At 71.8% G+C, this 109817-nt stretch carries 112 protein-coding genes and 1 tRNA gene (1 of these 113 running past the window's edge); 55 read left to right on the forward strand and 58 right to left on the reverse strand.

The genetic code is table 11. The features are described from left to right. Positions 1-2201: DNA topoisomerase IV subunit A (parC, locus tag V7Z97_RS02500; RefSeq protein WP_334161202.1), on the reverse strand; the 2201-nt coding region annotated here is incomplete at its 3' end. Positions 2202-2294: 93 nt separating this feature from the next. After that, positions 2295-2708 (reverse strand): hypothetical protein, encoded by a 414-nt coding sequence (locus V7Z97_RS02505; RefSeq protein WP_334161203.1) that lies wholly within the window; start codon positions 2706-2708, stop codon positions 2295-2297. 83 nt (positions 2709-2791) lie between these two features. Here V7Z97_RS02505 and V7Z97_RS02510 point away from each other — a divergent pair, with 83 nt between their 5' ends. Then, positions 2792-3154 (forward strand): BlaI/MecI/CopY family transcriptional regulator, encoded by a 363-nt coding sequence (locus V7Z97_RS02510; protein ID WP_334161204.1) that lies wholly within the window; start codon positions 2792-2794, stop codon positions 3152-3154. Continuing rightward, complete coding sequence (locus tag V7Z97_RS02515) at positions 3151-4347, forward strand: TonB family protein (RefSeq protein ID WP_334161205.1); 1197 nt, start codon at positions 3151-3153, stop codon at positions 4345-4347. Before V7Z97_RS02510 ends, V7Z97_RS02515 begins: the two co-directional genes overlap by 4 nt. 7 nt (positions 4348-4354) lie before the next feature. On the opposite strand, the gene recO is transcribed toward V7Z97_RS02515, so the two are convergent. From recO to lepB (V7Z97_RS02540), 5 genes are all read right to left on the reverse strand, one after another. Continuing rightward, positions 4355-5086: a DNA repair protein RecO gene (recO, locus tag V7Z97_RS02520; protein ID WP_334161207.1), complete on the reverse strand. Its 732-nt coding sequence runs from the start codon at positions 5084-5086 to the stop codon at positions 4355-4357. A gap of 61 nt (positions 5087-5147) precedes the next feature. Further along, complete coding sequence (era, locus tag V7Z97_RS02525) at positions 5148-6080, reverse strand: GTPase Era (protein WP_334161209.1); 933 nt, start codon at positions 6078-6080, stop codon at positions 5148-5150. After that, positions 6077-6793 carry a ribonuclease III gene (gene rnc / locus V7Z97_RS02530; protein WP_334161211.1) on the reverse strand — a complete coding sequence of 239 codons (717 nt, stop codon included), beginning with the start codon at positions 6791-6793 and terminating at the stop codon, positions 6077-6079. Before rnc ends, era begins: the two co-directional genes overlap by 4 nt. Positions 6794-6797: 4 nt before the next feature. Next, a complete protein-coding gene (gene lepB, locus V7Z97_RS02535) occupies positions 6798-7580 on the reverse strand; it encodes a signal peptidase I (RefSeq protein ID WP_334161212.1) in 783 nt (260 codons plus the stop codon). A gap of 301 nt (positions 7581-7881) precedes the next feature. Further along, positions 7882-8634 carry a signal peptidase I gene (lepB, locus tag V7Z97_RS02540; RefSeq protein ID WP_334161213.1) on the reverse strand — a complete coding sequence of 251 codons (753 nt, stop codon included), beginning with the start codon at positions 8632-8634 and terminating at the stop codon, positions 7882-7884. A gap of 157 nt (positions 8635-8791) precedes the next feature. On the opposite strand from lepB (V7Z97_RS02540), the gene V7Z97_RS02545 reads away from it, so the two are divergent. Next, positions 8792-9697 carry an EamA family transporter gene (locus V7Z97_RS02545; protein ID WP_334161215.1) on the forward strand — a complete coding sequence of 302 codons (906 nt, stop codon included), beginning with the start codon at positions 8792-8794 and terminating at the stop codon, positions 9695-9697. 67 nt (positions 9698-9764) lie between these two features. Beyond that, positions 9765-9956, forward strand: a complete 192-nt coding sequence (locus tag V7Z97_RS02550; RefSeq protein WP_334161216.1) for a hypothetical protein — start codon at positions 9765-9767, stop codon at positions 9954-9956. On the opposite strand, the gene V7Z97_RS02555 is transcribed toward V7Z97_RS02550, so the two are convergent. The 3 genes from V7Z97_RS02555 to V7Z97_RS02565 form a co-directional block, all read right to left on the reverse strand. Next, the gene (locus V7Z97_RS02555; protein WP_334161219.1) at positions 9900-10268 is read right to left on the reverse strand and encodes a response regulator; all 369 of its coding nucleotides are present in this window, start codon (positions 10266-10268) and stop codon (positions 9900-9902) included. The genes V7Z97_RS02550 and V7Z97_RS02555 overlap by 57 nt on opposite strands. Next, complete coding sequence (locus V7Z97_RS02560; protein WP_334161221.1) at positions 10265-10525, reverse strand: DUF6894 family protein; 261 nt, start codon at positions 10523-10525, stop codon at positions 10265-10267. Before V7Z97_RS02560 ends, V7Z97_RS02555 begins: the two co-directional genes overlap by 4 nt. A gap of 131 nt (positions 10526-10656) precedes the next feature. Then, positions 10657-11379 carry a Crp/Fnr family transcriptional regulator gene (locus V7Z97_RS02565; protein ID WP_334161222.1) on the reverse strand — a complete coding sequence of 241 codons (723 nt, stop codon included), beginning with the start codon at positions 11377-11379 and terminating at the stop codon, positions 10657-10659. Between the two features lie 129 nt (positions 11380-11508). Here V7Z97_RS02565 and V7Z97_RS02570 point away from each other — a divergent pair, with 129 nt between their 5' ends. The 3 genes from V7Z97_RS02570 to V7Z97_RS02580 all read left to right on the forward strand — a co-directional run bounded on the left by V7Z97_RS02570 (position 11509) and on the right by V7Z97_RS02580 (position 13300). After that, positions 11509-12255, forward strand: coding sequence for a Crp/Fnr family transcriptional regulator (locus tag V7Z97_RS02570; protein WP_334161224.1), 747 nt, complete (start codon positions 11509-11511; stop codon positions 12253-12255). Beyond that, positions 12252-12512: a hypothetical protein gene (locus tag V7Z97_RS02575; protein WP_334161225.1), complete on the forward strand. Its 261-nt coding sequence runs from the start codon at positions 12252-12254 to the stop codon at positions 12510-12512. Before V7Z97_RS02570 ends, V7Z97_RS02575 begins: the two co-directional genes overlap by 4 nt. Before the next feature lie 104 nt (positions 12513-12616). Continuing rightward, the gene (locus tag V7Z97_RS02580) at positions 12617-13300 is read left to right on the forward strand and encodes a Crp/Fnr family transcriptional regulator (protein ID WP_334161226.1); all 684 of its coding nucleotides are present in this window, start codon (positions 12617-12619) and stop codon (positions 13298-13300) included. A 4-nt stretch (positions 13301-13304) separates the two neighbouring features. Here the strand turns inward: V7Z97_RS02580 and V7Z97_RS02585 are convergent, their stop codons facing one another. The 6 genes from V7Z97_RS02585 to rpoZ form a co-directional block, all read right to left on the reverse strand. After that, entirely contained in the window at positions 13305-13499 is a 195-nt protein-coding gene (locus V7Z97_RS02585; protein WP_334161228.1) for a hypothetical protein, read from the reverse strand. Positions 13500-13601: 102 nt separating this feature from the next. Next, complete coding sequence (gene acpS / locus V7Z97_RS02590; RefSeq protein WP_334161229.1) at positions 13602-14003, reverse strand: holo-ACP synthase; 402 nt, start codon at positions 14001-14003, stop codon at positions 13602-13604. Next, on the reverse strand, positions 14000-14755 hold the full coding sequence (locus V7Z97_RS02595) for a pyridoxine 5'-phosphate synthase (protein WP_334161231.1): 756 nt from the start codon (positions 14753-14755) through the stop codon (positions 14000-14002). Before V7Z97_RS02595 ends, acpS begins: the two co-directional genes overlap by 4 nt. Beyond that, the gene (gene pyrE / locus V7Z97_RS02600; RefSeq protein ID WP_334161232.1) at positions 14752-15336 is read right to left on the reverse strand and encodes an orotate phosphoribosyltransferase; all 585 of its coding nucleotides are present in this window, start codon (positions 15334-15336) and stop codon (positions 14752-14754) included. The genes V7Z97_RS02595 and pyrE overlap by 4 nt, the downstream gene beginning before the upstream one ends. A gap of 136 nt (positions 15337-15472) precedes the next feature. Continuing rightward, positions 15473-17623, reverse strand: a complete 2151-nt coding sequence (locus V7Z97_RS02605) for a RelA/SpoT family protein (protein WP_334161424.1) — start codon at positions 17621-17623, stop codon at positions 15473-15475. Between the two features lie 140 nt (positions 17624-17763). Next, complete coding sequence (gene rpoZ / locus V7Z97_RS02610) at positions 17764-18123, reverse strand: DNA-directed RNA polymerase subunit omega (RefSeq protein ID WP_334161234.1); 360 nt, start codon at positions 18121-18123, stop codon at positions 17764-17766. Positions 18124-18315: 192 nt separating this feature from the next. Between rpoZ and V7Z97_RS02615 the strand changes: the two genes are divergently transcribed. Then, positions 18316-19608, forward strand: a complete 1293-nt coding sequence (locus V7Z97_RS02615; protein ID WP_334161235.1) for a hemolysin family protein — start codon at positions 18316-18318, stop codon at positions 19606-19608. Between the two features lie 63 nt (positions 19609-19671). Here V7Z97_RS02615 and katG read toward each other — a convergent pair whose 3' ends face one another. Beyond that, on the reverse strand, positions 19672-21909 hold the full coding sequence (gene katG, locus V7Z97_RS02620; RefSeq protein ID WP_334161236.1) for a catalase/peroxidase HPI: 2238 nt from the start codon (positions 21907-21909) through the stop codon (positions 19672-19674). Positions 21910-22103: 194 nt separating this feature from the next. Between katG and V7Z97_RS02625 the strand changes: the two genes are divergently transcribed. Together V7Z97_RS02625 and V7Z97_RS02630 are read left to right on the forward strand one after the other, a co-directional pair. Next, positions 22104-22325: a hypothetical protein gene (locus V7Z97_RS02625; protein ID WP_334161238.1), complete on the forward strand. Its 222-nt coding sequence runs from the start codon at positions 22104-22106 to the stop codon at positions 22323-22325. Between the two features lie 172 nt (positions 22326-22497). Beyond that, positions 22498-22920: a VOC family protein gene (locus V7Z97_RS02630; RefSeq protein ID WP_334161241.1), complete on the forward strand. Its 423-nt coding sequence runs from the start codon at positions 22498-22500 to the stop codon at positions 22918-22920. 27 nt (positions 22921-22947) lie between these two features. Here V7Z97_RS02630 and V7Z97_RS02635 read toward each other — a convergent pair whose 3' ends face one another. The 4 genes from V7Z97_RS02635 to folK form a co-directional block, all read right to left on the reverse strand. After that, entirely contained in the window at positions 22948-23532 is a 585-nt protein-coding gene (locus tag V7Z97_RS02635) for a DUF305 domain-containing protein (RefSeq protein WP_334161242.1), read from the reverse strand. A gap of 46 nt (positions 23533-23578) precedes the next feature. Then, on the reverse strand, positions 23579-23926 hold the full coding sequence (locus tag V7Z97_RS02640; RefSeq protein ID WP_334161244.1) for a hypothetical protein: 348 nt from the start codon (positions 23924-23926) through the stop codon (positions 23579-23581). Beyond that, positions 23923-24357 (reverse strand): YciI family protein, encoded by a 435-nt coding sequence (locus V7Z97_RS02645; protein WP_334161246.1) that lies wholly within the window; start codon positions 24355-24357, stop codon positions 23923-23925. Before V7Z97_RS02645 ends, V7Z97_RS02640 begins: the two co-directional genes overlap by 4 nt. 81 nt (positions 24358-24438) lie before the next feature. After that, positions 24439-24939, reverse strand: a complete 501-nt coding sequence (gene folK / locus V7Z97_RS02650; protein WP_334161248.1) for a 2-amino-4-hydroxy-6-hydroxymethyldihydropteridine diphosphokinase — start codon at positions 24937-24939, stop codon at positions 24439-24441. A gap of 19 nt (positions 24940-24958) precedes the next feature. Here folK and V7Z97_RS02655 point away from each other — a divergent pair, with 19 nt between their 5' ends. The 4 genes from V7Z97_RS02655 (at position 24959) to V7Z97_RS02670 (ending at position 28688) form a co-directional block, all read left to right on the forward strand. Continuing rightward, positions 24959-25567 (forward strand): LabA-like NYN domain-containing protein, encoded by a 609-nt coding sequence (locus V7Z97_RS02655; protein WP_325458407.1) that lies wholly within the window; start codon positions 24959-24961, stop codon positions 25565-25567. Then, entirely contained in the window at positions 25554-26216 is a 663-nt protein-coding gene (locus tag V7Z97_RS02660) for a uracil-DNA glycosylase (RefSeq protein ID WP_334161251.1), read from the forward strand. Before V7Z97_RS02655 ends, V7Z97_RS02660 begins: the two co-directional genes overlap by 14 nt. A gap of 340 nt (positions 26217-26556) precedes the next feature. Beyond that, positions 26557-27939, forward strand: a complete 1383-nt coding sequence (locus tag V7Z97_RS02665) for a M20/M25/M40 family metallo-hydrolase (RefSeq protein WP_334161425.1) — start codon at positions 26557-26559, stop codon at positions 27937-27939. A 65-nt stretch (positions 27940-28004) separates the two neighbouring features. Beyond that, positions 28005-28688, forward strand: a complete 684-nt coding sequence (locus V7Z97_RS02670) for a GNAT family N-acetyltransferase (RefSeq protein WP_334161252.1) — start codon at positions 28005-28007, stop codon at positions 28686-28688. Here the strand turns inward: V7Z97_RS02670 and V7Z97_RS02675 are convergent. The 3 genes from V7Z97_RS02675 to dapA form a co-directional block, all read right to left on the reverse strand. Further along, complete coding sequence (locus tag V7Z97_RS02675) at positions 28685-29416, reverse strand: GNAT family N-acetyltransferase (RefSeq protein ID WP_334161254.1); 732 nt, start codon at positions 29414-29416, stop codon at positions 28685-28687. The two genes, V7Z97_RS02670 and V7Z97_RS02675, sit on opposite strands and share 4 nt — an antisense overlap. A 2-nt stretch (positions 29417-29418) precedes the next feature. Next, complete coding sequence (smpB, locus tag V7Z97_RS02680; RefSeq protein WP_334161255.1) at positions 29419-29877, reverse strand: SsrA-binding protein SmpB; 459 nt, start codon at positions 29875-29877, stop codon at positions 29419-29421. A gap of 121 nt (positions 29878-29998) precedes the next feature. Continuing rightward, entirely contained in the window at positions 29999-30883 is an 885-nt protein-coding gene (gene dapA, locus V7Z97_RS02685) for a 4-hydroxy-tetrahydrodipicolinate synthase (RefSeq protein WP_334161256.1), read from the reverse strand. A gap of 172 nt (positions 30884-31055) precedes the next feature. Between dapA and V7Z97_RS02690 the strand changes: the two genes are divergently transcribed. After that, positions 31056-33116 (forward strand): lytic transglycosylase domain-containing protein, encoded by a 2061-nt coding sequence (locus V7Z97_RS02690; protein WP_334161258.1) that lies wholly within the window; start codon positions 31056-31058, stop codon positions 33114-33116. Between the two features lie 12 nt (positions 33117-33128). Here the strand turns inward: V7Z97_RS02690 and V7Z97_RS02695 are convergent, their stop codons facing one another. Genes V7Z97_RS02695 through V7Z97_RS02715 form a run of 5 tightly spaced genes read right to left on the reverse strand, consistent with a single transcriptional unit; the run spans position 33129 to position 36658 of the window. Continuing rightward, entirely contained in the window at positions 33129-33497 is a 369-nt protein-coding gene (locus V7Z97_RS02695) for a hypothetical protein (RefSeq protein ID WP_334161259.1), read from the reverse strand. After that, positions 33494-34252, reverse strand: a complete 759-nt coding sequence (locus V7Z97_RS02700; RefSeq protein ID WP_334161261.1) for an ABC transporter ATP-binding protein — start codon at positions 34250-34252, stop codon at positions 33494-33496. Before V7Z97_RS02700 ends, V7Z97_RS02695 begins: the two co-directional genes overlap by 4 nt. Next, positions 34249-35235 carry a FecCD family ABC transporter permease gene (locus V7Z97_RS02705; RefSeq protein ID WP_334161263.1) on the reverse strand — a complete coding sequence of 329 codons (987 nt, stop codon included), beginning with the start codon at positions 35233-35235 and terminating at the stop codon, positions 34249-34251. Before V7Z97_RS02705 ends, V7Z97_RS02700 begins: the two co-directional genes overlap by 4 nt. Beyond that, on the reverse strand, positions 35232-36089 hold the full coding sequence (locus tag V7Z97_RS02710) for an ABC transporter substrate-binding protein (protein ID WP_334161265.1): 858 nt from the start codon (positions 36087-36089) through the stop codon (positions 35232-35234). Before V7Z97_RS02710 ends, V7Z97_RS02705 begins: the two co-directional genes overlap by 4 nt. Further along, the gene (locus V7Z97_RS02715) at positions 36023-36658 is read right to left on the reverse strand and encodes a TetR/AcrR family transcriptional regulator (protein WP_334161266.1); all 636 of its coding nucleotides are present in this window, start codon (positions 36656-36658) and stop codon (positions 36023-36025) included. Before V7Z97_RS02715 ends, V7Z97_RS02710 begins: the two co-directional genes overlap by 67 nt. Positions 36659-36799: 141 nt before the next feature. Between V7Z97_RS02715 and V7Z97_RS02720 the strand changes: the two genes are divergently transcribed. From V7Z97_RS02720 to V7Z97_RS02730, 3 genes are all read left to right on the forward strand, one after another. Then, positions 36800-37705, forward strand: a complete 906-nt coding sequence (locus V7Z97_RS02720; protein ID WP_334161268.1) for a class I SAM-dependent methyltransferase — start codon at positions 36800-36802, stop codon at positions 37703-37705. Beyond that, a complete protein-coding gene (locus V7Z97_RS02725) occupies positions 37693-38493 on the forward strand; it encodes a TrmH family RNA methyltransferase (protein ID WP_442958003.1) in 801 nt (266 codons plus the stop codon). Before V7Z97_RS02720 ends, V7Z97_RS02725 begins: the two co-directional genes overlap by 13 nt. A 94-nt stretch (positions 38494-38587) precedes the next feature. Further along, the gene (locus tag V7Z97_RS02730; protein ID WP_334161269.1) at positions 38588-39709 is read left to right on the forward strand and encodes an NAD-dependent epimerase/dehydratase family protein; all 1122 of its coding nucleotides are present in this window, start codon (positions 38588-38590) and stop codon (positions 39707-39709) included. Here V7Z97_RS02730 and V7Z97_RS02735 read toward each other — a convergent pair. Next, positions 39706-40269 (reverse strand): class I SAM-dependent methyltransferase, encoded by a 564-nt coding sequence (locus V7Z97_RS02735; RefSeq protein WP_334161270.1) that lies wholly within the window; start codon positions 40267-40269, stop codon positions 39706-39708. The two genes, V7Z97_RS02730 and V7Z97_RS02735, sit on opposite strands and share 4 nt — an antisense overlap. Before the next feature lie 23 nt (positions 40270-40292). Next, on the reverse strand, positions 40293-42728 hold the full coding sequence (gene hrpB, locus V7Z97_RS02740) for an ATP-dependent helicase HrpB (RefSeq protein WP_334161271.1): 2436 nt from the start codon (positions 42726-42728) through the stop codon (positions 40293-40295). Between the two features lie 138 nt (positions 42729-42866). Here hrpB and V7Z97_RS02745 point away from each other — a divergent pair, with 138 nt between their 5' ends. The 8 genes from V7Z97_RS02745 to V7Z97_RS02780 all read left to right on the forward strand — a co-directional run bounded on the left by V7Z97_RS02745 (position 42867) and on the right by V7Z97_RS02780 (position 51434). Beyond that, positions 42867-44447, forward strand: coding sequence for an amino acid permease (locus V7Z97_RS02745; RefSeq protein ID WP_334161272.1), 1581 nt, complete (start codon positions 42867-42869; stop codon positions 44445-44447). Positions 44448-44557: 110 nt separating this feature from the next. Next, positions 44558-45238, forward strand: a complete 681-nt coding sequence (locus V7Z97_RS02750) for an MBL fold metallo-hydrolase (protein ID WP_334161273.1) — start codon at positions 44558-44560, stop codon at positions 45236-45238. A gap of 40 nt (positions 45239-45278) precedes the next feature. Further along, positions 45279-46022: a response regulator gene (locus V7Z97_RS02755; RefSeq protein WP_334161274.1), complete on the forward strand. Its 744-nt coding sequence runs from the start codon at positions 45279-45281 to the stop codon at positions 46020-46022. Continuing rightward, positions 46019-47368 (forward strand): ATP-binding protein, encoded by a 1350-nt coding sequence (locus V7Z97_RS02760; RefSeq protein WP_334161276.1) that lies wholly within the window; start codon positions 46019-46021, stop codon positions 47366-47368. Before V7Z97_RS02755 ends, V7Z97_RS02760 begins: the two co-directional genes overlap by 4 nt. Positions 47369-47502: 134 nt before the next feature. Continuing rightward, entirely contained in the window at positions 47503-49068 is a 1566-nt protein-coding gene (locus tag V7Z97_RS02765; protein ID WP_334161277.1) for an efflux RND transporter periplasmic adaptor subunit, read from the forward strand. 7 nt (positions 49069-49075) lie between these two features. Continuing rightward, entirely contained in the window at positions 49076-49762 is a 687-nt protein-coding gene (locus tag V7Z97_RS02770) for an ABC transporter ATP-binding protein (protein ID WP_334161279.1), read from the forward strand. After that, positions 49759-50985, forward strand: a complete 1227-nt coding sequence (locus V7Z97_RS02775; protein WP_334161281.1) for an ABC transporter permease — start codon at positions 49759-49761, stop codon at positions 50983-50985. Before V7Z97_RS02770 ends, V7Z97_RS02775 begins: the two co-directional genes overlap by 4 nt. 236 nt (positions 50986-51221) lie before the next feature. Further along, entirely contained in the window at positions 51222-51434 is a 213-nt protein-coding gene (locus V7Z97_RS02780) for a general stress protein (RefSeq protein ID WP_325458383.1), read from the forward strand. Here the strand turns inward: V7Z97_RS02780 and egtB are convergent. Beyond that, positions 51431-53644, reverse strand: coding sequence for an ergothioneine biosynthesis protein EgtB (egtB, locus tag V7Z97_RS02785; protein ID WP_334161283.1), 2214 nt, complete (start codon positions 53642-53644; stop codon positions 51431-51433). The genes V7Z97_RS02780 and egtB overlap by 4 nt on opposite strands. Positions 53645-53874: 230 nt before the next feature. On the opposite strand from egtB, the gene V7Z97_RS02790 reads away from it, so the two are divergent. Further along, positions 53875-54411 carry a sigma-70 family RNA polymerase sigma factor gene (locus V7Z97_RS02790; protein ID WP_334161284.1) on the forward strand — a complete coding sequence of 179 codons (537 nt, stop codon included), beginning with the start codon at positions 53875-53877 and terminating at the stop codon, positions 54409-54411. Here V7Z97_RS02790 and V7Z97_RS02795 read toward each other — a convergent pair. Then, positions 54408-54569, reverse strand: coding sequence for a hypothetical protein (locus V7Z97_RS02795; RefSeq protein WP_334161286.1), 162 nt, complete (start codon positions 54567-54569; stop codon positions 54408-54410). The genes V7Z97_RS02790 and V7Z97_RS02795 overlap by 4 nt on opposite strands. A gap of 151 nt (positions 54570-54720) precedes the next feature. Between V7Z97_RS02795 and V7Z97_RS02800 the strand changes: the two genes are divergently transcribed. Next, entirely contained in the window at positions 54721-55740 is a 1020-nt protein-coding gene (locus tag V7Z97_RS02800) for a hypothetical protein (protein WP_334161287.1), read from the forward strand. Positions 55741-55800: 60 nt separating this feature from the next. On the opposite strand, the gene V7Z97_RS02805 is transcribed toward V7Z97_RS02800, so the two are convergent. Continuing rightward, a complete protein-coding gene (locus V7Z97_RS02805; RefSeq protein ID WP_334161289.1) occupies positions 55801-57522 on the reverse strand; it encodes a CocE/NonD family hydrolase in 1722 nt (573 codons plus the stop codon). Positions 57523-57653: 131 nt separating this feature from the next. On the opposite strand from V7Z97_RS02805, the gene kynU reads away from it, so the two are divergent. Beyond that, positions 57654-58880: a kynureninase gene (gene kynU / locus V7Z97_RS02810; protein WP_334161290.1), complete on the forward strand. Its 1227-nt coding sequence runs from the start codon at positions 57654-57656 to the stop codon at positions 58878-58880. A 15-nt stretch (positions 58881-58895) separates the two neighbouring features. On the opposite strand, the gene V7Z97_RS02815 is transcribed toward kynU, so the two are convergent. Together V7Z97_RS02815 and V7Z97_RS02820 are read right to left on the reverse strand one after the other, a co-directional pair. Continuing rightward, positions 58896-58985: transfer RNA gene (locus V7Z97_RS02815), tRNA-Ser, on the reverse strand. A 306-nt stretch (positions 58986-59291) separates the two neighbouring features. Beyond that, the gene (locus V7Z97_RS02820) at positions 59292-59564 is read right to left on the reverse strand and encodes a sel1 repeat family protein (protein WP_334161292.1); all 273 of its coding nucleotides are present in this window, start codon (positions 59562-59564) and stop codon (positions 59292-59294) included. A gap of 394 nt (positions 59565-59958) precedes the next feature. Here V7Z97_RS02820 and V7Z97_RS02825 point away from each other — a divergent pair, with 394 nt between their 5' ends. Further along, positions 59959-60444 carry an RcnB family protein gene (locus V7Z97_RS02825; RefSeq protein ID WP_334161294.1) on the forward strand — a complete coding sequence of 162 codons (486 nt, stop codon included), beginning with the start codon at positions 59959-59961 and terminating at the stop codon, positions 60442-60444. Between the two features lie 4 nt (positions 60445-60448). On the opposite strand, the gene gatB is transcribed toward V7Z97_RS02825, so the two are convergent. Beyond that, positions 60449-61942: an Asp-tRNA(Asn)/Glu-tRNA(Gln) amidotransferase subunit GatB gene (gatB, locus tag V7Z97_RS02830; RefSeq protein ID WP_334161296.1), complete on the reverse strand. Its 1494-nt coding sequence runs from the start codon at positions 61940-61942 to the stop codon at positions 60449-60451. 126 nt (positions 61943-62068) lie between these two features. Between gatB and V7Z97_RS02835 the strand changes: the two genes are divergently transcribed. The 3 genes from V7Z97_RS02835 to V7Z97_RS02845 all read left to right on the forward strand — a co-directional run bounded on the left by V7Z97_RS02835 (position 62069) and on the right by V7Z97_RS02845 (position 63145). Beyond that, positions 62069-62410: a hypothetical protein gene (locus V7Z97_RS02835; RefSeq protein WP_334161297.1), complete on the forward strand. Its 342-nt coding sequence runs from the start codon at positions 62069-62071 to the stop codon at positions 62408-62410. Positions 62411-62427: 17 nt separating this feature from the next. Then, positions 62428-62754: a hypothetical protein gene (locus V7Z97_RS02840; RefSeq protein WP_334161298.1), complete on the forward strand. Its 327-nt coding sequence runs from the start codon at positions 62428-62430 to the stop codon at positions 62752-62754. Between the two features lie 61 nt (positions 62755-62815). Further along, positions 62816-63145: a RebB family R body protein gene (locus tag V7Z97_RS02845; protein WP_334161299.1), complete on the forward strand. Its 330-nt coding sequence runs from the start codon at positions 62816-62818 to the stop codon at positions 63143-63145. A gap of 4 nt (positions 63146-63149) precedes the next feature. Here V7Z97_RS02845 and gatA read toward each other — a convergent pair whose 3' ends face one another. Continuing rightward, the gene (gene gatA, locus V7Z97_RS02850) at positions 63150-64622 is read right to left on the reverse strand and encodes an Asp-tRNA(Asn)/Glu-tRNA(Gln) amidotransferase subunit GatA (RefSeq protein ID WP_334161300.1); all 1473 of its coding nucleotides are present in this window, start codon (positions 64620-64622) and stop codon (positions 63150-63152) included. A gap of 2 nt (positions 64623-64624) precedes the next feature. After that, entirely contained in the window at positions 64625-64912 is a 288-nt protein-coding gene (gene gatC / locus V7Z97_RS02855) for an Asp-tRNA(Asn)/Glu-tRNA(Gln) amidotransferase subunit GatC (protein ID WP_334161301.1), read from the reverse strand. A gap of 81 nt (positions 64913-64993) precedes the next feature. Between gatC and ruvX the strand changes: the two genes are divergently transcribed. Beyond that, positions 64994-65461, forward strand: coding sequence for a Holliday junction resolvase RuvX (ruvX, locus tag V7Z97_RS02860; RefSeq protein WP_334161302.1), 468 nt, complete (start codon positions 64994-64996; stop codon positions 65459-65461). A gap of 52 nt (positions 65462-65513) precedes the next feature. Here the strand turns inward: ruvX and V7Z97_RS02865 are convergent, their stop codons facing one another. Further along, positions 65514-66020 (reverse strand): DUF1993 domain-containing protein, encoded by a 507-nt coding sequence (locus V7Z97_RS02865; RefSeq protein WP_334161304.1) that lies wholly within the window; start codon positions 66018-66020, stop codon positions 65514-65516. 102 nt (positions 66021-66122) lie between these two features. Between V7Z97_RS02865 and V7Z97_RS02870 the strand changes: the two genes are divergently transcribed. The 6 genes from V7Z97_RS02870 (at position 66123) to V7Z97_RS02895 (ending at position 73929) form a co-directional block, all read left to right on the forward strand. Beyond that, positions 66123-67100 carry an aspartate carbamoyltransferase catalytic subunit gene (locus V7Z97_RS02870; RefSeq protein ID WP_334161305.1) on the forward strand — a complete coding sequence of 326 codons (978 nt, stop codon included), beginning with the start codon at positions 66123-66125 and terminating at the stop codon, positions 67098-67100. Then, on the forward strand, positions 67097-68392 hold the full coding sequence (gene pyrC, locus V7Z97_RS02875; RefSeq protein ID WP_334161307.1) for a dihydroorotase: 1296 nt from the start codon (positions 67097-67099) through the stop codon (positions 68390-68392). The genes V7Z97_RS02870 and pyrC overlap by 4 nt, the downstream gene beginning before the upstream one ends. Positions 68393-68511: 119 nt before the next feature. After that, a complete protein-coding gene (plsY, locus tag V7Z97_RS02880; RefSeq protein WP_334161308.1) occupies positions 68512-69162 on the forward strand; it encodes a glycerol-3-phosphate 1-O-acyltransferase PlsY in 651 nt (216 codons plus the stop codon). Then, positions 69159-70250 carry a DNA-processing protein DprA gene (gene dprA / locus V7Z97_RS02885; protein ID WP_334161310.1) on the forward strand — a complete coding sequence of 364 codons (1092 nt, stop codon included), beginning with the start codon at positions 69159-69161 and terminating at the stop codon, positions 70248-70250. The genes plsY and dprA overlap by 4 nt, the downstream gene beginning before the upstream one ends. Before the next feature lie 125 nt (positions 70251-70375). Beyond that, the gene (gene topA, locus V7Z97_RS02890) at positions 70376-72991 is read left to right on the forward strand and encodes a type I DNA topoisomerase (RefSeq protein WP_334161311.1); all 2616 of its coding nucleotides are present in this window, start codon (positions 70376-70378) and stop codon (positions 72989-72991) included. 137 nt (positions 72992-73128) lie between these two features. Then, positions 73129-73929: an alpha/beta fold hydrolase gene (locus V7Z97_RS02895; protein ID WP_334161312.1), complete on the forward strand. Its 801-nt coding sequence runs from the start codon at positions 73129-73131 to the stop codon at positions 73927-73929. Positions 73930-73935: 6 nt separating this feature from the next. On the opposite strand, the gene V7Z97_RS02900 is transcribed toward V7Z97_RS02895, so the two are convergent. Beyond that, positions 73936-74334, reverse strand: a complete 399-nt coding sequence (locus V7Z97_RS02900) for an MAPEG family protein (protein WP_334161313.1) — start codon at positions 74332-74334, stop codon at positions 73936-73938. A 101-nt stretch (positions 74335-74435) separates the two neighbouring features. On the opposite strand from V7Z97_RS02900, the gene rnr reads away from it, so the two are divergent. From rnr to rpmG, 3 genes are all read left to right on the forward strand, one after another. After that, positions 74436-76751 carry a ribonuclease R gene (gene rnr, locus V7Z97_RS02905; RefSeq protein WP_334161315.1) on the forward strand — a complete coding sequence of 772 codons (2316 nt, stop codon included), beginning with the start codon at positions 74436-74438 and terminating at the stop codon, positions 76749-76751. Between the two features lie 65 nt (positions 76752-76816). Next, entirely contained in the window at positions 76817-77533 is a 717-nt protein-coding gene (locus V7Z97_RS02910) for an NUDIX hydrolase (protein WP_334161316.1), read from the forward strand. Positions 77534-77631: 98 nt separating this feature from the next. Continuing rightward, positions 77632-77799, forward strand: a complete 168-nt coding sequence (gene rpmG / locus V7Z97_RS02915) for a 50S ribosomal protein L33 (RefSeq protein ID WP_012521869.1) — start codon at positions 77632-77634, stop codon at positions 77797-77799. 79 nt (positions 77800-77878) lie between these two features. On the opposite strand, the gene V7Z97_RS02920 is transcribed toward rpmG, so the two are convergent. Further along, a complete protein-coding gene (locus V7Z97_RS02920) occupies positions 77879-79243 on the reverse strand; it encodes a PleD family two-component system response regulator (RefSeq protein WP_334161318.1) in 1365 nt (454 codons plus the stop codon). A 3-nt stretch (positions 79244-79246) separates the two neighbouring features. Further along, positions 79247-79612, reverse strand: a complete 366-nt coding sequence (locus V7Z97_RS02925; RefSeq protein WP_325458356.1) for a response regulator — start codon at positions 79610-79612, stop codon at positions 79247-79249. A gap of 108 nt (positions 79613-79720) precedes the next feature. Here V7Z97_RS02925 and V7Z97_RS02930 point away from each other — a divergent pair, with 108 nt between their 5' ends. Beyond that, positions 79721-80392, forward strand: a complete 672-nt coding sequence (locus V7Z97_RS02930) for a hypothetical protein (protein WP_334161320.1) — start codon at positions 79721-79723, stop codon at positions 80390-80392. A gap of 4 nt (positions 80393-80396) precedes the next feature. Here V7Z97_RS02930 and V7Z97_RS02935 read toward each other — a convergent pair whose 3' ends face one another. Beyond that, a complete protein-coding gene (locus V7Z97_RS02935) occupies positions 80397-81065 on the reverse strand; it encodes a hypothetical protein (protein WP_334161322.1) in 669 nt (222 codons plus the stop codon). A gap of 105 nt (positions 81066-81170) precedes the next feature. On the opposite strand from V7Z97_RS02935, the gene V7Z97_RS02940 reads away from it, so the two are divergent. The 4 genes from V7Z97_RS02940 (at position 81171) to clpA (ending at position 86111) form a co-directional block, all read left to right on the forward strand. After that, positions 81171-82034, forward strand: coding sequence for an ROK family protein (locus V7Z97_RS02940; RefSeq protein WP_334161323.1), 864 nt, complete (start codon positions 81171-81173; stop codon positions 82032-82034). Beyond that, complete coding sequence (locus V7Z97_RS02945; RefSeq protein ID WP_334161324.1) at positions 82031-83305, forward strand: DNA polymerase IV; 1275 nt, start codon at positions 82031-82033, stop codon at positions 83303-83305. Before V7Z97_RS02940 ends, V7Z97_RS02945 begins: the two co-directional genes overlap by 4 nt. Before the next feature lie 148 nt (positions 83306-83453). Continuing rightward, complete coding sequence (gene clpS, locus V7Z97_RS02950; RefSeq protein WP_325458351.1) at positions 83454-83783, forward strand: ATP-dependent Clp protease adapter ClpS; 330 nt, start codon at positions 83454-83456, stop codon at positions 83781-83783. A gap of 6 nt (positions 83784-83789) precedes the next feature. Continuing rightward, positions 83790-86111, forward strand: a complete 2322-nt coding sequence (clpA, locus tag V7Z97_RS02955; RefSeq protein ID WP_334161325.1) for an ATP-dependent Clp protease ATP-binding subunit ClpA — start codon at positions 83790-83792, stop codon at positions 86109-86111. Between the two features lie 64 nt (positions 86112-86175). Here clpA and V7Z97_RS02960 read toward each other — a convergent pair whose 3' ends face one another. Together V7Z97_RS02960 and V7Z97_RS02965 are read right to left on the reverse strand one after the other, a co-directional pair. Then, positions 86176-87087 carry a phytanoyl-CoA dioxygenase family protein gene (locus V7Z97_RS02960; protein WP_334161327.1) on the reverse strand — a complete coding sequence of 304 codons (912 nt, stop codon included), beginning with the start codon at positions 87085-87087 and terminating at the stop codon, positions 86176-86178. After that, the gene (locus tag V7Z97_RS02965; protein ID WP_334161328.1) at positions 87084-87521 is read right to left on the reverse strand and encodes an HIT family protein; all 438 of its coding nucleotides are present in this window, start codon (positions 87519-87521) and stop codon (positions 87084-87086) included. Before V7Z97_RS02965 ends, V7Z97_RS02960 begins: the two co-directional genes overlap by 4 nt. Positions 87522-87577: 56 nt before the next feature. Here V7Z97_RS02965 and V7Z97_RS02970 point away from each other — a divergent pair, with 56 nt between their 5' ends. Next, positions 87578-88156 carry a DUF4287 domain-containing protein gene (locus V7Z97_RS02970; protein WP_334161330.1) on the forward strand — a complete coding sequence of 193 codons (579 nt, stop codon included), beginning with the start codon at positions 87578-87580 and terminating at the stop codon, positions 88154-88156. Here the strand turns inward: V7Z97_RS02970 and V7Z97_RS02975 are convergent. From V7Z97_RS02975 to V7Z97_RS02990, 4 genes are all read right to left on the reverse strand, one after another. Next, the gene (locus tag V7Z97_RS02975; protein ID WP_334161331.1) at positions 88153-89316 is read right to left on the reverse strand and encodes a GNAT family N-acetyltransferase; all 1164 of its coding nucleotides are present in this window, start codon (positions 89314-89316) and stop codon (positions 88153-88155) included. The two genes, V7Z97_RS02970 and V7Z97_RS02975, sit on opposite strands and share 4 nt — an antisense overlap. Continuing rightward, on the reverse strand, positions 89313-90059 hold the full coding sequence (locus V7Z97_RS02980) for a glycerophosphodiester phosphodiesterase (protein ID WP_334161332.1): 747 nt from the start codon (positions 90057-90059) through the stop codon (positions 89313-89315). Before V7Z97_RS02980 ends, V7Z97_RS02975 begins: the two co-directional genes overlap by 4 nt. Next, on the reverse strand, positions 90056-90517 hold the full coding sequence (locus tag V7Z97_RS02985) for a RidA family protein (protein WP_334161333.1): 462 nt from the start codon (positions 90515-90517) through the stop codon (positions 90056-90058). Before V7Z97_RS02985 ends, V7Z97_RS02980 begins: the two co-directional genes overlap by 4 nt. A 106-nt stretch (positions 90518-90623) precedes the next feature. Further along, positions 90624-91058 carry a phasin family protein gene (locus V7Z97_RS02990; protein ID WP_334161334.1) on the reverse strand — a complete coding sequence of 145 codons (435 nt, stop codon included), beginning with the start codon at positions 91056-91058 and terminating at the stop codon, positions 90624-90626. Between the two features lie 297 nt (positions 91059-91355). On the opposite strand from V7Z97_RS02990, the gene V7Z97_RS02995 reads away from it, so the two are divergent. Then, a complete protein-coding gene (locus tag V7Z97_RS02995; protein ID WP_334161335.1) occupies positions 91356-92633 on the forward strand; it encodes a D-alanyl-D-alanine carboxypeptidase in 1278 nt (425 codons plus the stop codon). Between the two features lie 70 nt (positions 92634-92703). Here V7Z97_RS02995 and V7Z97_RS03000 read toward each other — a convergent pair whose 3' ends face one another. Next, positions 92704-93126, reverse strand: coding sequence for a J domain-containing protein (locus V7Z97_RS03000; protein ID WP_334161337.1), 423 nt, complete (start codon positions 93124-93126; stop codon positions 92704-92706). A 4-nt stretch (positions 93127-93130) separates the two neighbouring features. Further along, a complete protein-coding gene (locus V7Z97_RS03005) occupies positions 93131-93961 on the reverse strand; it encodes a division plane positioning ATPase MipZ (protein ID WP_334161338.1) in 831 nt (276 codons plus the stop codon). A 135-nt stretch (positions 93962-94096) separates the two neighbouring features. On the opposite strand from V7Z97_RS03005, the gene panC reads away from it, so the two are divergent. The 3 genes from panC (at position 94097) to V7Z97_RS03020 (ending at position 100512) form a co-directional block, all read left to right on the forward strand. After that, positions 94097-94954 carry a pantoate--beta-alanine ligase gene (gene panC / locus V7Z97_RS03010; RefSeq protein WP_334161339.1) on the forward strand — a complete coding sequence of 286 codons (858 nt, stop codon included), beginning with the start codon at positions 94097-94099 and terminating at the stop codon, positions 94952-94954. A gap of 214 nt (positions 94955-95168) precedes the next feature. Then, the gene (locus tag V7Z97_RS03015) at positions 95169-97274 is read left to right on the forward strand and encodes a family 16 glycosylhydrolase (RefSeq protein WP_334161340.1); all 2106 of its coding nucleotides are present in this window, start codon (positions 95169-95171) and stop codon (positions 97272-97274) included. 436 nt (positions 97275-97710) lie between these two features. Then, complete coding sequence (locus tag V7Z97_RS03020; RefSeq protein ID WP_334161341.1) at positions 97711-100512, forward strand: family 16 glycosylhydrolase; 2802 nt, start codon at positions 97711-97713, stop codon at positions 100510-100512. Between the two features lie 117 nt (positions 100513-100629). Here V7Z97_RS03020 and V7Z97_RS03025 read toward each other — a convergent pair whose 3' ends face one another. After that, positions 100630-101040, reverse strand: coding sequence for a DUF1489 family protein (locus tag V7Z97_RS03025; protein WP_334161342.1), 411 nt, complete (start codon positions 101038-101040; stop codon positions 100630-100632). A 51-nt stretch (positions 101041-101091) separates the two neighbouring features. Further along, positions 101092-101943, reverse strand: coding sequence for an enoyl-CoA hydratase-related protein (locus tag V7Z97_RS03030; protein WP_334161343.1), 852 nt, complete (start codon positions 101941-101943; stop codon positions 101092-101094). Between the two features lie 110 nt (positions 101944-102053). Here V7Z97_RS03030 and V7Z97_RS03035 point away from each other — a divergent pair, with 110 nt between their 5' ends. Then, the gene (locus V7Z97_RS03035) at positions 102054-103844 is read left to right on the forward strand and encodes a patatin-like phospholipase family protein (RefSeq protein ID WP_334161344.1); all 1791 of its coding nucleotides are present in this window, start codon (positions 102054-102056) and stop codon (positions 103842-103844) included. 247 nt (positions 103845-104091) lie between these two features. Here the strand turns inward: V7Z97_RS03035 and V7Z97_RS03040 are convergent, their stop codons facing one another. The 4 genes from V7Z97_RS03040 to V7Z97_RS03055 all read right to left on the reverse strand — a co-directional run bounded on the left by V7Z97_RS03040 (position 104092) and on the right by V7Z97_RS03055 (position 108244). Next, positions 104092-105735, reverse strand: a complete 1644-nt coding sequence (locus V7Z97_RS03040) for a glycoside hydrolase family 43 protein (RefSeq protein WP_334161346.1) — start codon at positions 105733-105735, stop codon at positions 104092-104094. Between the two features lie 2 nt (positions 105736-105737). Continuing rightward, positions 105738-107015: an MFS transporter gene (locus tag V7Z97_RS03045; RefSeq protein WP_334161348.1), complete on the reverse strand. Its 1278-nt coding sequence runs from the start codon at positions 107013-107015 to the stop codon at positions 105738-105740. Between the two features lie 66 nt (positions 107016-107081). Continuing rightward, positions 107082-107753, reverse strand: coding sequence for an anti-sigma factor family protein (locus V7Z97_RS03050; RefSeq protein WP_334161349.1), 672 nt, complete (start codon positions 107751-107753; stop codon positions 107082-107084). Beyond that, positions 107750-108244, reverse strand: coding sequence for an RNA polymerase sigma factor (locus V7Z97_RS03055; protein ID WP_334161350.1), 495 nt, complete (start codon positions 108242-108244; stop codon positions 107750-107752). Before V7Z97_RS03055 ends, V7Z97_RS03050 begins: the two co-directional genes overlap by 4 nt. Before the next feature lie 1182 nt (positions 108245-109426). Here V7Z97_RS03055 and V7Z97_RS03060 point away from each other — a divergent pair. Then, positions 109427-109817, forward strand: the 5' portion of a protein-coding gene (locus V7Z97_RS03060) for a S8 family serine peptidase (RefSeq protein WP_334161351.1). It continues 827 nt past the right edge of the window; the window shows 391 of its 1218 coding nt (coding positions 1-391); the start codon lies at positions 109427-109429; the stop codon falls past the right edge of the window.

The raw sequence follows: 109817 nt of genomic DNA on the forward strand, positions 1-109817 counted from the left end.
CGGCCGACCCACTCGCGCCATTCGGGCCACTGGCGGGTGCGGCCGTCGGCCGTGGTCCAGGCGGCGCCCTCGTCGGCGTTGAACACCAGGGCGTCCTTCAGGCCGCCCTCGCGGTAGGCCTGCAGCTTGACGCCCTTGCCGCGGGGCATCTCGGGGAGCTCGGCGGCGGGGAAGATCAGGATCTTGCCGTTGTCGCCGACCACGGCCAGGTGGTCGCCTGTGAGCGGGAGCGAGACCTGGGCGACGTTCCTGCCGTTGGCGGAGGCGACGTTGAGCACCTGCTTGCCGGCGCGGCGGAAGGCGATGGCCTCCTCCTCCGGCATGATGAAGCCGTAGCCCTCCTTCGAGGCCAGGACCCGCTTGGCGCCCGGGCGGTGCACGAAGACGTCCACGAGGCCGACCTTGTCGTCGAGGTCGATCATCAGGCGGAGCGGCTCGCCGTGGCCGCGGGCGCCGGGGAGCTTGTCGCAGCCCAGGGTGAAGAAGCGGCCGTCGGAGGCGAAGATCAGCAGCTTGTCGGTGGTCTCGGCCGGGACCAGGAACTGGAGCCTGTCGCCCTCCTTGAACTTCAGCTCGGAGGGGTCGTCCACGCGGCCCTTGGCGGCGCGGATCCAGCCGCGCTCGGAGAGGATGACGGTGATCGGCTCGCGCACGATCATCGCCTCAAGGGCGGCCTCGGTGTCGATCTCGGGGGCGTCGGCGAAGATCGAGCGGCGGCGGTTGAGGTCGCCGAGCTGGGCCTTGACGGCCTTGAGGCCGGCGGCGACCAGCTTCCACTGCTTCGCGTCGCTGGCCAGCATGGCCTGGATGCCGTCGCGCTCCTCGGAGAGCTCGGCGTGCTCGCGACGGAGCTCCATCTCCTCCAGCCTGGCGAGCTGGCGCAGGCGGGTGTTGAGGATCGCCTCGGCCTGCAGCTCGGTAAGCTCGAAGGTCTCGATCAGCTTCGCCTTCGGCTCGTCCTCGTAGCGGACGATGCGGATCACCTCGTCGAGGTTGAGGTAGGCGATGACCAGGCCGTCGAGGATGTGCAGCCGGGCCTCGATCTTGGCCAGGCGGTTGCGGGCCCGGCGGACCAGCACCTCGCGGCGGTGGTCGAGGAAGGCGCGCAGGGCCTGGCGCAGGTTCATCACGCCGGGCGTGCCGCGGGCGTCGAGGACGTTGAGGTTGACGCTGAAGCGGGTCTCCAGGTCGGAGAGCCGGAACAGGCTCTCCATGAGGACCTCGGGCTCGACGTTGCGGCTCTTGGGCTCCAGCACCAGGCGGACGTCCTCGGCGGACTCGTCGCGCACGTCGCCCAGCAGCGGGGCCTTCTTGGTCTCGATCAGGCCGGCGAGCTGCTCGACCAGGTCGGCCTTCTTCACCTGGTAGGGCACTTCCGTGACGACGATCTGGTAGGCGCCCTTGCCGAGGTCTTCGCGCGCCCACCTCGCCCGCACGCGGACCCCGCCGCGGCCGGTGTCGTAGGTCTCCAGCAGCGACTGGCGGGGTTCCACGATGACCCCGCCGGTCGGGAAGTCCGGGCCCTGGACGTGGGCCATCAGGGCCTCGGTGGAGGCGTCGGGCTGGTCGAGCAGCAGGAGGCAGGCGTCGATCAGCTCGCCGGCGTTGTGCGGCGGGATCGAGGTGGCCATGCCCACCGCGATGCCGGTGGCGCCGTTGGCCAGGAGGTTCGGGAAGCCGGTGGGCAGGACGACCGGCTCGGTGTCGGCGCCGTCGTAGGTCGGCTTGAAGTCGACCGCGTCCTCGTCGATGCCGTCCAGCAGCAGCATGGCCGCCGTGGTCAGCTTGGCCTCGGTGTAGCGCATGGCGGCGGGGTTATCGCCGTCGATGTTGCCGAAGTTGCCCTGGCCGTCGACCAGCGGATAGCGCTGGGCGAAGGACTGGGCCATGCGGACCAGGGTGTCGTAGATCGACTGGTCGCCGTGCGGGTGGTAGCCGCCCATCACCTCGCCGACCACCTTGGCGCACTTGCGCGCGGCGGCCTCGGGGTTCAGCCGCATCTCGCGCATGGCGTAGAGCACGCGCCGCTGCACGGGCTTCAGCCCGTCGCGCACGTCCGGCAGCGCGCGGTCGGTGATGACGCTGAGCGCATAGGCCAGGTAGCGGCGGGACAGCGCCTCGGACAGCGGCTCGTGGATGATCCGCGGATCGTCGGGCGTGGCCGGGGTGTCGTCTTCGGGCGGCGGGACGTCGAGGGGCATGGACTTCTGTCGCAGAGAATCACGGGACGGATAGACGCTCAGTCATAGCGGCCCCCCGCGCGCGCGTCCCTGCGGCGCGGCGGACCTTCCACATCATTTGAACGGCAGCGGCGCGAGGTCGGGCTCCACCCAGGCGCGGCGGGCCGCGACGCTGAACAGGCGGGGCTTCGTCCAGTGGGCCAGCAGCCAGCCGGAACGGCCGCAGGGGCCGGCGAGGAGCCCGGCCAGGGCCTCGCTGCGGGTGCGGCCCTGCAGCGCGGCCGCGGCGGCGCGGAGCGAGGCCTGGGTGATGGTCTCGTGGTAGCCCTCGGTGTCTGTGTTGGCGACGCCGGTGGCGGCGTTGTAGGCGCGGATCAGGCCCGGCATCTCGGCGGGCGCGTCGCGGCCCGGCTCGGCCAGCAGCCAGACGGCGGCGGCGAAGTGGGCGGCGTGGGTCCATTCCGCCTTGGGCAGGGTGCGGTCGGCCATGGCCCGGCCGATGCGGTCGATCTCGTCCTCGGTGAACATGGGCGACGCCTAGCAGAACATCGGTCGCTTGACAGCGACGATTACGGGCGTAAACGTTGCGGACGATTACGGATGTAAACGTCATGAAGATCAGCGGCGCGGAAAGCATGGTGATGGAGGCGCTGTGGCGGCGGGCGCCGCGCAGCGCCGAGGACGTGGCCGCCGAGGTGGCCGCCCCGCAGGGCTGGACCGAGGCCACGGTGAAGACCCTGATCAACCGGCTCCTGAAGAAGAAGGCGGTGGAGGCGGAGCGCGACGGCCGCCGCTACCTCTACCGGCCGAGGCTGGCCCGGGAGGCCTGGCTGGCGGCCGAGAGCGAGACGGTGGTCGACCGCCTGTTCGGCGGGCGCGTGGCCCCGCTGGTCAGCCACTTCTCGAAGAGCGGCAAGCTGACGCCCGAGGACGTGGCCGAGCTGAAGCGGCTGATCGCGGAGATCGAGGAATGACCAGCGAGATCCTGGGCGGCCTCCTGCGGGCCAATGTGCTGGCGGCGATCGCCGTGGTCCTGGTGGCCCTCCTGCGGCGGCCGGTTCGGCGGGCGTTCGGGGCGCGGGTGGCCTACGGGCTCTGGGTCCTGCCGCTGCTGGCGAGCGCCGCCGCCCTGATCCCGCAGCCGGCGGCGGAGGCCCTGCCCTTCGTCGGCGAGGCGGCGGGCGCGGCGGGCCGGGCCATGGCCGCGGCGGCGGCGACGGACCGCGGCGACGGGGTCGTGCTGTCGCTGTGGCTGGCCGGCGTGGCGGCGAGCGCGGCCTGGACCTGGCGGCTGCAGCGCCGGTTCGTCGACTCGCTGGGCCGGCTGGAGCCGGTCGCCGGGACGCCGCGTGTCTGGCGCGCGGCCAGCGCCGGGGCAGGCCCCGCGGTGGTCGGCGCGATCCGGCCGCGGATCGTCACCCCGTCCGACTTCGAGACCCGCTTCGACGCCGCCGAGCGCGAGGTGATCCTGGCGCACGAGGCCGCGCACCTGCGGACCGGCGACGCCTGGGTGAACGCCCTCCTGGCGACGCTGACCTGCCTCTGCTGGTTCAACCCGCTGGTCCACTGGGGCGCGCGGGCGCTGCGGGTCGACCAGGAACTGGCCTGCGACGCCGCGGTGGTCGCGCGCTTCCCGCAGGCCCGGAGGCTCTACGGCGCGCTGCTCTTGAAGACGCAGCTCGGAACCCAGCCCCTGCCGGTCGGCTGCCACTGGCTCGGCGCGCAACATCCCCTGAAGGAGCGGATCGTCATGCTGAAATCCCCCCTGCCCGCCCGGAGCCGCAAGCGCCTGGGCCTCGCCGTCGTCGCCACCCTCGCCGCGCTCTGCGCCGGCGCGGCGTGGGCCACGGGGGCGACGCGCACGCAGATCGGCGATCCCGACTGGGTCCAGCGGCCGACGCCGGAGGACGTGAAGGCCTTCTATCCGGCCAGGGCCGTGGCCGAGAAGGTCGAGGGCCGCGTGGTGCTCGACTGCCGGGTGACCGGCGCCGGGCGGCTCGAGGGCTGTGCCGTGGCCATGGAGGACCCTGCCGCCTACGGCTTCGGCGAGGCGGCGCTGGAGATGGCCGAGCGGTTCCAGATGACCACCCGGAGCCGCAGCGGCGCGCCGACCGCCGGCGCGGACGTGCGCATCCCGATCCTGTTCCGGCTGCCCCAGGCCGGCTGAGACGCCGCTAGAGCCGCCCCGCCTCCTCCAGCCGGTCGACCAGCCACAGGCGGGCCGGCGGCAGGGGGCGGTTGAGCGGGCTGAAGATGAAGGCCTCGAGGAAATGGGCGGTGAGGTCGAGGCCGGCCTTCACGTCCCCGGCCTCGAGCCTCGCCTGGGCGCTCAGCAGGAAGGGCGGCAGGGTCAGCAGGCGGTCGCGGTAGGGCTCGCCGGCGGCGCGGCTGACCGCCCGGCCGGTGCGCGGGCTGACCCAGACGAGGTCGTCCGTGGCGCCAGTGGCGGCGCACTTGGAGAAGTCCAGGCCGAAGCCCAGCTCCTCCAGCAGGCCCGCCTCGAAGCGCACGAAGACGGCCGGCCAGATCTCCGGATGGACGAGCGCGCGGGAGAGCGCCTCGAAGGCCAGGTAGGCGCCCGGGTGCGGCTCGCGCTCCGGCAGGGCGCCGGCGGCCACGGCGGCGGCGGCCGAGAGGCCGGCGAGGGCCAGCTTGTCGTCGAACAGCGCCGCGGGTCCCTCCCCGGCCGGCTCCAGGCTCGCCGAGCCGAGCTGGTCGGCGACCCGGGCGCGGTAGCGGGCGGTGACCGGCGCCCCGGCCTGCAGGAAGGGCTTCATCTTCCGCGACCCGCCGCCGGCCACGTGGGCGGCGTACTTGCCGTGCCGCTCGGTGAGCAACTCGACGATCGCCCCGGACTCCCCGTGGGCCCGGGCGGTCAGCACGAAGGCGGCGTCCTCGAATTCCATCAGGCCAGACTTACCACCCGCTCATCCCCGCGAAAGCGGGGATGAGCGGTTGAGAGATGCCTCAGACGTCGAAGTCGAGGCCCACGTCGCCGTAGAATTCGCGCTTGTCGGCCCAGCGTTCGTCGACCTGGACGTGCAGGAAGAGGTGGACCGGGCGGTCGAGGATGGCGGTGAGCTCCTCGCGGGCCTTCTGGCCGATCCACTTCAGGGTCTGGCCGTTCTTGCCGAGGATGATCGGCCTCTGGCTCTCGCGCTCGACGTAGATGGTCTGCTCGATGCGGAGCGAACCGTCCTTGCGGTCCTCGAACTTGGTGGTCTCCACGGCGGCCGAATAGGGCAGCTCCTCGTGGACGCGGAGGTAGAGCTTCTCGCGGGTGATCTCGGCGGCCAGCAGGCGGGCCGGCAGGTCGGCGGTCTGGTCCTCCGGGTAGAACCAGGGGTTCTCCGGCATGAGGGCGGCCAGCCGGTCGCGGAGGTCCTCGACGCCGGAGCCGGAGGTCGCCGAGATCATGAAGACCTCGTCGTAGACCCCGGTCTCGAACAGCTTCTGGGACAGCGCCAAGAGGTTCTCGCGCTTGACCTGGTCGATCTTGTTGAGCGCCAGGATCGCCTTGCGGCCGGACTTCTTCAGCCCCTCGACGATGGACTCCACGTCCTGGGCGGCCTTGCGGTCGGCGCCCTTGGCGCCCGGCTCGCCGGCGGCGATCTCGGCGGCGGCGTCCACCAGGTGGACGATGACGTCGGCGTCCTCGGCCCCGCCCCAGGCGGCGCGGACCATGGCCCGGTCGAGCCGGCGCCTGGGCTGGAAGATGCCGGGGGTGTCGACGAGCACGATCTGGGCGTCGCCGGCCATGGCCACGCCGCGGACCGGGAAGCGGGTGGTCTGCACCTTCTGGGTGACGATGGAGACCTTGGCGCCCACCAGGCGGTTGGTGAGGGTGGACTTGCCCGCATTGGGCGCGCCGATGATGGCGCAGAAGCCGGCGCGGCTCATTCGTCGTCTACCTGTGGCTCGGGGCCTTCCCGACGCAGCAACATCTGCTGGGCGGCGGCCTTCTCGGCGTCCTGGCGGGAGCGGCCCTGCGCCTGTTCGGGCGGATAGCCTTCCACCTCTACCGAAACGGTGAAGGAGGGCGCGTGATCCGGGCCCTCGCGGGAAATGATCTCATAGGCGGGCAGCGGCAGGCCCTGGCCCTGCGCCCATTCCTGGAGCTGGGTCTTGGGATCCTTGGAGCGCGGCTCGTCCAGGCGGGCGAACTCCTCCTGCCAGAACTTCAGGAAGAAGGCCCGGGCGCACTCCAGCCCGCCGTCGACGTAGAGGGCGGCGATCAGGGCCTCGCAGGCGTCGCCGAGCACGGCGTCGGACTTGCGGGCGCCGACCTTGGTGGCCGAGGCGCTCATGCGCAGGGCCTCGGGCAGGCCCGCCCGCTTCGCCGCCCGGGCGCAGGCGTGGTAGTTCACGAGGGAGGCCAGGAGCCGGCTCATCTCGCCCTCGCGGGCGTCGGGATCGAGCGCCATCAGCCGCTCGGCGGCGCAGAGGTTCAGCACCCGGTCGCCCAGGAACTCCAGCCGCTCGTTGTGACGGACGGTCCTGGCCCCGTCGCCGACGCTGGCGTGGGTCAGCGCCCGCTCCAGGAGGTCGCGGTCGTGGAAGACATAGCCGATGCGCCGTTCGAGTTCGGCGACGGCGGCCTCTCGCGAATTCATGCGCCTACTTCAGGGAGTGGAAGAAGCGGCTGGGCCGGGCGTCCATCACCCAGGTCCAGGGCTTGAAGATCGAGGCGCCCGCCCGCCACGACAGCAGGACGATCTGCGCCTTGCCGACCAGGTTCTCGGCCGGGACGAAGCCCACGCCGCCGACCGCGGCCGACACCCGACTGTCCATCGAGTTGTCGCGGTTGTCGCCCATCATGAAGTAGTGGCCCTCGGGCACGACATAGACCTCGGTGTCGTCGAGGTCGTGCTCGGGCCCGAAGTCCTCGGTGAGGAAGGCGCGGCCGCCCGGCAGGACCTCGCGGTAACGCGTCACGTCGCGCTCGCCGCCGTACTCGGAGACCTGGCGGGTCGTGCCGAGGTTCTCGCGCCGCACCTGCTCGCCGTTGAGGTAGAGCAGGCCGTCGCGCATCTGGACGCGGTCGCCCGGCAGGCCGACCAGGCGCTTGACGTAGTCGGTGTGGCCGTCGCGCGGCAGCTTGAACACGACCACGTCGCCGCGCTGCGGGGCGCTCGCCATGATCCGGCCCTCGAACACCGGGGGGCTGAACGGGATCGAGTGGCGGGAATAGCCGTACGAATACTTGGAGACGATGATGTAGTCGCCCTCGTAGAGGTTGGGCTGCATCGAGGCCGACGGGATGGTGAAGGGCTGGAAGAACAGCACCCGCAGGAAGAGGGCGATGGCGAGCGCGTAGACCACCGTCTTGACGATCTCGACGATCTCGTTGACGGCGCCGGACTTCTCAGGGCTGTGCGCGGCCTGCACGTTCTCGCTCATGGTGGTCCTTGGCATAGGGCCCGGCGAAACGGGCGTGGGCGTGCAGTTACGCGCTGGGCGCCCTCGGGGCAAGGTCGGGAGACGCGGCGGGAGGGGTCCACGAACCACACGAACGCGCGCTCAATCATGAAACCACGGATGGCACGGATTCCACGGATGGCGTCGGCGCGGACTGGGCGAGGCCCGCGAGGTGGTGAAGGGATTCGCGCGCCTCCGGCGCGCAAGGACATCCGGGCTCCGCGCCTCCCATCCGTGTGATGCGTGAAATCCGTGGTTCTTCCTCGTTCGCGGCTGGTCCGGATCAGCCGAGCGGCTTGGCGATGCGGTCGAGGTTGAGGTTGAGCCAGGTCCAGGGCTTGAGGATCGAGGCGCCGGGCTTCCAGGAGACCAGGACGATGCGGGCGCGGCCGACGAGGTTCTCGGACGGCAGATACCCTACCCCGCCGGCCGCCACCGGGACCCGGCTGTCCATGGAGTTGTCGCGGTTGTCGCCCATCATGAAGTAGTGGCCCTCGGGCACCACGTAGAGGTCGGTGTCGTCGAGGCCGCCGTCGGGGCCGTAGTCCTGGGTCAGGTAGCTGCGGCCGCCCGGCAGGGTCTCGCGGAAGATCTCGCCCATGGCGCGGGGGTCGGTGGCGGCGCCCGGCGCGGGCGTGCGCGGCACGCGCTCGCCGTTCAGCCACAGCTCGCTGTTCCGCACCTGGATGCGGTCGCCCGGCAGCCCGATCAGGCGCTTGACCAGGTCGGTGCGGTTGTCGAGCGGGGTCTTGAAGACGATGACGTCGCCGCGCTCGGGCGCGCGGGCCAGCAGCCGGCCCTCGAACAGCGGCGGGCTGAACGGGGCGGAATGGCGGGAGTAGCCGTAGCTCCACTTGGTGACCACGATGTAGTCGCCCTCGTAGAGGTTGGGCTCCATCGAGGCCGAGGGGATGGTGTAGGGCTGGACCAGGAAGATCCTGAGCACCAGCGCGATCAGCAGCGCCCAGAACAGGGTCTTGATGATCTCCCAGACCTCGTTCGCGCCCTCGCCCGCCTTCGTCCTGCCTCGAGCCAAACCACCGATCCTCTTTACGGGCGGCGCAGCGGCCGCGATGCAGAATCTGCTCTACGACAGACTAGGGGCCGGCGCCCATGAACTCTCGCTCATTTGGCGACGCGCCGCCCGCGTCCGCACAATCGACAAAGCCCGCGAGCGTGGCCATATCGCGGCGATGAGCCGCCCTGCCCTGCCGCCGCTGCACGCCCTCCTCGCGCTCGCGGTGGTGGCGGTGTGGGGCACCAACTTCGTGGTCATCCGCTGGGGCCTGGACGACCTGCCGCCGCTGACCTTCGCGGCGCTCAGGTTCACCTTCGCCGTCCTGCCGGCGGTGTTCTTCCTGAAGCGCCCGGCCGTGCCCTGGTGGAACCTGGCGGCCTACGGCCTGCTGATCGGGGCCGGCCAGTTCGGCGTGCTCTACATCGCCATGACGCAGTGGATCTCGCCGGGGCTGGCCTCGCTGGTGGTGCAGACCCAGGCCTTCTTCACCATCGGCTTCGCCATGCTGCTGGCGGGGGAGCGGGTGAAGACGTTCCAGCTCGTGGCGCTGGGGCTGGCGGCGGCGGGGCTGGCCTGGCTGATGATCCACACCGACGCCGACGCCCGGCCGCTGGGCATCGCCATGGTGCTGTTCGCGGCGCTGTCCTGGGCGGCGGGCAACACGGTGGCGCGGACGGCCGGGCCGGTGAACATGCTGGCCTATGTGGTCTGGTCGAGCGTCTTCGCCGCCCCGCCGCTGATCGTGCTGGCGGTGACGGTGGAGGGCTGGCCGGCGGTGAGCGGGGCGATCGCGAAGGCCGACGCCGGCGCCTGGGCCGCGGTGCTCTGGCAGTCGGTGGGCAACACCATCTTCGGCTACAGCGCCTGGTCCTGGCTGCTGGCGCGCCACCCGACGGCCACGGTGGCCCCGCTGTCGCTGCTGGTGCCGGTGTTCGGCATGGGCGCCTCGGCGGTGCTGCTGGCCGAGCCCCTGACCGCGACCAAGCTGACGGCGGCGGGCCTGGTGCTGGGGGGCCTGGCGCTCAACACCCTGTGGCCGGCGTGGACCCGCCGGGCGGCGGCGGCGCAGGAGCCGGCCTGACGCGCCGGTGGAACCCACGTCGCGGATGTGAATGCCGGCGGCCGCCGCACGCGGTAAGCCGCCGCCCATGCTGTCTCCCGAGTTCTGCATGGCCAAGGCCGAGGAGTGCGAGCTGAACGCCGCCGAGGCCGACGGGCCGGTGATGGCGCGTGAGTGGCTGTGGATGGCCAGCGAGTGGCGGCTGAGCGCCGAGCTCGACCCGTCAGGCCCCGGCGCCGGCGAGGACGCCCCGGACGTGGCGCACCAGCTCAAGGGGTAGGAAGGGCTTGGGCAGAACGGTGGAGCCCGGCACGCCCCGCCGCGGCACGTCGGCGGCGGCGTCGCCGGTGACATAGACCACGGCCAGGTCGGGCCAGACGGCCCGGGCGCGGTGGGCGAAGTCGAAGCCCCACCCCCGGACGCCCACGTTCACGTCGCTGACCAGGAGCCGGTAGCCGTCCGCGTCGGCCAGGGCCGCATTCCCCTCCTCGGGCGACATGCAGTCGGTGACGACGAAGCCCGCGTCCAGCAGGGCCTCGGCGAGCAGGATGCAGATCGCCGCCTCATCCTCCACGAGCAGGATCCGGGTCATCCGCCGGCCGGGACGGCGGCGGACGGGGCCGCGCCGTCGCGGGCGCGGAAATCCAGGATGAACAGGGTCCGGTCCGCGTCGTCGGTGACGACGACGCTCCACGCGCCGGTGGACCAGAAGTGCGCCGGGTCGTCCTCCATGAGCCGGCCGGCCATCCGCACCGCCTCGCGGCGCGCGGACTCCAGGCCGGGCAGCTCCGTACCCTCGGGGTCCGGGATGGACCGGCCGTCCTCGACGTTGAAATGGTAGCGGGGCACACGGAACTCCGGAGGCAGGACCAGGGGGAGCACACGCGGTCTCTCGGTCCCAGGCACCCAGAAGGTCGCCGCCCGGAATATTGATCCATGTAAACCTTCGGATCCTGCCGGCCAAGCGGAGCCGGGGGCTTTTACGCGGCCTCGGCGCGGCGCAGGTGCAGGTAGTTGGCGTCGAAGTCCGCGAACGCCATGAGGCCCGGCTCGTCGAGCACCGAGACGACGCCGCCCCGCCACTCCAGGTAACCCGCCGCGCGGAGTTGCTGGACGACGCGGTTCACGTGCACGGGGGTCAGGCCGACGGAGTCGGCGAGCTCCGCCTGGGTCAGCGGCATATCAAAGCGGCTGCCCGGCGCCAAGTCCACGGCGCGCAGGCGCAGGAGCAGCTCGCAGAACAGGTGGGCGACCTGCTGGTCGGCCGAGCGGCGGCCCATGCCCACCAGCCATTCGCGCAGCACCGCCTCGTCCACCAGGGTGGCCCACCACAGCGCCCGCGAGAGGGTTGGGCTGGCGCTGGAGAGCCGCTCCACCGCCTCGGGCGGAATGGCGCAGATGGTGGAGCCGGTGACGGCGCAGATGCCGTGGTCCATCTCGCCCAGGATGGTCACGTGCAGGTCGCAGAAGTCGCCCGGCACGAGCCAGGCCAGGATCTGGCGGCCGCCGTCGGGCAGCATCTTGTAGCGGCAGGCGAAGCCGTCCAGCACCGCATGGACATGGCGGGGGCGCTCGCCCTCGGCGATCACGTCCTCGCGCGCGGCGTAGTCGCGGATCTGGACGCAGGCGTTGGCGAGCGCCTGTTCGTCGCTGCACGACAGCGGCGCGCCGTGCCGCAACTTGCGGACCAGGGGCGTGATCATGGGCCTCACTTATCCCGCGAAACTTAATCTATGTAAGTCGCGGTCGGGGGCGACAACGGGTAACAGTGTCGGGAGGTCCACAAACCAGCTCCCTCCCGGCGTTAGGACGTCCGGCCTCGCGGAGCTCCCGTGACTTCCCCCGACACCCTCTCGGAACTCCGGTTCCTGATCGCCAAGCTTCGCACCATCGCGGAGCTTCCCTCCTCCGCCGAACAGGCCCTGCTGGCGCTCCCCTTCCGGGTGCGCACCTTCGCGGAGAACACCGACATCGTGCGGCAGGGGGACCGGCCGATGGAGTGCGCCCTGCTGCTCGACGGCTTCACCTGCCGCTACAAGCTGCTGGGCGAGGGCCAGCGGCAGATCATGTCGTTCCACATCCCCGGGGACATCCCCGACCTGCAGAGCCTGCACCTGCCGGTGATCGACCACAGCCTGCTGGCCCTGACGCCCACCAAGCTGGCCTTCATCCCGCACCTGGCGCTGAACGACCTGACGCGGACCTATCCGGAGATCACCGTCGCCTTCTGGCGCGACACCCTGATCGACGCGGCGGTGTTCCGCGAATGGCTGGCCGGCGTCGGCCGCCGCACCGCCCACCAGCGGATCGCCCACGTCATCTGCGAGGTCTACACCCGGATGCGGGCCATCGGCCTGACCGACGAGGGCCGCTTCCCCCTTCCGGTGACCCAGGCGGAACTCGGCGACTCCGTGGGGCTTTCCACAGTTCACGTGAACCGGGTCCTGCAGGACCTGCGGCGCGACGGCCTCATTTCGTCCAAGGGACGCTTCGTGGTGATCGAGGACTGGGAACAGCTGAAGGCCGCGGGCGACTTCGACGCCGGCTACCTGCACCTCAAGGACGCCCGCGTCACGTGAGGCTCAGGCTCGAACCCGCCCTGGTCGCAAGCGGCGAGGACGGCGACGGCCGCCTCGTCTACCGCGGGGACTACCTCGTGGCGGTGCTGGTGCGCCTGTCCGACGTCCAGGGCGGGCTCGCCGGCCGGTGGTTCCTGGAGAAGGGGTTCGGGCCCCTGGAGACCCCCGCCCCGCCGGTGTTCGCCGACCTGGGCGAGGCCGAGGCCTGGATGAACGCCCGTCTGGCGGACAGGCACCTGGGACGCTACTGGCCCTGAGCGCTCCGCAAGCGGAACATTAACCCAGTTAATTCGGGATCGGCGCGGCCCGTGGTCTCCCAAGGGGGATGGCCGGGCGATTCCTCGCAAACCTCGAAAACCATGTGGCTTTGACGGATGCGGACCGGGCGGCGGTGGCCGCCGTGCTGGGCCCGCCGCGCGCGTTCAAGGCCGGCGCCGACCTGGTGGAGGACGGCGACGACGGACCGGACGTGGTGCTGGTGCTGCTGTCCGGCCAGGCGTTCCGCCACCAGACCCTGCCCGACGGGCGGCGGCAGATCCTGTCCTTCCACGCGCCGGGCGACGTGCTCGACCTGCCGCGGCTGTTCATGGGCGTGGACTACAGCGTCGGCGCGCTGAGCGCCGGCGAGGCGGCGCCCGCCCCGCGGGCCGCCCTGCTGCAGGTGATGGCCGACCACCCGCGGGTGGCGCAGGCGCTGTGGAAGCTCAGCCTGGTGGAGGCGGCGGTCTACCGCGCCTGGCTGGTGGGGGTCGGCCGGCGCACGGCCTATGCGCGGATCGCCCACCTGCTGTGCGAGGTGTTCACCCGGCTGGAGGCGGCCGGCGAGGCGGACGGCTGGCGCTGCCCCTTCCCCGCCACCCAGACCCACCTCAGCGACTCGCTGGGCCTGTCGGTGGTCCACACCAACCGCGTGCTGCGGACGCTGGAGCGGGAGGGGCTGGTCAGCGTGCGGCGGCGCGAGATCCGGGTGCGCAACTGGCCGGGCCTGATGGCCGCGGGGGAGTTCGACCCGTCCTACCTGCAGCTCCCGCCGCGGGCGGCCTGACCGCTCAGGTCCCGGTGCGCGGCAGGGCCGGGACCGGGCGGCGGGCGATCAGCCGCGTTCCGCGCCGCAGCTCCGCGCGCCCCGCGGGGAGGGGCAGCTCCTCGAACCGGCGCAGGGCGCTCTCGGTGTCCTGGCAGCGCAGGGTGGCGCCGCACACGAAGGCCCCGTCGGGGCCGGTGACCGTGACCTGGTAGCGCAAGGATGTCCTCCCGCTGCGCCTCCGCCAGGGAGGCTGGACCATCCCCAATCTGCCGCCGGCCGCGGCGGCGGGAAATCAACCAGGTTAACCTGGCCCGGGGGATCAGCCGGCCGGCAGGGCCTCGATGATCACGAAGGCCTGGGCGTAGGGGTGGTCGTCGGTGAGGGAGAGGTGGATGTGCGCGGTCATGCCCGCAGGCGTGATCTCCTCCAGCCGCTTCAGGGCGCCGCCGGTGAGCGCCATGGTCGGCTGGCCCGAGCGCAGGTTGACCACGCCCATGTCGCGCCAGAAGACCCCGCGCCGCATGCCGGTGCCGAGCGCCTTGGCGCAGGCCTCCTTGGCGGCGAAGCGCTTGGCGTAGCTGGAGGCGGCGTCGGCCTTGCGGTCGGAGCGGGTGCGCTCCAGCTCGGTGAACACCCGGTGGCGGAAGCGGTCGCCGAAGCGGTCGAGGCTCGCCTGGATGCGGCGGATGTCGGAGAGGTCCGAGCCGATGCCGACGATCACGCGGCGCGCACCGATCTGGCTTCGTCCATCAGGGCCCGCATCCGCTGGATGGCGGGGCCCAGGCCGATGAAGATCGCCTCGCCGATCAGGAAGTGGCCGATGTTGAGCTCGGCGACCTCGGGGATCGCGGCGACGGGCTTCACCGTCTCGTAGTCGATGCCGTGGCCGGCGTGGACCTCCAGGCCCAGCCCGGCGGCCTGGCGGGCGGCGGCCTTCAGCGCCTCCAGCAGCTCGCCGGCGCGGGGGTCGCGGTGGCGCACGGCCTCGCAGTAGGCGCCGGTGTGCAGCTCGACGACCTGGGCGCCGGCCGACCTGGCGGCCTCCACCTGGGCGGGATCGGCGTCGATGAAGCAGGAGACGCGGATTCCCGCTTCCGAGAGCCTCTGCACGACGGGGGCGATGGCGTTGTGGCCCTTCACCACGTCGAGGCCGCCCTCGGTGGTGACCTCCTCGCGGCGCTCGGGGACCAGGCAGGCGGCGTGCGGCAGGTGGGCGAGCGCGATGGCCTCCATCTCCGGCGTCACGGCGCATTCGAAGTTCAGCGGGCGGCCGCGGCGGCGGCAGATGACGGCGAGTTGGTCGATGTCGGCGTCGGAGATGTGCCGGCGGTCCTCGCGCAGGTGGGCGGTGATCCCGTCGGCGCCGGCGGCCAGCGCCATCTCGGCGGCGCGCACCGGGTCCGGATAGCTCTCCCCGCGGGCGTTCCGCACGGTGGCCACGTGGTCGATGTTGACCCCGAGCCTGAGGCTCATGACTTCAGCCTCTTCGACCCCGGCTCCTCGGCCGGGATGGCGGCGAGCTCGGGCGGGATCTCGTCCGGGGCGTAGGAGGGCACGTCGACGGTGGCGAGCGCCACCAGCGGGAAGCCCACGTCCGCCCGGCCGCCCGAGCGGTCGACGATGCAGGCGCAGCACAGCACCGTCCCGCCGGCCGCCTCGATCGGCTCGACGGCCTCGCGGAATGAGCCGCCGGTGGTGATCACGTCCTCGACGACGACGACCTTGGCGCCCGGCGGGATCCGGAAGGCGCGGCGGAGCCTGAACCTGCCGTCCTCCCGCTCGACGAACATCGAGGGCACGCCGAGCGCGCGGCCGACCTCGTAGCCCGGGATGATCGCGCCCACCGCCGGGGAGACCACCAGGTCGGGCTTGCCGAACTGGGCGACGATCTTGTCGGCGAGCGCCCGGCAGAGCCGCTCGGTGCGGTCGGCGTATTGGAAGACCAGGTTCTTCTGCAGGAACATCGGGCTGTGGCGGCCGGACGCCAGGATGAAGTGGCCTTCGCGCAGGGCGCCGGCGCCGCGGAACTCGTCGAGGACGTCTTCGGTGTTCATGGAACCGGAGATAATCCCGTTCGGGCACGAGCGGAAGACGAGGCCGTGGCGGGCCGCCGAACCGCCCAGCGATCACCACCATCCCTACCCTTCCTCCATCGAGGAAGAAGGGGCGCCTGGGGCCACGCCCGGAGCGTCAGCCCTTCACCCGGTCCACCGTCTCGACGGACGGGTTGGCGCGCAGGGCGGCGGCGATGTGGGTGAGGTGGCGGGCGTCGTTGACGTCGACGTCGAAATCCACGTCGAAGAAGTCCGACTGGCGGTGGTGCATGCGCAGGCCGACGATGTTGCCGCCGGCCTCGCCGATGATGGTGCAGGCCTGGCCGAGAACGCCGGGCGCGTTGCGGATGGTGGCGGTGAGCCGGGCGCGGGCGATGGAGTTGCGCTCCGCCTCCGGCGTCCACTGCAGGTCGCGCCAGAGTTCCTCGCGGTCCTCGAAGGCCTCCAGCCGCTCGCAGTCGATGGTGTGGACGGTGAGGCCGCGGCCGTCGCTCTCCAGGATGCCGACGATGCGGTCGCCCGGGACCGGCGAGCAGCACTCGCCGAAGTGCAGGGTGACGCCCGGGGTCAGGCCGCCGCCGCGGACGTAGAGCTTGGCGGCGCGGCCGTCCTCGATGCGGCGGCGGGCGGACGCCGCCTCGCGCTCGGTGGGCTTGAGGCCGGGGAAGACGGTCTCCAGCACCTGGGGCGGCGAGACCCGGCCGCGGCCGACGGCCTCGAACAGCTCGTCCTCGGTGGCCACGGCGAAGCGGTCCAGGGCCGGCCGGAGCGAGACCTCCTTGCGGGCCTTGCCGGCGGACTCGAAGGTCTGGTCGACGGTGGCGCGGCCGAGGCGGAGGAACTCCTCCTTCTCGGTCTGCCGGATGTGGCGGCGGATGGCCGAGCGCGCGCGGCCCGTCACCGTCAGGCTTCGCCAGTCGGGCGGCACCACGGGCTTGCCGCCGCGGATCACCTCCACCACGTCGCCGTTGGAGAGCACGGTACGCAGCGGCTTCAGCTCGCCGTTGATCTTAACGCCGATGGTGGTGTCGCCGATGTCGGTGTGGACGGCGTAGGCGAAGTCCAGCGGCATGGCCCCGCGCGGCAGGCTGACGAGCTGGCCCTTGGGCGTGAAGACGAACACCTGGTCGAGGAACATCTCGAGCTTGGCGTGCTCCACGAGCTCCTCGGCGTCGCCGCCATGCTCCAGCACCTGGACGAGGTGGCGCAGGTTGACCAGCGGGTCGCGGCCGCCGGCCTCCTTCTGGGCCTCGACGTCGAAGCCGTAGGACTGGTCCTTGTAGCGCCAGTGGGCGGCGACGCCCTCCTCCGCCACCCGGTCCATGGCCTCGGTGCGGATCTGCATCTCGATGCGCATGCCCTTGGGGCCCACCACCGTGGTGTGCAGCGATCGGTAGTTGTTGCGCTTGGGCGTGGAGATGAAGTCCTTGAACCGCTCGGGCACGGACGGCCAGGCGCGGTGGATGACGCCCAGCGCCCGGTAGCAGTCCTCCTCGGTGTCGACGATCACCCTAAAGGCGTAGATGTCGGAGAGCTGGGAGAAGCCGATCGACTTCCTCTGGAGCTTCCGCCAGATCGAATAGGGGTGCTTCTCGCGGCCGAAGACGCGGGCCGGGATGCCGCCCTGCTCCAGCTTCGCGGCCACCTCCTGGCTGACCAGGGCGACCGCCCCGCCCTGCTCGTGGCGCAGCACGTCGAGGCGGCGGTAGATGGCGTCGCGGGCCACCGGGTTGAGGTGCTCGAAGGCGAGCTCCTCCAGCTCCGTGCAGATCCGGTGGACGCCGATGGAGCGGGCCAGCGGGGCGTAGATGTCCAGGGTCTCGCGCGCGATCCGCTCCCGCTTGGCGGGGCTCTTGATGAAGTGGAGCGTGCGCATGTTGTGCAGCCGGTCGGCCAGCTTCACCAGCAGGACGCGGACGTCCCGGGAAATGGCCAGGATGAACTTGCGCAGGTTCTCCGCCTGGCGGAGGTGCTCGGAGGAAAGCTCCAGCTTGGAGAGCTTGGTGACGCCCTCGACCAGCTCGGCGATCTCCGAGCCGAACAGCTCCTCGATCTCGTGGCGGGTGGCCGGGGTGTCCTCGATCACGTCGTGCAGCAGGGCCGTGACGATGGTCTCGGTGTCGAGGCGGTAGTCGGTGAGGATGCCCGCCACCTCGATGGGGTGGGCGAAGTAGGGGTCGCCGGACGCCCGCTTCTGCGCGCCGTGCATGCGCATGGCGTAGACGTAGGCGCGGTTCAGCAGCGCCTCGTCGGCGGTGGGGTCGTAGGAGCGGACCTTCTCGATCAGCTCGAACTGGCGGAGGAACTTGGGACGCTTCGCGGCGACCTGGGCCGCCGCCTGGACTGCAGGCGGCGGGGGGACGACCTTGGGCGTTGCGGCGGCGTCGGCCGCCGCCGGGATAGTGAGCGGGTCTGCGCCTTCGGGGCTCAGTACCGCTCCTCCTGACCGCCGTCGCGGTCGCTCTGCAGGGCGCGGACCAGTTCCAGCTCGCTCATCTGCATGTGGGTGGGGTCAGCCAGCAGGGCCAGGGTCTCGGCCTCTTCCTCGGCTTCCGAACGCTCGTCGACGCGCTGCAGGGAGGCGATCACGCTCTCGCGCAGCTCCTCGCCGTCCACCACGTCGTCGGCGATCTCGCGCAGGGCCACGACCGGGTTCTTGTCGTTGTCGCGGTCGACCAGCAGCTGCGCGCCGGCCGAGATGGCGCGGGCGCGGTGCGCGGACAGCAGCACGAGCGAGAAACGGTTCGGGACCTTTTCGATGCAGTCTTCGACGGTGACGCGGGCCATGGAGTCTCTCTAAGCGGATAGAACCGGCGAAAATAGAGGTTCGGGGCCCATTGTGCAACGCCGCATGACGCGCAGCGCCCGGGCCAGCCTGCGCCGCCCGCCCGGCGGGGCAGGTTCGGGGTCGCGGCCCCTCCCCTCAGCCCCTATCCTTCCCACTGGCGCCGCCAGGGCGCCTCACCGATTGCGGCCCCAATGATCCTCATCGCCTCGACCATCGTCCTGCTGCTCGTGCTGCTGAACGGCGTCTTCGCCATGTCCGAACTGGCCGTGGTCTCTTCCCGCCGGGCGAAACTCCAGAGCCGCGCGGATCGCGGCGACCGGGGCGCTCGCGTCGCGCTGCGGCTGGCGGCCGAGCCCACACGCTTCCTCTCGTCGGTGCAGGTGGGCATCACCCTGATCGGCATCCTTGCCGGCGCCTACGGCCAGGCGACGATCGCGGGCGAACTCGACGGCATCCTCGAGCGCAACGTCACCCTGCTCGCCCCCTATTCGGAGCAGATTTCCACCGCGGTCGTGGTCGTGGTGCTGACCTATCTGTCGCTGATCCTCGGGGAACTGGTCCCCAAGCGCCTGGCCCTGATCCATCCGGAGGCCATCGCGGCGCTGGTGGCGCCGCCGCTCGCGCTGATGGCGAAGGCGATGGGCCCGTTCGTCACCCTGCTCACCTTCTCCACCGCCACGGTCCTGCGGCTGCTCCGGGTCCGGGACAGCGACGGTTCGACCGTCACCCAGGAGGAGGTGGAGACCGTCCTCGCCGAGGGCACCGGGGCCGGCGTGATCGAGCCGCAGGAGGAGGCGATGATCCATGAGGTCATGCGCTTCGGCGACCGCCCCGTGCGGGTGGCCATGACGCCCCGGACCGAGGTCTACTGGGTCTCCCTGGACGACCCGGAGGACGTGGTCCGGCAGGACGTGCTCGGCTGCCCCTACTCCCGTTTCGTCGTCGCCAAGGGGCAGGACTTCGACGGGCCAGTGGGCGTGGTCCACAAGCGCGACGTGGCCGATGTCCTGCTGTCGGGCGCGCCGCTCGACCTGGCGGCCCTGGTCAAGGAGCCGCTCTACATCCCGGAGACCACGTCGCTGCTGGGCGCGCTGGAGCAGTTCAAGTCGTCGCAGCTCCACATGGCCTTCGTGGTCAACGAGTTCGGCGGCCTGGAGGGCGTGATCACGCCCACCGACCTCCTGGAGATGATCGCCGGCGACATGCCGGAAGCCCACGACGCCCCAGGCGCCGCCATCGTCCGCCGCGAGGACGGGTCGCTGCTGGTCGACGGGCGGCTCGACCTGCTCGAACTGGGCGAGGCGCTCGGCCAGACCTTCAAGGAGGAAGGCTTCCACACCGCCGCCGGGCTGATCCTCGACCGGCTGGGACGCCTGCCCGCCGAGGGGGAGACCCTCCCGCTCGGCCGGTTCGAGGTGGAGGTCGTCCGCATGGACGGCCGCCGCATCGACAAGCTGCTGTTCCGCCCGAAGCGGCCCGGCTGACCGCGGGGGGCGACGCCGGCCGTCGCCTGCCGGGACGCCGAGGCGCCCCGGCAGGGGTCCGGGTCAGGCGACGCGGACGAGCCGCTGGTCGCGCGGCAGGTCGAAGCGGTCGGCGTTCATCACCTTGGTCCAGGCCCGGACGAAGTCCCGCACGAAGGTCTCGCCCGCGTCGTCGGAGGCGTAGACCTCGGACAGCGCGCGAAGCTGCGAGTTGGAGCCGAACACCAGGTCGGTGCGGGTCGCCGTCCACTTCTCCTGGTGCGTCCGGCGGCATGTGCCGACGAACAGGTCGTCGGCCTTGTCGTCCACCTGCCGCCACGCCGTGCCCATGTCGAGCAGGTTGACGAAGAAGTCGTTGGTGAGCTGGCCCGGCCGGTCGGTGAAGACCCCGTCCTTCGAGCCGCCGTGGTTGACGCCGAGCACGCGCAGCCCCCCCACCAGCACCGTCATCTCCGGCGCCGACAGGCCAAGCAGCTGGCTGCGGTCGATCAGCAGCTCCTCCGTCGGCACGCTGAAGCGCACCTGCAGGTAGTTGCGGAAGCCGTCGGCCTTGGGTTCCAGCACCTTGAACCCCTCGGGGTCGGTCTGGTCGACGCCGGCGTCCGTCCGTCCGGGGGTGAACGGGACCTCGATCGTCCGGCCGGCGTCCTTCGCCGCCTTCTCGATCCCCGCCGAGCCGCCCAGCACGATCAGGTCGGCCAGGGAGATCTTCTTGCCGCCGGAGGCCTGGGCGTCGAAGTCGGCCTTCACCTTCTCCAGGACGCCCAGCACCCGGGCGAGCTTCTCGGGCTCGTTGACCTCCCAGCTCCGCTGCGGCTCCAGCCGGATGCGCGCGCCGTTGGCGCCGCCCCGGTGGTCGGAGCCGCGGTAGGTGGCCGCGGAGGCCCAGGCGGTGCGCACCAGGTCGGCGACCGACAGGCCGCAGTCCAGCAGCCTGGCCTTCAGCGCGGCGATGTCGGCGGCGTCGACCAGCGGGTGGTCCACCGGCGGGATCGGGTCCTGCCAGATCAGGTCCTCGGCCGGGACCTCGGGGCCGAGGTAGCGGCTCTTCGGGCCCATGTCGCGGTGGCACAGCTTGAACCAGGCGCGGGCGAAGGCGTCGGCGAACTGGTCCGGGTTGTCCCGGAACCGCTCGGCGATCTTGCGGTATTCCGGGTCGGTGGCGAAGGCCAGGTCCGCCGTGGTCATCATGGTGGGGACCCGCCGGTCCGGACTGTGGGCGCCGGGCGCCATGTCCTCGGGCTTCTGGTCCACCGGCTGCCACTGCTTCGCGCCGGCCGGGCTCCTGACCAGCTCGTACTTGTAGTCGAGCAGCATGTGGAAGTAGCTCATGTCCCACTTGATGGGCGTGGGCGTCCAGGGCCCCTCGAGCCCGGACGTGATCGTATGGTCGCCCATGCCGCTCTCGTGGCTGCTGGTCCAGCCCAGGCCCTGCTGGGCGATGTCCGCGCCCTCGGGCTCCGCGCCGATCTTCGAGGCGTCGCCGGCCCCGTGGCACTTCCCGAAGGTGTGGCCGCCGGCCGTGAGGGCGAGCGTCTCCTCGTCGTTCATCCCCATCCGCGCGAAGGTCATGCGGATGTCCCGGGCCGAGGCCCACGGATCGGGGCTGCCGTCCGGCCCCTCGGGATTGACGTAGATGAGGCCCATCTGCACCGCCGCCAGCGGATCCTCGAAGGCCTTGCCCTCGACGATGCGGGTCTTGGCGCCCTTGCCGACCCACTGCTCCTCGGTGCCCCAGTAGACGTCCTTCAGGGGCTCGAAGACGTCGGCCCGGCCGCCGCCGAAGCCGAACACCGGGGCCCCCATGCTCTCGAACGCCACGTTGCCGGCCATGATCATCAGGTCGGCCCAGGAGAGCTTGGCGCCGTACTTCTGCTTGATCGGCCAGAGCAGGCGGCGCGCCTTGTCGAGGTTGGCGTTGTCGGGCCAGCTGTTCAGCGGGGCGAAGCGCTGGCTGCCCGAGGAGGCGCCGCCGCGGCCGTCGCCGGTGCGGTAGGTGCCGGCGCTGTGCCAGGCCATGCGGATGAAGAACGGGCCGTAGTGGCCGTAGTCCGCCGGCCACCAGGGCTGGCTGTCGGTCATCAGCGCGGTCAGGTCGCGCTTCACCGCGTGGTAGTCGAGGGTTTTGAACGCCTCGGCGTAGTCGAAGTCGTCGCCCAGCGGGTTCCCGTAGCGACCATGCTGCGGAAGGATGTCCAGCGACAGCTGGTTGGGCCACCAGTCGCGGTTGGTGCGGCCCAGCAGAGACCGGAGCGCGGCGGGTTCTTTCCTGGGATCGGACAGGGGGCTGGCGTCATCCATCTCGGTTTCTCCCTTTATGGCCCGCATTAGGCGACCCCTCCGCCCGAAGAGGCAAAGCGATAATTCCGATGCTCCGGATCGGAGAATTCAATGAGCTGAGCCGTTGGCGCGGGGCGTTTTCGTCCCTATCGTCAAAAGCCTGTGAGATCGGGCGCGCCGGTCCCGGCCGGCCGCCTCCACGGGAGGACGATGCCGTGAGACCGGTCCAGATCGCCGAAGCCCTGATCGCCTCGGAGGGCGCCGCCGCCCTCACCGACCTGTGCGGCTCGGGCCGCAAGGGCGACGCCGCCCCGCTGCGCGTGGTCATGATGCGGATGTTCCCGGAGGCCGCCTATGACGAGCTGGAGGCGGGGCTGCAGCTCGCGCTGACCATCGCCCAGCTCGACCGGGCCGAACGGGACGCGATGCGCCACTGACAGCTTCTCCGGCGCACGCGGGAGCGCTAATATCCGCCCGTCGGAAAAGGCAGGCTGGTGTGGTTAGCCCAGCCCCCGCGGCTTCGCGGGTCTGTCCGGCCGCCACCCGGCGACCGAGTCCCACGGCCTTCAGCGGCGGCGCATGGTGCGCCGGCGCAAGCGAGGACGTGACATGCAGCAACAGATCTCCGTCATCACCCTTGGAATCCGCGATCTCGCGGCGTCGAAGCGCTTCTACGCCGGCGGCTTCGGCTGGCGGCCGGTGTTCGAGAACGAGGAGATCGTCTTCTACCAGATGAACGGGCTGATGCTCGGGACCTGGCTGAAGCCGCAGCTCGAGGCCGACATGCAGCGGACCAGTCCAGACGGCTCCGGCGCCGTGGCCCTGGCGCACAATGTGGGCGGCGCCGAGGAGGTGGCGGCGGTCATGGAGGCGCTGGTCGCGGCCGGCGGGCGGCTGCTGCGCGCCGCCGACGCCCCGCCGCACGGCGGCTTCCGCGGCTATGTGGCCGACCCGGACGGCCACGCCTGGGAGATCGCCTGGAACCCCGCCTGGAAGATCGACGCCCAGGGCCACGTGGCCTTCGCGGTCTGAGCGGGCCGCCGCCCGGCCCCCCGGGGGTCAGAGCGGCTCGTCAGTCAGTAGCTTGCCGCTCAGCAGGTCCCGGGCCTCCAGGGCGGCCTCAGGCGTGAGGGAGGCCGGCCCGGCGGGACGCGGAACGTCGGCCCGCCGGCCGCTTTGCTCGATGTCCTGGATCAGCATCTTCATCTCCGCGATCTCCTTGACCTGGTCGCGCGTGATGCGGTCGGCAAGGTAGCGGACGCGCGGGTCGCGGATATCCGCCTTGCGGGCGTTGTTGATGGCGATGGAGTGGTGCGGGATCATCGCCTTCATGAAGGCGACGTCGCCGATGAGCGCCTGGCTCCGGTTCACGGAGAGCAACACGATCCCGCCGACCACGGCCACGGCAAGGACGGCAATCTTCGCCGCGTTGGGCTGATACATCTTCCACATGAAGGCGAGCATCACGGCGGTCATCACGCACGCCATCACGAGCGCCGAGACAAGTCGGGTAAGACTGAACAGGGCGTGATCGGCGCTGTAGACCAGCTGATACATGAGGAAGAACATGATCGCCGTGGAGACGGCGATCATCGCGGCGAAGCGCCCCCACCCCATGCTCATCGCGTGTTTCTGGTGTTCCACGGAATCCGTCCTCCTCCAGAGGACAACACCTGGGAAGGGACCGGGTTCAGGCCGGCGGCGTCCCCTCCCCGCGTGGCCGGCGGCGGGTGAAGGCCCAGCGGACCACCGCCCCGGCGGCGGCGGCGGCCAGCAGCAGCGGCCAGGCGATGGCGGCGAGGCGGAGGGTTCCGGAAACGGCGCCCTGCAGGACGCCCGAAGGCGCGGCCGCCCCGCCGCCCTCCAGCCGGCCGACCAGGTAGGACGCCCCGAGCGCCAGCAGGACCCAGGAGGCCGCGGCGGCGACGATCCCGACGCCGAAGCCCGCGCGGCCGAACCGCCCCGTCAGCCAGGCCAGCGCCAGCGCCTCGGCGACGAACACGAGCTGGATCCAGAGCGGGGCGGTGAGCAGGGTCATGCGGTCCCGTTCGCCTTTCCGCCCAGGCCGATGCGGTCGTGCTGGGCCTTCAGCTCGTCGTCGAAGACGTCGCCGAAGTCCTCGACCTCATAGAATTCGCGGACCTCCAGCTCCACCTCGCCGCCGGCGTCGAGCGGCGGCCAGCCCCGGAGCCAGTCGAGGACGTGGCGCAGCGACGGCGCCTCGACCAGGGTGTAGCCGGCGACCAGTTCCTTGGTCTCGGTGAAGGGCCCGTCGATGATCATGGGCTTGCCGCCCCGGAACCTCACCTTGGCGCCGCGGGCGGTGGGCTTCAGGCCGGCGCCGTCGAGGATCTTCACGTGCGGGCCGGTGTCCTCGTGAAAGGCCATCATGGCGGCGGCGAGCTCGCGGGTGGGCGGGGTCCCCGCCTCGGTCTCGGCGTCGCCCTTGCGGATGATCATGAAGCGCATGGCGTCATCTCCTGTGGTCGCCCCCCGGGATGGCGGGCCCGCGCGGAGGACGCGGGCGCCGCGGCGGAGCCGACATTCCGGTCAGACCGGCCGCGCATCGAGCCCCACCGTGGCCTCGGCCGCAAGGTCGCGGGCGGTGCGGTCCAGCACCGGATGGCGCCAGTCCGGCAGGACCTCGGCCAGCGGTCCCATGACGAACAGCCGCTCGTGGGCGCGCGGATGCGGCAGGGTCAGGCCCGGGCTCTGGATCACCCGCCGGCCGTAGGCGATGAGGTCGAGGTCCAGGGTGCGGGGGGCGTTTCTTGCGCCGCGCTCGCGACCGAGCTCGGCTTCGATGCGCAAAAGGGCGTCCAGCACGGCCTGCGGACCCGCGTGCGCCTCGACAATCGCGATTCCGTTGCGATACTCAGGCGCAGAGGGGTCGGGCCAGGCGGCGGAGCGCCACCAGGACGATCTCGCGACGACAGGCAATTCCGCCTGGGGGAACCGCGCCAGAGCCGCTTCGAGCAGCGCCTCGCAGGAGGCGTAGTCGCCCGCCAGGTTGCCGCCGAGCGCCACGACCACGGCCTCGTCCGGCCGCACTTTCAGGATATCCGCTTCTATGACCTTCTACCCCACGGACCGGCTGGCGCTCTTCATAGACGGGGCCAATCTCTACTCGGCCGCCAAGGGCCTGGGCTTCGACATCGACTACCGCAAGCTGCTCGAGGAGTTCCGCAAGCGCGGCGTCCTCGTGCGCGCCTACTACTACACCGCCCTCGTCGAGGATCAGGAGTATTCGCCGATCCGGCCGCTGGTCGACTGGCTGGACTACAACGGCTACCGCCTGGTGACCAAGGCGGCGCGGGAATACACCGACGCCCAGGGCCGCAAGCGCTGGCGCGGCGACATGGATGTCGAGATCGCCGTGGACATGATGGAGATGGCGGGCGCGGCCGACCACCTGGTGCTGTTCTCGGGCGACGGGGACTTCCGCTGCCTGGTGGAGGCCGTGCAGCGCAAGGGCGCGCGGGTGACGGTGGTCTCGACCGTGAAGTCGCAGCCGCCGATGGCCTCCGACGACCTGCGGCGGCAGGCGGACACCTTCGTGGACCTGGCCGACCTGGCGGACATCATCGGCCGGCCCTCGCGCCTGCCGAGGTTCATCCAGGAGACGCGGGAGCGCGAGCGGCTGCACGCGGACGAACCGGACATCGATGCCGAGGCTTGAGGCGGACGCGGTCCTGGTCGGACCCGAGGCGCCGCGCGACTGCCCGATCTGCCCCAGGCTGGTGGCCTACCGGGCGGCCAATGCGGCCGGCAATCCGGACTGGTTCAACGGCGCGGTGCCCTCGTTCGGCGACGAGAGCGCGCGGCTGCTGGTGGCCGGGCTCGCGCCCGGCCGCACGGGGGCCAACCGCACCGGGCGGCCGTTCACCGGCGACCATGCCGGCTACCTGCTCTACGCGACCCTGAAGAAGACCGGCTTCGCCGTGGGCGAGTTCGACAAGGACGGCCGCGACGACCTGCGGCTGGTGGACTGCATGATCACCAACGCCGTGCGCTGCGCCCCGCCCGGCAACAAGCCGGAGACGATCGAGGAGGCGAGCTGCCGGCCGTTCCTGCAGGCCAGGCTCGCGGCCCTGCCGCGGCTGAAGGTGATCGTCACGCTGGGCGACGTCTCGCGCCGCAACGTGCTGCGGGCGCTGGGGCTGAAGGCCTCGGCGGGCATCGCCGGCCACGGGACCGAGTTCCCGGCCGGGCCCTACACGGTGCTGAACAGCTACCACTGCTCCCGGCTGAACACGAACACCGGCCGGCTGACGCCCGAGATGTTCGAGGCGGTGTTCGCGCGGGCGAGAGAGCTGATCGGGAAATAGAACCACGGAATACACGGATCACACGGACGGGGCCGCGCCATCCCGACGTGAACCACCAAGGACACCAAGGACACCAAGGACACCAAGAGGTCGCCGCCGGCCTCATCTCTCCTGCAAGGACGGCGCATTGAATCGCGCGCCGACGGCGCGCCTGGAGTCCTGACCCCGAAGCCGCGGCGTCCCAGGCTCGCTTGGCGATCTTGGCGTCCTTGGTGGTTCAAAACGAGGCTGCATGGGGTGAAGCAGATTCCCGGTACCTACGGGGGCTAGCGTCGCCGTGGGTTGGCGGCGTAGCGTCCCCGGCGCGTCTCAAGTCGGGGGAGTTCAAGCGTTGCGTCTCATGAAGTCGGCCGCCGTGGCGGTCCTGATCGCCGGGCTCGCGGGGCCGGCGCTCGCCAAGCCGGATGCGGCGGCCCACGCCGAGGCGCTGGAGATCCTCACCAAGGGCATCGCGTTCCGGACCGTGATGGGCCACCAGGACCAGACGGTGGCCTATGCGGAGTACCTGAAGGGGGTGCTGGTCAAGGCGGGCATCGACGCCGCCGACATCAGGATCACGCCGTCGGACGGCACGGCCTACATGACCGCCCGCTACCGCGGCCGCGACGCGAGGAAGAAGCCGATCGTCGTCCTGGGCCACATGGACGTGGTGGAGGCCCGGCGCGAGGACTGGACGCGCGACCCGTTCACCCCGGTGGTGGAGAACGGCTACGTCTTCGGCCGCGGCGCGGTGGACAACAAGTTCGACGTCTCCATGGCGGTGGCGACGCTGGCCCGCCTGAAGCGCGAGGGCTGGACGCCCGGCCGCGACGTGATCCTGGCGCTGTCCGGCGACGAGGAGACGGCCATGGCCACGACCCAGAAGCTCGCCGCCGAGCTGAAGGGGGCGGAGATGGCGCTGAATTCCGACGGCGGCGGCGGCCTGCTGGACGAGGCGGGCCAGGCGGTGGTCTACGGCCTGCAGGCCGGCGAGAAGACCTACGCCGACTTCACGCTCACCGTCACCGACCCCGGCGGCCACTCCAGCCGACCCGGAAAGACCAATGCGATCGACACGGTGGCGCAGGCCCTTGTGAAGGTCGGCGCCTACCAGTTTCCGGTCATGCGCTCGGAGCTGACCGACGCCTACTTCCGCGCCAGCGCGCCGAAGACCGGCGGGGCCACCGGCGAGGCGATGAAGCGCTATGTGGCCAACCCCGACGACAAGGACGCGGTCGCCGTCCTGGCGGCCGACCCGGAGTACGTGGGCCAGCTCAGGACCACCTGCGTCTCGACCCTGGTCTCGGGCGGGCATGCGGTGAACGCCCTGCCCCAGCGCGCCACGGCCAACATCAACTGCCGCATCTTCCCCGGCACGCCGTCGGAGAGCGTGCGCCAGGAGCTGGTGCGGGTGATCGGCGACCCCTCGATCACGGTGGAGCGGGTGGTGGGCGACGGGGCCATCGACAGCCCCGCCTCGCCGCTCCGGCCCGACGTGATGGCGGCGGTGAAGAAGGCGGTGAACGCCCGCTATCCCGGCCTGACCATCGTGCCGTCCATGTCGGCGGGGGCGACGGATTCCATGCACTTCCGCGCCGCCGGCGTGCCGAGCTATGGCGTCGCGGGCCTGTTCATGAAGTCGTCCGACGATTTCTCCCACGGGCTGAACGAACGGGCGCCGGTGGCGGCCATCGACGGCTCGCTGGCGCACTGGGAGAGCCTGCTGAAGGACCTGGCGAAGTAGCGGGGAGCGGACGCGGCGTCCCGCCGGAGCTGGACCGTGGCGCGGGCCGCGCTATCTGAGAGCCGATGACCGACGCCCATCCGCTCGACCGGCCGATCTGGGCCGCCCTCTCCGGCCGCCAGGCGAACTTCGCGCTGGGCGACGGCCCCGCGCGCCGCATCGCCACCGACGTGGGCGTGTTCGTGGCGGCCCGGGACGACAGCCCCGAGAGCCTGGAGGCGCTCGCCGGACTGGTGCGGGCCCACGGCGAGTCCTGGCGCATGGAGGTGGGCGCCGCGCCCGTGCCGGGGACCGAGACGCTGAGCGAGGCGGTCGGCGTTCAGATGGTGGCCGAGGCGCTGACGGACGCGCCGGCCCCGGCCTTCGCCTTCGAGCCGCTCACGGACGCGGACGCCCCGGCCATGCTGGCGCTGGCGACCCTGACGAAGCCGGGCCCGTTCGCGGCGCGCACCCACCAGCTCGGCGACTTCGTGGGCGTGAAGCTGGACGGCGAGCTGGTCGCCATGGCCGGTGAGCGGCTGAGGCCCGAGGGGTTCACCGAGGTGAGCGGGGTCTGCACCCACCCCGACCACCGCGGAAAGGGCTACGCGGCGGGGCTGATGCGCCACGTGGCGGGAAGGATCCTGGCGCGGGGCGAGACGCCGTTCCTGCACGCCTACGCCAGCAACACCGGGGCCATCGGCCTCTACGAGACCCTGGGCTTCCGTATCCGGACGCAGGTGATCGTCAGCGCGCTCCGCGCCGCCTAGGCCTGGCGCCAGTAGCTGTAGCGCCAGGCGGTGCGGAAGCCGGCCTTGCGGTAGAGGCTGCGCGCGGGGTTCCCCTCCTCCACCTGCAGGAAGACCCGGCCGAGGCCGCGGGCCTGCATCTCGCGGCCCAGGGCGGTGAGCACCCGGCCGGCATGGCCCTGGCCGCGCCGGCGAAGGGCGGTCCGCATGCCGTGGATCCCGGCCCAGCCATGACCGAAGGAGGCGACGCCCACCGCCACGGTCTCCCCGTCCACGCGGGAGGCGCCGAAGGCCGCACCGGGCGAACGGGACAGGACGCGGACCCGATGGGCGCCGTCGGCGGGGTCGAAGCCCTCGCCGAGGAAGACCGCCGCCCAGGCCTCGTCGGGCGCGCCCAGCACCTCGGCGGGCGGATCCGCGAAGGCCGCGAGCCGGGCGACGTCGCCGGTCTTCACCAGGGTGGGCTGCTTCGGCGCATAGCCGCGGCGGGCCAGTTCGGCGCGGACCGCTTCCAGTCCGGGGGCATCGGCGATGCGGAACGCCGGCGCCAGACCCCGGGCGTGGTAGGCGGCTTCGATCGCGTCGAGGGCCGCAGGGCCGAGGTCATGCCGCAGGGGCGCGGCGCTCCTCGCCCGGCCGATGGTCCCGTTGTCGAAGGGGACGAGCCAGCCGTCGATCTCGGCGACCTCAGGCGGGGCGACGGCGGCGACCGTGGCGCGCTCCAGGGCCTCGACCTCGGCGGCGTCCACCGTCAGCCCTTCTCCCGCATCAGCCGGGCCTTGTCGCGCTGCCAGTCGCGGGCGGCGGCGGTCTCGCGCTTGTCGTGTTCCTTCTTGCCCTTGGCGAGGGCGACCTCGAGCTTCGCGAGGCCCTTGTCGTTCCAGTAGAGCTTCGTCGGGATGATCGTGCGGCCCTCGCGCTGCACGGCGCCGATGAGCTTGTCGATCTGCTTGCGCTTGAGGAGCAGTTTCCGGTGACGCCGGGGCTCGTGGTTGAAGTGCGGGCCGGCCTGGGCGTAGGGCGGGATGTCGGCGTTCACCAGCATGATCTGGTCGCCCTCCACCGCGGCGTAGCTCTCGGCGATGTTGGCCTTGCCGTTGCGCAGGGACTTCACCTCGGACCCGGTGAGCGCGATGCCGGCCTCGAAGGTCTCTTCGAGGAAATAGTCGAACCGCGCGCGGCGGTTCTCGGCGATGAGCTTTCCGGCCATCGCTAGACCCGCTCATTCCCGCGGAGGCGGGAACCCAGGTGCTTTTGCCGCGAGCCCGGGCCGAACAGGAAAAGGCCTGGGCCCCCGCTTTCGCGGGGGTGAGCGGGGATGGGACGGCGCATCAGAGGACACCCGCTTCCCGCATGGCTTCCAGCACCTCGCGGCGGGAGGCTTCCGAGGCGGGGACGATGGGCAGCCGCACGTCCTCGGCGCAGAGGCCGAGGTGGGCGAGCGCGTACTTGGTGGGCGCGGGTGAGGCGTCGGAGAACAGGGCCTTGTGCAGGCGCACGAGGCGATCCTGACCCTGCAGGGCGCCGGCCCAGTCGCCGGCCAGGGCCGCGTCGTAGAAGGCGGCGCACTGCTCGGGGGCGACGTTGGCGGTCACCGAGATGCAGCCGTGGCCGCCGTGGGCCATGTAGCCGAGCGCCGTCGGATCGTCGCCGGAGAGCATCACCCAGTCCTCGCCGCAGGCCAGCCGCTGGAGGCTGGCGCGGGCCAGGTCGCCGGTGGCGTCCTTGATCCCCACGATGTTCGGCAGCTTCGCCAGGCGGGCGAGGACGTCGTTGGAGATGTCGACGCTGGTGCGGCCGGGCACGTTGTAGACCAGCACCGGCAGCTGCACGGCCTCGTTGATCGCCGCATAGTGGGCGTAGAGGCCCTCCTGGCTCGGCCGGTTGTAGTAGGGCGTGACCACCAGGGCCGCGTCGGCGCCCACGGTCTTGGCGTGGCGGACCAGCTCGATCGCCTCGGCGGTGGAGTTGGAGCCCGCACCGGCCACCACGGGCACGCGGCCCCGGGCGGTCTGCACGCAGAGCTCCACCACGCGGCGGTGCTCCTCGTGGCTGAGGGTCGCGGTCTCGCCCGTGGTGCCGACGGGCACGAGGCCGTGGACGCCGCCGGCGATCTGACGCTCGACGAGCGCCACGAAGGCGTCCTCGTCCACCGCTCCGTCGCGGAAGGGCGTCACAAGCGCCGGGAGGACGCCCCGGAACAGAGGGTCGGTCATGGTCTGCAAAAAGCCGTGAATAGAGCGCTTGTTAAGCGACGTTCAGAATTTGCCGGACATTATCGGGTTGCGGGTCGCGCCCGCAATCTCGATGTCAGCGTTCCAAAAACCCCGGGGGCGAGAGTTGCACGCCAAGGTCCGTAAAGCGCTTCTCCTGTCAGGTGTGGTCCTGATGGCCGGCACGCTGGCGCGCGCGCAATCCTCCGATCCGGTCGGCGACCTGATCGCGACCACGGCCGCCGCGCCGCCCGAGGCGCCCGCCCCCGTCACCCAGCACCAGACCGTGCGCCGGCCGCTGTCGGACGCCGACGCCGCCAACTTCCGCCGGGCGGTCGATTCGGCCCGCCGCGCCGACGTCACCGGCGCGCGCACGGCGATCGCCGGCATCCGCGATTCGCTGGCCCGGAAGGCCGCCACCTGGACGCTGGTGGACGCCAATTCCGAACAGCTCAGCTTCTTCGAGGTGGACAACGCCCGCCGAGAGCTCTCCGGCTGGCCCCGGGAGGCCCGGCGGATCAACGCCGCCGAGAAGCTGATCGAGACCTCCGGCAAGAGCCCGCACCAGATCGTCGAATGGTTCGGCGGGCGCGAACCGCGCACGGCCCACGGCGCCCTGGCGCTGGCGTCCGCGCACCGGGCGCAGGGCCGCAACGCCGAGGCCGCGGCCCTGATCCGGCGCTGGTGGCGCGACAAGAGCTTCGAAGCCGACGTCCAGCGCAGCATCCTGGCGCGCTTCGGCGACGTCCTGACCCTGGACGACCACGCGCGGCGGGCCGACATCCTGCTCTACGGGCCGCAGGGCCCGGCCACGCGGGACATCGTCGCCCTGCTGCCCGCCGACCAGCGCGCCGCCGCCGAGGCGCGGATGGCCCTGCGTTCCGGGGCCGGCAACGCCAACGCCCTGCTGAACGCCCTGCCGGCGAACGTCGCCCAGAGCCCGGGCGTGGCCTTCGAGCGCGCGGCCTTCCTGCGGCGCGGCGGACTGGACACCCTGGCCTCCGCCCAGCTGCCCTACTTCCCGAAGGAGGTCGCCACCTCCGAGCAGGCGGACAAGATCTGGTACGAGCGCCACCGGCTGGTGCTGGCGGCGCTGCGCAACGGCGACGCGCGCACCGCCTACGCCGCGGCGGCCGACAGCGGCCTGCGGGAGGGCGGCGACGCGGCCGACGCCGAATTCTACGCGGGCTGGATCGCCCTGACCCGGCTGAAGGACGCCGACCGGGCGGCCCGGCACTTCGCCGCCATCGAGCGCATCGGCTCCTCGCCGATCACCCGGGCGCGGGCCTTCTACTGGCAGGGCCGCGCAGCCGAGGCCAAGGGCGACCACGCCGCGGCCCAGGAGTTCTACGCGCAAGGGGCCCAGCACTACGCCACCTTCTACGGCCAGCTCTCGGGCGAGAAGCTCGGGATGCAGCTCGTGCTCGGCAAGGACCCGGCGCTGACCCCGGCCCACCGCGCCCGCTTCGAGGGCCGCGACGAGGTGCAGGCCATGCGGCTGTTCTTCGACCAGGGCTACCGCGACCTGTTCCGGGCCTTCGCCCTGGCGCTGGACGACACCCTGCCGACGGTCGAGGACCAGGCCCTGCTGGTGGACGCCGCCCGCGGCTACGGCGACCAGGACACCTCCATGAAGGTGGTCCGCGCGGCCGCCCAGCGCGGCATGCTGCTGCCGGAGCGCGGCTATCCGTACCGGACCCCGCCGTCGGTGGCGAACGCCCCGGAGCCGGCCCTGGTGCTGGCGATCACCCGGCAGGAGAGCGGCTTCGACCCGCTGGTCCGCTCCGGCGTCGGCGCGCGCGGCATGATGCAGCTGATGCCGGCCACGGCCCAGATCGTGGCCCGCAGGATCGGCGTCGGCTATTCGCCCGGCATGCTGGACGAGCCGGACTACAACATGCGCCTGGGCTCCAGCTACCTCGGCCAGGTGATCGGCCAGTTCTCCGGGTCGTACGTCATGGCGACTGCGGGCTACAACGCCGGGCCCGGGCGGCCGACCCAGTGGTCGGGCTTCTGCGGCGACCCGCGCGGCGGGACCACCGACCCGATCGACTTCATCGAGTGCATCCCGTTCTCGGAAACCCGGAACTATGTGATGCGGGTGATGGAGGGGATGCAGGTCTACCGGGCCAAGCTCCACGGCGGCGCCGTGCCGATCACCCTCTCCAACGACCTGAAGCGCGGCGGCTACGGCTATCCGCCGGCGGCCCAGACCCAGGTGACCAGCGCGAACTGACGCCCTGGGGCGTCAGCGGGCCGGCCGGGTCCTGAGCCGGGCCAGGACGAACAGGACGGCGAGCGCGAGGTCGACGGTGGCGAAGGCGACCACCGGCGGCTCCACCTCGCCGCGGGCGTACAGCCACCAGACCGGCAGGCCGAAGGCCAGCTTCTCGACCACCGACGGCAGCATCAGGGGGCGGAAGCGCGCCGGATCGCGGCCGATCACCAGGAAGACGAGCTGGAAGGCGAGCGCCGTGCCGACGAAGCCGTAGAAGTTCTCCGGATAGGCCATCGGGCCGCCCTGGGCCTCGACGGCGCCGCGCAGGAACAGCATCGGCGTCAGGGTGACGACGCCGTAGGCGCCGGCGAGCGTGAACACCCATTTCGCGAAGCTCATGGCTGCGCCCTCCCGGCCGCCAGCATGGGACCGTGCGGCGAATCCGCCAAGCCGCCGTCCAGGCGGAAGGCGCGGCGCAGGATCTCGGGAGATAGCGCCTCGGCGGGCGGACCGTCGGCGACGACCTTCCCCTCGTGCAGGATGACGAGACGGTCGCAGGCGCGGGCGGCCAGCCCCAGGTCGTGGAGGGTGAGGACGACGCCCGCGCCGCGCTGCGCCTCCTCGCGCAGCAGGTCGAGCGCCAGGAGCTGGGCGTCGGGGTCGAGGCCGGCGACGGGCTCGTCGGCCACCAGCAGGGGCGCGCCGGCGACCAGCAGGCGGGCCAGCAGCGCCCGGGCCCGCTCGCCGCCGGACATGTCGAGGACGCCGCGCGTCTCCAGCCCCTGCAGGCCGACGCGCGCCAGGGCGGCGAAGGCGCGGTCGCGGGCCTCCCTCGGCGGGCGGTGGAAGGCGCCCAGGCTGGCGACCCGCCAGGCCGGCAGGTTCCAGCCGACCCGGCGCTCCTGGGGCAGGTAGGCGCAGAGCGCGGCCCGCGCCGCTTCCGAGAGCCGGCGGACCGGCCGGCCGCCGAGCTCGGCCTGGCCGGCGTCGAGATGGGCGAGGCCGAGGGCGGCCCGCAGCAGGGTGGTCTTCCCCGCCCCGTTCGCGCCCACCACGCCGACGATTTCGCCCGAGGACACGGCGAGCCCGGCCTGGTCGAGGACCACCCGGGGCCCGCGGCGGACCACCGCGCCGGTGAGGCGGAGCGCCGTCATCCGCGCCAGCTCCGGGCGGCGCGCCAGGCGATCAGGGCGAACAGCGGGCCGCCGAACAGGGCGGTGACGACGCCCAGCTTCAGCTCCAGGTCGGTGGGGATCAGCCGCGCGGCGAGGTCGGCGGCGACCAGCAGGCCCGCGCCGGCCAGGGCCGAGGGGACGAGCACGCGGCCCGGGTCCGCGCCGGCTCCGGCGCGGACCAGGTGCGGCGCGGCGAGGCCCACGAAGCCGACGATGCCGGCCATGGCGACGGCCGCGCCGGTGAGCAGGGAGGCGCCGGCCACCGCGGCGGTGCGCAGGCGGGCCATGGGCAGGCCGGACAGCGCGGCGGTCTCCTCGCCGAGCGTCAGCATGACCAGGCCACGGGCGGCGTAGGCGCAGAGGCCGGCGCCGACGGCCATGGGGATCAGTTCGCGGCCGATGTCGTCCCAGTCGCGGTTCTCCACCGAGCCCAGCAGCCAGGAGAACACCTCCTGCAGGGTGACGGGCGACGGCGAGAAGTTGAACACCAGCGAGGTGAGCGCGCCGGCGAAGGCCGAGAGCGCCACGCCGAACAGGATCAGGGTCTCGGGTTCGCGGAAGCGGGCGGCGACGGCGGTGAGCAGCAGGCCGGCGGCCAGGGCCGCGGCCAGGGAGGCCGCCTCCACCGCGCCGGGCATGGCCGCGAAACCCAGGGAGATGGCGAGCGCCGCCCCCAGCCCGGCCCCGCCGGCCACGCCGAGCACGCCGGGGTCGGCCAGCGGGTTGCGCAGCAGGCCCTGCAGGACCGCGCCGGAGAGGCCGAGCGCCGCGCCGACCACCGCGGCGGCGACGGTGCGCGGCAGGCGGATGGCGAACAGCACCTCGTGCGGGCCGGAACCCGGCTCGGCGAAGGCCTGGGCGAGCTGGGCGGCGGTGAGCTGGGTCTCGCCGAGCAGCAGGCCGGCGGCCAGGAGGACGAGCAGGCCCAGGGCCAGGGACAGGTTGAGGACGAGGTCCCTCACCGGGGGGCCTTCGACGCCAGCAGCTCCACGGCCTCGCCCGCGCCCCAGTCGGGACAGGCCAGCATGGAGCCCGGCACGCTGGCCAGCGCCCGCTCGGCGGCGACCCGGCGCAGCACCCGGTGGCGGCCCGGCCCCCAGCTGTCGCCGGCGAGCTGGAAGGTGTCGAAGAAGCCCAGCACCACCCGCTCGGGCGGGTCGAGCACGAGCCCTTCCAGGGAGACGGTGCGGTAGCCGGGCCGGGTCTCGGCGTTGGTCAGGCCCGCGGCGCGCAGGACGGCGTCCACCAGGGTGCCGGGGCCGGCGGTGACGCCGCTGGGGGTCAGGTAGAGGACACGGGTCCCGCCCCAGGCGCCGGCGGCGCGGGCGAGCTGGCGGTCGAGGCGGGCGACCAGGGCCTCGCCGCGGGCCGGCTGGTCCAGGGCCGCGGCGACCTTGCGGATGTTGGCGCGCAGGCCCGGGAAGTCGGTGGCCTCGTCGATGGTCACCACCCGCACGCCGCGGTCCTCGAGCCGGGCGATCAGGCGGGGATCGCCGCCCCAGTAGCGGACGACGACGTCGGGGCGGGCGGCGAGCGCGGTCTCCAGGTCGACCCGGCGGCGCGGCAGGCCGGCGGCCCGGGCCCGCAGGCGGGAATCGGCGTCGTCGGCGCGGGTGGAGAGGCCGGCGATGGCCTCGCGGGGGCTGAGCGCCAGGACATACTGGTCGGCGCACTGGTCGAAGGCCAGGACCCGGGGCGCGGCCTGGACGCCCGGCGCGGCGGCGAGGCCGAGCGCCAGGGCCGCAAGGATCAGTCGACCACGAGGCCGTGCAGCAGGCCGTCGAGGGTGACCTGCATCAGCGCCTGGTGGTCGCACCAGCCGAAGTTCGGCCGGGCGGCGAGCAGGGCCACCACGCCATGGCACGACATCCACAGGGCCTGGGCCGCGGAGTCGGCCGTGCCCGTGCGGAGCCTGCCGGACGCCGCGATCTCGCGGACCACGCCTGAGAAGATCTCGTAGCATTGGGTGGAGAGGTCGACCGTGTCCTCGGGCCAGAGCCCTGCCGATAGCGGACGCGGCGCCGAATACACAAGCTGATAGGCGTTCGGATGGTCCAGGCCCCAGCGCATGTAGGCCTTGAGCATCATCTTCACCCGCACGACGGCGTCGAGCGGCTTGCCGGCGATCTCGGTGTTGCGCTCCAGGAGCTGGCGCAGGGTCCCCTCGCAGATCTCGAGAAGGATGCAGCCCTTGTCGGGGAAGTGCATGTAGAGGGCGGTGGAGGAGACCCCGACCTCGTCGGCGATCTTGCGGATGGTGGCGCCCTCGTAGCCCTCGGCGACGAAGATGCGCTCGGCCGCGTCCAGGATCTCGGCGCGGCGCAGGTGACCGTCGCCCTTGGCCTTGCGCGCCGAACGGCGGGCGGTGGCGGCTGAAGCAGACAAAGCGTTTCCCCCAGGTACTCTCTTTGGGGCGTACCGGACCCCAAAACCCGGAATGTTACAAGCCCGCGACACAACCGGAGCGACGCTGGGCCGCGCCGCGCACTGGACGGAGGCGGCGCGAACCGCGTAAGGCGCGCAGCCATGAGCGCGCGCGATCCCCTCGTGGCCGAGGCGCCCGGCGTGATGCGCACGCGGGGCTGGGCCGACTACGCCCTGGTCGATTCGGGCGGCGGCCGGAAGCTGGAGCGCTACGGCCCCTACACCGTCGTGCGGCCCGAGCCGCAGTGCCTGTGGTCGCCTGCCCTGCCGGAGAGCGCGTGGGCCGAGGCCGACGCGGTGTTCGACCCCACGAACGAGGACGAGGACGCCGGCCGCTGGCGGTTCCGCGGCAAGCCGGCCGACGCCTGGCCGCTGGCCTGGGGCGAAGCGAAGTTCCTGGCCCGGTTCACCGCCTTCCGGCACCTGGCCTTCTTTCCGGAGCAGGCGGCGAACTGGGCCTGGCTCGACGCGCGCATCCGCAGCCGCGGCGGCCAGCCCAGGGTGCTCAACCTGTTCGGCTACACGGGCGTCGCCAGCCTGGTCATGGCGGCGGCCGGGGCGCACGTGACCCATGTGGACGCGTCGAAGAAGGCCGTGGCGATGGCGCGGGAGAACGCCGAGCTCTCGGGCCTCGCCGACCGGCCGATCCGCTGGATCACCGAGGACGCGCGCAAGTACGTCGCCCGGGAGGCCCGCCGCGGCTCGCAGTACGACGGGATCATCCTGGACCCGCCGAAGTACGGGCGCGGCCCCACCGGCGAGGTCTGGCGGCTGTTCGAGGACCTGCCCGAACTTGCCGGCCTATGCGCCGGACTTCTTTCGGAAAACGCCTCGTTCCTGATCCTCAACGCCTACGCCGAACGGATCTCCGGGGCGGCGCTGGCGGGCCTGCTGTCGGAGAAGCTGAAGGGCCGCGGCGGCGGCATCGAATGGGGCGAGCTGGCGCTCGTCCAGGACGGCGGCGCGCGCGAGATCGGCATGAGCTTCTACGCGAGATGGGCCTCTTGAGCGCCCGGGCGATCAGCTCGCTGCAGAACCCGACGGTGAAGGCCGTCCGCGCCCTGCACATGCGCAAGGAACGCGACGAGACCGGGCTGTTCGTCGCCGAGGGGCTCAAGAACGTCATCGAGGGGATCGACACCGGCCACGCGCCCAGGATCCTGATGCACGGCCCGGACGCCGCGGCCCATCCCATGATGCGCAAGGCGGTGCAGGCGACGCAGGGGTCCGGCGGCGAGGTCATCGAGGTCACCCACGACATCCTGGCCAAGGTCTCGCGGCGCGAGAACCCGCAGGCGGTGGTGGGCGTCTTCCCGCAGGCGTTCCGGCCGCTGGAGCAGGTGGAGCCGGGCCCGGCGCAATGCGTGGTGGCCCTGCACCGCGTGCGCGATCCCGGCAACCTGGGAACCATCGTGCGGACGGCGGACGCCGCCGGCTGCGGCGGGGTGATCCTGGTGGGCGAGTGCTGCGACCCCTATTCGGTGGAGGCGGTGCGGGCGACCATGGGCTCGATCTTCGCCGTGCCGCTGACGCGGGCGACCGAGGCCGAGTTCGCCGCCTGGCGGGCGGGCTGGGCAGGCTCGGTGGTCGGCACCCTGCTCACCGCCGCCGCGAGCCACGCGGAGGCGGCCTACCGCAAGCCGGCGCTGATCCTGATGGGCAACGAGCAGCAGGGCCTGACGCCCGAGATGGCCGCCCTGCCCGACCTCAACGTGAAGATCCCCATGCGCGGCCGGGCCGACAGCCTGAACCTGTCGGTGGCCACGGGGATCATGATCTACGCGGCCACCGCCTAGACACGGCCGTCCGTCGCAGGCGGCTTGAATCCGTCCGTGGACGCCGGGATCATGGCTGCGCCGCCCGGTCCAGGCGGACTGACAGGGAACCGCCATGCCGACGCGCCGCCGACTGATGGAATACGCCGCCCTCGCCGCGCCGGGGCTGGCCCTGGGGAGCGCCGCCATGGCCCAGCCGGCGCGGAAGCCCCTGCGCATCCTGATCCTCGGCGGCACCGGCTTCATGGGGCCGCACCAGGTGCGCTACGCCCTGGCGCGAGGGCACAAGCTGACCCTGTTCAACCGCGGGCGGCGGCCGCAGGACTGGCCGGCCGAGGTGGAGGAGCTGACCGGCGACCGCAACGCCGGCGACCTGAAGGCGCTGGAAGGCCGCGAGTGGGACGTCTGCATCGACAACCCGACCACCCTGCCCTTCTGGGTCCGCGACGCGGGCCAGGCGCTGAAAGGGAAGGTGAAGCAGTACATCTTCGTCTCGACGATCTCGGTCTATGCGTCGAACGACAGGCCCGGCGACGAGACGGCGCCGCTCGCCCCCTATCCCGGCCAGGACCCGCTGGCCGAGACGGCCGAGACCTTCCGCGCCAACGGGGCGCTCTACGGGGCCCTGAAGGCGGCCAGCGAGCGGGAGGCGAAGCGGCAGTTCGGCGAGGCCGCGGTGACGATCGTGCGGCCGGGTCTGATCGTCGGGCCCGGCGACGAGACCGACCGCTTCACCTACTGGCCGGTGCGGCTGGCGAAGGGCGGCGAGGTGGCGGCGCCCGGCGACGGCAAGGACCCCGTGCAGTTCGTCGACGCCCGCGACCTGGCCGAATGGATCGTGCGCCTGGCCGAGACCGGGACCACCGGGACCTTCAACGGCACGGGGCCGAAGCAGCCCATCCCCATGGCCGAGATGCTGGACGTGGTCGGCAAGGCGCTGAAGTCGGACGCCAGGCTGACCTGGATCCCGGCCGATTTCCTGGCGGCGCAGAACGTGCGGATGTGGAGCGACATGCCGGTGTGGATCCCCGAGGCGGGCGAGACGGCCGGCTTCCACCACCGCGACGTCAGCCGGGCCCAGGCGGCGGGGCTGACCTACCGGCCGCTGGCCACGACCGCCGCCGACACCCTGGCCTGGTTCCGCACCCTGCCCGCCGAGCGGCAGGCGAAGCTCCGGGCCGGCCTGACGCCGGAGCGTGAGGCGGCCCTGCTGGCGGCCTGGAAGGCGAAGGCCTAGCCGGGCTTGCGCGCCCTGAGGGTGAACTGGAACTCGCGGGCGACATTGTTCTGCGCCCGGACCAGCCGGTTCACCTCCTCGGCTGTGAGCTCGCCGCGCGTGAACTGGCCGTAGTAGGGCTCGTCCAGCACGGTCACCTGGGTCTCGAAGACGAAGTCCACCCCGGCGTAGAGGGCGAGAGGGGTGTTCGCCCCGCCCTGCTCGGCCACCGAACGGCAGAGCTCCAGGTCCAGCATCTTCAGCGTCTGGGGCATCACCGGCCGCACGTGGGTGGGGTCGGAGACGAAGTTGTCGTGCCGGGGATGGGGCACATGGATCACCACCTGGGCCCCGGGCGCGCAGATCCGGTAGAGCTCGCGCATCATCGCCAGGAAGACGGCCGGGTCGGCGCCCATGTGCTCCAGGGAATGGATGAAGCGGACCTCGGTGGCGCAGCCGTCGGGCCACGGCCAGGGCGTCCGCTCGAGGTTCCAGACCTCGTCCGGCTCGCAGGCCGGCGTGGCGTCGACATTGACGTAGCCCGGCTGCTTGCGAAGGCCGCAGCCCATGTTGAACTTCATGGCGTCCTCCCTAGCACGACGCCTCACGTCCCGCGCGGCTTGGCCCGCGTGGTGGGGTCGGCCTGCGCCGGGTCCTCGGGCCAGACGTGCCGGGGGTAGCGGCCGCGCATGTCGGTGCGGACGTCCTTCCAGGAGCCCTTCCAGAAGCCCGGCAGGTCCCGGGTCGTCTGGATCGGCCGGTGGGCCGGGGAGAGCAGCGACAGGGTGAGCGGGACGCCGCCCACCGTCGGGTGTTCCGCCAGGCCGTAGACCTCCTGCACGCGCACCTCGACCTTCGGCCCGCCCTCGGCGGCGTAGTCGACGGCGAAGCTGTTGCCGGTGGGCGCGGTCCAGCGGGCGGGCGCCTCGGCCTCCAGGCGCCGCTGCAGGTCCCAGGGCACGAGGGTGCGCAGCGCCCCGTCTAGGACGTCGGGCCGCAGGTCCGAGAGCCGGCGGACGCCGGTGAGCAGCGGGGTCAGCCACTCATCCAGATGCTCGGCCAGGGCCGGGTCGGAGAGGTCGGGCCAGGCGTCGTCGCGGGCCCGCAGGAAGGCGACCCGCTCGCGTAGCGACTCGGCGGCCGCGCCCCAGGGCAGGACCTTCACGCCATCGGCCCGGACGCGGGCGGCGAGGGCCCGGGCGATCAGGGCCGGGTCGGGGTTGTCGTCCACCTGCTCGCGGACCACCAGGCGGCCGAGCCGCGTAAGCCGCTTCGCGCGCAGGCGTCCGCCGCCGCTCTCCTCCAGGCGGTCCTCGGTCGTGATCTGGCCCGCAAAGGCGTCGAGCAGCTCGGCCTCGTCCAGCGGGGCGGCCAGCAGGATGCGGTCGCGGCGGTCTCCGCCGCCCAGCTCGGCCACGGCCAGCCAGGTCTCGCGGGCGAGCGCGTCGGTCGGCTCCAGGAAGGCGCCGCGGCCGCTGACCAGCTGGAACTCGCCCTGCGGGCCGCGGGCGCGGGCGATGCGCTCCGGATAGGCGAAGGCCAGCAGCAGGCCGTCGGAGAGCGGCTCGCCCTTCCCCGCCCTTCCCGCCAGGGACGCCCAGCGGTCGGCCAGGGCGCGGGCGTCGCGGGCCCGGGGGCCGCGGTCGCGCTCCAGCCCCTCCAGGCGGTGGCGCAGGTCGGCGTCGCGGCCGCCGAGCCCCCGCTCGGTGACCAGGGCGGCGATTCGCGCCGCACGGGCCGCCTGGCCGGTCCCGGCGGCCTTCAGCACCATGTGGGCCAGGCGGGGCGGCAGCGGGACTTCCGACAACGCCTGGCCGTGGGGGGTGAGCACGCCCTCGGGGGTGAGCGCCTCCAGGCGCACGAGGAGCGCGCGGGCCTCGGCGAAGGCGGCGGCGGGCGGCGGGTCGAGGAAGGCGAGGTCCGAGGCGTCCTTCGCGCCCCAGCGGGCGAGGTCGAGGGCGAGGCCCGAGAGGTCGGCGTCGAGGATCTCCGGGTCGGCGTAGGCCGGCAGCGCCCGGGTCTCGGCCTCGTCCCACAGGCGGTAGCAGACGCCGGGCTCGGTGCGCCCCGCCCGGCCGCGGCGCTGGTCGGCGGCGGCGCGGCTGACGCGGACGGTGGCGAGGCGGGTCAGGCCGGAGGCCGGGTCGAAGCGCGGCACGCGGGCCAGGCCGCAATCGACCACGACGCGGACGCCCTCGATGGTCAGGCTGGTCTCGGCGATGGAGGTGGCGAGCACCACCTTGCGGCGGCCGGGCGGCGCCGGGCTGATGGCGCGGTCCTGGTCGGCGGGGCCGAGCGCGCCGTAGAGCGGGTCGATGTCCACGTCCGGACGGCGGACGCGCTCGGCCAGCCGCTCGGCGGTGCGCAGGATCTCCCCCTGCCCCGGGAGGAAGACGAGGATGGAGCCGGTCTCCTCGGCCAGCGCCTTCTCCACGGCGCGGACCACGCGGTCCTCCAGGCGCAGGCGTTCGTCGCGGCCGAGGTAGCGGGTCTCGACCGGATAGGCGCGGCCCTGGCTCTCGACCACCGGCGCGTCGCCCAGCAGCCGGGCGACCGCCGCGCCGTCGAGGGTGGCGGACATGACGAGCAGCTTCAGGTCCTCGCGCAGGAGCCCTTGCGCGTCGCGGGCCAGGGCCAGGCCGAGGTCGGCGTCGAGGCTGCGCTCGTGGAACTCGTCGAAGATCACGCAGGCGACGCCGGCCAGCTCCGGGTCGGCCAGCACCATGCGGGTGAAGACGCCCTCGGTGACCACCTCGATGCGGGTGGCGGCCGAGACCTTCGACTGCATCCGCACGCGGAAGCCCACCGTGCGGCCCACCGGCTCGCCCAGGGTCTTCGCCATCCGCTCGGCGGCGGCGCGGGCGGCGAGCCGGCGGGGCTCGAGCACGATGATCTTGCCCTGGCCGATCCAGGGCTCGCCCAGGAGCTCCAGCGGCACGACGGTGGTCTTGCCGGCGCCCGGCGGGGCGACCAGCACGGCCGCCGGGCTTTCGCGCAGCCGCGACTTCAGTTCGGGCAGGATCTCGTGGACGGGGAGCATATTTTCCCCGCCATAGCCGTGGTTGGGGGTGAGGTCACGCGCGGGGCGTTGCCTAGAGGGGCGTGCCTCACTAACGTCCGCGCCAACAGTCAACCGGCGGGCGCCCCAAGTCGCGCCGCGCCCAGGGGGAACGACCACATGAGCGTAGACGCCGCACCCCGCGGGAACAGGCTCTTCATCCGAAAATCCATCGAACAGGTCCAAAGGGAATCGCAGACCCACGGGCTGAAGCGCACGCTCGGCGCCTGGAACCTGGTGCTGCTGGGCATCGGCTGCATCATCGGCGCGGGCATCTATGTCATGACCGGCAACGCGGCGGCGAACTTCGCCGGCCCGGCCGTCGTCCTGTCCTTCATCGTCGCCTTCTTCGCCTGCGTCTTCGCGGGCCTCTGCTACGCGGAGCTGGCGTCCACCATGCCGGTGGCGGGCTCGGCCTACACCTATTCCTACACCACGCTCGGCGAGGTCTTCGCCTGGGTGATGGGCTGGCTGCTGGTGCTGGAATACGGCGTCGCCGCGGCCACCGTGGCGGCCGGCTGGTCGGGCAACGTGGTCTCCCTGCTGAAGGACTTCGGTCTGGTGATCCCGCCGGACCTCACGACCTCGTTCGTCCGCGCTGTCCAGCTTCCCCAGGGCGGCTTCACCTTCGAGAGCGGCGGCAGCTTCAACCTGCTGGGCGCCGCGGGCATCCTGGCGATCACCGTCCTGCTGGTGATCGGCATCTCGGAGTCGGCGACGGTCAACAACATCATCGTCTTCATCAAGGTCGGCGTGCTGCTGCTGTTCATCGGCATGGGCATCGCGTTCATCAACATCGACAACTGGACGCCGTTCATCCCGCCGAACGAGGGCGGCTTCACCTACGGGGTGCCGGGGATCTTCCGGGCCGCCTCGGTGATCTTCTTCGCCTATGTGGGCTTCGAGGCGGTCTCCACGGCCGCGGCCGAGGCCAAGAACCCGCAGCGCGACATCCCCATCGGGGTGCTGGGCTCGCTGATCGTCTGCACGATCATCTACATGATGGTGGCCGGCGTGCTGACCGGCGTGGTGCCCTTCCGCCAGCTGGGCGTGTCGGCCCCCATCGCGCTGGCGGTGGACGTCATGGGCATGACCTGGTTCTCGCTGCTGATCAAAATCGGCGCGGTGGCCGGCCTCACCTCGGTGATGCTGATCCTGACCTACGGCCAGAGCCGGATCTTCTTCGCCATGGCCAAGGACGGGCTGCTGCCGCGGTTCTTCTCCGTCCTGCACGAGAAGTTCCGCACGCCGTGGATCGGCACCATCGTGCTGGGCGTGATCATCGCGTTCGCGGCCTCCATGCTGCCGATCCAGATCCTCGGCGACCTGGTCAGCCTGGGCACGGCGACGGCCTTCGCCATCGTCTGCATCAGCGTCCTGTGGCTGCGGAAGAACCGTCCGGACCTGCACCGGCCGTTCCGCGCGCCGCTCGGGCCCGTGACGCCGATCCTGGGCATCATCTTCGCCCTGATCATGATCGCGCCGCTGGTCATGGACATCTTCGCCAAGGCCGCCTCGGGCGACCCGATCCCGGCGATCCTGCTGGGCGGCTACTTCGCCATCGGGGCTGCGCTCTACGCCTTCTACGGCTACCGCAACTCGCGGCTGGGCAACGGCCTGCCGCAGGTGGACGCCGACCAGGACGCCGGCACCGGTCCCGAACAGGCGATCGCGCACGGCATCCGCGACGGCAACGCCTAGGCGTTCCGGCGCTCGCGACAAAGGAAGGGCGGGGCCTCGGCTCCGCCCTTTTTCGTTCCGCCCCCGCCGCCCTTCCAATTTGGCCGGTGAATCCCGATCATAGGGGCGACATGAACGCCACCTCCCCGCCCGAGCCGCCGATCCGCGCCGTGATCGCGCCGGTGACCCCGCTGCAGCAGAACTGCACCATCGTCTGGTGCTCGAAGACCAAGAAGGCCGCGATCATCGATCCGGGCGGCGAGGTCGAGCGGCTGCTGGCGGCGCTGAAGCAGTACGGCCTGACGCTCGAGAAGATCTGGATCACCCACGGCCACCTCGACCACGCCGGCGGCGCCGCGGCGCTGAAGGCCGCCACGGGGGTCCCCATCGAGGGCCCGCACCCGGACGACGCCTTCTGGATCGACGACATCGAGCAGTCCGGCGCCCGCTGGGGCATGCCGGAGGCGCGCAGCTTCACCCCGGACCGGTGGCTGCACGACGGCGACCGGGTGACCCTCGGCGAGACCGAGTTCGAGGTCTACCACTGCCCGGGCCACACGCCGGGCCACGTGATCTTCTTCCACCCGGAGACGAAGTTCGCCCAGGTGGGCGACGTGCTGTTCCAGGGCTCCATCGGACGGACCGACTTCCCGCGCGGCAACCACGCCGACCTGATCCGCGCGATCACCACCAAGCTCTGGCCGCTGGGCGACGACGTCCGCTTCGTGCCAGGCCACGGGCCGATGTCCACCTTCGGCCAGGAACGGCGGACCAACCCCTTCGTCGCCGACGCCGTGCTGGCGGAATCGTGATTTCAGCGACGAAATCCGACTGTTACCGCCCGGCCCGACAATGCCGGCCATGGAGCTGCACGAAGACATGAGCCAGGCGGGCGCCCGCATCCTGATGGTGGATGACGACCCCGGCATCCGCGACGTGGTGTCCGACTTCCTCGGCCGCCATGGCTACAAGGTCGAGACCGCCGGCGACGCCAAGGAGATGGAGCAGGCGCTGGAGCGCGGGCCCGTCGACCTGATCGTGCTCGACGTGATGCTGCCGGGCGAGGACGGCCTGGCCGTCTGCCGGCGGCTGACCACCGGCGACGCCGCGCCGCCGATCATCATGCTCTCGGCCATGGGCGAGGACACCGACCGGATCGTGGGCCTGGAACTGGGCGCCGACGACTACCTGGCCAAGCCGTGCAATCCCCGCGAGCTGCTGGCCCGGGTGCGCGCGGTGCTGCGCCGCGCCGAACAGCGCACGACGGGCGCCGGCGTCGGCGCGGGCTGCGAGTTCGCCGGCTGGCGGCTGGACCTGGTGCGGCGCGAGCTGCGCTCGCCGCAGGGCGTGGTGGTGAACCTGTCGTCGGGCGAGTTCTCCCTGCTGCGCGCCTTCGTGGAACGGCCGCAGCGGGTGCTGACCCGCGACCAGCTGCTGGAGTTCGCCCGCGGACCCGACAGCGACGCCTTCGACCGGGCCATCGACGTGCAGATCAGCCGGCTGCGCCGCAAGCTCGACGACGGCGGCGGCCAGGACCTGATCCGCACCATCCGCAACGAAGGCTACATGTTCACCCCGAAGGTGAAGCGGGGATGAGCCGGTTCAGCCGCGGGCGGCCCACCGCCTCGCTGTTCGGGCAGCTCCTGACGCTCACCGGCCTGACGCTGGTGACGGCCAACATCATCAGCGTCCTGCTGATCTTCAACCTGCCGCCGCCGACGCCGGACTTCTACCGCCTCTCGGAGATCGTGCAGGCGTTCCGCGGGCCCGCGCCGGGCTTCACCGAACGGCGGCCGCTGGAGCTGGTCACCCGCAACGAGCCGCCGGGGCCGGCCATGGAAGGCCGCATGGCGCCGGAGATCCGCCTGCGCCTGTCGGAGGAGCTGGGCGTGCCGGTGGGCCGGATCGTGATCGCCGGCGACCGGGGTCCGTTCTCCGACCGGCGCGTCTTCCGCATCCTGCGCGACCGGATGGCCCGGGACGGCGGGCCGCGGGACGAGCACTTCCTGGTGGAGCCGTTCCAGGTGGCGGTGGCCCAGGCCGACGGCCGCTGGCTGGTGGTGCGGCCGCAGGCGGGCCTGGGGCTGAACCCCTGGCAGCAGCGGATCGCCCTGTGGTTCGTGCTCTCGGCCCTGGTGATGGCTCCGATCGCCTATGTCTTCGCCCGCCGGCTGTCGGCCCCGATCAAGCTGTTCGCCGACGCCGCCGAGCGGCTGGGGCGCGACCCGCGGGCGCCGCCGCTGGCCGTGCGCGGCTCGGCCGAGATCGCGGTCGCGGCCCAGGCGTTCAACGACATGCAGGGCCGGCTGCGCCGGTACGTGGAGGATCGCACGGCGATGATGGGCGCCATCGCCCACGACCTGCGCACCCCCCTCACCCGCCTGCGGTTCCGCATCGAGACCCTGCCGGACGACGAGCAGAAGGCGAAGATCTCGGCCGACATCGACCAGATGGAGGAGATGATCTCGGCCGCGCTCACCTTCGTGCGCGACACCACCCGGCCCGGCGAGCGCACGCCGCTGGAGCTCTCGTCGCTGCTCGAGAGCCTTTGCGACGAGATGGCCGAGACCGGAGCCCAGACCGAGGTGGAGTTCGGCGAGAAGGTGGTGCTGGACGGCGACCCGATGGCGCTCCGGCGTCTGTTCTCCAACCTGCTGGAGAACGCGGTGAAGTTCGGCGGGCGGGCGCGGGCGAGGGTGTTCCGCGAGGCCAGCAACGCGGTGGTGGAGATCGACGACGACGGCCCCGGCATACCGCCGCAGGAGACCGAGCGGGTGTTCGAGCCCTTCTACCGCCGCGAGCCCTCGCGCAGCCGGCAGACCGGCGGCATCGGCCTGGGGCTGGCCGTGGTGCGCTCCATCGCCCGCGGCCACGGCGGCGACGTGGCCCTGGTGAACCGGCCGGGCGGCGGGCTCACCGCGCGGGTCTCCCTGCCGATCTGAACGATGTTGCGGCGGCGCAAGGTTCGGGCCGCGCCTGAAATCGTTTCGCGACCGCAAGACACAGCTTGGCCGTGAAATCGCCGTGCAACGGCGTTCTGGTCTGACGAAGGCCCTTCGCCGCGCATCGAGACCCCATGGCCCCTCCCACCTCCGCCCGCCGCAGGCCGCGCCTCTCCCGGCCGCTGATCATCGGACTGGGCGTCCTGGCCCTGGTGATCGCCGCGATCGCCGCCCTGGCGCTTCGCCCGAAGGAGCCCAAGGACCCCTACCGCACGGGTGCGGTGGAGCGCGGGGCGATCACCCGCTCGGTCTCGGCGTCGGGCACGCTGCAGGCGCTCGAGCAGGTGGAGGTGGGCTCGCAGATCTCCGGCCTCGTTCAGCGGGTCCTGGTGGACTTCAACGACCCGGTCCGGCGCGGCCAGACGCTGGCGGTGATCGATCCCCAGACCTACCAGTCGCGGGTCGCCCAGAGCCAGGCGGACATCGACGCGGGCGTGGCGGCGCTGCGGCAGGCCGAGGCGACCCTGGCCAACGCCGAGGCCGACCACCGGCGCAAGAAGGAGCTGGTGGACCGGGGCTTCTACGCGCCCTCGGTGCTCGACCAGGCGACCGCGGCGCTGCGCAGCGCCCGGGCCGGCGTCACCGCCGCGCGCGCCCGCATCGCCCAGGGCCAGGCGCAGCTGCGCAGCCAGCAGGTGGACCTCGGCCGCACGACGATCGTCTCGCCCATCGACGGCCTCGTCATCGACCGCAAGATCGAGCCGGGCCAGACGGTGGCGGCGAGCTTCCAGGCGCCGGTGCTGTTCACCATCGCCCGCGACCTGTCGCGGCTGGAGGTGAAGATCAGCGTCGACGAGGCCGACGTCGGGCAGGTGCAGGAGGGCCAGGCGGTGCGCTTCACCGTCGACGCCTTCCCGGAGGACACCTTCCAGGGCCTCGTCACCGAGGTGCGCAAGCAGCCGACCACCGAGCAGAACGTGGTCGCCTATACGGTGATCGCCGAGGCGGACAATCCGCGGGGCCGGCTGCTGCCGGGCATGACCGCCAATGCCGACATCATCATCGAGACGCGGCCGAACGTCGTGAAGGTCCCGGCCGCGGCCCTGCGCTGGACCCCGCCGCAGGACGCCGCCCGGCCGGGAGCCGGCGGCCCGCCCGCCATGGGCGGCGGCCTGGTGGTCGGCGGCCCTGTCCGGCCGGGCGGCGGGCAGGCCAACGGCCAGCGGCAGGTGATGGGCGCCCAGGTGGCCGACCAGCTCGACCTCAACGCCGCCCAGCGGAAGCAGTGGGAGGCGATCTCCACCGAGATGCGCGAGAAGATCCGCGCGGCCATGGCGTCCTCCGGCGGCGACCGCGCCGCCGCGCGGGAGACCCTGACCCGAATCCGCAACGAGGCCTTCGCCAAGATCGAGCCGTCGCTCAACGCCGACCAGAAGGCCAGGCTGGCGGCGCTCCGGGCCACGCTGGCCGCCGGCGGCGGCGCGGGCGGGATGCGGGCCGGCGTGGTCTACGTCCTGAAGGACGGCAAGCCCTCCGCCGTCCCGGTCCGCGTGGGGGCCACCGACGGGACGTCCACGGAGGTGGCGAGCCCGCAGCTGAAGGTCGGCGACGAGGTCATCGTCGGCGGCGGCCCGAAGGCCAAGGTCCAGGCGCGCACCCCGCTCAGCGGCGGCGGCGGCCAGACCCGCGCGCGCATGTAGCGCGGCCATGATCGAGGTCCGCAACCTTCGCAAGGTCTACACCATGGGCGATGAGGCGCTGGCGGCGCTGGCCGGCGTCGACCTCGACGTGGCCCGCGGCGAGTACGTGGCGGTGATCGGGCCGTCGGGCTCGGGCAAGTCGACGCTGATGAACATCCTGGGCGGCCTCGACCGGCCCACCTCGGGCGACTACCGCTTCGAGGGCGAGGACGTGGCCCACTTCGGCGACGACGAGCTGGCCGACTTCCGCCGGCGCCGGATCGGCTTCGTCTTCCAGTCCTTCCAGCTCCTGCCCCGCTTGAGCGCCCTGCAGAACGTCGAGCTGCCGATGATCTACGCCGGCCTGCCGCGGGACGAGCGCAAGGCCCGCGCCGCCGAGCTGCTGGAGCGGGTCGGCCTGGGCGGCCGCATGGGACACCGGCCGACCCAGCTCTCCGGCGGCCAGCAGCAGCGGGTGGCGGTGGCCCGGTCGCTCGCCAACCGGCCCGACCTGCTGCTCGCCGACGAGCCGACGGGGGCGCTCGACACCCAGACCAGCCGCGACGTCCTGAAGCTGTTCCACGAGCTGAACGCAGACGGCCTGACCCTGATGGTGGTCACCCATGATCCGGAAGTCGCCGCCGAGGCGCGGCGGCGGGTCTCGTTCCGCGACGGGCTGATCGTCTCGGACGAGCGGGCGGAGCAGCCGGCATGAGGTTCTACGAGCTCGTCCGCTTCGCCATGGGGGCCATCGTCGCCCACCCGATGCGCAGCGCGCTCACCTCCCTGGGCGTGGTCATCGGCACCGCCGCCGTGGTGATGATGACCTCCATCGGCCTGGGGGCGCAGCAGCGGGTGACCGAGGCGATCGCGGGCCTGGGCTCGAACCTGATCATCGTCACCCCCAACTTCCAGCGTGGGCCGGTGGCCCAGGCGGCCGGCGGCGGGCTGTCGCTGACCGACGGCGACGTCGAAGCGATCGGCAAGCAGGTGGAGAACGTGGCCGCCGTGGCCCCGGTGGTGCGCAGCCAGGGACAGCTGGCGGCGGACGGGGCCAACTGGAACACGCGCATCGAGGGCGTGACGCCGGAGTACCTGACAGCCCGCGACCTAACCCTAGCCTCCGGCCGGATGTTCGACGAGCGCGAGGCGCGGCAGGGCCGCAAGGTGCTGGTGGTCGGCCCGACGGTGGCGCGCGAGCTGTGGGGCGAACAGGACCCGGTGGGCCGGCGCGTACGGGTGCGCAGCGTGCCCTTCGAGGTGATCGGGGTGCTGGAGAGCAAGGGCCAGTCGGGCTTCGGCCAGGACCAGGACGACCTGGTCCTGGGACCTCTGACCGCCGTGCGCTCGCGCCTCGTGGGCCGCCGGCTCCGCGGCGACGCGGTGCAGACCATCTATGTGAAGGCGGTGTCGGAGGACACCATCGACCGGGTGCAGGAGGACGTCACCAACCTGCTGCGCGACCAGCACCGCATCCGGCCGGGCGACGACGACGACTTCCAGACCCAGAACATGGCCTCGATCCTCGAGGCCGGACAGGCGGCGGTGGCCACCTTCACCGTTCTGCTGGCGGCGGTGGCGGCGGTGTCGCTGCTGGTGGGCGGCGTCGGCATCATGAACATCATGCTGGTGGCCGTGACCGAGCGGACGCGGGAGATCGGCCTGCGCATGGCGGTGGGCGCGAGGCGCGCCGACGTGCTGATCCAGTTCGCGCTGGAGTCCGTCACGCTTTCGTTAGCCGGCGGGGTGATCGGCCTGACCATCGGAGTGCTGGGCGCCATCGGGATCGCCAGGATCGGCGACTGGCCGGCGGCGGTTCCGCCCTGGGCGGGGCCGCTCGCGCTGGGATTCTCGGTCTTCGTGGGCCTGGTGTTCGGGGCCTATCCGTCCTGGCGGGCGTCGCGCCTGGACCCGATCGAGGCGCTGCGGCGGGAATAAAACCGTCATTTCCAAACGCAACCTCTGCTGCGTCTCGATGGTTAGCCAGACCGCAACCCGAGGCGAGACGCCATGTCCGAGCTGGAAAAGCAACACCAAGACAAGCCCCGGCCGGACCTCGGACGCACGCAGGACGCGTCGTCCGACGAAGCAGACCGAGCTCACGACAAGCCCGTCCCTGCCGGCCCTACGCCAGACCTACCCCTGTCGTCGCCCGATTGAGGAGAGCAGTACCGATGGCCAGCGTTGACACTGGAAAGCCGCGAGCCCGGCGGGGCTTCGCCGCCATGAACCCCGAACGCCGTCGCGAGATCGCCCGCAAGGGCGGTGCGTCCGTGCCCGGCGAGAAGCGCAGCTTCGCGAAGGACCGCGACCTGGCGGCCTCCGCCGGCCGCAAGGGCGGCGAGGCCAGCCGCGGCGGCGGCCGCTCCCGCGGCCGCGAGAGCTAGGCTCTCAGAAGGACGACGGCGAAGGCGGGAGCGGGGCTCACCCACTCCCGCTCGAGCCGCCAGCCCGCCGACGCCGCCAGGCGGGCGAAGCCTTCCACCGTGAACTTGCACGAGTTCTCGGTGTGGAGGGTCTCCCCGGCGGCGAACTGGAAGGCCCGGCCCGCCACATGGACGGTCTGGGCCTTTCGGCTTTCCAGGTGCATCTCGATACGGCTGTCGGCGGCGTTCCAGACCGCGCGGTGCGCGAAGGCGTCGAGGTCGAAGTCGCCGCCGAGCTCACGGTTGATCCGCGCCAGCAGGTTCCTGTTGAACGCCGCCGTGACGCCGAGCGCGTCGTCGTAGGCCGCCGTCAGGACGGCCGGGTCCTTGACCAGGTCGATGCCGACGATGAAGGCCGCCCCCTCCCCCAGCAGGCGCCGCGCGCCCTCCAGGAAGCCCCTGGCCTCGTCGGGCGTGAAGTTGCCAATGGTCGAGCCGGGGAAGAAGCCCACCACCGGCCGCCCGGCCGCCTGGGCCGGCAGGGTCAGCGCGCGGGTGAAGTCCTCGGCCAGGGGGGCGACGGTGAGCCTGGGATAGTCGCGGCCGATGTCGTGCGCCGCCGCCGCCAGGGCCTCGGGACTGATGTCGATCGGCGCGTAGACGGCGAGCTGGGGCGCGGCGTCGAGCAGGATGCGGGTCTTCACGCTGGCGCCGGAGCCGAACTCCACGAGCGCCGCGCCCTTCGGGATCGCCCCGGCGATCTCGCCGGCCCTGGCGCGCAGGAGCGCGGTCTCGGTGCGGGTGGGATAGTACTCCGCGAGCTCGCAGATGGCCTCGAACAGGCGCGATCCCTCGGCGTCGTAGAAGTACTTCGGCGGCACGGACTTCCGCGGCCGGCCGAGCCCCTCGACGACGTCGTCCTCGAAGGTCGGGACCGCGGCGCGCGTGCCGGAGGCGTCGCGGGCCAGGCGCACGCCGGAGAACATCCAGCGCTGCTGGGGATAGAAGAAGTTGCGGTAGCTGGCCCGCACGTGGCCGGCCGGCGTGACGCAGGCCCCGCCGCGCAGGACGAACTGGCTGGCCATGAACTTGCCGTTGTACTCGCCCACCGCGCCGGGCGCGGTCCGGAAGCCCGGATAGGGCGAATAGGCGCTGCGGGTCCATTCCCAGAGGTCGCCGAAGATCTGCTTCAGGCCGGGGCCGTCGGGCGCCGGCGCGGGCTCCAGGCGGCCCGAGCCCAGAAGGTTGCCCTCCGGGGCGTGGGTCGAGGCGGCGTGCTCCCACTCGGCTTCCGTCGGCAGGCGCGCGCCGGCCCAGGCGGCGTAGGCTTCGGCCTCGTAGAGGCTGACGTGGGCGACCGGCTGGGCGGGATCCACCGGGCGCAGGCCGCGCAGCGTCATCACCTGCCAGCCGTCCGGCCCCTCCTCCCAGTAGAGCGGCGCGCGCCAGTCCTCGGCCCGGGCGCGGGCCCAGCCCTCGGACAGCCAGAGATCGGGCCGGGCGTAACCGCCGTCGGCCATGAAGCCCAGCCACTCGCCGTTGGTGACCAGACGGTCGGCCAGGGCGAACGGCTCCAGCCAGACCTTGTGGCGCGGGCCCTCGTTGTCGAAGGCGAAGCCGCCGCCCGCGTGGCCGATCTCCACGACGCCGCCCGCGAAGTCGACGAAGCCCAGCGGCGGGGCGGCGCCGCCAGGCGCGCCGCGCGGCGGGGCGTAGGCGGGCTTCAGGGGCGAGGCGGCGAACAGGTGGAGGATGTCCATCAGGATCAGCTCCTGATGCTGCTCCTCGTGGGCCAGGCCCAGGTCGAGGAGTTCGGCGAAGCCGTCCGTCCCGCCGGCGAGCAGCTCCGCCATGCCCGCGTCCACGTGCTCGCGGTAGGCGACGACGTCGTCCAGCGAGGGCCGGGTGATGAGACCCCGGTCGGGCCTCGGCTGCCGCGGGCCCACAGCCTCGTAGTAGGAGTTAAAGAGGTAGCCGAAGCGCGGGTCGAATAGCCTGTAGCCGGCGAGCCTCGGGGTCAGCAGGAAGGTCTCGAAGAACCAGCTGGTGTGCGCCAGGTGCCACTTGGTGGGGCTGGCGTCCGGCATGGACTGGGCCTGCTGGTCCTCGGGCGTGAGGCTGCGGACCAGCGCCAGGGTCGCCTGGCGCACGGCGCGGTAGCGGCGCAGCGCCGGCGGCGCGGTGAGCCAGGCATGCGCACGCAGGCCGGCCTGGTCCTTGGGTTGCGCCATGGGGCCCTCCGCGTGCTGCCGCTTGATCAGATAGGAAGCCGCCGCCCTCGCCTCAATTGTGAAGCTGGCGACCTCGAGGGGCCAACGGCGGGCGCTGTCGGGAAGTTCCCGAAATCCGGGTGTTTTCTCCCCTCGCGCAACCGGAACAGATGCCATGGGGCCGCGTTCAACCCGCGCCGAAACGGCAGAGTGACGAGAAGAGCCCCGGGTTGGGCCGACGAGAGGGCGCCATGACCGCGACGACCAGCTGGCGGGATCAAGTCGTCGGATTGATTCCGGCGCTGCGCGCCTTCGCCTGGTCCCTGAGCCACAACGGCTCGGACGCCGACGACCTCGTGCAGGACACCCTGATCAAGGCCTGGACCAACCGCGACAAGTTCGAGCCCGGCACCAACCTGCGCGCGTGGCTCTTCACCATCCTCCGGAACACCTACTACACCAACGTGCTGCGCCGCCGCCGCGAGGTGCGCGACGAGACCGGCGAGTACGCCGCCACCCTGAAGTCGGCGCCGACCCAGGACTGGAGCGTGGCGATGCGCGCGCTGCAGAACGCGCTGCAGCAGCTTCCCGACGAGCACCGCGAGGCGCTGATCCTGGTGGGCGCCGCCGGCCTCTCCTACGAGGAGGCGGCCGAGATCTGCGGCTGTGCGCTGGGCACCATCAAGAGCCGGGTGAACCGCGCCCGCGCGCGTCTCCTGAAGATCATGGACGCGGACGACGCCACCGACGTCATGGCGATCGACCACATGGTGGCCGCGCGGGCCTAGCCCCTCTTCTTGAGTGGCTCGATCTCCGGCTCGTCGAGCTGGTCGACGATCGAGCGGACGCGGTCGGGGACCGCCCGGGTCTCCAGCGTCCGGAACATGTCGCGCAGGCCCTTGTCGAGGGCCGCGGCCAGGTCGCGGTCGGCGGTCTTGCGGGCCATGGGACGCCTTTCACGCGCGGGGGTGTCGCCTCCCATGTCGGCCAGCCGGCGCGCCAGCGCAAGCGGAGCCGGGCCGCCTGCGACAATGCGGAACAGCGCCCGCGCCTCGCCGGTTGAGCCGCCAAGACACCAGGCGAGGAAGGAAGCAGCAATGGCCAACCGGGACGACTATCGAGGCTACGGCGGCGAGCGCGGGCGCGACCGCCCGCGACAGGACGACGACCAGCGCCGGGCCGGCGGCCGCCAGGGCTGGGGCGAGGAGCGGCGCAGCTTCGGCGACCAGGGCCGGTTCAACTCCGATCAGGCGCGCTTCGGCGAAGGCTGGCGCGGCGGCTCCGGCGAGGGCGAGCGCGAACCCTGGCGGCGCGACCGCTACGGCTCCCGCTTCGACCAGGACCGGACGGGCTACGGCTCGGGCTACGACCGCGAGTCCGGCGGCTACGGCCGCGGCCAGGCAGGCGCCGGCTACGGCGGCCAGGAGTACGGCATGGAGGGCCACGGCCGCCGCGACGACCGCCACCGGGACTCCGCCCCGCGCGGCTCGGGCCGCCGCGAATTCGAGCAGTGGCGGCCGCACGGCGGCGCGCCCTACGGCGACCTGGAGTTGAACGCGCGGACCAGCGGCGTCGAGGAGTTCGGCGCGCCCCACGACTACGCCTACCACCCGCCGCAGGGCCACGAGTTCGAGCCGGACTATGTGCACTGGCGCGAGGAGCAGCTTCGGCTGCATGACCGCGACTACCAGGAATGGCGCCGCCACCAGCACCAGCAGTACGACGAGGAATACCGGAAGTTCCGCACCGACCGGCGCGACACCTTCGGCAAGAGCTTCCACGAGTGGCGCTCGCAGCGGAACATGTCGACCGGCATGGGCCGGCAGGACATCGCGCCGGGCATGTCCGGCCAGCACCGGATGGCCGAGGGCTTCGGCGGCGGCGGCGACATGCCCTCCGGCCGGCTGGAGAGCCCGTCGGCGATGACCAGCAGCCCGTCTCTTGCCCAGACCGGCGGCCAGGCCGCGGGGCGCGGCGGCGGCGCGCAGGGGTCCGCGACCTCCGCAGGCTCCGAGTTCGGCAACACCCCGCCCCAGGTCCAGGCCGCGTCCGACGGCGACACTCGCCGCGATGCTGAGGATCGCAAGGACGACGAGGGCCGCGACAAGAAGCACTAGGCCGGCGGACGGCTAGCCCCGTGCTCCCGGACGGGCCCGGCCCCGTCCGGGACGCGGCGGCTATTTCACGTCGTCGGGATAGACCACCGGCAGCACGATGGCCGAGGGCCGCGAGGCGTCGAGGTAGACGGTGTTCAGCGCCACGCGGGGCTTCAGCTTCGCCGCGCCGGGGGCCTCGCCGGTGTTCGGGTTCACCTCGAAGCGCGGGGCGTTGGACGAGGTGACGTGGACGGCGATCCGGTGGCCCTTCTCGAAGGTGAGCGCCGTGGGCCAGAGGTCGATCTCCAGCTTCTCCGGCGCGCCGGGCGTCATCATCCGCACCTCGCCGGGCATCCGGCCAGTGCGGAACCGGGTCCGGACCGGGGCGTCGAGGACCAGCGCCTCGTAGCCGTCCGGATAGACGTCGACGAGCTTGACCACGAAGTCGGTGTCGGGGCCGTCGGTGGCGGCCCACAGCTCCATCTTCACCGGGCCGGCGATGGCCACGTCCTTCTCCAGCACCGGCGTCTGGAAGCGCAGGTAGTCCTGGCGCTGGCCGATCGCGCGCTGGTCCATGGGGCCGCGCTCGAAGGTGAGGTTGGCCCCGCCGAACGTCTCCACGGGCTTCGCGGGATCGAAGCGGTAGCTGACCTTCTCCTCGGCGTCGGTCGGCGCCCGGGTGGTCAGCGTCCGGCTTTCGGAAAGGTAGTAGCGCACCTCGCGGTGGGCGGGCGGCCAGTTGGCGGCGGCGACCATCCGGTTCTTCGGGCTGAGCGCCCCCTTCCTGGCCGAGGCCATCATGAAGTAGCTGACCGGCGGCTCGTCCATGATCCCGTTGTCAGCGCCCTTCAGCCAATGGTCGAACCAGCGGATCTCCTGGTCGCCGGCCAGGCCGATGCGGTCGTTGCCGGGGTATTCCAGGTCGCCGGAGAGCTGGCCGTGGCCGAAGGGCCCCATCAGCAGCTTCTGGTTCCCCCGCGCGCCGGGCGCCCCGTGGTTCTGCAGCCACTGGAAGTTGTCGACCGTGCCGCCGTTGAAGATGTCGTACCAGCCGCCGACGTTGAAGATCGGGATGTCGATGTACTTGCGGTTCGTCGTCATGGCGACGCGGTTCCAGCTCACGTCGTCGAGCGCCCGCTGGCGGACGCGGTCGAGCTGCTCCTCGGAGGTCCCCTGCTGGCGCAGCCAGCCGATGGTGTCCTTCTCCTTCAGGACGCCGCCGGGATAGCTGTAGGAAAGCCGGTCGGCGGGGGCCACGACCACATAGGCGGCGACCAGGTGCGGCGGGTTGGCCATGGCCGCGGAGTTGGCGGTGATGCCCAGCGCCGAGCCGCCGGTCATGCCGACCTTGCCGTTGCTCCAGGGCTGGGCGGCGGCCCACTCCACCGAATCGTAGCCGTCCTCGATGTCGTTCTCGAAGGCGGCGTAGAAGCCCTGGGAGCGGCCCTTCCCGCGCACGTCCTGCAGGACGTAGACATAGCCGGCGTCGGTGTAGCGCTTCGCCTGCTTGGCCAGCCCCTCGGCGGGATCGGGGTTCTGCTCGGTGCGCCGGCCGTCCTTCAGGTAGGGGGTGCGCGAGAGGATCACCGGCCAGGGCCCCTTCCCCGCCGGCCTGAAGACGTTGGCGGCGAGGCGGGTCCCGTCGCGCATGACGGCGTATTCCTCCACCGCGCCGGGCGGCAGGCCCGGCCACTCGGCCTCGGCGGCGGCCGGCGCGGGTTGGGCGAGCGCCGGGGCCGGCGGTCCCGCCGCCAGCGAGAGCGCCAGGGCCGAGGCCAGGGCGAGAAGCCTGAGCTTGATCATCGTCTGTGTTTCCCCCCGCGGGTCTTGGCGCCCGCGCAAATGGCTTTGGTCCGAATGGCGCGGCGGGCCGCGCAGGGCGCATCTAACCACGAGGTTGGCGTGTCGTCGCTCGCCGCCGTAAGAGCCTTGGCATGACCCGCGACGACGCCCGGCGCCTCGACGCCGACGACCCCCTCGCCCGCTTCCGCGCGGCCTTCGACCTGCCGGAGGGGATGATCTACCTGGACGGCAACTCCCTGGGCCCGCCGCCGCGGGCGGCGCTCGCGCGGCTGCAGGAGACCGCCGCGCGGGAATGGGGCCACGACCTGATCACCAGCTGGAACGTCAACGGCTGGATCGACGCGCCGCTCAGGGTGGGCGGCAAGATCGCCGGCCTGGTGGGCGCGAAGCCGAACGAGGTGGCGGCGGCCGATTCGACCTCGGTGAACCTCTTCAAGCTGGCGGCCGGGGCGCTCGGCCTGCGGCCAGGACGGCGGGTGATCCTGTCGGAGACCGGCAACTTCCCGACCGACCTCTACGTCCTGGAGGGCCTCGCGCGGACCGCGGGGGCCGAGCTGCGCGCCGTGCCGCCGGACGCCCTGCTCGACGCCGTCGATGGCGACACCGCGGTCGTGGTGCTGACGCATGTGCACTACAAGAGCGCCCGCCGCTGGGACATGGCCCAGGTGACAGCGCGGGCGCACCAGGCCGGCGCCCTGATGCTCTGGGACCTCAGCCACTCCACGGGCGCCGTGGCGGTGGACCTGAACGGGGCGAACGCCGACCTGGCGGTGGGCTGCGGCTACAAGTACCTGAACGGCGGCCCGGGCGCGCCCGCCTTCCTGTTCGTCGCCGAGCGGCACCAGGCGCAGATCCGCTCCCCCCTCTCCGGCTGGATGGGCCACGCCGAGCCCTTCGCCTTCGAGGACGGCTACCGGCCGGCCGGCGACATCCGCGCCCAGCTCTGCGGGACCCCCGGCGTGCTGGGGCTGGCGGCGCTGGAGGCCGCCGTGGACCTGCAGCGGGAGGCGGACCCCGCGGCCGTGGAGGCCAAGGGCCAGGCGCTGTGCGACCTGTTCATCGGCGAGGTGGAGGGCCGCTGCTCAGGGATGGGCGTCCGGCTCGTGACCCCGCGCCAGGCGGCCGAGCGGGGCCTGCACGTCTCCTTCACCCACCCGCACGGCTATGCGGTGATCCAGGCGCTGATCGCCCGCGGCGTGGTGGGCGACTTCCGCAGCCCCGACGTGATCCGCTTCGGCTTCTCGCCGCTCTATCTGAGCCACGAGGCGGTCTGGCGCGCGGCGGAGATCCTGCACGAGGTGCTGGCGACGGGCGCCTGGGACCGCCCGGAGCACCACGCCCGCGCGGCTGTGACCTGACCTGTCGGGAGGAAGTGGCGGTGACGGAGGGATTCGAACCCTCGATACGCTTTCACGTATGACGATTTAGCAAACCGTTGCCTTCAGCCACTCGGCCACGTCACCAGCTTGTTTTTGTTCGGGTTTGCTCCCGCCCTCCGGAGCCCCGGACCACCGCGCCTGGGCGTGGCGGCAAGGACGTCCCCGAAGGGACGCACCTCATAGCCCAAACGCGCCGCGTCGGGCAACGGCGCTGAGCGCCGAAGGTGACGCGCGAAATTTTCCGGGAAGTCGGTCGCGGGCGCGGACGAAACGCGCGGGAGGGATCGTTCTTCTCATGACGGCCGCTTCCGTCCCTCTTTGCGCGGCCGTCGCGTCGGGCCCCCGGCCTTCGCTCGCGGAGCGCCGGGGGATTCCGTCAGGCGGTTCAGCTCAGCCCTGGGCGAGCCACTCGCGGGCCTGACGCTGGGCCTCGGCCACCTCGTCGGACGCCATCTCGGCGGACAGCTCCTTGCGGTAGACCTTGGCCTCCACGGAACCGCGCATGGCGGCCAGGTTGAACAGCATGTGGGCGGAGACGTAGTCCAGCGGCGCGCCGCCCTGGCCCGTGGAATAGAGCAGCCCCATGCGGAACAGCTCGTCGCCCGTCGCGTCCGGTCCCGGAAGCGGAAGGCCCTCGCTCGCTACTTCCATGCTCGATGGCATGACCTTTGGTCCCTTCATCAGCCGACCGGGCCCTTGGCGGGTCCATACTCGGTCTTCTGGGGACATAGAAAACAGGCGTTAGGCTGAACACATGGTTAAGCCGCCTGTTGTGCGATTTTCAGATTCAGAAGAGCCGCCAAGAATTCGGCCGTTCGACTGGCGACAAGTCTCGGAACATCGGACGGGCGCCGCGACCGATGGCCTCACCCGTCCGGGACGAGGCGGAGCCTCCGCCCTCCGGCTGCGTTGTTGACCTCGCCGCGCCACGGGAGGACCTTCTCCCGCGACGCGGCGTTTCCGGCGCTTTTCAATCGCTTGCGGCCGCGTTCAGCCCCAGTTCAGACGTCGCGGGGCACAGTCGGCGACAAGCTCAAGGACCCTGCGACCCGCCCGCATGAAACGCCTGCTCCTCACGCTCATCGCCGCCGCGACCGTGGCGGGCCCGCTGCCGGGCTCGGCGGCGTTCGCCAAGGACGGCGACCGCGGCGGCCGCTGGGAACAGCGCGGGGGCGAGCGCGGCCGCGGCTGGGAGACCCGGCAGTGGCGCGCGGCCGACGGCCCGGGCCGCGGGCGCGGCCAGGAGCGGCGCGGCGCGAGGGGCGACGACCGGCGCGATGACCGGCGCGGCGACCGGCGCTTCGAGGACCGCGAAGAGGGCGGGCGGAACTACTACGGCCCGCCGCCCGGCGCCTACGCCCCGCCGCGCGCCTATGGCCTCCGCCGCGGCGGCTACCTGCCGCCCGAAGCCCAGGGCTCGGAGGTGGAGGACTACGGTCGCTACCGCCTGCGCCCGCCGCCGCGCGGCTTCCGCTGGATGCGGGTCGACGGCGCCTACGCCCTGGTCGGGCCCGACGGGCAGATCTTCGACATGATCCGGTAGGGACCTAGATCCCCAGCTTCGCCTTCAGGAGCTGGTTGACCGTCCCCGGATTGGCCTTGCCCTGGGTGGCCTTCATCACCTGGCCGACGAACCAGCCGATGGCCTGGGGCTTGTCCTTCACGGCGGCCGCCTGGCCGGGGTTGGCGGCGATCAGCTCGTCGATGATCTTCTCCAGCGCGCCGGTGTCGCTGACCTGCTTGAGGCCCTGCGTCTCGACGATATGGGAGGCCCGGCCCTCGCCGGCCCACATCCGCTCGAAGACGTCCTTGGCGATCTTGGAGGAGATCACCCCCTCCTCGATCAGCTGGACCAGCTCGGCGATCTCGTCGGGACGGATCGGCGAGTCGGCGATGTCGATCCCGCCGGCGGTCAGCCGCGCGGCGAGGTCGTTGGTCACCCAGTTGGCCACCAGCTTGGCGTCGCGGCCCTTGGCGGCGGCCTCGTAGAACTCGGCGCGGGCCTGTTCGGTGATCAGCACGCCGGCGTCGTAGGCGGTGAGGCCGTACTGCGACTGCAGGCGGGCCTTCTTGGCGTCGGGCAGCTCGGGGAGCGTGGCCTCGATTTCCTTGATCCAGGCCGGGTCGAGCTCCAGCGGCAGCAGGTCGGGATCGGGGAAGTAGCGGTAGTCGTGCGCCTCCTCCTTGGAGCGCATGGACCGCGTCTCGCCCTTCACCGTGTCGAACAGGCGGGTCTCCTGGTCGATCCTGCCGCCGTCCTCGAGGATCTCGATCTGGCGGCGCGCCTCGTACTCGATGGCCTGCTGGATGAAGCGGAACGAGTTGACGTTCTTGATCTCGCAGCGCGTGCCCAGGTGGCTGAAGTCGCCGGTCTCGCGATACTTCTCGTAGGCCCCCGGGCGGCAGACCGACACGTTCACGTCGGCGCGCAGGTTGCCCTTCTCCATGTCGCCGTCGCAGGCGCCCAGGTAGACGAGGATGGTGCGGAGCTTCTTCACATAGGCCGCCGCCTCTTCCGCCGAGCGCATGTCGGGCCGCGAGACGATCTCCATCAGGGCGGTGCCGGCGCGGTTCAGGTCGACGTAGGTGAAGTTCGGGTCCTGGTCGTGCAGGCTCTTGCCGGCGTCCTGCTCGAGGTGTAGGCGCTCGATGCGCACGGTGAAGGTGGAGCCGTCGTCGCGCTCGACGATGACCTCGCCCTCGCCGACGATCGGGTCCTTGAACTGGCTGATCTGGTAGCCCTGCGGCAGGTCCGGATAGAAGTAGTTCTTCCGGTCGAAGCGGCTCCAGGTGTTGATCTTGGCCTTCAGGCCGAGGCCGGTCTTCACCGCCTGCTCGACGCAGTGGCGGTTGATCACCGGCAGCATGCCCGGCATGGCCGCGTCCACCAGGCTGACCTGTTCGTTCGGGCCCGCGCCGAAGCCCACCGCCGCGCCCGAGAAGAGCTTGGCGTTGGAGGCCACCTGGGCGTGCACTTCCAGGCCCAGGACCATTTCCCACGGACCGGTGCGGCCCTCGATCACCTTGGTGTTCTCGCTCATGCGCCGCGTTCTAGTGCGACGCGGGGCGATGCGGAAGGCGTGGCGAGATCGCGCTTGCGCAAACGCCGTAAATTCGGCTCAAGCTTTAGGGACAAGAACACACCCATGGGGGAAGGAACCGACGTCATGAACCGCAATATGCTCGCGGGGCTCGCAGCCCTGGCGGCCCTGGCCGCCGCGCCCGCGCTGGCCCAGGGCGAGGCGCCCGCCGCCGCGGCCCAGGCCTCGGCCGCCGCCCAGACGGCCGCGGCCGGCAAGCTGTCGGTGGAGACCACGCCGATCGAGACGATCGCCGCCAGCGAACCGGGCAAGGCCGCGCTGGAGAAGGTGCTGCCCGGCATCACCAGCCACCCCGCCTACGACCAGTTCAAGAGCTTCACCCTGGCCCAGGTCGCCCCGATGAGCGAAGGCGCGATCGGCGACGACCAGCTGAAGGCCGTCCAGGCCGAACTCGACAAGATCCCGTAAGCGGAGAGGACACCCAGATGAACCGCATGACCATCGCCGGCCTCGCGGCCCTCGCCGCCCTGGCCGCGGCGCCCGCCCTCGCCCAGGGCCAGGCCCCCGCCGCCGCCCAGGCCTCGGCCAACGCCCAGCCATCCGGCGCGCTGTCGGTCGAGACCACCCCGATCGGCGAGCTGATCAAGAACGAGAAGGCCAAGGCCGCGCTCGAGGCGGCGCTGCCGGAGATCACCCAGTACTACGACCAGATCGGCGGCATGACGCTGGCCCAGGTGGCGCCGATGAGCCAGGGCGCGCTGGACGACGCCAAGCTGAAGGCCCTGCAGGCCGAGTTCGACAAGATCAAGTAAGGCCCTTAGGGACCGCCCCCTCCCTCCGGAGAGGGCGGTCCTCACCCTGAAAGGGGGCGCCATGAAGCTGCCGCTCGCATGTCTCGCCATGCTGCTCGCGGCCGGTTCCGCGGTTGCGCAGGCGCCTCCGGACGAACCGGTGGCCACGGGCCAGGCGCTGTCGAACGCCGCGCACAACGCGACGAACAACCAGCAACAGTCCTACGTCACCATGCAGGCGTCGACGACCCAGGGCGTGGCGACGCTCCTGACTCCCGAGCCGGAGGGGCCCGCGCAGGCCCCGGCCTGCGAGGCGGCCGAATGTCCGAAGCTGCCGTTCGCGCCGCCCGGCCGCGGCGCGCCGGCGAACGACGAGACGCCCGGGAAGCCGGACGCCCCCCCGAAGCCCTAGCGGCTCACCACCACTTCTGGGGCTTCGCCCTGAAGTCGGCGGCCTTCTCCAGCGCCCCGCCGAGCGAGAACAGCGTGCCCTCGTCCAGGGCGCGGCCGATGAGCTGCAGGCCGAGCGGCAGGCCGTTGGCGTCGAGGCCGGCCGGAACGCTCATGCCCGGCAGGCCCGCGAGGTTCACCGTCACCGTGAAGATGTCGTTCAGGTACATGGCGACCGGATCGTCCGACTTGTCGCCGAGCTGGAACGCCGCCGAGGGCGCGGTGGGCGTGAGCAGGGCGTCCACCTTCTCGAAGGCCTGGTCGAAGTCGTCGGCGATGCGGCGGCGGACCTTCAGCGCCTTGAGGTAGTAGGCGTCGTAATAGCCGGCCGAGAGAACGTAGGTGCCGATCAGGATGCGGCGCTTGACCTCGGCGCCGAAGCCCTCGGCGCGGGTCTTCTCGTAGGTGTCGGTGAGGTTGCCGCCCTCCACCCGCAGGCCGTAGCGCATGCCGTCGTAGCGGGCGAGGTTCGACGAGGCCTCGGCCGGGGCGATGATGTAGTAGGCCGGCAGCGCATATTTGGTGTGCGGCAGGCTGACCTCGACGATCTCGCAGCCGGCCTCCTTCAGCCAGGCGATCCCCTGCTCCCAGAGCTTCTCGATCTCGGGGGGCATGTTGTCGACGCGGTACTCCTTCGGCACGCCGACGCGCAGGCCCTTCACCGACTTGCCGACGAAGGACGCGAAGTCCGGCGTCTCCACCGGCAGGCTCGTGGAGTCCTTCGGGTCGTGGCCGCACATGGAGGTGAGCAGCAGCGCGGTGTCCTCGACGGTGCGGGCCATGGGGCCGGCCTGGTCGAGCGAGGAGGCGAAGGCGACGACGCCCCAGCGCGAGCAGCGGCCGTAGGTCGGCTTGATGCCGACCGTGCCGGTGAAGGCCGCGGGCTGGCGGATCGAGCCGCCGGTGTCGGTGGCCGTGGCGCCGAGGCAGAGCCCCGCGGCGACCGCCGCGGCCGAGCCGCCGGAGGAGCCGCCGGGCGTGAGCTGGGCGTTGCCGCCCTCGGCTCGCCAGGGGTTCACCACCGGCCCGAAGGCCGAGGTCTCGTTGGACGAGCCCATGGCGAACTCGTCCATGTTGAGCTTGCCCAGCATCACCGCCCCGTCGCGCCAGAGGTTGGCGGTGACGGTGCTCTCGTACTGCGGGATGAAGCCGCCGATGATGTTGGAGCCGGCGGTGGAGCGGACGCCCTCGGTGCAGAACAGGTCCTTGATGCCGAGCGGCGCGCCGTCCAGGCGGCCCGCCTCGCCGCGCGCGCGGCGCTCGTCCGAGGCCCTGGCCATCTCCAGCGCCTTGTCCGGGGTCTCCAGGACATAGGCGTTCAGCGACCGGGCGGCTTCGACGGCCTCGGCGTGCGCGGTCGTGAGCTCCACCGAGGAGAAGGACTTGTCGGCCAGGCCGTCGAGGGCGGCCCTGAGGGTCAGGGAGGTGAGGTCGGCCATGGCTATTCGACCACCTTCGGCACGACGAAGAAGTTGCCCGCCCGCTTCGGCGCATTCGAGAGCACGCGCTCGGGATCGCCGCCGTCGGTGACCACGTCGTCGCGCATCGGCAGGGTCGCGTGGACAGCCGTGGTCATCGGCTCGACACCGTTCGTGTCGACCTCGTTGAGCTGCTCGATCCAGTCGAGGATGCCCGACAGCTCGCGGGCCAGCGGCTCCAGCTTCTCCTCGGGCTCGGCGATCCTCGCCAGCCTGGCGACCTTGCGCACGGTCGCCGCGTCGATGGCCATGACCATCCCTCCTAAATCTCAGGCGCGTGGGTTAGCCGTGGCGGGCGTGCTTTTGCAAGCGATCCCTCCTAAAGGGACGCCATGGCCGTCGTCGACCTCCTGGAGCTGCCCGCCGCAACGGCGCCCTACACGCCGCTGGTGGGGCTGGACCTGGGCGAGAAGACCATCGGAGTGGCCGTCTCCGACGCCACGCGCACGGTGGCGAGCCCGCTGGAGCTGATCCGCAAGACCAAGTTCGGCGACGACGCCGCGGCCCTGTTCAGGGCCATGGAGAGCCGCGAGGCCACGGGCATCGTCATCGGCCTGCCGGTGAACATGGACGGCACCGAGGGCGCCCGCTGCCAGTCGAACCGCGCCTTCGCCCGCAACCTGCTCAGGCTGAAGGATGTGCCGATCGCCTTCTGGGACGAGCGGATGTCGACCATGGCGGTCAACCGCATGCTGATCGGCGAGGCCGACCTGACGCGGGCCAAGCGGGCCGAGGTGGTCGACCGCGCCGCCGCCGCCTGGATCCTGCAGGGCGCGCTGGAGCGCCTGCGGAACGCCTAGCGCGCGTCGGGCGAAGGCGTGGGCGGTTTCGCCGCCCGAGACGCGCCCACCGTCAGAGCCCGCCGGCGAACAGGTCCCGCTTGCCGAGCGGGACGCCGCGGTTGCGCAGGATCGCGTAGGCCATCGACAGGTGGAACCAGACGTTGGTCGTGGCGAAGCCCGCGATCCACTGGCCGACCGGCAGGGTGGGCTCGACCTGGCCGAGGTTGAAGGTCAGCGGAACGTCGTCGCGGCCTTCGAACTGGGCGGGGGTGAGCCCGTCGATGAAGGCCTGGGCCTCGGCGGCGCGGGCGAGGATCTCGGCCAGGTCCGGCTCGCCTTCGATGGGCGCCGGCTGCGGCAGGTCGGCGGCGCGGGCCAGCCACTGCTGGGTGAACTGGACGACGGTGATCGCCTGCTGGCGCAGGTCGAACATGTCGGGCGCCAGGCGCCAGCGCAGCATCTCGCTCTCGGGCACGCCGCTCGCCGCCGCGTGCTCGGCGCCCTTCCGCAGGATGTGCTGCAGAGTGGTCATGGCGCGCGAATAGCCGCGCACATAGCTGTAGAGATCGGTCGTCATCGGTTTCCCCCTCAAGGCGCAGCTTTCCATATGGGACGGGCGCGGCGCCCGAGAAAGGGGGCGCTTCCCTCCCCGCGGAAAGCCACTTAAGAGGGCGCTTTAATGAGCGGCGCCCCACCCGGTCTGAACGAGGTCCTCGGCCGGACCTTCCCGTTCCCGAAGCGGCATTTCCTTTCCGTGATGGACCTGAACGAGGTGGAGGTGGCCGACCTCCTCGACCTCGCCGACGGATTCGTCGCGCTGAACCGCCAGACCTCGAAGAAGCTGGACCTGCTCAAGGGCAGGACGCTGATGAACCTGTTCTTCGAGAACTCCACGCGGACGCAGAGCTCCTTCGAGCTGGCCGGCAAGCGGCTGGGAGCGGACGTGGTCAACATGAGCCCCCGCTCCTCCTCGATCTCCAAGGGCGAGACCCTGATCGACACGGCGGTGACGCTGAACGCCATGCAGCCGGACCTGCTGGTGGTGCGGCATTCGTCGTCCGGGGCGGCGTCGCTGCTGTCGCAGAAGGTCGGCTGCTCGGTGGTCAACGCCGGCGACGGCCAGCACGAGCACCCGACCCAGGCGCTGCTCGACGCGCTGTCCATGCGCCGGGCCTTCGGGCGGATCGCCGGGCTGAAGGTCGCCATCTGCGGCGACATCCTGCACAGCCGGGTCGCGCGCTCGAACATCGCGCTCCTGCAGATGCTGGGGGCGCACGTGCGGCTGGTCGGTCCGCCGACGCTCATCCCGACCCAGGCGGACCGCTGGAACGTCGAGATCTTCCACGACATGCGCAAGGGCATCGCCGGCTGCGACGTGGTGATGATGCTGCGCCTGCAGCTGGAGCGTATGGACGGGGTGATGGCCCCTTCGCAGCGAGAGTACTTCCGCTTCTGGGGCCTCGACCGGGAGAAGCTGGCGCACGCCTCGCTCCAGGTGAAGGTGATGCACCCGGGGCCGATGAACCGCGGGGTCGAGATCGATTCCGAGGTGGCCGACGACCTGTCGGTCAGCCTGATCCAGGACCAGGTGGAGATGGGCGTCGCCGCCCGCATGGCCGTGCTCACCGCGCTGGCCGCCCGGCTGGACAACCAATGACCGCCGCCCGCCCCCTCGCCTTCACCAATGTCCGGCTGATCGACCCGGCCTCGGGCTACGACGGCCCCGGCGCGGTGATCGTCACCGAGGGCGTGATCGCCGACGTGGTCCAGGGCGGCGGGCCGGGCCCGCTGTCGGCCGACGTCGAGGTGATCGACGGGAACGGCAAGCTGCTGATCCCGGGGCTCGTGGACATCCGGGTGAAGACCGGCGAGCCGGGATCCGAGCCCAAGGAGACGCTGAAGTCGGCGGCGCGCGCCGCGGCGGCGGGCGGAGTGACCTCCATGGTCGTGCAGCCGGACACCCATCCGGTGGTGGACGACCCCTCGGTGGTGGACTTCATCCTGAGGCGCGCCCGCGACATCGAGCTGGTCAACGTCTATCCGGCCGGTGCGGCCACCAAGGGCTGCGAGGGCAAGCGGATGGCCGAGATCGGCCTGATGCGCGAGGCGGGCTGCCTCTATGTCACCGACGCCGACCGGCCGATCGTGGATTCCAAGGTGTTCCAGCGGGTGCTGGCCTACGCGAAGTCGTTCGGCGTCCTGGTCGCCCACCGGCCGGTGGACCCATGGCTGTCGGCCGGCGCGGCGGCGACGGCCGGCGAGTTCGCCTCGCGGATGGGCCTGCCCAGCGTCCCGGCCATCGCCGAGCGGATCGGTCTGGAGCGCGACCTGGCGCTGGTGGAGCTGACCGGCGCGCGCCTGCTGGTGGACCAGGTGACGACGGGCGCGGCGCTCGAGGCCCTGCAGCGGGGCCGCGACCGCGGCCTGCCGGTGACCGCCACCACCTCGATCAACCACCTCTCGTTCAACGAGATCGACATCGGCGACTACCGCACCTTCTGCAAGGTGGACCCGCCGCTCAGGGGCGAGGACGACCGCAACGCCCTGATCGAGGCCATCGCCTCCGGCCTCATCCAGGTGGTGGTCTCCGCCCACGCGCCCGCGCCGGCCGAGGACAAGCGCCTGCCCTACGACGAGGCGGCGCCCGGGGCCGTGGGCCTGCAGACCCTGCTGCCGGCGCTGATGACCCTGTTCCACGAGGGCCGCGTGCCGCTGATCGACCTGATCCGAACGGTGACCAGCGCGCCCGCCGACCTGCTTGGACTGCCGGCGGGCCGCCTGGCCAAGGGCGCGCCGGCCGACCTGGTGCTGTTCGACCTCAACGCCCCGGTGCTGATCGACGCCGACAAGCTGATCTCCAAGTCGAAGAACTCGCCCTTCGACGGCCGCCGCCTGCAGGGCAAGGTGCTCAGGACCCTGGTCGACGGGCGGACGGTATTCGGCGACTGACGTTCCGCCTTCGTTCTTGCCCGCGGCGGACGCCACGGCTAGGCTTCCCCCGAGCGTAGCCGGTGACGCCGCCTGCAACCGGCGGTAACTAGGCGCGACGTCTTCTGGGGGATCCGTCCATGTTCCAAGGTCTCAGCCCGACGCTGGTCGCGTTCGCCGTGGTCGGGGGCTACCTGCTGGGCTCCATCCCGTTCGGGGTGATCGCGACGAAGCTGGGCGGCGCGGGCGACGTGCGCTCGATCGGCTCGGGCAACATCGGGGCGACCAATGTCCTGCGGACGGGACGCAAGGACCTGGCGGCCATCACCCTGCTGGGCGACGGCGGCAAGGGCGCGATGGCCGTCTTCGTGGCCTGGCTGGCGACCCGCGACCATACCCTGCCCGCTCAGGCGGTGCTGACCTCGCTGGCCGGCTCGGCGGCCTTCCTGGGCCACCTGTTCCCGGTCTGGCTCGGCTTCAAGGGCGGCAAGGGGGTGGCGACCTTCTTCGGCACCCTGATCGCGGCGGCCTGGCCCGTGGGGCTGGCGGCGGGTGCGACCTGGATCGTCATGGCCTTCCTGTTCCGGATCTCGTCGCTGGCGGCGCTCGTGGCGCTTGCGGTGGCGCCGCTCTACGTCTTCGCCTTCGGCCGGCCGACGCCCATCGCGGTGATGGCCCTGTTCATGGGCGTCCTGAGCTACATCCGCCACGCCGAGAACATCCGCCGTCTGCTGAAGGGCCAGGAGCCGCGGATCGGCGGATCCAAGGCGGCGGCCGAGCCCAAGGCGTGATCCGGGAGCTCTCGGACGCCGAGCGCCGCGACTGGCTGCGGCTCGCGCGAACCGAGAACGTCGGGCCGGTCACCTTCGACCAGCTGATCCAGCGCTACGGCGAGGCCGACGCGGCGCTGGCCGCCCTGCCCGAGCTCGCCCGGCGCGGCGGGCGCACGGGCGGGCTGAAGATCGCCTCCGTCGCGGACGCCGAGAAGGAGCTGGCCGACGGCGAGCGGCTGGGCGCGCGGCTGATCGCCTCCTGCGAGCCGGACTTCCCGCAGGCGCTGGCGGCGCTCGACCCGCCCCCGCCACTGATCTGGACGCGCGGCCGCGTCGAGCTGCTGCACCGGCCGAGCGTCGCCATCGTCGGCGCCCGGGTGGCCTCGGCCGCCGGGCAGCGGTTCGCCCGCGGGCTGGCCGCCGAACTCGGCCAGGCGGGGCTGGTCGTGGTCTCCGGCATGGCGCGGGGGATCGACGGGGCGGCGCACGAGGCGGCGCTGGCGACGGGCACGGTGGCGGTGCTGGGCGGCGGGGTGGACGACGTCTATCCCGCCGACCACGGCGAGCTCTACGCCCGCCTCATCCGCGAGGGCTGCGTGGTCTCGGAGAGCGAGCCCGGCCGCACCGCGGTGGCCCGCGACTTCCCGCGCCGCAACCGGATCATCTCCGGCCTCTCCCAGGCCGTGGTGGTGGTGGAGGCCGAGCTGCGCTCCGGCTCGCTGATCACCGCCAGGCTCGCCGCCGAGCAGGGCCGCGAGGTTCTGGCCGTGCCCGGCTCCCCGCTCGATCCCCGGGCGAAGGGCTGCAACGACCTGATCCGCCAGGGCGCGGCGCTCTGCGAGGGCGCCGAGGACGTGCTGCGGGCGCTGGAGGGCCTGCGCGGATTCCGCGAGCCGGACCGCCGCTACCTCGCCGACCCCGGCCCGCCGCCGGACGACGGCCTGCGCGACCGGGTGGCCGCCCTGCTCTCCCCCACGCCCGTCAGCCGCGACGAGATCGTCCGCGCCGTGGGCGCGCCGGCCCCGGCGGTGTTCGCCGCGCTGGTGGAGCTGTCGCTCGCCGGCCGGGCCGAGCTCCAGCCCGGCGGCATGGTCGTCACCGGATGAGCCCCTAAAGGGGCTCCGGCGACTGTGCGTCCAAGGACCGTTGACAGGCCGATGGCGCCGCCCCCACCTTCCGCCCTCCCCGAGCCGGGCGTCTTCGCCCGCGGAAAGTCAGATTCCCTAAAGATATGAACGTCGTCGTCGTCGAGAGCCCGGCCAAGGCCAAGACCATCAACAAGTACCTGGGCTCCGGCTACACGGTGCTGGCCTCCTATGGCCACGTCCGCGACCTGCCGGCCAAGGACGGCTCCGTGCGGCCGGACGAGGACTTCGCCATGTCCTGGGACGTGGACGCCAAGTCGGCCAAGCGCCTCAACGACATCGCCGACGCCGCCAAGGGCGCCGACACCATCATCCTGGCCACCGACCCGGACCGCGAGGGCGAGGCGATCTCCTGGCACGTCCTGGAGGTGCTGCAGAAGAAGCGCGCCCTGAAGGACGCCAAGGTCCAGCGGGTGGTGTTCAACGCCATCACCAAGTCGGCCGTCACCGAGGCGATGAAGCATCCGCGCGACATCGACATGGAGCTGGTCGACGCCTACCTGGCGCGCCGGGCGCTGGACTACCTCGTGGGCTTCACGCTTTCGCCGGTGCTGTGGCGCAAGCTGCCGGGCTCGCGCTCGGCGGGCCGCGTGCAGTCGGTGGCGCTGCGCCTGATCGTCGACCGCGAGCTGGAGATCGAGCGCTTCCGGACCCAGGAGTACTGGACCGTCGACGCCGACGTCTCGGCCGGCGGCGACCCGTTCAACGCCCGGCTGGTGAAGCACGACGGCAAGCGGCTCTCCAAGTTCGACCTGGGCGACGAGACCTCGGCGTTCGCGGCCCGCGAGGCGGTGAAGGCCGCGACCTTCAAGATCGCCGCCGTGGAGAAGAAGCCGGCGAGGCGCTCGCCGCCCCCACCGTTCACCACCTCCACCCTGCAGCAGGAGGCGGCGCGAAAGCTCGGCTTCTCCGCCCAGCGGACCATGCAGGCGGCCCAGAAGCTCTACGAGGGCGTGGACATCGGCGGCGAGACCGTGGGCCTGATCACCTACATGCGGACCGACGGCGTCCAGGCCGCGCCCGAGGCGCTGGACGAGGCGCGGTCGGTGATCGGCGGGCTCTACGGGCGCGAGTACGTCCCGGAGAGCGCCCGGATCTACAAGACCAAGGCCAAGAACGCCCAGGAGGCCCACGAGGCGATCCGGCCGACCAGCCTGGCGCGCAATCCCGGCAAGCTCCGCCTGGAGGGCGACCTGGGCCGGCTCTACGAGCTGGTGTGGAAGCGGATGATCGCCTCCCAGATGGAGAGCGCCCGCATCGAGCGCACGACCATCGACCTGGAGAGCGCCGACGGGAAGACCGGCCTGCGCGCCACCGGCCAGGTGGTGCTCTTCGACGGCTACCTGGCGGTCTACGAGGAAGGCCGCGACGATCCGGACGACGAGGAAGGCGGCCGCCTGCCGCAGGTGAGCGAGGGCGCCGCCGCCAAGGTGGTCTCCGCCAAGGCCGACCAGCACTTCACCGAGCCGCCGCCGCGCTATTCGGAAGCCAGCCTGGTGAAGAAGATGGAGGAGCTCGGCATCGGGCGGCCCTCCACCTACGCCTCGATCCTCACCGTCCTGCGCGACCGGGCCTATGTGCGGATGGAGAAGAACCGCTTCATCCCCGAGGACAAGGGCCGGCTGGTCACCGTCTTCCTGGAGGAGTTCTTCAAGAAGTACGTCGAGTACGACTTCACCGCCGACCTGGAGGAGAAGCTCGACCTGGTCTCGGCCGGCGAGCTGAACTGGAAGGTGCTGCTGCGCGAGTTCTGGCAGGACTTCCACGCCAAGACCGAGGAGATCGGCGGCCTGCGCACCCGCGAGGTGCTGGACGCGCTGGACGGGGCCCTGGCGCCCTTCCTCTATCCGCAGAAGGCCGACGGCTCCGATCCGCGGGTCTGCCCCACCTGCGCCACCGGGCGGCTGAGCCTGAAGACCAGCCGCTACGGGCCGTTCGTGGGCTGCTCCAACTATCCGGAGTGCCGCTACACCCGGCCGATCGCCCAGGGCGAGGACGCCGACGGCCAGTCGGAGAACGGCGACCGGGAGCTGGGGACCGATCCCGAGACCGGGCTCGTCGTCTATCTGAAGAGCGGCCGGTTCGGGCCCTATGTGCAGCTGGGCGAAGGTGACAAGCCCAAGCGCGCCAGCCTGCCCAAGGGCTGGAGCGCGCCGGACATGGACCTTGAGAAGGCGCTCCGGCTGCTGAAGCTGCCGCGCGAGGTCGGCGTCCATCCCGAGGACGGCCAGCCGATCCTGGCCGGCATCGGCCGCTACGGGCCGTTCGTCCAGCACAACGGGACCTACGCCAACCTGTCGGGGGCCGACGAGGTGTTCGAGGTCGGCCTGAACCGCGCCGTGGCCCTGCTGGCCGAGAAGCGGGCGGGCCGCGCGGGCCGCACCGAATCGGCGGCGCTGAAGGAGCTGGGCGCCCACCCGGCCGACGGCCAGCCGGTGCGCGTGCTCTCGGGCCGCTACGGCCCCTACATCAAGCACGGCTCGACCAACGCCAACGTGCCGCGCGGCAAGGAGCCGTCGGCGGTGACGCTGGAGGAGGCGGTGGCCCTGCTCGCCGAGCGCGAGGCCAAGGGCGGGGGCAAGAAGAAGCCGGCCCGCGCCGCCAAGGCCAAGGCGGAGCCCAAGGCCGCCGCCAAGAAGGCGCCCGCGAAGAAGGCTCCGGCGAAGAAGCCCGCGGCCAAGAAGGCCAAGGCGAGCGCCTGACCCACCGCTCGTCCCCGCGGAAGCGGGGACCCAGGTGTTCTGGTTCGCGAGCCTTCCGGTCCGCTGCGCCGGCCCGCTAGGCTGTGACGAGCAAAAGGCCTGGGTCCCCGCTTCCGCGGGGATGAGCGGAGTGTGGGATGTCGACGGCGCAGATCAACGGCCTGAACCTGTACTACGAGCGAGCCGGCGCCGGGCCGCCGCTGCTGTTCATCTCGGGGACCGGGGGTGACCTGCGCAACAAGCCCAACCAGTTCGACGGGTCCCTGCCCCGCAGCTTCGACATGGTCTCCTACGACCAGCGGGGGCTGGGCCGGTCGGACAAGCCCGACGTGGCCTATTCCATGGCGGACTACGCCGATGACGCCGCCGCCCTGATGGACCGCCTCGGCTGGGCGGACGCGCACGTGATCGGCGTCTCGTTCGGCGGCATGGTGGCCCAGGAGCTGGTGCTGCGGCATCCGCGGCGGGTGCGCCGGCTGGTGCTGGCCTGCACCTCGCCGGGCGGCGCGGGCGGCTCGTCCTTCCCGTTCCACGAGATCGAGCACCTGAAGGGCGTGGCGCGGGCCCGCTACATGATCCCGATCTCCGACACCCGCCGCGACGAGTCCTGGGCCGCGGCCCATCCCGACCAGTACGAGAAGCTGGTGGAGCTCGCCTCGGCCGATCCCTACGCCGATGAGCCGGGCCACGCGGCGGGCGCCCACCGGCAGCTGGAGGCGCGCGCCGGCCACGACACCTGGGACCGGCTGCCGGACATCGGCTGTCCCGTGCTGATCGCCGCCGGCCGCCATGACGGCATCGCGCCGCTGGCGATCCAGGAACGGCTCGCCGCGCGCATCCCCGGCGCGCGGCTGCAGGTGTTCGAGGGCGGCCACCTGTTCATGATCCAGGACCGCACGGCCACGCCGGCCATGGCCGCCTTCCTGCTGGGCGGCTGAGCCCGGTCAGGGCCGCCAGACGACGGCCGCCATGACCATCACCAGCCCGAGGGTCGCGGCGTTCCAGCTGAAGCTGCGGATCCACGGGACGCCGAGGGCGTAGAGCGGCAGGAACAGCACGCGGCCCGCGAGATAGAGGATCGCGCCGGACTGGCTCAGCCACCCGCCGGTCCGCCCCAGGGCCTCCAGCAGCAGCACCGCCGCGGCGAAGATGGCGAAGGTCTCCAGGAAGGTGCGCTGGGCCCGGTCGAGCCGTCCGGCCACCCCGCTCGGCCGCAGGTCCTGATCGCGCGCGCCCACCGCGTAGGCGTTGCCCACCTGGGCCTTGAAGGTGAACGAGGCGGCGGTCAGGTGGACCAACCCCAGGACCATGGCGCCGAACAGCATCCAGGATTCGACCGACATCGCCCTTCTCCGTGACCGCCGCACGCCAGCTTGGCCAGGAACCATAGCATCGGCGAGGAGCGCTCGGTGATGATCGGCGTTCAAAGGTGCTAAGCAACGCCATGGCCCGACCCCGCATCCCCAAAGCCGCTCGATTCCCGCAAGGGCTGCCCGACCGGGACACCCTGCTGAACTACCTGCGCGAGACCGGCGAGGCCGACCGCGCGGCCATCGCCCGCGCCTTCGGCCTGAAGGGCGCGGACCGCCGGGCGCTGCGGGAGATGCTGAAGGAGCTGGAGGACTCCGGCGCCCTCGCCCGCCGCGGCCGAAAGGGCTTCGCCGAGACCGGCGCCCTGCCCGAGGTCGGCGTGGTGGACGTGGTGGAGCGCGACACCGACGGCGAACTCATGGTGAAGCTGGCCAAGGCCGAGGACGCTCCGCTGGTGCTGCTGGCCCCCGACCGCAAGGCCGAGGCCGGCCAGGCTCCGGGTCTCGGCGACCGGCTGCTGGTGCGGTTCGTGCGCGTCGAGAGCGGCGAGTTCGAGGCCCGGCTGATCAAGCGCCTGGGCCAGAGCGCCCACCGGATCCTGGGCGTGGTCCGAAAGGCCCGGCGCGAGGTGCGCGTGGAGCCCGTGGACCGCCGCACCAAGGAGAGCCTGGTGCTGTCCCCCGACCAGGCCGAGACCCTGCGCGACGGCGACCTGGTGATCGCCCAGGTGGGGACCGCCGAGCGCCGCTACGGACCGAAGAGCGGCAAGCTGCTGGAGGTGGTCGGCCGCGAGGACGAGCCGCGCGCCGCCTCCCTGATCGCCATCCACACCCACGGCATCCCCATGGGCTTCAGCCAGGCGGCGGAAGCCGAGGCGGAGGCCGCCGAGCCGCCGACCCTGGCCGGCCGCGAGGACCTGCGCGACGTCCCCTTCATCACCATCGACCCGGCCGACGCCCGCGATCACGACGACGCGGTCTACGCCGAGCCCGACACCGACGAGAAGAACCCGGGCGGCTGGATCGTCTGGGTGGCCATCGCCGACGTCGCCGCCTACGTCCGGCCCAACAGCGCGCTGGACCGCGAGGCGCGCGACAAGGGCAACAGCGTCTACTTCCCCGACCGGGTCGAGCCGATGCTGCCCGAGCGGCTCTCCAACGGCCTGTGCAGCCTGCGCGAAGGCGAGAACCGCGCCTGCATGGCCGTGCGGATGGTGTTCGGCGCCGACGGCCGCAAGCGCTCGCACCGCTTCGTGCGCGGCCTGATGCGCTCGGCCGCCAAGCTGTCCTACGAGCAGGCCCAGGCCGCCGCCGACGGCGATCCCGACGACAAGACCGGGCCGATCACGGATCGGATCATCCGGCCGCTGTGGACCGCCTATGGGGTCATGAAGAAGGGCCGCGACGCCCGCTCGCCCCTGGCGATCGAAAGCATGGAGCGGAAGATCGCCATCAACCGCGAGGGCGAGATCACCTCGATCACCCCCAGGGCGAGCCTCGAGGCCCACCGGCTGATCGAGGAGATGATGATCCAGGCCAACGTCTCGGCCGCCGAGACCCTGGAGCAGAAGAAGACGCCGCAGATTTACCGGATCCACGACGCGCCCAGCCAGGAGAAGCTGCAGGCCCTGGTGGACTTCCTGCAGACCCTGGAGATCAGCTGGACCAAGGGCGAGGCGCCGCGCACCGAGCGGTTCAACCGCCTGCTGGACCAGACCCGCGACACGCCGCACGCCGAGATCGTCAACGAGGTGGTCCTGCGCAGCCAGATGCAGGCGATCTACTCCACCGAGAACATCGGCCACTACGGGCTGAACCTGGCCAAGTACGCCCACTTCACCTCGCCGATCCGCCGCTACGCGGACCTGATCGTCCACCGGGCGCTGGTCAGGGCCCTGGGATTCGGCGACGACGGCCTGTCCGACCGCGACATCAGCCAGATGAAGGCCACGGCCGAGATGATCACCGCGGCCGAACGGCGGGCCATGGCCGCCGAGCGCGACGCCACCGACCGCTACATCGCCGCCTTCCTGTCCGACCGGATCGGGGCCGAGTTCGAGGGCAAAATCACCGGCGTCACCCGCTTCGGCCTGTTCGTGCGGCTGGCCGAGACGGGGGCGGACGGGCTGGTTCCGGTCTCGAAGCTGGGCGGCGAGTACTTCGTCCATGACGACCGGGCGCACGCCCTGGTGGGCGAGCGGACCGGGGCGCGCTGGCCGCTCGGCATGGCGGTGACCGTGCGGCTGGAGGAGGCCACGCCGATCACCGGCGGGCTGCTGTTCGAGATGCTGAGCGAGCCTGCCCCGCCCGACCGCAATGCGCCGCGCCCGAGGCTGGGCGTCCGCGCCCGCGGCGACCGCCGCCCCGGGGGCCCCAAGCCGCACAGCGGCAGGCCCGCGGGGATCAGGACCGGCCGCAAGAAGAAGATGGGCGGCGGCAAGCGGCGGTGACCTGGGCGGGGCTGACGTTACGTCGCGCTTCCCACGGCTCCGGCGCGGGTCATACAGTTGTTCGCATGAGTGACGATCCGCCAGATCCGCCCGGCTTCAAGCCCGAGGGCCCGCCGCGCGTCCCCGGCCAGCGCGCCGTGCGGCCCAAGAACGCCGCCACGGTGATGATCATCCGGCGCGACGCGGCCAAGCCGCGGGTGCTGATGGGCCGGCGCCACGGCGGCCACAGCTTCATGCCCGACCGCTGGGTCTTCCCCGGCGGGCGGATCGACCGGGCGGACTATCGCGCTCCCTTCGCCACCGACCTGAAGCCGGACGTGCAGGCGGTGTTCGACGCCTATCTGAAGCCGGGCCGCGGACGGGCGCTGGCGCTGGCGGCCGTGCGCGAGACCTGGGAGGAGGCCGGCCTGCTGCTGGCGCGCCCGGGCCCCGAGCGGCCCTCCGCCGGCCCCTGGCGGCCGTTCATCGAGCAGGGCGCCCTGCCCGACCTCGAGGCCCTGGACGTGATCGCCCGGGCGATCACCCCGCCGATGGTCGGCAAGCGGTTCGACACCTGGTTCCTGCTGGCCGACGCCGAGCGGCTGATGAGCCTGGACCGCCAGGCCGACTGCGGCGAGCTGGACGAGATCGCCTGGGTGGACTTCGACGAGGCCCAGGCGCTGCCCCTGCCCTCGGTCACCCGGATGATGCTGCGCGAGGCCGTCGCCCGCATGGAGGACCCGCACCGGCCCAAGCCGTTCCTGCGCTTCCGGGCCGGCGGGATGACGCCGGCACACCTCTAGTGCATTGACTTCCCGCTGCGGATTCGTATTTTCCGCCGCTCTTTCGAACACCCGCCGGCGGTGCCCATCCGCTTTGGCCCCGCCCGAGGACGAGACCCATGGCGAAACCCGCCTCAATCAAGATCCGCCTGAACTCCACGGCGGACACCGGCTTCTTCTACGTCACCAAGAAGAACGCCCGCACCAAGACCGACAAGATGGTGCTGAAGAAGTACGACCCGATCGTGCGCAAGCACGTCGAGTTCAAGGAAGGCAAGATCAAGTAGGCTCACGCCTGCCGATCTTCCACGAAGACGCCCGGCCTCACCGCCGGGCGTTTTGCGTTTCAGGGCGCGTGTGGCGGACCTAGGCCGCGTGGGCGATGACGCGGTTGCGCCCGGAGGCCTTGGCCTCGTAGACGGCCTCGTCGGCGCGCTTGAGCAGGCTCTGGGGCGCCTCCTCCCCGGGGAGGCTGGTGGCCACGCCGATGGAGATGGTGACGCTGAGCAGCTCCTTGCCGCCCATCACCCGGAACGGCGAGCCCGCCACGTGCAGGCGGATGCGCTCGGCGATGCGCCGGGCGTCCACGAGCCTGGTGTCCGGCATGACGATCACGAACTCCTCGCCGCCGTAGCGGACCGGCAGGTCGACGGCGCGGACGTTGGAGGCCAGCCGGACGGCGAACTCCTTCAGCACCTCGTCGCCGACGTCGTGGCCGAAGCCGTCGTTGATCTTCTTGAAGTGGTCGATGTCGAGCACCAGCAGGGACACCGGATTGCCGCCGTGGGCGGCGCGCTTCATCAGCGCCTCGAGCTGGCCGGTCATGTAGCGGCGGTTGTGCAGGCCGGTGAGCTGGTCGGTGACGGCCAGCTCCAGCGAATGATCCAGGTTGTCGCGCAGGTGCTCGGTATAGCGCTTGCGGCGGATCTGGGTCTTGGCCCGGGCCGAGAGCTCCTGCGGGTCGATCGGCTTGGCCAGGATGTCGTTGACGCCAATCTCCAGCGCCTTCACCAGCCGCTGCCGCTCGTCGAAGTCGACGATGGCCAGGACCGGCAGGTTGCGGGTGGCCTCGTCCGAGCGCAACTGGGCGCAGAACCGCAGGCCGTCGAAGGCCTTGGCCCCGGCATTGACGATCACCAGGTCCACGGGGCCGCGGGCGGTGAGCAGGGCCTTCTCCGGATCGGTCTCGACCACCGGGCGGTGTTCGATGGAGAGCTCGACGCAGACCCGGCGGGCCTGGCGCTCCTGGTCGTCGACGATGAGGATCCGGCCGCCGGTGCCGCCCATGCGCGAGACCGCGCCGCCGATCAGGCCCATGCGCCGGCCCGAGGCCTCGCGCTCGCGCAGCTCGTCGATGATCGCCTTCAGGCGCGTCAGGCTGCGCACCCGGGCGAACAGCATCACGTCGTCGATGGGCTTGGTGAGGAACTCGTCCGCCCCCGCCTCCAGCCCGGCCACGCGGTCGGAGCGGCCGTCCAGCGCGGTGACCAGCACGACGGGTATGTGGCGCGTCTCCGGATCGTCCTTCAGCCGGCGGCAGACCTGGAAACCGTCCATGCCGGGCATCATCACGTCGAGCAGGATGATGTCGGGCTTCTCCGCCGCGGCCATGGCCAGGCCCGTGGGGCCGTCCTGGGCGGTCAGCACCTCGTAGTATTCCGCCGAGAGCTTGGCCTCGAGCAGGCGCACGTTGGCCTCGATGTCGTCGACGACGAGGATCCGCGCGGTCATCGCCTAGTCCAGGAGGCGCTTGATGGTGTCGAGGAAGTGGGACACCGAGATCGGCTTGGAGATGTAGGCCTCGCAGCCGCCCTCGCGGATCCGCTCCTCGTCGCCCTTCATGGCGAAGGCGGTGACGGCGACCACGGGGATGGAGGCGAGGTCCTCGTCCTCCTTGAGCCACTTGGTGACCTCGAGGCCCGAGATCTCCGGGAGCTGGATGTCCATGAGGATCAGGTCGGGGCGGTGCTCGCGCGCGAGCGACAGCGCCGCGAGTCCCTCGCGGGTCTGCAGGGTTTCGTACCCCTGGGCTTCGAGCAGATCATGAAAGAGCTTCATGTTCAGCTCGTTATCCTCGACGATGAGGACCTTCTTGGGCATTCGGGACCCGGCGCTGTTCCTTGAGGAGACCCGCAGTCGGCGATCCTCATCTCGCGCCCATTGATCAACCCGATATACTTAAACTTCGTTAGCCGCGTCCGGAGCGTCGTGTCAGCCCCCCTGCCCCAAGCCCCCCGCCTGCACCAGCTGGGCCTCTCCGTCGACCGGCCGCTGGTGATCGTCGACGTGGACGAGGTCCTGGGCCTGTTCATGCAGGGGTTCGGGGCCTTCCTCGCGGCGCAAGGCTACGACTTCCGCGTCGATCGCTTCGCCCTGTTCCAGAACATCTATCGCCCGGGCGCGGCCGAACACCTGCCGGTGGACGAGGGCAAGCGGCTGTTCGACGAGTTCTTCCGCACGGGCTGCGGCGAGATCGAGCCGACGCCCGGGGCGGTGGACGCGCTCACGCGGCTCGGACGGCGGGCCGAGATCCTGATTCTCTCCAACGCCCCGGCCGATGCCGAGCGGCTGCGGTCGGCCTGGCTGAAGCGGCACGGCCTGCCGCACCCGCTGATCCTGAATACCGGACCGAAGGGGCCGGTGACCCACGCGCTCGCCTCGCAGACGCCGCAGCCGGCGGCCTTCGTGGACGACCTGCTGCCCAACCTCGATTCGGTGGCCGAGCACGCGCCGTGGGTCGCCACCTTCCAGCACGTGGCCGACGAGCGGCTGCGGCCGCTGGCGCCGCGCTCCGACCGGCATGCGCGGCACGACGACTGGGCCGAGCTGGCCGAGGCCATCGAGGCGGCGATCGCCCGCCAGGGGCGACCGCGCGCCTAGGGCCTCAGCGCGTGGCGAAGCAGTAGAACTTGCCCGCCCCGCCGGACGCCGCGAGGTTCGCCTGGCTGCAGCCGCGGGAGGGGTGGGCCGAGTTCCAGGAGGTGGGGTTGGCGCCGCCGCCGGTGCGGTCGTGGTGGCCCACCTGGGCGGAGCCCTCACCGTTGGACGTCCAGTTGGCGCAGGTCAGGTTCGACGCGCCCGTGGCCAGCACGCCGTCGAGGGCCGAGCCGGTCAGGATGTCGTGCTGGTTGGGCGTGTCGCCGCGGCCGTTGACCACCGCGCCGGCCTCGGTGAGCGAGGTCTCCTTGCCGAGCTTGTTGGCGTCGGAGTGCAGGTCGGCCACGTCGCGGGCCACCATCTCGCCCTTGAAGTTGTACCAGGGGCCGCGGCCGATGCGGTCGCGGGCGTTCACGGCCGGCTGGCCGCCGGCGGCGTCGGCGCTGAGATAGGCCCGCCAGGTCTTCCTGCCGGCGCCCACGCGGGCGGCGAGCGTCTGGCAGTGCTTGTCGGCGCCGGCCAGGCCGCCGAGGTTCGCCCCGTCGCCCACCCCTTCGCTGGTGATGAAGAAGCTCATCTTCGGATCGGGCTTCGGCTTGTCCTGCGCCTGGACGCCGAACGCGGCCGCGGCCAGCGCAGCCGATGCGGCGACGCCAAGGACGATGCTCTTGTACATTGTATGCCTCCCTGTGGAGGGTGGGTTATAGCCTTCCGTAACGAAAAGCCGAAGGGTCGCAGGCCAGGCTCGGCGCGGCGGGAACAAATCAGGTATCAAGGGCCGATGATCCGCATCGGCGTGGACTTCGGCGGGACCAAGATCGAGGCCGCGGCGCTGGACGCCGAGGGCCGCTTCCAGGCGCGCGTGCGGGCGCCCTCGCCGAAGGATTACGACGCCGGGCTGGAGACGGTGCGGGCCCTGGTCGCCGAGGCCGAGCGGCAGGCGGGCGCCACAGCGCCCCGGGTCGGAGTCGGCGGTCCGGGTTCGGTGTCGCCGAAGAGCGGGCTGATGCGCGGGGCCAACTCGACCCAGCTCAACGGCCGGCCCTTCCCCCAGGACCTGGAGCGGACGCTGGGACGCCCCGTCCGCTACGCCAACGACGCCAACTGCCTGGCGCTCTCGGAGGCCACCGACGGCGCGGGAGCGGGCGCCGGGGTGGTGTTCGCGGCGATCCTGGGCACCGGCGTGGGGGCCGGCGTGGTGGTGAACGGCCGGCTGGTCGCCGGCCGCAACGGCTTCGCCGGCGAATGGGGCCACGCTCCCCTGCCCTGGCCGACCGCGGAGGAATATCCGGGGCCGCCGTGCTGGTGCGGACGCCAGGGGTGCCTGGAGCTGTGGGTCTCGGGGCCGGCGCTGGCCCGCGACGCCGGGCGCCCGGCCGAAGCCGTCGCCGCCCGGCCCGACGCGGCGCTAGATCGTTACATCGACCGGCTGGCGCGCGGACTGGCCATGGTCTGCGACGTGCTGGACCCGGACGCGATCGTGCTCGGCGGGGGCATGTCGAACGTGGACCTGCTCTACGACCGGCTGCCGGCCGCCATCGCGCCGCACGTCTTTTCGGACGTGTTCGAGACACCGGTGCGGAAGGCGGCGCACGGCGACTCCTCCGGCGTGCGCGGCGCGGCCTGGCTGTGGCCGCCGCCATGAAGGCCTTCTGCCGCGACTGCTTCTGGACGGGACCGCAGGCGGTGCGGCGCTGTCCGTCCTGCGGCTCGCCCAGGGTTGTGGCCCACGACGAGCTGGCGAGCCTCTCCATCGCGCACATGGACTGCGATGCCTTCTACGCCAGCGTCGAGAAGCGCGACCGCCCGGAGTTGCGCGACCGGCCGGTGATCGTGGGCGGCGGCCGGCGCGGCGTGGTCACCACCTGCTGCTACATCGCCCGGATCTCCGGCGTGCGCTCGGCCATGCCGATGTTCAGGGCGCTGAAGCTCTGCCCCGAGGCGGTGGTCATCAAGCCGGACTTCAGCAAGTACCGCTTCGAGAGCCAGCGGATCCTGGGGCTGGCCGGCGAGCTCACGCCGCTGATCCAGAACCTGAGCCTCGACGAGGCGTGGATGGACCTTTCCGGCACCGAGCGGCTGCACGGCGCGGCGCCGGCCCTGACTCTCGCCCGGTTGCAGGCGAGGATCGAGGCGGAGACCGGGCTCACCGTCTCCATCGGCCTGGCCGCCAACAAGTTCCTCGCCAAGATCGCCTCGGACCTCGACAAGCCGCGCGGCTTCTCGGTGATCGGCGCGGCGGAGGCGCAGAGCTTCCTCGCGCCCCGGCCGGTGGGCGTCCTGCCGGGCGTGGGCCCGGCCATGGTCGCGTCGCTGGAGAAGGCCGGCTACCCCACCGTGGGCCATCTCGCCCGGGCCGAGCAGAAGGAGCTGGCGTCCCGCTTCGGCGCGCACGGGCTGCGGCTGTTCGAGCTGGCGCACGGCCGCGACACCCGCGCCGTCAACCCGCACGAGGCGCGCAAGGGGATCAGCGCCGAGACGACCTTCAACGAGGACCTGTCGGCGCTCTCCGACCTGGAGGACGTGCTGGCGGAACTCAGCGAGAAGGTGGCCCGGCACGCCCGCAAGGACGGCGTGGCCGGACGGGTGGTGACGCTGAAGCTCCGGACCACCGACTTCAAGATCCACTCCCGGCGCAAGACCATCGCGCTCCCCACCCAGACGGCCAAGACCCTGTTCGCCGTGGGCCGCGAGATGCTGGCCCGCGAGGCCGACGGGCGGCCCTTCCGCCTGATCGGGATCGGCATGGCCGAGCTGGTCGCGGCCGACGCGGTGGAGGGCGACTTCTTCGCCGGCGAGGAGCGCCGGGCGCTCGCCTCGGAGAAGACGCTGGACACCCTGCGGGCCAGATTCGGCGCGGGCGCCGTGACGTCAGGCCGGATTCTGCGTGCAAAGGCGGCGCTCAAGGAGGATTGATGGGCGTCATGGCCCCCGATCGCGCGCCGCAGGCACAAAAGGGCGACCGCCGCACGGGGGCGTGACGATTGGGCCCTTCCAAATGGAAATGTTTTCCATATCTAATCCAGCAAGGACGGGGCGGTGGCCTCGTCAGGAGATCCGTTCGATGAGCGAACGCAAGCAGGGTGATAACGACACCGGCGTTCGGTCGGCCGTGATCACCCAGACAAAGCCCAAGACGCAGAAACCCGCGATGTATCGCGTGCTTCTGCTGAACGACGACTACACGCCGATGGAATTCGTCGTTTATGTGCTTGAGCAATTCTTCAACAAGTCGCGCGAAGACGCGACTCGGATCATGCTGCACGTACACCAGCACGGCGTGGGTGTGTGCGGGGTGTTCACCTACGAAGTGGCGGAAACAAAAGTGGCCCAGGTCGTTGATACGGCACGTCGGCACCAGCACCCGCTGCAGTGCACCATGGAAAAGGATTAGAGGCTCTTGCCTTCATTTTCGCGCCAGCTCGAAGAATCCCTTCATCGCGCCGTCGCCTACGCCAACCAGCGCAAGCACGAATACGCTACGCTTGAGCACCTGCTGCTCTCCCTGGTGGACGACGAAGACGCCGCGGCGGTGATGCGCGCCTGCGACGTGGACCTCGGTTCGCTCCGCACCACCCTCACCAACTACGTCGACAACGAGCTCCGCTCGCTGGTCGTGGACGACGGCGAGGACGCCAAGCCGACCGCCGGCTTCCAGCGCGTGATCCAGCGCGCGGTGATCCACGTGCAGTCCTCGGGCCGCGAGGAGGTGTCCGGCGCGAACGTGCTGGTGGCCATCTTCTCGGAGCGCGAGAGCCACGCCGCCTACTTCCTGCAAGAGCAGGACATGACCCGCTACGACGCGGTGAACTACATCGCCCACGGCATCGCCAAGAAGGCGGGCGTCGGCGAGGCCAAGCCCGTGAAGGGCGCCGAGGAAGAGGACAAGCCCACCGTCAAGACCGGCGGCGAGGCGCTCGAGGCCTACTGCATCAACCTCAACGAGAAGGCCAAGCAGGGCAAGGTCGACCCCCTCATCGGCCGCATGGCCGAGGTGGAGCGGGCCATCCAGGTGCTCTGCCGCCGGACCAAGAACAACCCGCTGCTGGTCGGCGACCCGGGCGTCGGCAAGACCGCCATCGCCGAGGGCCTGGCCCGCAAGATCGTCAACAAGCAGGTCCCCGACGTGCTCGCCGGCTCGACCATCTTCTCGCTCGACATGGGCGCGCTGCTGGCCGGCACCCGCTACCGCGGCGACTTCGAGGAGCGGGTCAAGCAGGTCGTCAAGGAGCTGGAGAACCACCCCGACGCGATCCTGTTCATCGACGAGATCCACACGGTGATCGGCGCGGGCGCCACCTCGGGCGGGGCCATGGACGCCTCGAACCTGCTGAAGCCGGCGCTGGCCTCGGGCACCCTGCGATGCATGGGCTCCACGACCTACAAGGAGTTCCGCCAGCACTTCGAGAAGGACCGGGCGCTCGTCCGGCGCTTCCAGAAGATCGACGTCAACGAGCCCACGATCGACGACACGATCAAGATCCTGAAGGGCCTGAAGACCTACTACGAGGACTTCCACAAGCTCCGGTACACCAACGACGCCATCAAGGCGGCGGTGGAACTGTCGGCGAAGTACATCACCGACCGCAAGCTGCCGGACAAGGCCATCGACATCATCGACGAGGCCGGCGCCTCGCAGATGCTGCTGGCCGAGGGCAAGCGGAAGAAGATCATCGGGCTGAAGGAGATCGAAGGCGTCGTCGCCAAGATCGCCCGCATCCCGCCGAAGTCGGTCTCGAAGTCGGACACCGAGGCGCTGAAGCAGCTGGAAGGCGACCTGAAGCGCGCGGTCTACGGCCAGGACGAGGCGATCGACAGCCTGTCGTCGGCCATGAAGATGGCCCGGGCCGGCCTGCGCGACGCCAACAAGCCGATCGGCTGCTACCTGTTCACCGGCCCGACCGGCACCGGCAAGACCGAGACGGCCCGCCAGCTGGCCTCCACGCTCGGCATCGAGCTGCTGCGGTTCGACATGTCCGAGTACATGGAGCGCCACACGGTCAGCCGCCTGATCGGCGCGCCTCCGGGCTACGTCGGCTTCGACCAGGGCGGTCTCCTAACCGACGCCGTCGACCAGCACCCGCACGCGGTGGTCCTGCTCGACGAGATCGAGAAGGCGCACCCGGACGTCTACAACATCCTCCTGCAGGTCATGGACCACGGTCAGCTGACCGACTCCAACGGCAAGAAGATCGACTTCCGGAACGTCGTCCTGATCATGACGACCAACGCCGGGGCCTCGGACGCCCAGCGCAACTCCATCGGCTTCGGCCGCGGCAAGGCCGAGGACGAGGTGGACGAGGCGCTGAAGCGGCTGTTCACGCCGGAGTTCCGCAACCGCCTGGACGCCATCGTGCACTTCAAGGCGCTCACCCCGGAGATCATCCGGCAGGTGGTGCAGAAGTTCATCATCCAGCTGGAGGCGCAGCTCGCCGACCGCCACGTCACCATCGAGACGGACGACGAGGCGGCGGACTGGCTGGCCAAGAACGGCTTCGACGAGCTCTATGGGGCCCGCCCGCTGGGCCGGGTCATCCAGGAGAACATCAAGAAGCCGCTGGCCGACGAGATCCTGTTCGGCCGGCTGGTCAAGGGCGGCCACGTCCGCGTGGTGCTCAAGGACGGCAAGCTGGGCTTCGAGATCGAGGGCGAGACCCGCGAGCGCGGCGCCCCGGTGATCGAGAACCCGGCCGAGGAGGACGCCGCCGAGCTCACCGAGTAGGCGGCCTCCGGACACGGAACGAGAGCCCCGGACCGCGAGGTCCGGGGCTTTTTCGTGGGCGGTCTCAGAGGATGTGCAGCGGCCGGAGGACCCGCTTGAGGAATTCGGCCACCAGGGGCTTCACGCCCGGGAAGACCGCCCTGCCCCCGCGCCTCGGCCACGCCCAGCCGCCGGCCGCGATGTCGGCCGGCAGGCGCAGGGCGAGCCGCTCGGCGTCCACGTCGGAGACCATGGGCGTGTAGTAGAGGCAGTCGTCGAAGTACCAGTGGACCACCAGCGAGCGGCGGGTCGACGCCGGGTCGGTCACCGGCGAGCCGCCGTGGGCGAGGTTGGCCGCCCAGACGAAGGCCCAGCCCTTCTTCACCAGCGCCAGCTCCTCGGGGAGGCCGGTGGCGGCGAGGCGCTCGGCGAACCGCTTCACGAAGTGGCTCTCGTAGTGTTCGGGCGTCGGGCGGGGTTCGTTCACCCCCGCGTCGCGCATGGTCATCACCGGCAGGCGGTGGGAGCCCGGACGGTAGACCAGCGGCCCCGCCCCCGGCTGCACGTCCTCCAGCGCGATCCAGACCCCGCACATGAAGCGCTCGGGGACGCTGTGGAAGTGGATGGTGTCGGGGTGCAGGCCCTGCTGGCTGCCCCTCAGGAAGTTCAGGGTCTGGAACGGGAAGGCGCGGCGGCCGTAGGCGGCCTGCAGCAGGCGGGCGACCTCCGGCCAGGCGGCGAGCCGCCTCACCGCCCGGGAGCGTAACCAGGCGTCCTGGATTCGGTTGGCTCCGGGGCGGCGGGCGAAGTGCGGATCGGTGTCGGCGACCGCCCGGTCGCAGAGGGCGCGGGCCTCGTCACCGAGGTCGACGAGGGCGTAGCCCTTCTCCGACAGGCTGCGGACGAAGGCCTCGGTCCCGGCGTCGAAGCGGTGGGCGGCCAGATAGGCCTCGAGGTCGGCTCCCTCGAAGGGCGGGACCGACGGGGGCGAGCTCACGTGATCTGGGCCGCGATCTGCTGGGCCAGCGCCTTAAGCTCCTCGGCGTCGGCCATCTGGCCGCCGGCGTGGCGGCCCACCGGCACGCCCTCCCAGCGCGGGATGATGTGGACGTGCAGGTGGTAGACCGTCTGGCCGGCCGGAGCGCCGTTGAACTGGGTGATCACGATCCCGTCCGGCTTGAGCGCCGCGCGCACCGCGCGGGCCACGCGCTGAACCCCGAGGACGAGTTCCGAGAGCACCTGCGGCTCCTCCTCCAGGAGGTTGCGCGCCCGGGAGTGCTTGGGGATCACCAGGGTGTGCCCCTTCGACTGCGGGAAGACGTCCATGAAGGCGAAGACGTGCTCGTCCTCGAAGACCCGGGCGGCGGGCATCTCGCCCCGCAGGATCCTGGCGAAGATGTTGCCGTCGTCGTAGGTCCCGTCCAAGCTCATCCCGCGCTCCTCGAACTCAAGGCGATCACGGGTAGCAAATCACCCCGGAGTGGGAAATGTCCGACAAGCCCGCGAGCATGACGGCCCGCCAGGAGAAGTGGTTCGCCTCCATCCTCGACAGCATGGAGCGCGAGACCGGCAAGAGCCTGGACGAATGGGTGGCGATCGCCCGCACCTGCCCGGAGACCAAACCCCGCGCCCGCAAGGCCTGGTTCAAGGAGCATCACGGAATCGGGACGAACCGCGCGAGCGTCATCCTGGGCAAGGCCTTCCCCGAGACCGCGCACTGGGCCGAGCCCGACAGCCTTCGCGACACGTTGTGGGCCGATCCGGCGTCGCGCGCGGTGCTGGAGGCGGTGGAGGCGGCGGTGGCGGACCTGCCCGGCCTCATGTCGTCCCAGCGCAAGGGCTTCACCGCCTTCTCGAAGGAATTCCAGTTCGCAGCCGTTCGACCGTCGAAGGGCGGGGCCGCCCGCCTGGGCCTGGCGGTGGACCCCGGCGCCGCCCCCCGCCTGCAGCCGCCGAAGAACGAAGGCTGGAGCGAACGGCTGAAGGCCGTCCTTCCGCTGTCGTCACCCGCGGACGTCGACGACGGCGTGAAGGCCCTGCTGCAGGCGGCCTGGGCGCGGTCCTAGTCCTCGTTGCGGAACGGTGAATACTCCTCCGCCAGCCATTCCATCTCCTGCTCCACGCCCTCACGCTCCTGGCGCAGGAAGCGCTCGACGGGCGCGCGCAGGGCCGGGTCGGCGATGTAGTGGGCGGAGTAGACGGGCTTCGGCAGGTAGCCGCGGGCGATCTTGTGCTGGCCCTGGGCGCCGGCCTCCACGCGGGGCAGGCCGTGGTCGATCGCCCATTCGATGGCCTGGTAGTAGCAGAGCTCGAAGTGGAGGAAGGGCACGTCCTCCACGCAGCCCCAGTTGCGGCCGTAGAGGCAGTCGTCGCCGATCAGGTTGAGCGCGCCGGCGATCCAGCGGCCCTGGCGGCGGGCCATGACCAGCAGCACCCGGTCGGCCATCCCCTCGCCCAGCAGGGAGAAGAACATCCGCGTCAGGTACGGCCGGCCCCACTTGCGCGAGCCGGTGTCCATGTAGAAGGCGAAGAAGGCGTCCCAGTGGGCCTCGGTGATCGCCGCCCCGGTCAGGCAGTGGATCTCCACCTGGCCCTGCGCGTCGCGGCGCTCGCGGCGGATGGTCTTGCGCCGCCCCGAGGAGAGCGCGCCCAGGAAGGCGTCGAAGTCGGCGTAGCCGCGGTTCTCCCAATGGTACTGCTGGCCCTCGCGCAGCGCGAGCCCCTGCCCGCCCATCCAGCGCCATTCGGCCTCGGTGGGGAAGTTCACGTGCAGGGAGGAGACCTCGTAGCGCTCGCAGACGGTGAGCGCGCCGCCCAGGAGGAGCGCCCTGCCCTCCTCGGCATCGACGTCGGGCCGGACCAGCAGCCGGGGCCCGGTGGCCGGCGTGAACGGCGCGGCCGAGAGCAGCTTCGGATAGTACTTGCCCCCCGCTCTTTCGTACGCATCGGCCCAGGCGTGGTCGAAGACGTATTCCCCCTGGCTGTGGGACTTCAGGTAGAGCGGCATGACGGCGGCCACCCGGCCGGCCTCGTCCTCGACAGAGAGGTGCTGCGGCCCCCAGCCGGTCTGCTCGACGGCGCAGTTGGCCTCCTCCAGGGCGTGCAGGAAATCGTAGCTGACGAAGGGGTTGCCGGCGTAGGCGGGATTGCCGGCGCAGGCGTCCCAGGCCTCGCGGCCGATCTCGGAGATGCGGCGGCTGAGCCGGACCGCCGGCTTCAGGCTCACGCTCTGAAGCCCTCGAAGATCAGGTTGTCGCAGCCGTCCTTCACGGCCTCCCACTGGGCCGGGTCGCGGACCGTCCAGGCGACGACCGGCATGCCCTGGGCGCGCAGCTCGGCGGCGCGGGGGCTGGGCAGCATGTCGAGGCCCAGCGCCAGGAAGTGCGGCCGGGCGATGGCGACATGCTCGAGGTTGGCGTAGGCGCGGCGCTGGTCCTCGCTGATGTGCGGGGCCTTGCGGTAGGAATAGCTGTCGAGGCCCCGCAGGACGCCCGGGAAGCGCTCGGCGAACCAGGCGTGGCTGTAGGGGTTGAAGCCGATCACGCAGAGCGGCCCGGCGTGGTCGACGATGATCTCGTGCACCCGCTGCTCGAGCGGTCCGACACGGCCCGGCGGCGTCTTCAGCTCGATGTGCACCATGGCCCGGTGGCCGATGAGGGCGAGCGTCTCGGCGAGCGTGGGGATGGCCTCGTCCGTACCCGCCAGGCGCAGGGCGGCGAGATCGGTGGAGGTGCGGTCGGAGAGCCGGCCATCGGCGCCGGTCATCCGCTTCAGGTCCTCGTCGTGGAAGACCATGGCCTCGCCGTCGGCCGAGATCTGGACGTCCAGCTCGATGCCGTAGCCGGCGGCGCAGGCGGCCTGGAAGGCGCCCAGCGAGTTCTCCGGCGGCCCGTCGGGGCTCCAGAGCCCCCGATGCGCGATCGGCGGCTGGAAGAGAAGGTCCCAGGCCTCGCCGAAGCGCGCCCTCACGACACCTGCACCACCGCGTCGACCTCCACCGCAAAGCCCAGCGGCAGGCGGTAGACGCCCACGGCCGAGCGGGCGTGGCGGCCGGCGTCGCCGAAGGCCTCGACCATCAGGTCGGAGCAGCCGTTCACGACCTGCGGGATGTCGTAGAAGCCGGGGCCGGCCTGGACGAAGCCGCCGAGCTTCACCACCCGCACCACCCGGTCGAGGTCGCCGTCGCAGGCGGCCTTCATCTGGGCCAGCAGGTTGACGCCGCACAGGCGCGCCGCGGCGCGGGCCCGGTCGGCGTCGACGTCCTCCCCGACGATCCCCTTGATCCCGCCCTCGGCGTCGACCGAGACCTGGCCGGAGATGTGGACGAGATCGCCGGCGCGCACGAAGGGCACGTAGTTGGCGACGGGCGGGTTGGGCCTGGGCAGGGTGATCCCCAGCGCGGCGAGACGGTCTTCAACCTGTGACATGGGAAGTGGTCTAGCGCTCCGCCCCAAACGAGAAAAGGCCCGGACCTGAGGTCCGGGCCTTCCACGTTCCAGGGACCAGGGAGGAAGAGCCCCCGGAAGGTGTCTCTTAGCGGGCGGCCTGCATGCGCTCGACCATGGCGGTCACGCGCTCGTTCAGCGGCTTCACGCTGTCCTTCATCGAGGCGGAGACCGTCTCGGACATCGTGCCGACCTGGGCCATGTAGGCTTCCAGGGCGCTCTTCGCGAAGGCGGTCTGCAGCTCGATCACTTCCTGCAGGCTCTTGGCGCCGGCCAGCGACTTGGCGGCGGTGACCTGGTTGTCGAAGGCGGTCTTGGAAAAGGCCATGGCCTGGGCGCCGAGCGCTTCGGCGCCCTTGGTGGCGGCGGTCACCGAGGCGACCACGGCCTCGAGGTTCTTCTTCGAATGGCTGTTGGCTTCGTTCAGCGCGGCGAGGGTCTTCTCCACGCCGTCCTTGAAGGCGACGTTGGAAGCGGCGGTGAACTGTTCGACGGTGTTTTTCACGGTTTCAGCAGCGGCCATCGTGAAACTCCTGGACAAGGGCGGGAGGGACGCGGCGTCATTGCCGCAACGCAAACTGGGATTCGGGGCGAATGCCCCCTGAACTCGTAGACGTTGTCTCATGTTGCAGTGCAGCAGTCAAGCGCGAATTGTGCACTGCACAAAAGTGTCATGCCGCTTTCATGGGCGCCTGGGGCCGCCGCGACATTTGCGCCCGTTCAAGCCTTGTTTACTGTCGAGCAAGGGTCCTTGAGGCATGGTAAGCGGGATTCACGGCGGCGGGGGGCCGCCACAACCCTTTGATTCGACGGACGAAGCATGTTCCAGCACGCCCGCCGCCTGTTTGTCGCTCTAGGCGCCGCCGCAGCAGTCGCGTTCACGTCTGCCGCGCCCCCCGCGTACGCTCAGCCGGCCTTCAAGCAGCTCGCGACCGCCTCGCAGACCAAGTACGCGGCCATCGTCGTCGACGCGAAGACCGGCGAGGTGCTCTACGCGAAGCGGGCCGACGCGCCGCGCTACCCGGCCTCGATCACCAAGGTGATGACCCTCTACCTCACCTTCGAGGCCCTTGCGGCGGGCAAGATCCGGCTGGACGACCCCGTACTGATGTCGCCCCGCGCGGCGGCCCAGTCCCCCACCAAGCTGGGCGTGCCGGCCGGCCAGACGATCACCGTCTCGGAAGCCATGCAGGCGCTGGCCATCAAGTCCGCCAACGACGTGGCCGTGGCCATGGCCGAGAAGCTCGGCGGCACCGAGAGCCGCTTCGCCGCCCTGATGACCCTGCGGGCGAAGGAGCTGGGGATGACCAACACCAACTTCGCCAACGCCTCGGGCCTGCCGGACAGCCGCCAGATCTCCACGGCCCGCGACATCGCCATCCTGTCGCGCGCGGTGATGCGGGACTATCCGCAGTACTACCGGCTGTTCAGCCAGAAGGAGATGACCTTCCGCGGCCAGACGATGCGCAACCACAACGGCCTGCTGCATCGGATGTACGGCGTGGACGGCCTGAAGACCGGCTTCACCAACGCCTCGGGCTTCAACCTCGCGGTCTCCGCCGTGCGCGACAACCGCCGCCTGATCGCGGTGGTGCTCGGCGGCCCGACGACCCGCGCCCGGGACGAGAACGCCCAGGACCTGCTGCTCACCGGCTTCGACGTGATCCGCCGCCGCGACCTCGGCGAGAACATCACCATCGCCCAGAACCTGTTCGAGCCGGAGCCCACGGGCCGTGTGGAGGGCAGCGTGGAGCAGGGCGACCAGGACCTGAAGATCGTGCTGGCCTCGGCGGCCCCGCCGAGCCGCACCTCCAAGATCGAGGTGGTCGATCCCCGGTCGAAGACGAAGGCCGAGGCGGGCGGCAAGTGGGCCGTCCAGGTGGGCGCGTTCAAGGCCCGCTCGGACGCCAGGGAGCAGATCGACATCATCGAGAAGCGCTTCGGCAAGCAGGTGGCGGGCGCCAAGCCGGTCACCGAGAAGGCCGGCGGCCGCTACCGCTCGCGCTTCGTGGGCCTCAGCGAGACCCGGGCGAAGAGCGTCTGCAAGGCCATCAAGGCGAAGAAGCAGCCCTGCCAGGTGATCGAGCCGAGCGCCTGATCCCGCCGCACGAGACAAGGGAAAGGCCCCGGCGATCCCGGGGCCTTTTTCATGCGCGCTCGCCTGTCCCCTACCCCTTCAGGAGCCGGTCGCGGGCGGCGTTGAGCTGGGCGGCGAGGCCCGAGGTGCCGCCCTTGTCGGGATGGACGCTGCGCATCAGCCGCATGTAGGCCGTCTGGATCTCCTCGGCGGTGGCGTCGGCGGAGACGCCGAGGATGCCGCGGGCCTCCTCGACGCTCATGCGCCCGCGCGCGGACGGCGGCGGCGCGGCGCCGGTGCGGCGTGTCGAGACGGCGAGCCCCAGGCCCACGACCACCAGCACGATGGCCGAGCCCCAGCGCCCGGTGACGCTGAGCCAGGCGGCGGCGGCGAAGGCCGCGACGGCGAAGGCCCCCGAGAGGAAGCGCCACTCCCGCCGTTTCAACACCGGCTTGCCGCGGCCCGCGGCGAGAAGGAGCGCGAGCGCGGCGGCCCCGAGGGCGAGATAGAGCATGCGGCTATTCCGCCGCGATCTTCTCCGCCTCGTCCAGCCCCTGGAAGCCCAGCGCGGTCATCAGCGCGCGCAGTTCCTGGCGCGCCGCCACGTGCTGCAGCGACATGGCCACCGGCCGGATCGCGGGCGACAGGTCGGCGATGGTCAGGCCGAAGGGGAAGAGCTCGCGGTAGATCACCCGGTCGCGCAGGCCGGGCCCCACGCGGAAGCCGACCTTGCGCGACAGCGCCGTCACCCGCTCGTCCAGGCGCTTACGGTTGCGGGCCTCGGTGGGGGCCAGGCGGTTGCGCAGGACGACCCAGTCGATCTGCTTGCGGTCGACGGTGGCGCGCTGCTTGCGGCAGGCCCACACCGTCTCGGCGTAAAGGCTGTGGCGGGTGAGCTCCAGGGTCACGGGGTCCACCACGCCCAGCATGTCGAAATCGACGAAGCTGTCGTTCATCGGGGTGACGATGAGGTCCGCCCTGGCGTGGGCGGCGCGGCTGATCGCCGTGTCCGCGCCGGGGGTGTCGATGAGCACGAAGTCGGCGGCCTGGGCGACCTCGGCGAAGGCCTCCTCGAAGCGGGCGAGCTGCTCGGCGTCGGGCGCCTTGGCGAGCGCGTCGCCGGCCGAGCTGATCGGATGCTCGATCGGCATCGGGGCCTGCGCCTCGTGCGCGGCCAGCCACTTGGCCCGGTTGGCGAAGAAGTGGCCCATGGTCTGCTGGCGCAGGTCCAGGTCGAGCACGGCGACCTTGGCCCCGCCATGCAGCAGGGCGGTGACGATGTGGATGGCGAGCGTGGACTTTCCCGCTCCGCCCTTCTCGTTGCCGACGACGATGACGCTGGCCGACATGAAACAGCTCCCCGGGCGCCGCGCGACGCGGCCCAAACACCCCCTAGGTGAGCCACGACGCAGAGTCGGGTCAACGCGCACTTCGCCGCCCCGTGCGGATGGACGCCGGCCGGGGCCTCCGCCATAAGCCCGGCCATGTCCGAAAGCCCTCTGCCCATCGTCCGCACCGTCGCCGACCTGCGCGCGCGGGTGGCCGGCTGGCGCGCGGCGGGCGAGCGCGTGGCCCTCGTCCCGACCATGGGCGCCCTGCACGAGGGCCATCTGTCCCTGGTGCGGCTGGCCGGGCGGCAGGCCGACCGGACGGTCGCCTCGATCTTCGTCAACCCGACCCAGTTCGGCCCCAGCGAGGACTTCGACGCCTATCCGCGCGGCGAGGCGCGGGACGCGGCCCTCCTGGCCGACGCCGGCTGCGACCTGCTGTTCGCGCCGACGGTGGCGGAGATGTATCCGGCGGGCTTCGCCACCAAGGTCAGCGTCACCGGCGTCTCGGAGCCCCTGGACGGCGCGGCGCGGCCCGGCCACTTCGACGGCGTGGCCACCGTGGTCACCAAGCTCCTCCTGCAATGCGCGCCCGACGTCGCCGTCTTCGGTGAGAAGGACTACCAGCAGCTGCAGGTGATCCGCCGCCTGGCGCGCGACCTCGACATTCCGGTGGAGATCGTCGGCGGCGCGACGGCGAGGGCCGAGGACGGCCTCGCCCTGTCCTCGCGCAACGCCTACCTGAGCCCTGAGGAGCGCGTGATCGCCGGGCGGCTGAACGGCGTGCTGCGCGAGTCGGTGAACCGCTTGAAAGCCGGGGAGGCGGTGGCCGGGGTAGAGGCCGACGCCCTCGCCGCCCTCGCCGCCGCCGGCTTCCAGACCGTGGACTATGTGGAGGTCCGCGACGCCGAGGACCTCGCGCGCCTCGGCCCCGGCCCGGCGCTGGGCCCGGCGCGCATCCTCGCCGCCGCCCGCATCGGCCGCACCCGGCTGATCGACAACATGGCGGTCTGAACAGCGGGGCTGTGGCGCGTCGTCGCACGGCCACGCCGCCCCTGGGCCCAAGGCCAAGCTACAAGCCGCGTGAATTCGGCAGCTTAGCTCGTCCGAAGCTGAGCTATTCCAGAGACTTGCGCCCGACGGCTGCGACCTTGGGTCGGAACGTCCTGGAAACCCTGAACCGCTACGGTTGCCGCCTGCGACGAGGGTGTCGGGCGGACCTGCGGCAATGGCCTATCTCAAGTACGACGGCACGCCTGCGAGCGTCACCAGCCCGCCCACCGCCGATTTCTACGGCCAGGCCGGCGCTGAGACCATGAGCGGCACGGCCGCGGCCGAGTCTTTCTGGGGCGCCGACGGCGACCGGATGCAGGGCGGCGCTGGCGACGACACCTACTGGCTGCAGGCCCTGCACCACCGGCTGGAGGTCGTGGAGCAGGCCGACGGCGGCGTCGACCGGCTGGCCGGCTGGCAGAACCTGTCGCTCGAGAACTTCGCCCACATCGAGAACCTCTTCGTCGGCCTCGACGGGATCTATGGAGCCGGCAACGGCCTCGACAACGTCATCGAGGGCGGCGACGGCGCCCAGCAGCTCTACGGCGGGGGCGGCCAGGACGTGCTGGTCGGCGGCCCGGGCGCCGACGTTTTCATCGTCGTGAAGGGCGAGGGCAACGACGTCATTCAGGACTTCAGTCCGGCCCAGGACGTGGTGCGGCTGCGGGCGGGCTTCACCAGCTTCGCCGAGGTGCAGGCCCGCCTGAGCCAGGTGGGCGGCGACGTGAAGCTCGACCTGGGCGGCGGCGAGGGGCTGATGTTCCGCAACCTCACCGTGGGCCAGCTCACCGCGGCGAACTTCAAGCTGGGGCTCGACCTCACCGGCTTCACCCAGACCTTCGCCGACGACTTCGACGGCCTGTCGCTGCGCGACCCCGAGAGCGCGCCGGCCGGGACCTGGCGCACCGAGTACGGCTACCAGGGGACGCAAGGGGTCGGCAGCTACACCCTCGTCTCGAACGACGAGAAGCAGATCTACACCTCGCCCTACTTCCGCGACCACGCGGGCGACTTCGCCGAGACGCCGTTCGCGGTGAACGGCGACGGCACGGTCTCGATCTGGGCGCGGCCGTCCTCGAACCCCGAGATCTTCGGCTACGGCTACACCTCGGGACTGCTGAGCACCCAGGCCTCGTTCAGCCAGACCTATGGCTACTTCGAGATGCGCGCCGACCTGCCGGACGCCGCCGGCGCCTGGCCGGCCTTCTGGCTGCTCCCGGTGGACGGCTCCTGGCCGCCGGAGCTGGATGTCATGGAGGCGCTGACCTCCGACCCGAACGCCGCCTGGACGACCAAGCATTCGGGCCTGGGCGGGCACACCTCCGAGGGCCGGCAGCACTACGTCCCCGAGACCGCCGACGGCTTCCACACCTACGGCGCCCTTTGGACCGCCACCGAGATCGTCTGGTACATCGACGGCGCCGAGGTGTTCCGCGCCGCAACGCCGGCCGACATGCACAAGCCGATGTTCATGATCGCCAACCTGGCCCTGGGCGGCTGGGGCGGGACGATCGACGACGGCGACCTGCCGGCCGAGATGCGCATCGACTACATCCGCGCCTACCAGCTCCCTGCCCCGCCCTCGGGCGGCGGCGGAGGCAGCAGCGGTGGAGCGGGCAGCGGCGGCGGGTCTGTGGGCGGGGGCGTCCCGGTGGATCCGGACCGCGCCCTGGTGGCCAAGGCAGGCGGCGACAGCCTGCAGGGCGGCTCCGGCAACGACCTGCTCACCGGCGGGTCCGGAAAGGACATCCTGCGGGGCGGCTCGGGCATGGACCGGCTGTCCGGCGGCGAGGCCTTCGACGACCTGCACGGCAACGCGGGCGACGACACCGTCTCCGGCGGCGCGGGGGACGACTGGGTGGTGGGCGGCAAGGACGCCGACCTCCTGAGCGGCGATGACGGCGACGACATCGTCTACGGCAACATCGGCGACGACTGGTGCGACGGCGGCGAAGGCGCGGACCTGATTCGCGGCGGCCAGGGCGACGACCGGCTGTTCGGCCAGGGCGGGAACGACTGGCTGTCCGGCGACCGGGGCGACGACACGGTCACCGGCGGCGCCGGGGCGGACGTCTTCCACAGCTTCACGGGCGCGGGACTCGACCGCGTCACCGACTTCCGGTTCGCCGAGGGCGACCGGGTGCAGCTCGACCCCGGGACCGCCTATTCGGTGGCCCAGGTCGGCGCCGACGTGGTCGTCACCATGGGTCCTGGCGACCAGCTTGTGCTGGAAGGCGTGCAGCTCGCATCGCTCGGCGACGGCTGGATCTTCGGCGCATAACAGCGTTCCGCGGCGCCGCGTCGCGGCAGGGCGCGTCGGCCCGCCGCACACGTCGCACCCTCCCCTGCGGCGCCCGCGCACACCTAGGCTGTGACAAGGCGCCACAGCAGCGCTCCAGATCGCCACGAAGACGAAGACTACGGCAGAGCTTGTATATCTGCCGTTCATAATGGTTACAGCAGCGCCTGTTTCCGGATTTCATTCGCGCTTACAGGTGTCTATCGAACAGGCTCCACTGTAGTGGAGCATGTTTTCAGATCTTCGGGAACGCCACGACCAGTGTCTGTCAACCCCGCCTACGGCCACGGTCTGCGACAACTTTGACAAGGGTTCGGAAAGCTCGTCGCCGCTAGCTTTCAACCCGTCGCAAGGCTGTCGGGGCCGAAGCGACGGCGGCGGGGTCGGGCCCGCCTTCGAGAGACGGGAAAAGTACAAGATGGCCTACTTCAAGTACGACGGCGTCCGCGCCGCCGAGACCGCCGCGCCTGCGTCCGATTTCTGGGGGACGGACGCCGCAGAGACGCTTATGGGCAACGCCCAAGCCAACTCGCTCTGGCTGGGCGTGGGCGACACCGCCATCGGCGGCGCCGGCGACGACACCTACTGGCTGCAGGCCCTGAAGGGCCAGTTCACCGTCACCGAACTGGCGGGCGGCGGCGTCGACAAGATCGCCGGCTGGCAGAGCATCTATCTCGACGACTACGCCAACTTCGAGAACGTCTACGTCGGCGGCGACCAGACCTACGGCGCGGGCAATGCGCTGGACAACGTCATCGAGGGCGGCGCCGGCGCGCAGCAGCTCTACGGCGGCAAGGGCCAGGACGTCCTGGTCGGCGGCGCGGGGCGCGACACCTTCATCGTCTACAAGGGCGAGGGCAACGACGTCATCCAGGACTTCAGCGCCGCCGAGGACGTGGTCCGGCTGAAGGCCAGCTTCACCAGCTTCGCCGAGGTCCAGGCGCGCCTGACCCAGATCGGCGCCGACGTGAAGCTCGACCTGGGCGACGGCGACGGCCTGATCTTCCGCGGCGCGACGGTGGGCCAGTTCACCGCCTCGAACTTCCAGCTGCAGCTCGACATGGGCTCGCTGGGCGCCCAGACCTTCGCCGACGAGTTCTCCGGCCCGCTGTCGCTGTGGGACGCCGAAAGCAACCCGACGGGCGTGTGGCGGCCGGACTTCGGCTACCAGGGCGAACAGGGCACGGGCAGCTACACCCTGATGTCCAACAACGAGAAGCAGATCTACACCTCGCCCTACTTCCGCGGGCACGCTGGCGACTTCTCGGAGAGCCCCTTCGTCTCCAACGCCGACGGCACCCTGTCGATCTGGGCGCGGCCGTCCACGAACGCGGAGATCTTCGGCTACGGCTACACCTCGGGCTTCATCTCCACGAAGGAGAGCCATGCCCAGACCTACGGCTACTTCGAGATGCGCGCCGACCTGCCGGACGCCGCCGGCGCCTGGCCGGCCTTCTGGCTGATCCCGGCCGACGGCTCCTGGCCGCCGGAACTGGACGTCATGGAGGTGCTGACCTCCGACCCGCGCGGCACCTGGACGACCGAACATTCGGGGCTCGGCGGACACTCCTCGAACGGCATGCTGTCGTTCACCCCCGACACCACCGACGGCTTCCACACCTACGGCGCCCTTTGGACGGCCACGGAGATCGTCTGGTACGTCGACGGCGTCGAGGTGTTCCGCCAGGACACCCCCGCCGACATGCACAAGCCGATGTTCATGATCGCCAACCTCGCCCTCGGCGGCTGGGGTGGAGCCATCACCGACGGCCATCTGCCGGCCGAGATGAAGATCGACTACATCCGCGCCTATGAGCTGGGCGACGGCTCGACCACGACGCCGCCGACCACCAGCCCGCCGACCACGACCCAGCCCACCACGCCGCCGCCGGTCACCGATCCGGGCGCCGGCACGGGCGCCGACGGCGTGGTCCTGACCTCCTCGCAGTACGCCGACACCCTGACGGGCGGCGCGGGCCGCGACACCATCAACGGCGGCCAGGGCCCCGACCAGATGTCGGGCGGCGCGGGCGCCGACACCTTCGCCTTCCAGGCAATGCCGTGGAACGCGGGCAAGATCACCGACTTCCAGGTCGGCGTCGACAGGCTCGACCTCTCGGCCCTCTACGCCGGCGGCTACGCGGGCGCGGACCCGGTGGCGGACGGCTACGTCCGGTTCGAGAGCGACGGCGCCGGCGGCGTGAAGGTGATGCTGGACGTGGACGCGGCCGGCTCGGCCCATCCGTGGGCCTACCACGTGGTCACCCTGGCCGGCGTCTCGCCGACGGGCCTGACCGCCGCCCAGGTGTTCAACGGCGCGCCCGCCGGGAGCGAGCCGCCGCCGTCGGAACCGCCGCCGGTGACGGGCACGCCGGGTGTGGTCCTGACCTCCACCCAGTACGCCGACACGCTGACCGGCGGCGCCGGTGACGACACCCTGAACGCGGGCCAGGGCCCCGACCGGCTGGTCGGCGGCGCGGGCGCCGACACCTTCGCCTTCAACGGCCTGCCCTGGAACGCCGGCCGCATCGCCGACTTCCAGGTGGGCGTCGACAAGCTGGACGTCTCCCTGCTGTACCTCGGCGGCTACACGGGCGCGGATCCGGTGGCGGACGGCTACGTCCGGTTCGAGAGCGACGGCGCGGGCGGCACGAAGGTGATGCTGGACGTGGACGGGGCCGACTCGGCCAATCCCTGGGCCTATGCCATCGTCACCCTGGAGGGCGTCTCGCCGAGCGGCCTCACCGCCGCCCAGGTGTTCAACGGCCAGCCGACGGCCGCGCCGGCCCCGCCCGCGCCGCCGTCGCCGCCCGTGGTCGCGGGCCTCTCCCTGGTCTCCACCGGCTACGGCGAGACCCTGACCGGCGGGGCCGGCAACGACACCCTCGACGCCGGCCAGGGCCCCGACCGCCTGATCGGCGGAGACGGCGCGGACCACTTCATGTTCGACGCCCTGCCCTGGAACGCCGGCCGCGTGGCCGACTTCACGCCGGGCGCGGACATCCTCGACCTGCGGCCGCTGTTCGCCCAGGCCGGCTACACGGGCTCCGACCCGCTGGCGGACGGCTATGTGCGGTTCGAGAGCGACGGGGCCGGCGGCACGATCGTGAAATTCGACCAGGACGGCCACGGCTCGGCCAATCTTTGGCCGACCACCATCACCACCCTGGACGGCGTGGCGCCTTCGAGCCTCACCGCCTCCGACTGGCTGTTCCACTAGGCCGGGATTCCCACGGCCAAGCGGACAGAGGCTCCTGACGGGTACGGGTCCGGCCGGACGACCCCGTTCGGGAGCTCAGCGGGCCCCCTCCCGACAAGGGGGCCCGCTTCGTCTTTCCTACCAGGCGCCGAGTTCCCGGAGCTGGCGGGCGAGCTCGGGCGGCGCCTCGCCGAAGGCGTCCGCCGCCAGGTCCTCCGGCGCGTCCTTCACCTCGAGATAGCGCCAGCCCTGGAAGGCGCGGCGCGGGGTCGGAGCCACGCGCACGATCTCCTCGTCGAGCGTGACCTCGCAGCGGGCGTTGACGCCCTCCCCCACGGTGTTCACCGCCAGGATCCGCTGGCGGCAGAGGATGACGCCCTTGAACACCCGGTAGAGCGAGCCGCCGTCGACCATCTCGGCCCCGCGCTTCGGCGTCTGGCGGGTGCGGAGCGTCCAGGGCTGGCCGGGCGCGTAGTGGCTGCGCCGCCAGTCCAGCAGGTCCTCGATGGTGTCCGCGCCGACGCAGAGCTTGATCATGTGCAGGGCCATGCCCTGACGATTAGGACCGCGCGCGGCGGATGGCCAGTGCGGCGCCGGGCCTCACTCCGCGACCGGCTCGGCCCAGGCGGGCCGGCGGCGCTCGAGGAAGGCGCGAACCCCCTCCTGGCCTTCCGGGCCGACCCGGGCCGCGGCGATGCGGTGGGCGGTCAGGTCCATCAGGTCGTGGTCGATGGGGCGGCCGTACACGTCGGAGACCAGTTCCTTGGCCCCGGCTACGGCCAGGGGACCGCAGGCCATGATCTCGCGGGCGATCCGGTCGCGCGCGGCGTCGAGGGCCGCGGCGTCGGCCACCACCTCGGTGACCAGGCCGATCCTCTCGGCGCAGACCGCGTCGAACACCCGGGCGGTGGCGAACAGGCCGCGCGCCTGGCGCGGGCCGATGGCCTGGATGACGTAGGGGCTGATGGTGGCCGGGACGAGGCCCAGCCGCGCCTCGGAGAAGCTGAACTTCGCGTCGGCCGTGGCCACGGCCAGGTCGCAGGCCGCCGCCACGCCCGCGCCGCCGCCGAACGCGCCGCCCTCCACGAGCGCGACGGTGAGCGCCGGAATGTCCCAGAGCTGCTTGAGCATGACCGCCAAGTCCATGGCGTCGGCCCGATTGTCGCTCTCGGACCGGTCGGCGGCCGCGCGCATCCACTCCAGGTCGGCGCCGGCGCTGAACGTGCCGCCCGCGCCGCGCACGAAGACCACCCGCACGCCCTCGGCGCCGGCCAGGGTGCGGAACGCCTCCTCCATGGCCGAGATCAGGTCGGCGTCGAACGCGTTCTTCCGCTGCGGCCGGTTGAGGGTGACGGTGACCGCGCCTTCGACCGTGGCGTCGATGTCCACCAGGTTCGAGGTGGCGCTGGTGTCGGGAACCTCGACGAGCGGATCGACGATCGGATTGGTCATGGCGGGTCTCCTCGTACGCCCTTCCCGCCCCTAACGCCGCCGGGGGCGGAAGGTCGCGGCTACGGCGAAGCCATAGCGAGGGCGCGCGGCGGGCGCTAGGCTCCGCATCCGTGGCGAGGCTTCCTGAAATCCCCGATGATTCGGCGCTGGCCCGGCTCTTCAGCCAGGAGCGGGCGCAGGGCGACGCCACCTGGTTCTCCCTGCCCGGCGGCCAGATCCTCTACGCGGCGGGCGATCCGGCCGACCAGCTCTACTTCGTCCGGGCGGGACGGCTCGGGGCGTTCCGCCGCGACGAGGGGCACGAGCCGCAGTTCCTGGGGGTGATCCGTCCCGGCGAGCCGGCCGGCGAGATGGCCCTCATCGCCGGGGCGCCGCATTCCGCCGACGTGGTCGCCCTGCGCGACTCCGAGATCTTCGCCCTGCCGCGCGAGGCCTTCTTCGAGGCCTGCGAGGCGGACGCCTCGGTGATGACCGAGCTCGCCCGCTTGATGATCCTGCGCACCCGCCAGGCGCACAACCGCGGGACCATGGGCGAACCCTCCGTCTTCGGCTTCGTGCCGGTGGGCCAGCCCGGACTGCTGCGGCCGCTGGTCGAGCGGCTGGCGCTGGAGATCGCAAGGCTCGACTACTCCGCCACCTGCGTGGGCTCCGAGGCCGCCAGCGCGCCCACGGAGTGGTTCTCCGAGGTGGAGCGCACCCACGACTTCGTCCTCTACGTGGCGGAGACCACCGACGTCGGCTGGCGCCAGGTCGTCTCCCGCCAGGTGGACCGGCTGTTCCGCGTGGGCCGCGGCGACCGCAAGCCGCCGAAGGTGACCCCCAACGCCTATCTCGCCGCGCCGCTGCAGGCCCAGCAGCTCGTGGACCTGATCCTCGTGCAGCCGGCCACGGTGAAGGCGCCCGAAGGCTCCGAGGCCTGGACGGACGCGGTCCAGCCGGCGCGGCTGTTCCACATGCGCCGCGACCACGACGGGGACGTGCAGCGGCTGGCCCGGGTGCTCACCGGCCAGTCGGTGGGCCTGGTGCTCTCGGGAGGCGGCGCGCGGGCCTACGCCCATGTCGGCGCGGTCCGGGCGCTGCGGGAGCGCAACGTGCCCATCGACTTCGTGGGCGGGGTCTCCATGGGCGCGATCGTCGCCGCGGGCCTGGCCATGGGCTGGGACGACGAGGAGCTGCACCGGCGCATCCAGGAGGCCTTCGTCAACTCCAGCCCGCTGGACGACATGGCCCTGCCGATCCTGGCCATGACGCGCGGCGAGAAGGTGTCCGCCCGGCTGGCGCACCACTTCGGCGACACGCAGATCGCCGACCTATGGCTGCCCTTCTTCTGCCTGTCGTCGAACCTCACGACGGGGGCCTACCACATGCACCGGCGCGGCCTGCTGCGGCAGGCGCTCAGGGCGACCATCTCGCTGCCGGGCGTGCTGCCGCCGGCCACCGAGGACAACAATGTGCTGGTCGACGGGGCGGTGCTGAAGAACTTCCCGGCCGACGTGATGCGGGCCTCCCAGCTCGGCCCCATCGTCGGCGTCGACGTCACCGGCGGGCGCAGCATCACGGCCGACGACGTGGCCCGGCCGGAAAGCGCCTGGCGATGGCTGCTCTCGGGCCAGTGGCGCAAGGGCCCGCCCATCGTCTCCCTCCTGATGCGGGCGGCGACGGTCTCCTCGGGCCGCGACCTGATCGCCGCGCGCGAGGCGACCGACGTGCTGGTCATGCCCGAGGTCGGACGGGTGGAAATCCGCGACTTCGCCGCCTACGAGCCGGCGGTGGCCGAGGGGTACCGGGCGATGAACGAGGCGCTCGACAAGCTGGACCGTCCCGTCCAGGAGCTCCGCCGCCGGCCGAGCCTTGAGGAGAGCACCTCCGCGGTCCGGATGCTCTCCACCGCGGCAGGCTGACGCGTCCGCCAAATTCCGCACGGCCGCGTTTGCGCCGCGCACCGGCGCGACCCATATTGGACTTCCCTGTTCAACAGCTGAAAGGAGGTGATCCAGTGTCTCATAGTGAAAGCCGTAGCTCGGTGACCGTGACCTGGACCTCCGCTCGTGGGGTCCGCGCCTAAGTCATTGCTTGGCATAGGTCCGGCGCCGCTCTGCGGTCCGACTATGGAAAGGCCGCTCCAGCGATGGGGCGGCCTTTCGCATGTCAGGGCGCCGTGGGATCGGGGCGGTAGGGCCGCTCCTGGTAGTCGAACCAGTCGAAGTCCGCCGGCTTGCGCGCGCCGGAGGTGTCCTGGCAGGCGACGCCCACGAAGGCGCCGGTGAAGTTGGGCAGGCCCGGCTGCGTGGCCTCATCCGAGAGGACCGAGGCGTCGAACTGTTCCGGCAGCCACGCCCAAGGACCGCCTGCCATCCGCCAGCCGAAGCGCAGGCGCTCGTAGTCCACCTCCACGCGAAGCTCGATCGGGCCCGGCGGGACTGGCACCGGGCGGGTGAAGGCGTCGCCCTGCGCCTGGTCCGGCAGCGCCGACATCACCTGCAGGCAGCGGCCCCACTCCGCGTCGTGGGTGACGTGCAGGTAGTGGAACTTCGTCCCGCCGTAGTAGCAGACCAGCCCTGCCGCCTGCTGGAAGTGCTCCGGCTCGAACTCCATGAGCGTGGCGGCGCCGTAGCAGAAGGCCTGCTGGCGGCGCGCCACCAGAGCCTGGCGGAACACGCTGCCGATCGATTCGCGGCCGAACAGGCGCAGGAAGCCGGGCCGCTCCGTGAGGCTGAACAGCTCGTCGGGCCAGGGGGAGCGCAGCCACTGGAAGTCGATGGGCAACTCCGGCGCGTCGAAGTCCGCGCGCGCCGGCGCGGCGGGCCAGGGATGCGGCGGCAGGTCCGGCGCCGGGACCTCGAACTGGGGAATCCCCTCGCCGTCCGTGGTGCGCAGCCAGCCGTCCTCGCCCCAGGCCATCTCCTGGATCGCCGTCTCGCGGCCCAGGACGCAGCGGCCGCGGTTGGGCAGCGGCCGGCCGCACAGGTAGACGGCGTAGGTCCGCCCGTCCGCGGTTTCCACGAGGTCGGCGTGTCCGGCCCGCTGCAGGGGTGAGTCCGGCCGGTGACGGGCGCTCAGCACGTACCGGTCCGGGTGCAGTTCGTAGGGACCATCGATCGTCCGCGACCGGGCCATGGTCACGGCGTGGTTCCAGCCGGTGCCGCCCTCGGCGGTGACCAGGTGGTACCAGCCGTCGCGCTTGTAGAGGTGAGGCGCCTCGGTGAGGCCCAGCGCCGTGCCCTCGAAGATCACCTTGCGCTCGCCGACCAGGGCGCGGGCCTCGTGGGAGTATTCCTGCAGAACGATGCCGGCGAAGCGGTTGCGGGCGGGCCGGTGGTCCCAGAGCTGGTTGACGAACCACTTGCGGCCGTCGTCGTCGTGGAACAGCGAGGGGTCGAAGCCGCTGGCGTTCATGTAGATGGGGTCCGACCACTCTCCATCGATCTTCGGCGAGGTCACCAGGTAGTTGTGGAAGTCGCGCAGCGAGGCGCCCGAGGCCCCGCCCACGGTCGTGCGGCCGTAGCGCTTCACATCGGTATAGATCAGCCAGAAGAGGCCGTCGGCATGGGTCAGGCACGGCGCCCAGACGCCGCAGGAATCCGGGTCGCCCAGCATGTTGAGCTGGCTGGCGCGCCGCAGCGGCCGGGTCAGCAGCCGCCAGTTCACGAGGTCCCGCGAGTGGTGGATCTGCACGCCGGGAAACCACTCGAAGGTGGAGGTGGCGACGTAGAAGTCCTCCCCCACCCGCACGATGGACGGGTCGGGATTGAAGCCCGGCAGGATCGGATTGCGGATCACGGCGGCGGTCATGGTCAGGGATTGGGGATCTGCAGGACCGGCCGGGCGATGCGGCCCGGGTCGCGGACCAGGGTCCAGAGCACCGCCGCGCCTACGAGGTCGAGGACGCCGAGGGCGATGAAGAACGGGTCGTAGCCGACGATCGCCACCATACCGCCGATCAGCAGGGAGAAGATCAGCACGCCGAGGTTGCCCATGGTCCCCGCCATCCCCGCCACCGTGGCCACCTCGCTCCGGCGGAACAGGTCGGACGACATGGTGATGACGGTGACCGACAGGGTCTGGTGGGCGAAGCCGCCCAGGCAGAGCAGCGCGATGGCGACGTAGGGGCTCTCCACCCGGCCCACGAACATCATCCCGGTCATCATCAGGGCGCCCAGGGTGAAGGCTCCGCGGCGGGCGTTGATCAGGCTGACGCCGCGCTTCTGCAGCCACAGCACCACCGCCGGGCCGAACAGGCAGCCGAGGTCGGCCGCCACGAACGGCAGCCAGGCGAACATGGCGATCTGCTTGAGGTCGAAGCCGCGGGTGGTGGTCAGGTAGAGCGGCACCCAGAAGGACAGCGTCCCCCAGGTCGGGTCGGCCAGGAACCTCGGCAGGGCTATGCCCCAGAAGTTGCGCTGGGCGAGCAGCCTGAGGATCGAAGGCCGGCCGCCGTCGCCCTCGAGGTGCGCCTCCTGGCCGCCGGCGATCCGTTCGCGCTCGGCGGGCGAGAGCGCCCTGTGCCGCTCCGGGGACTGGTAGAACCAGAGCCACAGGACGACCCACACCAGCCCCAGGGCGCCGGTGATCACGAAGGCGGCGCGCCAGTTCCAGGTGAGGATGGCCCAGACCGTCAGCGGCGGCGCCAGCATGGCGCCCAGCGAGGCGCCGATGTTGAACATCCCGCCCGCCAGGCCCCGTTCCCTGGCCGGGAACCAGGTCGCCACGGCCTTCATGCCGGCCGGCTGGGCGGAGCCCTCCGCCAGGCCCAGGAGGCCGCGCAGGACCGCGAAGCCCTGCCAGCTTCCGGCCAGCGCATGGGCCATGGAGATCAGCGACCAGGCGCCCGCGAAGATCGCGAAGCCGTGCTTCAGGCCGATGGAATCCAGCACATAGCCGCAGACCGGCTGCAGCATGATCCCGAGCTGGAAGGCGCTGGTGATCCAGCCGTACTGTTCGACGGTGATGTCGAGGTCGGCCATCAGGGTGGGCGCGGCCACGCCCATGGTCGCGCGGGTCAGGTAGTTGATGATCGCGCCCAGCATGACCAGGCCGATGATCCACCAGCGGAGCGCCTTGAGCGTCGGCATGCGGTTTCCTCGCGCCGCTCTGCCGGCGGCCCGCTGTTACCGCTATCACCGCAATGGTGGAGCCGTCTAGGGCGTCCAGTTCCCGTCCCTCGCCGCCCGCTCCGCGGCGGCGTCGAGGGGCTCGCCGGCGATCAGCTCGTCCACCGAGGCCAGCACCGCGGGCGGAATGTCCGCCCCGGCCGTCCGGTACTCCGGCGAGCGCGCCGCCGCCCAGGCGGTGGTCGTGCGGGCCACCCAGCGGCCATCCTCGCGGCAGGCGAGGCCCGCCAGCCCGTCGGGCCCGCTCTGGAAGGTGCGGCAGTAGGCGCCCTGCGCATCGCGGAAGCTGAGCCCCACGCGAATCGGGCCCCCGTCGCTGGCCAGCCGCCGGTCCAGAGCGTCGGCCAGGTCGGCGCGGGCCGTCACCACTCCGTCGCGAACCGTCAGCCCACCGCGCTCGTGCGGCGCGGCGAAGCCCAGCAGCGCGCCGACCACCAGACTTGCGGCGACGGCCGCCCAGTGCATCGGCCGGAATCCGCCGCGGTCGTTGGCCGCCGTCGCGGCCGCCGCCAGACGCTCGGGAACCTGCTCCCCGATCACCGGGGCATAGGCGGCGGCGATCCGCTCGCGCAGCCGGCGCTGCTGCTCCACCTGGGCGGCGAGGCTCGGGTCGGCCGCCAGTTCCGCCTCGAACAGCGTGCGGTCGGCGGCGGAGAGTTCGCCGTCCACATAGGCGATAAGGCGTTCTTCCCGGCTCATCGCGGGGTCTCCTGCAATTCGGTCATCAAGGCGGCCCGCCCCCGGAACAGCCGGCTCGTCAGGGTGCCCTGGGGCACCTCCAGGACCTCCGCCGCCTCGCGGTAGGAAAGCCCCTCCACCAGCACCAGGGCGACGGCGAGGCGCTGGTCCTCGGGCAGCCGGGCGATCGCCCGCTCGACGTCACGTGCGCCGAGCCGGGCCTCCATGGCGCCGGCGCCGTCCTCGCCTGCCTGGGCGCCGTCCTCCTCGGGGACGAACACCGCCCCGCGGCGCTTCCGGGCGCGGCTCTCGTCGATCCAGGCGTTCTTCATGATCCGGAACATCCAACTGTCGAGGCGCGTCCCCGGCTGCCACTGGCCCTTCCGCACCAGGGCGCGCTCGACCGTCAGCTGCACCAGGTCGTCGGCGTCAGCTGTGTCCCGCGTCAACACCCGCGCCAGACGGCGCAGGCGCGGCAGCAGCGCGACGATCTGGCCACGGATGTCCGTCAAGGACTCGCCTTCGTCAGGGGTGAAACGAACCGGATCGGCTGTTTCATCCGTTTAGGTCTAAAGAAGTCCAACGCTCTCGTCCCCGGGCGGAGCCATCGGAGCTTGCGACAGATGCGGAAGCCGCGCGCCCCCCGTCCGCCCCTGCGCGCCGCCCTCCTGCTGGGCGCGGCCGTGGTCTTCGCGGCGGGCGGCGCGGCGCTCGCCCAGAACGGTCGCGGCGGCGGACCGCCGGAAGGCGGGCCGCCCGGACAGGGCGGCGGCGGCGGCGGACCGCCGGGCGCGGGATCTCCCGAAGGCGGGCCGCCCGGCCTGAGCGGCGGCGCACCCCCTGGCGCGGGCGGCGGCGAGCCCGCCGGCGTCGGATCGCCGGGCGGCGGACCTCCCCCCTGGGCCGGCGTCGGATCGCCCGGTGGGGGACCTCCCGCCGACAGCGGCGGCGGACCTCCGGCCTGGACCGGCGGCGGATCGCAGGGCGGCGGTCCCCCGGAAGCCGGACCGCCCGGACTTGCGGCCGGCGCGCCTCCCGGCCTCGCTTCCGGCGGACCTCCCGGTCTCGCCGGCAACACCTCGCAAGGCGCCGGCCCGCCCGCGGGCGGACCGCCCGGCCTGACCGGCGGCGGGCCTCCGGGCCAGGCCGGCGGCGGAGCTCAAGGCAATGGCCCACCCGCGGGCGGACCGCCCGGACTGGCTGGCGGCGGGCCTCCGGGCCAGGCCGGCGGCGGAGCTCAAGGCGACGGCCCACCCGCGGGCGGGCCGCCCGGGCTGGCCGGCGGCGGCCCTCCGGGTCAGGCCGGCGGCGGAGCTCAAGGCAATGGCCCACCCGCGGGCGGACCGCCCGGGCTGGCCGGCGGCGGCCCCCTGGGCCAGGCCGGCGGCGGAGCTCAAGACAACGGCCCACCCGCGGGCGGACCGCCCGGACTGGCGGGCGGCGGACCTCCGGGACAAGCGGGCGCGACCCCGGCGCGCGGGGAGCCGGCCGCCGAGGGTCCGCCCGGGCGGAGCGGCGACGGCTCGCCCGGCGCGTCCGGTGAGGCGCCCGGCCAGACCGGCTCCGCCCCCAGCCCGGCCGATGAGCGCGGGTTCGGCGGCGTCGACTGGCGGGGCGAGGCCCTGCGCAGCGACCGGGCGGACGAGGTCCAGGCCGCCCGCGAGGACGCCGGCCCGGACCGCGACGGGCCCGGCGTGGCCCGCGACGAAGCCCGGATCGTGGAGGTCATGAGCCGTCCGGCGCAGGAGCTGCCCACCGTCCCCAGCCGCAGCCAGCAGGCCCAGCGGCTGATCCGCGACCATCCCCGCCGGATCGAGGCCGACCCGGCGGGCGAGCCGATCGTCCGCGGCCAGGTGCTGGCGATCGCGCCGAGCCCCGCCGCCCTCTCCCTGGCGCGACGGGCGGGGTTCCGCGTCGGCCGGGCCCAGGCCTACGGAGGACTTGGGCTGGAGGTCGTCGTGCTGACCGCGCCACGCGGCATGCCGGCCACCGAAGCCGCCCAGCGGCTCCGGACGCTCGATCCGCAGGGCCAGTACGAGTTCAACCACCTCTACCAGCAGGGCGGCGCGGCCGCCCTGGCCGCCG

Source organism: Phenylobacterium sp. (genome assembly GCF_036821595.1).
GTDB lineage: Bacteria > Pseudomonadota > Alphaproteobacteria > Caulobacterales > Caulobacteraceae > Phenylobacterium.

Bases quoted from the DNA above. Each gene is read 5' to 3' on its own strand.
- V7Z97_RS02505 (WP_334161203.1), bottom strand. From the start codon at position 2,708: ATGTTCACCGAGGACGAGATCGACCGCATCGGCCGGGCCATGGCCGAC.
- V7Z97_RS02510 (WP_334161204.1), top strand. From the start codon at position 2,792: ATGAAGATCAGCGGCGCGGAAAGCATGGTGATGGAGGCGCTGTGGCGG.
- V7Z97_RS02515 (WP_334161205.1), top strand. From the start codon at position 3,151: ATGACCAGCGAGATCCTGGGCGGCCTCCTGCGGGCCAATGTGCTGGCG.
- recO (WP_334161207.1), bottom strand. From the start codon at position 5,086: ATGGAATTCGAGGACGCCGCCTTCGTGCTGACCGCCCGGGCCCACGGG.
- era (WP_334161209.1), bottom strand. From the start codon at position 6,080: ATGAGCCGCGCCGGCTTCTGCGCCATCATCGGCGCGCCCAATGCGGGC.
- rnc (WP_334161211.1), bottom strand. From the start codon at position 6,793: ATGAATTCGCGAGAGGCCGCCGTCGCCGAACTCGAACGGCGCATCGGC.
- lepB (WP_334161212.1), bottom strand. From the start codon at position 7,580: ATGAGCGAGAACGTGCAGGCCGCGCACAGCCCTGAGAAGTCCGGCGCC.
- V7Z97_RS02545 (WP_334161215.1), top strand. From the start codon at position 8,792: ATGAGCCGCCCTGCCCTGCCGCCGCTGCACGCCCTCCTCGCGCTCGCG.
- V7Z97_RS02550 (WP_334161216.1), top strand. From the start codon at position 9,765: ATGCTGTCTCCCGAGTTCTGCATGGCCAAGGCCGAGGAGTGCGAGCTG.
- V7Z97_RS02555 (WP_334161219.1), bottom strand. From the start codon at position 10,268: ATGACCCGGATCCTGCTCGTGGAGGATGAGGCGGCGATCTGCATCCTG.
- V7Z97_RS02565 (WP_334161222.1), bottom strand. From the start codon at position 11,379: ATGATCACGCCCCTGGTCCGCAAGTTGCGGCACGGCGCGCCGCTGTCG.
- V7Z97_RS02595 (WP_334161231.1), bottom strand. From the start codon at position 14,755: ATGAGCCTCAGGCTCGGGGTCAACATCGACCACGTGGCCACCGTGCGG.
- pyrE (WP_334161232.1), bottom strand. From the start codon at position 15,336: ATGAACACCGAAGACGTCCTCGACGAGTTCCGCGGCGCCGGCGCCCTG.
- rpoZ (WP_334161234.1), bottom strand. From the start codon at position 18,123: ATGGCCCGCGTCACCGTCGAAGACTGCATCGAAAAGGTCCCGAACCGT.
- V7Z97_RS02615 (WP_334161235.1), top strand. From the start codon at position 18,316: ATGATCCTCATCGCCTCGACCATCGTCCTGCTGCTCGTGCTGCTGAAC.
- katG (WP_334161236.1), bottom strand. From the start codon at position 21,909: ATGGATGACGCCAGCCCCCTGTCCGATCCCAGGAAAGAACCCGCCGCG.
- V7Z97_RS02630 (WP_334161241.1), top strand. From the start codon at position 22,498: ATGCAGCAACAGATCTCCGTCATCACCCTTGGAATCCGCGATCTCGCG.
- V7Z97_RS02640 (WP_334161244.1), bottom strand. From the start codon at position 23,926: ATGACCCTGCTCACCGCCCCGCTCTGGATCCAGCTCGTGTTCGTCGCC.
- V7Z97_RS02645 (WP_334161246.1), bottom strand. From the start codon at position 24,357: ATGCGCTTCATGATCATCCGCAAGGGCGACGCCGAGACCGAGGCGGGG.
- V7Z97_RS02655 (WP_325458407.1), top strand. From the start codon at position 24,959: ATGACCTTCTACCCCACGGACCGGCTGGCGCTCTTCATAGACGGGGCC.
- V7Z97_RS02660 (WP_334161251.1), top strand. From the start codon at position 25,554: ATGCCGAGGCTTGAGGCGGACGCGGTCCTGGTCGGACCCGAGGCGCCG.
- V7Z97_RS02665 (WP_334161425.1), top strand. From the start codon at position 26,557: ATGAAGTCGGCCGCCGTGGCGGTCCTGATCGCCGGGCTCGCGGGGCCG.
- V7Z97_RS02670 (WP_334161252.1), top strand. From the start codon at position 28,005: ATGACCGACGCCCATCCGCTCGACCGGCCGATCTGGGCCGCCCTCTCC.
- smpB (WP_334161255.1), bottom strand. From the start codon at position 29,877: ATGGCCGGAAAGCTCATCGCCGAGAACCGCCGCGCGCGGTTCGACTAT.
- dapA (WP_334161256.1), bottom strand. From the start codon at position 30,883: ATGACCGACCCTCTGTTCCGGGGCGTCCTCCCGGCGCTTGTGACGCCC.
- V7Z97_RS02690 (WP_334161258.1), top strand. From the start codon at position 31,056: ATGGCCGGCACGCTGGCGCGCGCGCAATCCTCCGATCCGGTCGGCGAC.
- V7Z97_RS02695 (WP_334161259.1), bottom strand. From the start codon at position 33,497: ATGAGCTTCGCGAAATGGGTGTTCACGCTCGCCGGCGCCTACGGCGTC.
- V7Z97_RS02700 (WP_334161261.1), bottom strand. From the start codon at position 34,252: ATGACGGCGCTCCGCCTCACCGGCGCGGTGGTCCGCCGCGGGCCCCGG.
- V7Z97_RS02720 (WP_334161268.1), top strand. From the start codon at position 36,800: ATGAGCGCGCGCGATCCCCTCGTGGCCGAGGCGCCCGGCGTGATGCGC.
- V7Z97_RS02725 (WP_442958003.1), top strand. From the start codon at position 37,693: ATGGGCCTCTTGAGCGCCCGGGCGATCAGCTCGCTGCAGAACCCGACG.
- V7Z97_RS02730 (WP_334161269.1), top strand. From the start codon at position 38,588: ATGCCGACGCGCCGCCGACTGATGGAATACGCCGCCCTCGCCGCGCCG.
- V7Z97_RS02735 (WP_334161270.1), bottom strand. From the start codon at position 40,269: ATGAAGTTCAACATGGGCTGCGGCCTTCGCAAGCAGCCGGGCTACGTC.
- hrpB (WP_334161271.1), bottom strand. From the start codon at position 42,728: ATGCTCCCCGTCCACGAGATCCTGCCCGAACTGAAGTCGCGGCTGCGC.
- V7Z97_RS02745 (WP_334161272.1), top strand. From the start codon at position 42,867: ATGAGCGTAGACGCCGCACCCCGCGGGAACAGGCTCTTCATCCGAAAA.
- V7Z97_RS02750 (WP_334161273.1), top strand. From the start codon at position 44,558: ATGAACGCCACCTCCCCGCCCGAGCCGCCGATCCGCGCCGTGATCGCG.
- V7Z97_RS02755 (WP_334161274.1), top strand. From the start codon at position 45,279: ATGCCGGCCATGGAGCTGCACGAAGACATGAGCCAGGCGGGCGCCCGC.
- V7Z97_RS02760 (WP_334161276.1), top strand. From the start codon at position 46,019: ATGAGCCGGTTCAGCCGCGGGCGGCCCACCGCCTCGCTGTTCGGGCAG.
- V7Z97_RS02765 (WP_334161277.1), top strand. From the start codon at position 47,503: ATGGCCCCTCCCACCTCCGCCCGCCGCAGGCCGCGCCTCTCCCGGCCG.
- V7Z97_RS02770 (WP_334161279.1), top strand. From the start codon at position 49,076: ATGATCGAGGTCCGCAACCTTCGCAAGGTCTACACCATGGGCGATGAG.
- V7Z97_RS02775 (WP_334161281.1), top strand. From the start codon at position 49,759: ATGAGGTTCTACGAGCTCGTCCGCTTCGCCATGGGGGCCATCGTCGCC.
- V7Z97_RS02780 (WP_325458383.1), top strand. From the start codon at position 51,222: ATGGCCAGCGTTGACACTGGAAAGCCGCGAGCCCGGCGGGGCTTCGCC.
- egtB (WP_334161283.1), bottom strand. From the start codon at position 53,644: ATGGCGCAACCCAAGGACCAGGCCGGCCTGCGTGCGCATGCCTGGCTC.
- V7Z97_RS02790 (WP_334161284.1), top strand. From the start codon at position 53,875: ATGACCGCGACGACCAGCTGGCGGGATCAAGTCGTCGGATTGATTCCG.
- V7Z97_RS02795 (WP_334161286.1), bottom strand. From the start codon at position 54,569: ATGGCCCGCAAGACCGCCGACCGCGACCTGGCCGCGGCCCTCGACAAG.
- V7Z97_RS02800 (WP_334161287.1), top strand. From the start codon at position 54,721: ATGGCCAACCGGGACGACTATCGAGGCTACGGCGGCGAGCGCGGGCGC.
- V7Z97_RS02805 (WP_334161289.1), bottom strand. From the start codon at position 57,522: ATGATCAAGCTCAGGCTTCTCGCCCTGGCCTCGGCCCTGGCGCTCTCG.
- kynU (WP_334161290.1), top strand. From the start codon at position 57,654: ATGACCCGCGACGACGCCCGGCGCCTCGACGCCGACGACCCCCTCGCC.
- V7Z97_RS02820 (WP_334161292.1), bottom strand. From the start codon at position 59,564: ATGCCATCGAGCATGGAAGTAGCGAGCGAGGGCCTTCCGCTTCCGGGA.
- V7Z97_RS02825 (WP_334161294.1), top strand. From the start codon at position 59,959: ATGAAACGCCTGCTCCTCACGCTCATCGCCGCCGCGACCGTGGCGGGC.
- gatB (WP_334161296.1), bottom strand. From the start codon at position 61,942: ATGAGCGAGAACACCAAGGTGATCGAGGGCCGCACCGGTCCGTGGGAA.
- V7Z97_RS02835 (WP_334161297.1), top strand. From the start codon at position 62,069: ATGAACCGCAATATGCTCGCGGGGCTCGCAGCCCTGGCGGCCCTGGCC.
- V7Z97_RS02840 (WP_334161298.1), top strand. From the start codon at position 62,428: ATGAACCGCATGACCATCGCCGGCCTCGCGGCCCTCGCCGCCCTGGCC.
- V7Z97_RS02845 (WP_334161299.1), top strand. From the start codon at position 62,816: ATGAAGCTGCCGCTCGCATGTCTCGCCATGCTGCTCGCGGCCGGTTCC.
- gatA (WP_334161300.1), bottom strand. From the start codon at position 64,622: ATGGCCGACCTCACCTCCCTGACCCTCAGGGCCGCCCTCGACGGCCTG.
- gatC (WP_334161301.1), bottom strand. From the start codon at position 64,912: ATGGCCATCGACGCGGCGACCGTGCGCAAGGTCGCCAGGCTGGCGAGG.
- ruvX (WP_334161302.1), top strand. From the start codon at position 64,994: ATGGCCGTCGTCGACCTCCTGGAGCTGCCCGCCGCAACGGCGCCCTAC.
- V7Z97_RS02865 (WP_334161304.1), bottom strand. From the start codon at position 66,020: ATGACGACCGATCTCTACAGCTATGTGCGCGGCTATTCGCGCGCCATG.
- V7Z97_RS02870 (WP_334161305.1), top strand. From the start codon at position 66,123: ATGAGCGGCGCCCCACCCGGTCTGAACGAGGTCCTCGGCCGGACCTTC.
- pyrC (WP_334161307.1), top strand. From the start codon at position 67,097: ATGACCGCCGCCCGCCCCCTCGCCTTCACCAATGTCCGGCTGATCGAC.
- plsY (WP_334161308.1), top strand. From the start codon at position 68,512: ATGTTCCAAGGTCTCAGCCCGACGCTGGTCGCGTTCGCCGTGGTCGGG.
- topA (WP_334161311.1), top strand. From the start codon at position 70,376: ATGAACGTCGTCGTCGTCGAGAGCCCGGCCAAGGCCAAGACCATCAAC.
- V7Z97_RS02895 (WP_334161312.1), top strand. From the start codon at position 73,129: ATGTCGACGGCGCAGATCAACGGCCTGAACCTGTACTACGAGCGAGCC.
- V7Z97_RS02900 (WP_334161313.1), bottom strand. From the start codon at position 74,334: ATGTCGGTCGAATCCTGGATGCTGTTCGGCGCCATGGTCCTGGGGTTG.
- rnr (WP_334161315.1), top strand. From the start codon at position 74,436: ATGGCCCGACCCCGCATCCCCAAAGCCGCTCGATTCCCGCAAGGGCTG.
- V7Z97_RS02910 (WP_334161316.1), top strand. From the start codon at position 76,817: ATGAGTGACGATCCGCCAGATCCGCCCGGCTTCAAGCCCGAGGGCCCG.
- rpmG (WP_012521869.1), top strand. From the start codon at position 77,632: ATGGCGAAACCCGCCTCAATCAAGATCCGCCTGAACTCCACGGCGGAC.
- V7Z97_RS02920 (WP_334161318.1), bottom strand. From the start codon at position 79,243: ATGACCGCGCGGATCCTCGTCGTCGACGACATCGAGGCCAACGTGCGC.
- V7Z97_RS02925 (WP_325458356.1), bottom strand. From the start codon at position 79,612: ATGCCCAAGAAGGTCCTCATCGTCGAGGATAACGAGCTGAACATGAAG.
- V7Z97_RS02935 (WP_334161322.1), bottom strand. From the start codon at position 81,065: ATGTACAAGAGCATCGTCCTTGGCGTCGCCGCATCGGCTGCGCTGGCC.
- V7Z97_RS02940 (WP_334161323.1), top strand. From the start codon at position 81,171: ATGATCCGCATCGGCGTGGACTTCGGCGGGACCAAGATCGAGGCCGCG.
- V7Z97_RS02945 (WP_334161324.1), top strand. From the start codon at position 82,031: ATGAAGGCCTTCTGCCGCGACTGCTTCTGGACGGGACCGCAGGCGGTG.
- clpS (WP_325458351.1), top strand. From the start codon at position 83,454: ATGAGCGAACGCAAGCAGGGTGATAACGACACCGGCGTTCGGTCGGCC.
- V7Z97_RS02965 (WP_334161328.1), bottom strand. From the start codon at position 87,521: ATGAGCTTGGACGGGACCTACGACGACGGCAACATCTTCGCCAGGATC.
- V7Z97_RS02970 (WP_334161330.1), top strand. From the start codon at position 87,578: ATGTCCGACAAGCCCGCGAGCATGACGGCCCGCCAGGAGAAGTGGTTC.
- V7Z97_RS02985 (WP_334161333.1), bottom strand. From the start codon at position 90,517: ATGTCACAGGTTGAAGACCGTCTCGCCGCGCTGGGGATCACCCTGCCC.
- V7Z97_RS02990 (WP_334161334.1), bottom strand. From the start codon at position 91,058: ATGGCCGCTGCTGAAACCGTGAAAAACACCGTCGAACAGTTCACCGCC.
- V7Z97_RS02995 (WP_334161335.1), top strand. From the start codon at position 91,356: ATGTTCCAGCACGCCCGCCGCCTGTTTGTCGCTCTAGGCGCCGCCGCA.
- V7Z97_RS03000 (WP_334161337.1), bottom strand. From the start codon at position 93,126: ATGCTCTATCTCGCCCTCGGGGCCGCCGCGCTCGCGCTCCTTCTCGCC.
- V7Z97_RS03005 (WP_334161338.1), bottom strand. From the start codon at position 93,961: ATGTCGGCCAGCGTCATCGTCGTCGGCAACGAGAAGGGCGGAGCGGGA.
- panC (WP_334161339.1), top strand. From the start codon at position 94,097: ATGTCCGAAAGCCCTCTGCCCATCGTCCGCACCGTCGCCGACCTGCGC.
- V7Z97_RS03015 (WP_334161340.1), top strand. From the start codon at position 95,169: ATGGCCTATCTCAAGTACGACGGCACGCCTGCGAGCGTCACCAGCCCG.
- V7Z97_RS03020 (WP_334161341.1), top strand. From the start codon at position 97,711: ATGGCCTACTTCAAGTACGACGGCGTCCGCGCCGCCGAGACCGCCGCG.
- V7Z97_RS03025 (WP_334161342.1), bottom strand. From the start codon at position 101,040: ATGGCCCTGCACATGATCAAGCTCTGCGTCGGCGCGGACACCATCGAG.
- V7Z97_RS03030 (WP_334161343.1), bottom strand. From the start codon at position 101,943: ATGACCAATCCGATCGTCGATCCGCTCGTCGAGGTTCCCGACACCAGC.
- V7Z97_RS03040 (WP_334161346.1), bottom strand. From the start codon at position 105,735: ATGACCGCCGCCGTGATCCGCAATCCGATCCTGCCGGGCTTCAATCCC.
- V7Z97_RS03045 (WP_334161348.1), bottom strand. From the start codon at position 107,015: ATGCCGACGCTCAAGGCGCTCCGCTGGTGGATCATCGGCCTGGTCATG.
- V7Z97_RS03050 (WP_334161349.1), bottom strand. From the start codon at position 107,753: ATGAGCCGGGAAGAACGCCTTATCGCCTATGTGGACGGCGAACTCTCC.